Source organism: Luteibacter sp. PvP120, assembly GCF_054055715.1.
Genome location: NZ_JBSRXP010000001.1, coordinates 461373 through 576715, shown reverse-complemented (window position 1 = coordinate 576715; position 115343 = coordinate 461373). Strand labels below are relative to the sequence as shown.

At 68.2% G+C, this 115343-nt stretch carries 80 protein-coding genes (2 of these 80 cut by a window edge); 33 read left to right on the top strand and 47 right to left on the bottom strand.

Going from position 1 to position 115343, the window contains the following annotated elements; genetic code table 11:
- Together ACVKN3_RS02070 and ACVKN3_RS02065 are read right to left on the bottom strand one after the other, a co-directional pair.
- Window positions 1–1447, bottom strand: the 5' portion of a protein-coding gene (locus ACVKN3_RS02070) for a hypothetical protein (RefSeq protein WP_354512785.1). The gene continues 563 nt to the left of window position 1, outside the view; only the first 1447 of its 2010 coding nucleotides appear in the window; the start codon lies at window positions 1445–1447; its stop codon lies off the left edge, out of view.
- Between the two features lie 60 nt (window positions 1448–1507).
- Window positions 1508–3553, bottom strand: a complete 2046-nt coding sequence (locus ACVKN3_RS02065) for a hypothetical protein (protein ID WP_354512787.1) — start codon at window positions 3551–3553, stop codon at window positions 1508–1510.
- A 364-nt stretch (window positions 3554–3917) separates the two neighbouring features.
- Between ACVKN3_RS02065 and ACVKN3_RS02060 the strand changes: the two genes are divergently transcribed.
- Window positions 3918–6545, top strand: coding sequence for an autotransporter family protein (locus ACVKN3_RS02060; protein ID WP_354512789.1), 2628 nt, complete (start codon window positions 3918–3920; stop codon window positions 6543–6545).
- A gap of 20 nt (window positions 6546–6565) precedes the next feature.
- Here ACVKN3_RS02060 and ACVKN3_RS02055 read toward each other — a convergent pair whose 3' ends face one another.
- Entirely contained in the window at window positions 6566–7267 is a 702-nt protein-coding gene (locus ACVKN3_RS02055; RefSeq protein WP_354512791.1) for a YdcF family protein, read from the bottom strand.
- Between the two features lie 150 nt (window positions 7268–7417).
- On the opposite strand from ACVKN3_RS02055, the gene ACVKN3_RS02050 reads away from it, so the two are divergent.
- From ACVKN3_RS02050 to ACVKN3_RS02005, 10 genes are read left to right on the top strand one after another with little or no spacing between them, the layout of a single operon-like run.
- On the top strand, window positions 7418–8023 hold the full coding sequence (locus tag ACVKN3_RS02050; RefSeq protein ID WP_285401657.1) for an XrtA/PEP-CTERM system exopolysaccharide export protein: 606 nt from the start codon (window positions 7418–7420) through the stop codon (window positions 8021–8023).
- 36 nt (window positions 8024–8059) lie between these two features.
- Window positions 8060–9589: an XrtA system polysaccharide chain length determinant gene (locus tag ACVKN3_RS02045; protein WP_354512793.1), complete on the top strand. Its 1530-nt coding sequence runs from the start codon at window positions 8060–8062 to the stop codon at window positions 9587–9589.
- 5 nt (window positions 9590–9594) lie between these two features.
- Entirely contained in the window at window positions 9595–10368 is a 774-nt protein-coding gene (locus ACVKN3_RS02040; RefSeq protein ID WP_285401830.1) for a P-loop NTPase family protein, read from the top strand.
- 26 nt (window positions 10369–10394) lie between these two features.
- Complete coding sequence (locus tag ACVKN3_RS02035) at window positions 10395–11759, top strand: outer membrane beta-barrel protein (protein WP_354512795.1); 1365 nt, start codon at window positions 10395–10397, stop codon at window positions 11757–11759.
- Window positions 11760–11761: 2 nt separating this feature from the next.
- Entirely contained in the window at window positions 11762–12538 is a 777-nt protein-coding gene (locus ACVKN3_RS02030; protein WP_354512797.1) for an alpha/beta fold hydrolase, read from the top strand.
- Entirely contained in the window at window positions 12538–13371 is an 834-nt protein-coding gene (locus ACVKN3_RS02025; protein WP_354512799.1) for a dienelactone hydrolase family protein, read from the top strand. Before ACVKN3_RS02030 ends, ACVKN3_RS02025 begins: the two co-directional genes overlap by 1 nt.
- Complete coding sequence (gene galE, locus ACVKN3_RS02020; RefSeq protein WP_285401667.1) at window positions 13368–14372, top strand: UDP-glucose 4-epimerase GalE; 1005 nt, start codon at window positions 13368–13370, stop codon at window positions 14370–14372. The genes ACVKN3_RS02025 and galE overlap by 4 nt, the downstream gene beginning before the upstream one ends.
- Window positions 14369–16066 (top strand): hypothetical protein, encoded by a 1698-nt coding sequence (locus ACVKN3_RS02015; protein ID WP_456991080.1) that lies wholly within the window; start codon window positions 14369–14371, stop codon window positions 16064–16066. The genes galE and ACVKN3_RS02015 overlap by 4 nt, the downstream gene beginning before the upstream one ends.
- Window positions 16063–17610 (top strand): oligosaccharide flippase family protein, encoded by a 1548-nt coding sequence (locus ACVKN3_RS02010; RefSeq protein ID WP_354512803.1) that lies wholly within the window; start codon window positions 16063–16065, stop codon window positions 17608–17610. The genes ACVKN3_RS02015 and ACVKN3_RS02010 overlap by 4 nt, the downstream gene beginning before the upstream one ends.
- Window positions 17607–18737: a GNAT family N-acetyltransferase gene (locus ACVKN3_RS02005; protein ID WP_285401673.1), complete on the top strand. Its 1131-nt coding sequence runs from the start codon at window positions 17607–17609 to the stop codon at window positions 18735–18737. The genes ACVKN3_RS02010 and ACVKN3_RS02005 overlap by 4 nt, the downstream gene beginning before the upstream one ends.
- 259 nt (window positions 18738–18996) lie before the next feature.
- Here the strand turns inward: ACVKN3_RS02005 and ACVKN3_RS02000 are convergent, their stop codons facing one another.
- From ACVKN3_RS02000 to ACVKN3_RS01925, 16 genes are all read right to left on the bottom strand, one after another.
- Complete coding sequence (locus ACVKN3_RS02000) at window positions 18997–22089, bottom strand: efflux RND transporter permease subunit (RefSeq protein WP_354513379.1); 3093 nt, start codon at window positions 22087–22089, stop codon at window positions 18997–18999.
- Window positions 22089–23174, bottom strand: a complete 1086-nt coding sequence (locus ACVKN3_RS01995; protein WP_285401675.1) for an efflux RND transporter periplasmic adaptor subunit — start codon at window positions 23172–23174, stop codon at window positions 22089–22091. Before ACVKN3_RS01995 ends, ACVKN3_RS02000 begins: the two co-directional genes overlap by 1 nt.
- Window positions 23171–24442 (bottom strand): TolC family protein, encoded by a 1272-nt coding sequence (locus tag ACVKN3_RS01990; RefSeq protein WP_354512806.1) that lies wholly within the window; start codon window positions 24440–24442, stop codon window positions 23171–23173. The genes ACVKN3_RS01995 and ACVKN3_RS01990 overlap by 4 nt, the downstream gene beginning before the upstream one ends.
- A 72-nt stretch (window positions 24443–24514) precedes the next feature.
- Window positions 24515–24877 carry a hypothetical protein gene (locus ACVKN3_RS01985; RefSeq protein ID WP_285401680.1) on the bottom strand — a complete coding sequence of 121 codons (363 nt, stop codon included), beginning with the start codon at window positions 24875–24877 and terminating at the stop codon, window positions 24515–24517.
- A 56-nt stretch (window positions 24878–24933) separates the two neighbouring features.
- Complete coding sequence (locus ACVKN3_RS01980; RefSeq protein ID WP_354512808.1) at window positions 24934–26103, bottom strand: hypothetical protein; 1170 nt, start codon at window positions 26101–26103, stop codon at window positions 24934–24936.
- Complete coding sequence (locus tag ACVKN3_RS01975) at window positions 26100–27266, bottom strand: glycosyltransferase family 4 protein (RefSeq protein ID WP_354512810.1); 1167 nt, start codon at window positions 27264–27266, stop codon at window positions 26100–26102. The genes ACVKN3_RS01980 and ACVKN3_RS01975 overlap by 4 nt, the downstream gene beginning before the upstream one ends.
- On the bottom strand, window positions 27263–27901 hold the full coding sequence (locus ACVKN3_RS01970) for a polysaccharide deacetylase family protein (protein WP_036141047.1): 639 nt from the start codon (window positions 27899–27901) through the stop codon (window positions 27263–27265). The genes ACVKN3_RS01975 and ACVKN3_RS01970 overlap by 4 nt, the downstream gene beginning before the upstream one ends.
- Window positions 27898–29088, bottom strand: coding sequence for a glycosyltransferase family 4 protein (locus tag ACVKN3_RS01965; RefSeq protein WP_354512812.1), 1191 nt, complete (start codon window positions 29086–29088; stop codon window positions 27898–27900). Before ACVKN3_RS01965 ends, ACVKN3_RS01970 begins: the two co-directional genes overlap by 4 nt.
- Entirely contained in the window at window positions 29085–30203 is a 1119-nt protein-coding gene (locus ACVKN3_RS01960; protein ID WP_354512814.1) for a glycosyltransferase, read from the bottom strand. Before ACVKN3_RS01960 ends, ACVKN3_RS01965 begins: the two co-directional genes overlap by 4 nt.
- Complete coding sequence (locus ACVKN3_RS01955) at window positions 30200–31555, bottom strand: phenylacetate--CoA ligase family protein (RefSeq protein ID WP_354512815.1); 1356 nt, start codon at window positions 31553–31555, stop codon at window positions 30200–30202. Before ACVKN3_RS01955 ends, ACVKN3_RS01960 begins: the two co-directional genes overlap by 4 nt.
- A complete protein-coding gene (locus ACVKN3_RS01950) occupies window positions 31552–32814 on the bottom strand; it encodes an O-antigen ligase family protein (protein WP_354512817.1) in 1263 nt (420 codons plus the stop codon). The genes ACVKN3_RS01955 and ACVKN3_RS01950 overlap by 4 nt, the downstream gene beginning before the upstream one ends.
- Window positions 32802–33911, bottom strand: coding sequence for a polysaccharide deacetylase family protein (locus ACVKN3_RS01945; protein WP_354512819.1), 1110 nt, complete (start codon window positions 33909–33911; stop codon window positions 32802–32804). Before ACVKN3_RS01945 ends, ACVKN3_RS01950 begins: the two co-directional genes overlap by 13 nt.
- Entirely contained in the window at window positions 33905–35035 is a 1131-nt protein-coding gene (locus tag ACVKN3_RS01940) for a glycosyltransferase family 2 protein (RefSeq protein ID WP_354512821.1), read from the bottom strand. The genes ACVKN3_RS01945 and ACVKN3_RS01940 overlap by 7 nt, the downstream gene beginning before the upstream one ends.
- The gene (locus ACVKN3_RS01935; RefSeq protein WP_354512822.1) at window positions 35032–41403 is read right to left on the bottom strand and encodes an amino acid adenylation domain-containing protein; all 6372 of its coding nucleotides are present in this window, start codon (window positions 41401–41403) and stop codon (window positions 35032–35034) included. Before ACVKN3_RS01935 ends, ACVKN3_RS01940 begins: the two co-directional genes overlap by 4 nt.
- On the bottom strand, window positions 41400–48107 hold the full coding sequence (locus ACVKN3_RS01930) for an amino acid adenylation domain-containing protein (RefSeq protein ID WP_354512824.1): 6708 nt from the start codon (window positions 48105–48107) through the stop codon (window positions 41400–41402). Before ACVKN3_RS01930 ends, ACVKN3_RS01935 begins: the two co-directional genes overlap by 4 nt.
- A gap of 1483 nt (window positions 48108–49590) precedes the next feature.
- Window positions 49591–50319, bottom strand: a complete 729-nt coding sequence (locus ACVKN3_RS01925) for a hypothetical protein (protein ID WP_354512826.1) — start codon at window positions 50317–50319, stop codon at window positions 49591–49593.
- Window positions 50320–50429: 110 nt separating this feature from the next.
- Here ACVKN3_RS01925 and ACVKN3_RS01920 point away from each other — a divergent pair, with 110 nt between their 5' ends.
- A complete protein-coding gene (locus ACVKN3_RS01920) occupies window positions 50430–51113 on the top strand; it encodes a J domain-containing protein (protein WP_285401717.1) in 684 nt (227 codons plus the stop codon).
- 13 nt (window positions 51114–51126) lie between these two features.
- Here the strand turns inward: ACVKN3_RS01920 and ACVKN3_RS01915 are convergent, their stop codons facing one another.
- The 4 genes from ACVKN3_RS01915 to tviB all read right to left on the bottom strand — a co-directional run bounded on the left by ACVKN3_RS01915 (window position 51127) and on the right by tviB (window position 56644).
- Window positions 51127–52527: a TIGR03013 family XrtA/PEP-CTERM system glycosyltransferase gene (locus ACVKN3_RS01915; protein ID WP_354512828.1), complete on the bottom strand. Its 1401-nt coding sequence runs from the start codon at window positions 52525–52527 to the stop codon at window positions 51127–51129.
- A 116-nt stretch (window positions 52528–52643) separates the two neighbouring features.
- Window positions 52644–54317 (bottom strand): GMC oxidoreductase, encoded by a 1674-nt coding sequence (locus ACVKN3_RS01910; RefSeq protein WP_354512830.1) that lies wholly within the window; start codon window positions 54315–54317, stop codon window positions 52644–52646.
- A 51-nt stretch (window positions 54318–54368) separates the two neighbouring features.
- Complete coding sequence (locus ACVKN3_RS01905) at window positions 54369–55379, bottom strand: NAD-dependent epimerase (protein ID WP_354512831.1); 1011 nt, start codon at window positions 55377–55379, stop codon at window positions 54369–54371.
- Window positions 55376–56644 carry a Vi polysaccharide biosynthesis UDP-N-acetylglucosamine C-6 dehydrogenase TviB gene (gene tviB, locus ACVKN3_RS01900; protein WP_354513381.1) on the bottom strand — a complete coding sequence of 423 codons (1269 nt, stop codon included), beginning with the start codon at window positions 56642–56644 and terminating at the stop codon, window positions 55376–55378. The genes ACVKN3_RS01905 and tviB overlap by 4 nt, the downstream gene beginning before the upstream one ends.
- A gap of 356 nt (window positions 56645–57000) precedes the next feature.
- Here tviB and ACVKN3_RS01895 point away from each other — a divergent pair, with 356 nt between their 5' ends.
- Both ACVKN3_RS01895 and ACVKN3_RS01890 read left to right on the top strand, forming a co-directional pair.
- Entirely contained in the window at window positions 57001–57651 is a 651-nt protein-coding gene (locus ACVKN3_RS01895; protein ID WP_285401723.1) for a response regulator transcription factor, read from the top strand.
- On the top strand, window positions 57648–59975 hold the full coding sequence (locus tag ACVKN3_RS01890; protein WP_285401725.1) for an ATP-binding protein: 2328 nt from the start codon (window positions 57648–57650) through the stop codon (window positions 59973–59975). The genes ACVKN3_RS01895 and ACVKN3_RS01890 overlap by 4 nt, the downstream gene beginning before the upstream one ends.
- Before the next feature lie 37 nt (window positions 59976–60012).
- Here ACVKN3_RS01890 and ACVKN3_RS01885 read toward each other — a convergent pair whose 3' ends face one another.
- Window positions 60013–60792, bottom strand: a complete 780-nt coding sequence (locus ACVKN3_RS01885) for an SDR family oxidoreductase (protein ID WP_354512834.1) — start codon at window positions 60790–60792, stop codon at window positions 60013–60015.
- 275 nt (window positions 60793–61067) lie between these two features.
- Between ACVKN3_RS01885 and ACVKN3_RS01880 the strand changes: the two genes are divergently transcribed.
- Window positions 61068–61934: an aldo/keto reductase gene (locus ACVKN3_RS01880; RefSeq protein WP_354512836.1), complete on the top strand. Its 867-nt coding sequence runs from the start codon at window positions 61068–61070 to the stop codon at window positions 61932–61934.
- Between the two features lie 385 nt (window positions 61935–62319).
- Here the strand turns inward: ACVKN3_RS01880 and ACVKN3_RS01875 are convergent, their stop codons facing one another.
- Window positions 62320–63615 carry an NAD(P)/FAD-dependent oxidoreductase gene (locus ACVKN3_RS01875; protein ID WP_354512838.1) on the bottom strand — a complete coding sequence of 432 codons (1296 nt, stop codon included), beginning with the start codon at window positions 63613–63615 and terminating at the stop codon, window positions 62320–62322.
- 188 nt (window positions 63616–63803) lie between these two features.
- Here ACVKN3_RS01875 and argS point away from each other — a divergent pair, with 188 nt between their 5' ends.
- The 3 genes from argS to ACVKN3_RS01860 all read left to right on the top strand — a co-directional run bounded on the left by argS (window position 63804) and on the right by ACVKN3_RS01860 (window position 67115).
- Window positions 63804–65564: an arginine--tRNA ligase gene (gene argS / locus ACVKN3_RS01870; protein WP_354512839.1), complete on the top strand. Its 1761-nt coding sequence runs from the start codon at window positions 63804–63806 to the stop codon at window positions 65562–65564.
- A 110-nt stretch (window positions 65565–65674) separates the two neighbouring features.
- The gene (locus ACVKN3_RS01865) at window positions 65675–66445 is read left to right on the top strand and encodes a cyclic nucleotide-binding domain-containing protein (protein WP_354512841.1); all 771 of its coding nucleotides are present in this window, start codon (window positions 65675–65677) and stop codon (window positions 66443–66445) included.
- Window positions 66446–66497: 52 nt separating this feature from the next.
- The gene (locus ACVKN3_RS01860) at window positions 66498–67115 is read left to right on the top strand and encodes an OmpW/AlkL family protein (RefSeq protein ID WP_354512842.1); all 618 of its coding nucleotides are present in this window, start codon (window positions 66498–66500) and stop codon (window positions 67113–67115) included.
- A 25-nt stretch (window positions 67116–67140) separates the two neighbouring features.
- On the opposite strand, the gene ACVKN3_RS01855 is transcribed toward ACVKN3_RS01860, so the two are convergent.
- Genes ACVKN3_RS01855 through ACVKN3_RS01840 form a run of 4 tightly spaced genes read right to left on the bottom strand, consistent with a single transcriptional unit; the run spans window position 67141 to window position 71548 of the window.
- Window positions 67141–68709: a chemotaxis protein CheW gene (locus ACVKN3_RS01855; protein WP_354512845.1), complete on the bottom strand. Its 1569-nt coding sequence runs from the start codon at window positions 68707–68709 to the stop codon at window positions 67141–67143.
- Between the two features lie 11 nt (window positions 68710–68720).
- Window positions 68721–69194, bottom strand: a complete 474-nt coding sequence (locus ACVKN3_RS01850) for a chemotaxis protein CheD (RefSeq protein WP_285401742.1) — start codon at window positions 69192–69194, stop codon at window positions 68721–68723.
- Window positions 69191–70024 (bottom strand): CheR family methyltransferase, encoded by an 834-nt coding sequence (locus ACVKN3_RS01845; RefSeq protein WP_354512846.1) that lies wholly within the window; start codon window positions 70022–70024, stop codon window positions 69191–69193. The genes ACVKN3_RS01850 and ACVKN3_RS01845 overlap by 4 nt, the downstream gene beginning before the upstream one ends.
- Before the next feature lie 6 nt (window positions 70025–70030).
- Window positions 70031–71548 carry a methyl-accepting chemotaxis protein gene (locus ACVKN3_RS01840; protein WP_354512848.1) on the bottom strand — a complete coding sequence of 506 codons (1518 nt, stop codon included), beginning with the start codon at window positions 71546–71548 and terminating at the stop codon, window positions 70031–70033.
- Between the two features lie 235 nt (window positions 71549–71783).
- On the opposite strand from ACVKN3_RS01840, the gene ACVKN3_RS01835 reads away from it, so the two are divergent.
- Window positions 71784–72266 (top strand): DUF1203 domain-containing protein, encoded by a 483-nt coding sequence (locus tag ACVKN3_RS01835; RefSeq protein WP_285401748.1) that lies wholly within the window; start codon window positions 71784–71786, stop codon window positions 72264–72266.
- Here ACVKN3_RS01835 and ACVKN3_RS01830 read toward each other — a convergent pair.
- Window positions 72263–75196 (bottom strand): TonB-dependent receptor, encoded by a 2934-nt coding sequence (locus ACVKN3_RS01830; protein WP_354512850.1) that lies wholly within the window; start codon window positions 75194–75196, stop codon window positions 72263–72265. The two genes, ACVKN3_RS01835 and ACVKN3_RS01830, sit on opposite strands and share 4 nt — an antisense overlap.
- Before the next feature lie 312 nt (window positions 75197–75508).
- Here ACVKN3_RS01830 and ACVKN3_RS01825 point away from each other — a divergent pair, with 312 nt between their 5' ends.
- From ACVKN3_RS01825 to ACVKN3_RS01785, 9 genes are all read left to right on the top strand, one after another.
- Complete coding sequence (locus tag ACVKN3_RS01825; protein WP_185754351.1) at window positions 75509–75679, top strand: hypothetical protein; 171 nt, start codon at window positions 75509–75511, stop codon at window positions 75677–75679.
- A gap of 200 nt (window positions 75680–75879) precedes the next feature.
- Window positions 75880–78681, top strand: a complete 2802-nt coding sequence (locus tag ACVKN3_RS01820) for a TonB-dependent receptor (RefSeq protein ID WP_285401754.1) — start codon at window positions 75880–75882, stop codon at window positions 78679–78681.
- A gap of 2 nt (window positions 78682–78683) precedes the next feature.
- Entirely contained in the window at window positions 78684–80591 is a 1908-nt protein-coding gene (locus ACVKN3_RS01815) for a glycoside hydrolase family 35 protein (RefSeq protein ID WP_354512853.1), read from the top strand.
- Window positions 80588–81973, top strand: a complete 1386-nt coding sequence (locus tag ACVKN3_RS01810) for an APC family permease (protein ID WP_354512855.1) — start codon at window positions 80588–80590, stop codon at window positions 81971–81973. Before ACVKN3_RS01815 ends, ACVKN3_RS01810 begins: the two co-directional genes overlap by 4 nt.
- Complete coding sequence (locus tag ACVKN3_RS01805; RefSeq protein ID WP_345782880.1) at window positions 81952–82899, top strand: carbohydrate kinase family protein; 948 nt, start codon at window positions 81952–81954, stop codon at window positions 82897–82899. The genes ACVKN3_RS01810 and ACVKN3_RS01805 overlap by 22 nt, the downstream gene beginning before the upstream one ends.
- Window positions 82877–84292 (top strand): family 4 glycosyl hydrolase, encoded by a 1416-nt coding sequence (locus ACVKN3_RS01800; protein WP_354512857.1) that lies wholly within the window; start codon window positions 82877–82879, stop codon window positions 84290–84292. The genes ACVKN3_RS01805 and ACVKN3_RS01800 overlap by 23 nt, the downstream gene beginning before the upstream one ends.
- A gap of 68 nt (window positions 84293–84360) precedes the next feature.
- Window positions 84361–84993: a nucleoside/nucleotide kinase family protein gene (locus ACVKN3_RS01795; protein WP_354512859.1), complete on the top strand. Its 633-nt coding sequence runs from the start codon at window positions 84361–84363 to the stop codon at window positions 84991–84993.
- A gap of 27 nt (window positions 84994–85020) precedes the next feature.
- A complete protein-coding gene (locus ACVKN3_RS01790; protein WP_285401764.1) occupies window positions 85021–86430 on the top strand; it encodes a sugar porter family MFS transporter in 1410 nt (469 codons plus the stop codon).
- A gap of 76 nt (window positions 86431–86506) precedes the next feature.
- The gene (locus tag ACVKN3_RS01785; protein ID WP_354512861.1) at window positions 86507–87592 is read left to right on the top strand and encodes a serine hydrolase; all 1086 of its coding nucleotides are present in this window, start codon (window positions 86507–86509) and stop codon (window positions 87590–87592) included.
- Window positions 87593–87674: 82 nt separating this feature from the next.
- Here ACVKN3_RS01785 and ACVKN3_RS01780 read toward each other — a convergent pair whose 3' ends face one another.
- The 15 genes from ACVKN3_RS01780 to ACVKN3_RS01710 form a co-directional block, all read right to left on the bottom strand.
- Window positions 87675–88496 (bottom strand): alpha/beta fold hydrolase, encoded by an 822-nt coding sequence (locus ACVKN3_RS01780; protein ID WP_354512863.1) that lies wholly within the window; start codon window positions 88494–88496, stop codon window positions 87675–87677.
- Window positions 88497–88628: 132 nt separating this feature from the next.
- Window positions 88629–90296, bottom strand: a complete 1668-nt coding sequence (locus tag ACVKN3_RS01775; protein WP_456991219.1) for a DUF5597 domain-containing protein — start codon at window positions 90294–90296, stop codon at window positions 88629–88631.
- The gene (locus ACVKN3_RS01770; protein ID WP_354512865.1) at window positions 90296–93202 is read right to left on the bottom strand and encodes a TonB-dependent receptor domain-containing protein; all 2907 of its coding nucleotides are present in this window, start codon (window positions 93200–93202) and stop codon (window positions 90296–90298) included. Before ACVKN3_RS01770 ends, ACVKN3_RS01775 begins: the two co-directional genes overlap by 1 nt.
- Before the next feature lie 94 nt (window positions 93203–93296).
- A complete protein-coding gene (locus ACVKN3_RS01765; protein WP_354512867.1) occupies window positions 93297–95234 on the bottom strand; it encodes a glycoside hydrolase family 127 protein in 1938 nt (645 codons plus the stop codon).
- A gap of 143 nt (window positions 95235–95377) precedes the next feature.
- Window positions 95378–97753: a twin-arginine translocation signal domain-containing protein gene (locus tag ACVKN3_RS01760; protein WP_354513385.1), complete on the bottom strand. Its 2376-nt coding sequence runs from the start codon at window positions 97751–97753 to the stop codon at window positions 95378–95380.
- Between the two features lie 16 nt (window positions 97754–97769).
- Window positions 97770–99353, bottom strand: a complete 1584-nt coding sequence (locus tag ACVKN3_RS01755) for an APC family permease (protein ID WP_354512869.1) — start codon at window positions 99351–99353, stop codon at window positions 97770–97772.
- On the bottom strand, window positions 99350–101119 hold the full coding sequence (locus tag ACVKN3_RS01750; RefSeq protein WP_456991062.1) for a DUF885 domain-containing protein: 1770 nt from the start codon (window positions 101117–101119) through the stop codon (window positions 99350–99352). Before ACVKN3_RS01750 ends, ACVKN3_RS01755 begins: the two co-directional genes overlap by 4 nt.
- Window positions 101120–101132: 13 nt before the next feature.
- Window positions 101133–102920 carry a DUF885 domain-containing protein gene (locus ACVKN3_RS01745; RefSeq protein ID WP_354512871.1) on the bottom strand — a complete coding sequence of 596 codons (1788 nt, stop codon included), beginning with the start codon at window positions 102918–102920 and terminating at the stop codon, window positions 101133–101135.
- Between the two features lie 23 nt (window positions 102921–102943).
- Window positions 102944–104146 (bottom strand): M24 family metallopeptidase, encoded by a 1203-nt coding sequence (locus ACVKN3_RS01740; protein WP_354512873.1) that lies wholly within the window; start codon window positions 104144–104146, stop codon window positions 102944–102946.
- A complete protein-coding gene (locus tag ACVKN3_RS01735) occupies window positions 104143–105738 on the bottom strand; it encodes an aldehyde dehydrogenase family protein (RefSeq protein ID WP_354512875.1) in 1596 nt (531 codons plus the stop codon). The genes ACVKN3_RS01740 and ACVKN3_RS01735 overlap by 4 nt, the downstream gene beginning before the upstream one ends.
- Window positions 105739–105741: 3 nt before the next feature.
- A complete protein-coding gene (locus ACVKN3_RS01730) occupies window positions 105742–106647 on the bottom strand; it encodes a dihydrodipicolinate synthase family protein (protein WP_285401782.1) in 906 nt (301 codons plus the stop codon).
- A gap of 13 nt (window positions 106648–106660) precedes the next feature.
- The gene (locus ACVKN3_RS01725) at window positions 106661–107950 is read right to left on the bottom strand and encodes an FAD/NAD(P)-dependent oxidoreductase (protein ID WP_285401784.1); all 1290 of its coding nucleotides are present in this window, start codon (window positions 107948–107950) and stop codon (window positions 106661–106663) included.
- Complete coding sequence (locus ACVKN3_RS01720; RefSeq protein WP_036141152.1) at window positions 107943–108188, bottom strand: (2Fe-2S)-binding protein; 246 nt, start codon at window positions 108186–108188, stop codon at window positions 107943–107945. Before ACVKN3_RS01720 ends, ACVKN3_RS01725 begins: the two co-directional genes overlap by 8 nt.
- Window positions 108185–109282: an NAD(P)/FAD-dependent oxidoreductase gene (locus ACVKN3_RS01715; RefSeq protein ID WP_456991060.1), complete on the bottom strand. Its 1098-nt coding sequence runs from the start codon at window positions 109280–109282 to the stop codon at window positions 108185–108187. The genes ACVKN3_RS01720 and ACVKN3_RS01715 overlap by 4 nt, the downstream gene beginning before the upstream one ends.
- Window positions 109279–110220, bottom strand: coding sequence for a 4-hydroxyproline epimerase (locus ACVKN3_RS01710; protein WP_354512878.1), 942 nt, complete (start codon window positions 110218–110220; stop codon window positions 109279–109281). Before ACVKN3_RS01710 ends, ACVKN3_RS01715 begins: the two co-directional genes overlap by 4 nt.
- A 214-nt stretch (window positions 110221–110434) precedes the next feature.
- Here ACVKN3_RS01710 and ACVKN3_RS01705 point away from each other — a divergent pair, with 214 nt between their 5' ends.
- Window positions 110435–111175: an AraC family transcriptional regulator gene (locus ACVKN3_RS01705; protein WP_354512880.1), complete on the top strand. Its 741-nt coding sequence runs from the start codon at window positions 110435–110437 to the stop codon at window positions 111173–111175.
- A gap of 11 nt (window positions 111176–111186) precedes the next feature.
- On the opposite strand, the gene ACVKN3_RS01700 is transcribed toward ACVKN3_RS01705, so the two are convergent.
- Window positions 111187–111519, bottom strand: a complete 333-nt coding sequence (locus ACVKN3_RS01700; protein WP_354512882.1) for a hypothetical protein — start codon at window positions 111517–111519, stop codon at window positions 111187–111189.
- Window positions 111516–112148, bottom strand: coding sequence for a phosphatase PAP2 family protein (locus tag ACVKN3_RS01695; protein WP_354512884.1), 633 nt, complete (start codon window positions 112146–112148; stop codon window positions 111516–111518). The genes ACVKN3_RS01700 and ACVKN3_RS01695 overlap by 4 nt, the downstream gene beginning before the upstream one ends.
- A gap of 81 nt (window positions 112149–112229) precedes the next feature.
- Between ACVKN3_RS01695 and ACVKN3_RS01690 the strand changes: the two genes are divergently transcribed.
- The 4 genes from ACVKN3_RS01690 to ACVKN3_RS01675 form a co-directional block, all read left to right on the top strand.
- Window positions 112230–112667 carry a low molecular weight protein-tyrosine-phosphatase gene (locus tag ACVKN3_RS01690; RefSeq protein WP_285401842.1) on the top strand — a complete coding sequence of 146 codons (438 nt, stop codon included), beginning with the start codon at window positions 112230–112232 and terminating at the stop codon, window positions 112665–112667.
- Window positions 112668–112837: 170 nt separating this feature from the next.
- Window positions 112838–113524 carry a YjbF family lipoprotein gene (locus ACVKN3_RS01685; protein WP_354512886.1) on the top strand — a complete coding sequence of 229 codons (687 nt, stop codon included), beginning with the start codon at window positions 112838–112840 and terminating at the stop codon, window positions 113522–113524.
- A 32-nt stretch (window positions 113525–113556) separates the two neighbouring features.
- Entirely contained in the window at window positions 113557–114360 is an 804-nt protein-coding gene (locus tag ACVKN3_RS01680) for a capsule biosynthesis GfcC family protein (protein WP_354512888.1), read from the top strand.
- Window positions 114360–115343: the start of a YjbH domain-containing protein gene (locus ACVKN3_RS01675; protein WP_354512890.1), read on the top strand. It continues 1254 nt past the right edge of the window; the window shows 984 of its 2238 coding nt (coding positions 1–984); its start codon is at window positions 114360–114362; its stop codon lies off the right edge, out of view. The genes ACVKN3_RS01680 and ACVKN3_RS01675 overlap by 1 nt, the downstream gene beginning before the upstream one ends.

Sequence of the window (115343 nt, the reverse complement as noted above, 5' to 3'; positions counted from 1 at the left end):
GATCACGCAGCACCTGGCTGGGTATGCGCAGTACGACGTCACGCCGGGGGGCGTCGACGACGATAGCTGCGCCGACAGGATCCGCCGCCCAGAACAGCTGGATGCGATCACCGGCAGCGAAGGCCTGTATGCCGGGCGCCCCCGGTATCTCCCACGCGATGGTTGCCGTGGCGTCCTGTGCCACGTCCTCGGCACGGATCACGTTGGCCGGATCGCCGCTCGCTCCGCGCACATCCGGTCGTGGCATGTTCTCGTGCACGGGCGTCAGCGGATCGGGATCCCGGCCGCCCGGCCCGAACAGATTGATCGCGGGGAGTGCGGGCTCCGCCGGCGTACCGATCACGCTGATGCCGCGCTCCACGCGATAGTCGACGCGGGCCGGCACATTGCGATCGGTGTCATCGGTGGCCGCCAACCAATCCGTATACACATCGTCGTAGGGCGAGGTGATCGTCATCAGCGGATCCCTGCCTTCCTGGGCCGGAAGCACGGGGTAGGGCGCCGACACGTGCGCGTTCCAGAGCACGACGATCGCGTCGCCGGCCCTGATCGCGGCGTTGCCCGGGATGACCACCTTCACGCCGCCGTCGATGCGAGCATCGTCGCTGGTCACGAGGCCGTCCGCGGCAGCCGGGACTGTCGGCGGCAGGAGGTCGTCGATGTGCTCGGACAACCGGATATCGAGATCGACACTGGCCGGTTGCTGCGACACGTTGCCTGCGCGATCGACGACCAGATAGCTGAATGCATGACGTCCACCATCGATCGCTTCCAACATGGCCGCCGGAAACCGGACTTCGACATCCGTACCGACGTCGGCCTCGCGCATCTCGTAGATATCGGAGAGCAGCAGCGGATCGTCATCGATACGCCCCTGGATCCAGTCGCCCGCCGCCGCGGTGGCATAGCCTTTGACGATGGCCGGCAGGTAACGATTTCCCGCGCCGTCTTCCGCCAGGACATCGGGCGTTACACCGTAGTCGATCACGCGGGTGTTGAATGAAAGCGCGGCGAGGGAATCGCGACCGGGCCGTACGATATCGGTAACGAACGTCTGGTCGTCCGGGCCGTACTCGTTGGCGCCGCTGCCCGAGCCGTAATACACCTCGTAGTTGATGCGAACGACGCGGCGGTCTTCTATGAGGCTCAAAGGCCGGTCAGCCGCGGCCAGTACCAGGTTTAGCGTCTCACCTGGTGCATGCAGATCGAGTGCCGTGATGTCGCCGACGGGCCGCCTGTCGATGGTCAGTTGCAGGGTGTCCCCGGGTTCGGCCTCGTAGGAAAGCGGGAACGGAAGGCTGAGAACGATGGCCTCGTCCCGGACCGACTCCTTCAGCAGGTGGTCGGGCGCGATAGGGGATGGCACGCGGGCCAGTACCTCGGCGGGAAAGACCAGCCGAGGACCGAGAGCTTGGGGAGCGGATTGCGGTTCGGTATCGTCGTGCATAGCGCCTCCATGCGCATGGGACCGTCGCGTGACGACGGTCCCAGCGAGCGTCTTGCAGGTTCAGCCGGGCAGATCGCCGCGTGGATCGATGTCGACCAGGAGCAACTCCGACGTGACAGGACGGTCCGGCGCCGACGCCGACGTCACCGTGTAAGTCAGATGAGCATGGAGTGCCTGCGTTGGATACTCGAAACGCATCAGCTCGACTTCGGTGAAGTGCACCACCAGCGGCATCGGTGGCGAGACCGGGCCCGTGAACGACTTGGTCACGTCGCGGTCGTTCGCCGGCGGCCTGTCCCCGGGGTGACCACTGCCGTAGAACGAGCGGAAGACCCGCATATCGACCGTGACCGTGTCGGTCGCACTCTGATTGACGTACGCGGGGATCACGAAGTCGGTGCCGTCTCTCGCCTGCACCTTGCCGATCAACAGGCGGTCCGGCTGGCCCGGGGCGGTACCCTTCGCCTCGGGCATCGTCCCCGGGGGGAGAGAGCCGCCACCGGGGAGTTCATCGGCGCCGTGCACCGTGACGACCGTGGTCGGCGAGCGCGAGGTATTGCTGCCGCCGTCGGCCAGTGCTCGCTCGATACGATAGTAAAGGTCGATCGCGCCGGAACCGACGGCGATGATGAGGACTACGGGAAGTGAGATCGTGAGGTCTTCGGCTGGCTCCGCCTCGATGGTCAGCGACGGTACGTCGTATGTCCCATAGACCGGCGTGACGATATCGCCGATCAGGAATACCGGCGTCTCCCCATCGGCTTGCAGCCAGGGGATCGTGATCGTCGCGTTCTTCTCGGCATCTTCCGGCGGGATTTCGTTGTCGGAGCCGCCGGCGCTGGTGAGTGTCGGCGCCTCGAGGCTCTCGTTCTCGGGGGTCTCGGGATCGGGGTCTGCGCCACCGGCCTGATAGAGATTGACCTCGACGACGGCGGGCTGTTGCGCGCTGCCGGCAATCACGCCGCCACGGATGACATCGTAGCCGACGTCGACGGTCGCCAGGACATCCTGACCTTCGCTCGTCGCCGCCCACTCGGCCAGCAAGGCGGCATAGGGCACACCGATCGTCACGACCGGATCGCTGGATGGCGACGTCACCAGGACCGGACCGATGTCCTGGCTGCCCCAGTGCAGCATGACGGTGTCGCCGACCAGGATGCCCTCGTTGGTCGGAATTTCCACGATGACGCCGCCATCCGCACGGGCATCCTCTTCGTCGATGATCTTGGGACCGACCGTATCCTCGTCGTAAGCCGGTACACGGGGCGGCTCCAGATCCGGAATGGCGCCATTGAGTAGCACCTGCAGCCGAACAGGCGCGGCCGGTTGGGAGGTATTGCCGGCGCGGTCGCTGACGCTATACGAGAAGTTCATGGGGCCGTCGGGCTGTTCTTCGATGAAACTGCGCATGAAACGCAGCTCGATGTCCTCGTTACCGACGTCGATCGGGTCGAGCACTTCCGAACGGGTGCCGACCAGACCCAGGATACGATCGCCCGGGGCGAGGTCCCTGTAGCTGGGGACGAGGGCAGGCAGGTACTCCGCACCGTTGTCATCGCTGCGCAATGCGGCGGGAGTGACACCGTTTTTCATCACATCCTCCGCAAACACCAACTGGCCGAGGAACGGGAGGCCGGGAGGGGTGTAGTCGGTGATGTAGGTCTGCCCGGGCGGGCCCGGTTCGATGCCGCCGCTTCCGGAGACGAAGTCAATCTGGTAGTTGATGCGGACGACACCTTCCGGCTCCTTCGCGCGGTCCTCCGCCGAAATCGAGATCTGCATGATCTCGCTGTCGATAAAATCCTTGACATCGATAGGCTGACCCACAGCATGGTCGTTCAACACCACCTGGACGGTGTCACCGGCATCGGCATTCGGTGGCAGCGGTGCCGTGACGACGATCGCCTTTTCCTTCGTGTTCGCAAGAAGCAGATTGTCCGCTTTTCCACCCGGCGGCACCGGCGCGAGTGCCGTGGCATCGATGATGAGGGGCTCGGTATATACCTGCGTACCTACGTCCGACAGCCCGATGGTGGAATTTACCGCCGTCGCCGGTAGCGGCTGGCGGCGCACTGCCGGGTAACGCTTGTTGCTCGATCCGTCCATGGTCGACTCCTTTGGGTGAATCTCCGGGCCGGAAAGCCCGGGCGGGATGGATGCAGGTTACGGTCGGGGGCGATACAACGGCCATAGACAGAAGGTTGTAGGCGCGAGCAGGGCATGGCTTCCCTTTCGAGTGCGGTCCACGACATAGCTTCCGGGTATCCGGAATTGCATAGCGATGGGTCGTGGAGAGCTGGCGTTAACGCAAATGAAGCACTTCGCTTCATGCCATAAGAGGAGCATGAATTTAGGAGTACGCCCCATGGCTAAGCGTATTTTCTCCTGCTGCAATAGGCGGCTTGAGATTTGCGGACACCATCTGGGTGCCCGCGACGCATCGAGTCACCTGGAATAACGGAGATAGTCCATGAGCTCTCAGAATCATCGTATCCGACGGGCACCGCTGTGGATGGCCATGGCGGCGTGTTACCTGCCTGCGGCAGGGGTTGCCGTTGCTGGCGAACTGGGCGCTGGCCAATCGAAGACCGTCGTGCCGGGTGAGGCAGCTGAAGCATGGATATTGCGTAACGGCGCGTCCCTGACCCTGTCGCCGCTTTCGGCGGCGCTGTCGATCGCCGCGGACTCATCGTCGGTGCTGATCGACGCAGGCAACGTGAGCGCGAGTGCGTCCGACGCGATCGCGCTGACCGGACAGAGCGCCGCGACCATCACGCGCGCGCGCGTAGACAGTGCCACCGGCAGTGCCCTGTCCATCCGCATCGTACCCTCCAACGGCGCGGCTGCGATGCCCAGCAACGTCGTGGTCAGCAATAGTGTGCTGAGCGGTTTCACCTACGGTGTGTTCGTGGCACAAAACCATCTGCCAGGGAATGGCACGGTGACACTGCGCGATTCCGAGGTACGCGGAACCGGTGCGAGCGGTGTGGGGCTGGTGATTTTCCTCGGCGGTGCGTCGGTCCAGGGCGGTTCGGTGACCGGACAGCTGCACGGTGTGCGCATTCGTCAGGACGATCGTGGCGATGGTGTCATCCTGCCGAGCACCCGCCTGCTCGAACTCGATGGCGCCAGGGTCGAGGGGGTGACCGGCAGCGGCATTTCGATCGACACCCTGCGTAACCAGTCGACCAACGCCGTGGTCCACATCGGCGGCGGCAGCGAGATCGTCGGTGGCGGCGGCACGGCGATCGATCTGGGCGTGCGTAGCACGGCCGATATCGATGTCGCTGGCGGTAGCCTCGTGCGGGGCGATGTCCGCGTGGCCGACGGCTCGTCGCTCGCACTCGCCCTGAGCGAACGGTCGGCCATGGCCGGTGCGACAAGCGGCGATATCGCGATGGCCCTTGCGTCCCAGGGTAGCTGGAATGTCTCGGCCGATTCGTCGCTGAGCTCGCTGGACCTGTCCGGCGGCAACGTCGTCTTCACGCCGCGGGCCGGTAACGCGCATAGCCGGGTGGACGTCGGTGGGGACCTCACCGGCAGCGGTGGCGTTCTTGGCCTGAACGTGACCATGAACGCAGGGGGTCCGCTCGCCGGCCAGGAGACCGATCGACTGTTCGTGGAGGGCTCGGTGACCACCACCGGGCCGACCGAGATCGTCGTCACGCCACGTGGCGACGGCGCCGACACCGATGCCAACGCCAACGGTCTGGTCGACGCCGGCGAGGGCATCTCGCTGGTTCAGGTCGCCGGAACGTCACGCGCCGATGCCTTCAGCCTGCGCGGCGGCTATGTGGCGGCCGGCCCCTATCAGTACACCTTGCATGCCTTCGGACCGGGGCAGACCGATCCGGCACAGAATCTGCTCGCCCGTGGCACCCTCAACTGGGATTACCGTCTAGGTAGCCGGATCGTCTGCGAGGGCGGTTGCGGCCCGGTGGAACCGCCGGTCGAGCCACCCGTCGATCCTGGCAAGCCGCCGATCGACCCGCCGGTGGACCCCGGCAAGCCGCCGGTGGAGCCCCCGGTCGATCCGGGCGAGCCAGAAAACCCGGGCAATCCGGGCAACCCCGGCGACGGTGGCGACGGTGGCGACGGTGGTGAGCCGGTCCGCCCTGAGCCGCCGGGTGCACGCGTCGCCGTGGTACCCCAGGTGCCGTCGTACCTCTCCGCGCCAGCGGCGCTGCTCCGGTATGGCGACATGATGAGCGATGGGCTGCACCAGCGGCTCGGCGATATCCGTCAGGGCTCGTCCGCCGGTCCACTGGGCGGTGAAGTGTTCGCGCGCTATCTCGGCGGGCAGCTTCGCTACAGCTCCAACCTGTCGTTCGAACGCTATGGCTACGACTTCGACCAGCAGGTTAATGCGCTGCAACTCGGCGGCAGCCTCATCGCCCTCGACAGCGACAACGGCACGCTGCGCGCCGGCTGGGCGGCCGACCGCGGCACCACCCGCGTCACGCCGAACGCCGCCGACGGCAACAGCACCGCGAAATACCGAGCGAACGGTGTCTCCGCGTGGATCACATGGCAACATGGCGATGGCCTCTGGGTAGACGGCGTGCTCGGCTCGATACGCTATCGAGGCGACGTGGGTACCGATATGCGCGGTGCGGACGTCGGCCGCATCCGTGCGAATGGCTGGACGATGTCGGTGGAAGCAGGGCTGCCGATCGCCATCGGCGGCGACTGGACGGTCGAGCCACGCTTCCAGCTCAAGCACCAGCAACTGGCCTTCCGAGACTTCACCGACACGGATGGACTGGACATCCGCCTCGGTACAGCGAAACAGACCACCGCGGTGCTGGGTGGCCGTATCAGTCGCACCGCGCAGCCGAGGTTCATGCCGTATGCCAGCGTGGATGTTTCGCACAGCAGCCAGGGCGATCCCATGGCGACGGTCAGCAGCGAGGCAGCGAACGTGCGCGGTCGGTTTGGCTCGGGAAAGGTCGGCAATGCCTATAAGCTGGCCGCTGGCGTGGTGAGCCAGGTGAGCGACCGTGTGCAACTGTATGGCGAAGGCAACTACCAGCACTTCGTCGGCGGTTACGGTATGCGCGGCTGGGCCGGCAACGTGGGCCTGCGAGTAAGCTTCTGAGCGGACGTCGAGACATCGCGTCAGGCCAGCCAGTGCCGTTGGCGATACATCCACAGGGCGATGTACTCGTGCAGGCAGCGGGCGGTGAGGGTGAGCGCGTCGCGTCGGGGTAGCCAGCCCGGCGCCGCGGTGAGGTCGGCCAGGGCATCGTCCGCTGGCGCCTCGATCACGCGCATGCCCTCGTGGCGAAAGCATGCCGCCGCCCGTCGCATGTGGATGTCGGAGGTGACCAGGACGATACGGTGTAGGCCCTCCGCTCGAAGGATGGCGGCGGTGTCGCGAGCGTTCTCGTGCGTGTCCGTGCTGCCGTTCTCCACGCGCAGGTCGCTTGCCGGGACACCGGACGCGGCGAACCCCCGCGCGAGATAAACCGCCTGGTCGCTGCCGGAGGCGAGCAGCACGGGCGCTTTTCCGGCACGCCACAGTGAAAGCCCCATGCCGGCTCGTGTCGTCGTCCGCGACCAGTCGCCGTTCGGAAGTACGCCGCCGCCCAGCACGACGATGGCATCCGCGTGTGACGACGTATCGTCCCTACCCGTTACCAGCCCGGTGCGCAGGTGCAGGGCCAGGACCGGCGTGGACGCGAGGGCGAGCCATGCCGCGGCGACGATACCGAGAATGCAGGCATGGCGTGGCCGTCGCCACAGCACCAGCGCGGTGGACAGGACGGCCAGCAACAGTGCCTGTATGGCCGGATGGAGCAGGTAGTCGGCGATATCCATGGCCGCCGCGATGATGGCGCAAAACCGGTCATTCCGCCCGTCGGTCGAATGGCCTAGGCGGGCTGTTGAATGGACGCCACCGCGCATTGAAATGACGATACCCACCGGGAGAAATCACAGGGCGGGTGTCGTATGAATCATGGAAAACGCGTGGCTGCCGTGGCAGCCACTCTCTGGCTGACGGCCTGCGCAACGGGCGGCAGCCATCTGCCGCCCCCTACGCGGGATGCGGCCAGTCCGGTCGTCGCCGCTTACCTGATCGGCGTGGACGACGAGTTGCAGGTGACCGTCTGGCACAACCCCGACCTGAGCGTCAGCGTGCCGGTGCGCCCCGACGGCAAGATCACCGTGCCGCTGGTGGGCGACGTGGCGGCCGGCGGTCGCACCACCGACCAGGTGGGCGCTGAAATCCAGCAGAAGCTGGTGCAGTACATCCGCGATCCGCAGGTGGCTGTGATCCTGACCGCGCTGCGCAGCCACGAGTACCTCTCGCGCGTGCGGGTCACCGGTGCCGTACGCAGCCCGATCTCGATTCCGTACCGCCAGGGCATGACCGTGCTGGACGCAGTGCTGGCGGCGGGCGGCACGACGGAATTCGCCGCGCCCGATCGCACCGAACTCTACCGGCACGACGCGGCGGGCAGCACGCAAGCCTATGCGGTCAGCCTGCAGAAGATCCTCCAGCAGGGCGACCTGGCCAACAACTATCCCGTGCAGCCCGGTGATGTCATCACCGTCCCGCAGCGCGCTTTCTGACCGTCCCGCCGTCCGGCGGGGCAAGGGGTGTTATCCATGAACGGGGAACTCGTTCCTTTCGCGGGCATGCTGCCCGCGCTGATCGGCGAGGCACGCCGACGCCGGATCGCGCTGGGCGTGACCTTCGCGGCGATCGCGCTGGCCGCGCTGGGCATCGGCGCGCTGTGGCCGAAGAAATACGAAGCATCCACCACCATCCTGGCCCAGGAGGCGAGCATCATCACGCCGCTGATGGAGGGCGCGGCATCGGCCACCGCCAACGCGAACCGCGTGGGCATGGCGCGCGACGTGATCTTCAGTCGCCGCGTGATGGACCAGGTGCTGAGCACCGGCGGCTGGCTGGCGAGCACACCGACGCCCATCGAGCGCGACCGGCTGATCGAGGCGATCAAGTCGCGGACGAAGATCGTCAATGGTCGTGACAACCTGATCACGATCAGCTATTTCGATGCCGATCCGCGGCGTGCGTTCGAGGTGACCCGTGCGTTCGGCCAGCTGTTCATCAGCGAAAGCCTGGCGTCAAAGCAGCGCGAGAGCCGCGATGCCTACGAGTTCATCGACAGCCAGGTGGAGGCCTATCGGAGCAAGCTTACCGACGCGGAGAACAAGCTCAAGGCCTACCGGGACGCCAACGCCGATGCACGCCCCGGCAGCGATGCCGACACCAACGCACGCATCGGTTCGCTGCGCACGCAGATCGAGAACAACCGCATGGATGCGATGCAGAAGCAGTCGCAGGCGGCGGCACTGAATGCGCAGCTGAGCGGCGAGTCGGAAGTGAACGCGGTGCAGACCGTGGGTGGCATCTACGCGTCGCAGCTGGCCGAGATGCAGGCGCGACTGGATACCCTGCGACTGACCTACACCGACGCCTATCCCGACGTGGTCCGGCTTCGCCACCAGATCGACGATCTTCGCGCGCAGATGCAGGGTGCCGACGCACGGCGATCCGTGGGCGGCGGCACGGTGGACCGCATGGTCGCCATGAACCCGGTCAACCAGCAGATGCGCGTGCAGCTGGCCACGATTCGTGGCGATGCCGCCGCCGCCTCGGCGCGGGTAGGCGCCAGCGAAAGCATGCTGCAGTCCGAACTGGAACGCAGCAGGCGCATCGCCAATTCCGAGAACGTAACCGCCGAGCTGACCCGCGACTACACGGTCAACCGCGATGTCTACCAGGACCTGCTGAAGCGGCGCGAGAACGCACGCGTGTCGATGAACCTGGACGCCGAGCAGCGGGGGCTGACCTTCCAGGTGCAGAACCCGGCGGTGATGCCGCTGGTGCCGTCGGGCCTGCGTTTCATGCATTTCGGGCTGGCCGGCCTTGCCTTGTCGCTGGCGGTGCCGTTCGGACTGCTGTTCGCCGTCGCCCGCTTCGATCCGCGTGCGCGTTCGGTGGCACAGCTGGAGCAGGCGCTCGGCTACCCGGTGCTTGCGACCATCCCGTTTTACGCCACGCCGCGCGACCGTCGTCGCGACCGGCTGCAGAACATGTTGCTGGGGGCGATCGTCCTCGGCGTGGGCGCGGTGTACCTGGGTTTGTTCTGGTGGAGGATGAAGGCTTGAAGACCATGCACTCGCGCGTTGGCGCATCCACCGAGCCGGGCGATTTCGTCGATCGTGACGAGGCACAGGACGACGCGCATGCCGCGTCGGGCCACTCCATCGCGCTGATGCGCGACGAGCGCGGCACACTGGCGCCCATCGACTGCGAACGCAAGCGCCTGATCCATCGCGAGGCGTCGGTGCGCTCGCAATCGGATGCGTTCCGGGGCATCCGTACCCGCCTGGTGGAGATGGCGGGCGACAGCAATTTCATCACCCTGGTGGTGGCGGTCAGCCCACGATCCGGCGGCAGTTTCGTCACCCGCAACCTGGCGGCCGCGTTCGCCTTCGACGAATCGAAGACCAGCCTGCTGGTGGACTGCAACCTTCGCTATCCCGACCAGCACAAGGCCTTGGGTATCGAGCCGCGCACGGGAGGACTGATCGACTTCCTCGAGCACCCAGCGCGTGGCATCGCCTCGATCATGTACCCGACCGGCGTGCCGCGGCTGCGCCTGATCCCCGCCGGCACGGCGCGGGAAAACAGCGGGGAGTACTTTTCCTCGTTCCGCATGCGCGCCGTGCTGGACTCGCTGCGCTGCCGCTATGCCGATCGCTACCTGTTCCTGGACGGCCCACCGGTCAAGGGCTCGCCGGACGCGCGGATACTGGCCGACCTGGCCGATTTCGTGGTCGTGGTGGCGGGCTACGGACGCGACACGCCCGCCGCGATCCACCAGGCCGTGGCCAATTTCGATCCGGCCAAGGTGGCCGGCGTCGTCTTCAACCAGTCACCGTGATCGCGATGCGGCTAAGGATAGGGCGCATGCTTACATCCACGACACTGGCCCGCGCGATCGCACTGGGTCTGGCGGCCGTGCCGGCGTGTTCACTGGCGGGCACGTTGGACTACACGTTGTATGCCGGCCTGGAGCACAGCAACAACATCGCCTTGTCGTCCGATCGCCCCCTCAGCGAGAACGTGCTCACGCCGGGCGCCACGTTCCAGTTCAACCAGCTGGGTTCCACCTTCCAGGCGAACGTGCTCGGTACGGTCGAATACCGGAAGTACCTCGAAGGCCACTTCGATCCGCAGACGCAGACGCAAGTCGGCGCGCAGGCGAACTGGACCGTGCTCCCGCAACGGCTGGACTTCTCGGTCGAGGACTATGCGGGCGTGCAACCGGTGGACCAGTTGTCCGCCGATTCGCCGGACAACCGGCAGCAGACCAACGTGCTGGTGCTGGGTCCCACGCTGCGGATGCGTTTCGGCGATGCCGCGCGCGGGCAGCTGGAGCTGCGCTACATCAACAGCTATGCGTCGAAGGTCGACCAGTTCGATTCCTCGCGCGGTATGGCGGCGTTCCGCCTGTATCGCGACCTCGGCCCGACCGACCAGGTGTCCGGCAACGTCGAGTTCCAGCGCGTGGACTTCACCCGCCAGCCGGACGGTGCCAACTACGATCGCAAGGAAGCCTTCGTGCGCTACACACGAAAGCTGCCGCATTTCGATGCGGATGTCCTGCTCGGCGGCACACGGCTGTCGTTCGACCAGGGCCGGAGTGTGTCGGCGCCGCTGGTTCGACTACGTGTGGGCTGGCAGCCGACGCTGCGCAACGCGGTGTCCGTGGCTGGCACCTGGCAATACGCCGATGCCGCGCAGGACATCATCACCACGCCCGGCGTGTACGGTGCGGGGCTGCAGGCCGATCGCGCCGAGGCCATCGATCCGTTCGCCAATACCGGCGGGCTGGGGCGTGGCGCGACCGGTAACGGTATCGGCGTAGGCAGTGCCGTGATCGGCTCGCAGGTGTACCGCGAGCGCCGGGTGGAGGCGAACTGGAACTGGCGCGGCGATCGCCTGACCGTCACGGTGTCGCCGGCGATCGGCAAGCTGGCCTACCTGGACGACCCGACCTTCGACCAGACCGCGCGTGGCCTCAGCGTCGGCATGGGCTATCGCATGACGCCGACGCTCACCTTGTCCGGCTTCGGTACGTACGAGCACGTGGATTACCGCACGCTGGACCGCAGCGACCACACGACCCGCCTCGGGCTGGACCTGGCCAAGGAGATCAACCGGCACTGGAGTTGGCACATCTCCGTGGCACGCGAGCGGCGCAGCAGCGATGCGGCGGCACAGAGCTACCGCGAAGCGGAGTGCTTTGTCGGCGTGGTGTACCGGAGGTGAGCATGCGTGACGACCTGGACCTGCCCTTTTTCTTCGGCGCCGAACACGGCCTGTTCGGCATGTACCACGCGCCCGCCGTGCGGCCGCGCCAGGCGCTGCTGATGTGCCCGCCGCTGGGCCAGGACCTGATCCGCTGCCACCGGCTCTACCGGCAGCTGGCCCAGGCGCTGGCCGGGCAGGGCGTGGCCGTGCTGCGCTTCGATTACCACGGCACAGGCGATGCCGCCGGCGCCAGCAACGAAGTGGACTGGGATCGTTGCGTCGCCGATACGGCGACGGCCGCCGACCAGGTGCGCGCACGGGCCGGCGTGGACCGCGTGGTCGCCTTCGGCGCGCGCCTGGGCGGCAGCATTGCGCTCGCCGCCGCGTCACGGGCCCGCTTCGCCGAGGTGATCGCCTGGGACCCGGTGTTCGACGGTGCCGAGCACGTCGCGGTACTGGATGCGATGCAGGCCGCGTTGCGCGAGGACCCGAACCGGTTCACCCATCCGCGTGACGCGGCCGATGCCGCGGATCAGTGGCTGGGTTTCGATGTCGGCGCCGCCTTGCGGCGCCAGCTGGCCGCGCTGCATGTCGATGCGAGCGCCGTGCCCACGCTGGTCCTGGATTCGTTGCCGGAGGGCGAGCCGCGACGCTGGGACGGCCGCCTGGGCGAGCGCGGCCGGATTCGCGTGCTGGGCCAGCCGACGCCATGGAATGACCTGCACCGGCTGGAAACCGCGATTCTTTCGCCGTCTTTGATCCAGGCCGTGAGCAGTCGCTTCAGGGAGATCGCGTGATGCACGAGCAAGCCCATCGTTTCGGTCGTGCGCGGCACCTGGTCGGCATCGCCGGCGTGCCCGCGGGCGACGCCGGCGACATCGGTGTCATCGTGCTCAATGCCGGGCTGGTCCACCGCATCGGTCCGTTCCGCCTGCACGTGGAACTGACCCGCCAGCTCAATGCCGCCGGGTTTCCCACGCTGCGCTTCGATATGTCCACGCTGGGCGACAGCGCGGCCACCGGCGGCGGGCAGACCCGCGTGCAACAGGTGCTGGCGGACCTGGACGACGCCATGGGCCTGCTAGCCAGCCAGGCCGGTTGCTCGCGCTTCGTGCTGGTCGGGCTGTGCTCGGGCGCTCAGAACGCCCATGTGGTGGCGGCGCAGGACCCGCGTGTCGCCGGGGCGGTGTTCCTGGACGGCTATGCCTATCGCACGCTGGGCTATCGCCTGCGGCATTACCTGCCGCGACTGGCGGACCCGGCGCGCTGGCTGCGTCGTTTGCGCCGCCGCGGCGGCGAGGCAAGGGCGGCGGCACGGGCCCCGGAACCGGTGTTCGCCGTGGCGCCGGCGCCACGCGCCGAGGTGATCGCCGATTTCACCGGCATGGTTGCGCGGGGCATGCGGCTGTACCTCGTCTACTCGGGCGGTATCAGCGACTGTTTCAACCACTCCCGCCAGTTCCGCGAGTGCTTCGGCAAGGTCATGCGCCATCCGGCCGTGGCGACGCGCTACCTCGCCGGGACCGACCACACCTATGTCCTCACCGGCGACCGCGCACGGCTGGTGCACGGCATCGACGACTGGCTGACCCATCATTTTCCACCGGCTGCGGCCGGGAGGCACCCGTGAATACCGTCCTGGTCACCGGCGGCGCCGGCTACATCGGCAGCCATACCGTGCAACAGCTGGTGGCGCGAGGCGATCGGGTGGTCGTCATCGACAATCTGTCCACCGGCTTCCGCGAGGCGGTGCGTGGTGCATCGATGGTGGAAGGCGACGTGGGCGACGGCGAGCTGGTCGGACGCGTGCTGCGTGCGCACCGCGTGGATGCGGTGCTTCATTTCGCCGCGCACACCGTGGTGCCGGAATCGGTCAGCGATCCGCTGAAGTACTACGGCAACAACACCTGCAACACGCGCAACCTGCTGGCTGCCTGCGCGGAGGCGCGCGTGGACAAGTTCATCTTCTCGTCCACGGCGGCTGTGTACGGCACCACGGCCGCGGGCATCGCGGACGAGGAAACACCGACGCGCCCGGCCAATCCGTACGGCCGATCCAAGCTGATGTCCGAGACCATGCTGCGCGACTGGTGCGCCACCGGCGCCATGCGCCATGTGGTGCTGCGTTATTTCAACGTGGCCGGTTGCGATCCGCTGGGACGCATCGGCCACAGCACGCCCGCGGCGACGCTGCTGGTGAAGGTGGCGTGCGAGCACGCCGTGGGCAAGCGTGCCAGCCTCTCGATCTACGGCACGGATTACGACACGCCCGACGGTACCGGTGTGCGCGACTACATTCATGTCGACGACCTTGCCGCCGCGCACCTGCGCGCCCTCGACCATCTGCGTGACGGCGGTGCGTCGCTGACGCTCAATTGCGGCTACGGTCACGGCTACAGCGTACGCGAGGTGGTCGACGCGGTGGCCCGCGCGAGCGGCCGTCCGCTCAATGTGATCGAGCTGCCACGTCGCCCGGGCGATATCGGCAAGCTGATCGCCTGCAGCGACCGGCTGCGCGAGGTGCTCGACTGGACGCCATGCCACGACGACCTGGATTTCATCGTGCGCACGGCGCTGGATTGGGAATACCGCCTGATCGGCGCGCCCGCGCCCGTGGCTTCGGTGGCATGAGGATGCGCTTCACCGTGCACCGCGTGCCGTTCGTCGTCTGCCTGCTGATCGCCAGCGTTGTCGCCGGCTTGCCTGGCCCGGGACGTGCCGCTGCGCCATCGGGTGCGGCCACATCGCCTGTATCGCCACGCACGGCCGGGTCGCCGCGCCCACCCGCCGCGCAGGCCATCCTCGTGCGTCCACAGGCGGGGAAGGGCGACGTGCTGGCCGTGTCGGCGGGCATTCCGTTTCCGCCGGGGCTGCTGCGCGATGCGACGCTGCTGCGCATCGTGGATGCGCAGGGCCACGAGATACCGTCGGCCATCATGCCCCTGCTGCAGTGGCATACCGGTGCCGGCGGCGTGCGTTCGGTGCGTGCGCAGTTCCGTGCAGCAGCGGGCACGTATTACTTCATCCTGGGTGCGCCCCATGCCGCGGCGATGCCGGCGTGGCCGTATGCGCCGGGGCGGACCGGCTCTCCGTCTGCCGCCCTGGCGACGCTCACCCCGCAGTGGCTGACCGCGTCGCTGATCGCCGGCCCGCAGTCGATGGCCACTTCCGATGAGCCTTACGCGCGCTACGTCGATGCGCAGTTCCGCTGGGCGCGGACGCTGCCCACCGCCGACACCACGGCCTGGTTGTTCGACCGCCCGTCCACGCTGTTCAAGGCCTATGTGCGCACCGGCCGCGCGGATTACCTCGACGCCGCCGAGGCCAGCTATCGCTGGTACATGGCCGGTATCAAGCGTGACGGCGTGCCGGCCAGTCCGTCCTGCGCGGGGGGCTGGATGCCGTCGGGCAAGCCGTGCGACGTCAAGTACGTCTACATCGAGCCGATCCTGCTGGCGATGGCGCTCAGCGGCGATGACACGATGCACGATGCGGCCACGGTGGCTGCCATGGCGGACTTGTGGGACAGCGGTGGATGGAACGGCGCACCCGGTCCGTATCGCCATGCGGACGATTACTTCACCGAACGACTGGCCGGCCTCGGCCTGATCCAGACAGTGGCCGCCTATGAACTGACTGGCGATGCGCGTTACCGCGAACGCATCGATGCGCGGATCGGCTGGCTGGAACAGCAGCAGCGGCATAATCCGGACGGCCTCGGCGACGACGGTTCGTGGCGCAACAGTTGGAACGTGCACGAGAACGACCGCGGCGGCGCCGACGACATGCGCGGTGCATCGCCCTGGATGAGCGAGAACATCGTGGACGGCCTGTGGCATGCGTGGCTGGTCACGAAAGACCCACGCATCCCGGCCATGATCACCGGCTTCGGCCGCTACCTCGAACGCTACGGCTGGATCGAGCCGACGTTACTGGTGCCGCCGCACGACTGGCGCAACGGCTGTTCCGGCCCGCAGGGCCAGATCGCCTGGTACTGGTCGTCGTCGCAGGCCACCCCCGCCGCGCTGATGAAGATCCAGGAATCGGAAGGCTGGTACAGCGATGGGCACACGGTGGAACTGGGCCTGCCGGTGGCCGCGGCGCGCTATTTCGAGACGGACACGCGTCAGGCTGCGGCGCTGACGAAGCGCTTTGCCGCCATCGCCTCGTCGTATGCGCCGTCGTGCGCGGCGATCGCCGACACGTTGCGCCGCTTCAACTGGAACAACCGCGGCGCCGGCGTGGCGCAGTGGATGATGGCGCAGCCGGCCGGCGCCGGCGTGGCACCACCTTCCCGTGCGACCCCGCCGGCGGCGTCGCCGTGAACCGTCGCCTCGCCGTGCTGCGCAGCGTGGGCATCGTCACGGTGTCCACCTATATCGAATACGCGCTGGGCCTGCTGATGAGCGTGTGGATCGCACGCGCCCTGGGTCCGGTGGACTTCGGTCGCTATGCCTTCACCGTGTGGCTGTGCGGTTGGCTGATCGTGTGTTCCAACCACGCACTGACCACCTCGTCCACCAAGTTCATCGCCGAGGCCGACGGCATGGGCGATGCCGGCCTGGCCTCGCACCTGGCCGCCCGCTTCTCGCGTCTGCAAGGGTGGAGCTCGGCCGTGGTGATCGGCCTGTTCGTGGTGGTGGGCTGGCTGTGCCGACCGTCCGAATGGGACCATTCGCTGCTTCCGATCATGGCGCTGGTGGTGGTCGCGGTGGTCGCCAAGGCCAACTACGCGATGCAGGTCGCCATCGCCAAGGGACAGGAGCGTTTCGAGCCCGAGGCGGTGGCCACCGTGGTCGGCGGCGTGCTCGGCATGTTGCTGGTGCTGGCCGCCATGCTGATGCACGCGGGGCTGGTGGACTTCGTCGCGCTGTTCGCGGTCGCCTGCCTTGTGCTGAACCTGGTCAACCGGCAGGTCTATCGCCGCTGCTGCCGATCCTTCGCACCGGGCCCGGTACCTCGGGCGCTGTCGCAGCGGGTGGATCGCCACCTGAAGCTGACCGCCGCCCTGGTGCTGATGGGTTCGTTCCGTGTCGGCACCATCGAGATCTTCCTGCTCAACACGTTCTCCGGCTCGGTGGCGGTGGGGTATTTTGCGATCGCCGGCACGCTCACGCGCGGGGCGGTGCAGCTGTTCTCTGTCGGGCTGACCTCCACGTTGCTGCCGTACATGGCCAAGTCCTACGGCGAGCACGGCACGGCACGGGCCGCCCGCTTCCTTTCCGAGGCCACGCGGTTCTACTGGGCGGTGGGCATCGCCATCGCCGGGCTGGGTCTGGTCACGACGCCGGACATCGTCCGGCTGATGTACGGCAGCCGCTACGTGGAAGCCATCCCCGCGATCGAGGCGACCCTGGTGCTGGGTGGCCTGTTGCTGATCGGCAACGGCATCGCCGCGTTCCAGACCGTGGTGGACCGCCAGGACGATCGTGTCCGCATCGCCACAGTGGCGCTCGTGGCCAACGCCACGCTGGGCGTGACGCTGATACCGGCGTTCGGCCTGCCGGGCGCCGTGCTCACCTACGCCGGCACCCGCGTGGTGGAGATGGCGCTGGCCGTACATTACCTGCGCAAGGCCACCCGTGGCGGCTTGCCGCTGGCGGCGATGGCGCGCCTGTTCGTCGTGGGCGCGGTGGCCACGCTGGCGGCCTGGGCGACCACTGCGGCCATTCCGTCGCTGGCCGGTTTCCTCGGCGGCTGCGCGGTCTTCGGGGTGCTTTACCTGCCTGGCAGCGTGCTCGTGCGCTACTGGACGGCGGACGACGTGCAACTGATGACGGGCATCAGCCAACGCCTCGGCCGCCCGGGTCGCTGGCTGTCGCGCATGCTGGATCACCTGCCGTCCGCCGCGGTCAAGGCCGGCCCATGAGCCAGGTCTGTCGCGTGGTGGATTCGCTGGAAACCCTGCAGGACCATCGCGACGGGATGGCCCTGTTGGCGGCACGGCCCGGTGCGGCCAGCGGCATCGTGCAGCACCCGGACTGGATCGCGTACGAGGTGGCGAGCCGCAGCGACGGCACGCGACCGCACGTGATCCTCGTCTGCGATGCAGGGGGAGGCGTCGTCGGCTACGCCCCGCTGCTGGCGGTCGGGCACGTCGCGCGGATCGACCTGGGCGGGCGCCGCATGCCGGTGTATCGCGGGCCCGTGCTGCGCCTGCTCGGTGACGATGTCGTGGCGGACGACGCCGATCGCGAGCGGGTCGGCGACGCCATCGCCCACCATCTCGCAGGCGACGCCAGCGTGCGGGTGATCCGTATCCAGGAGGCCGGCCTGCCCAGCCGGTTCGCGGATCGCCTGGCCGCCGTCGGCCTGCGCATCGTCGCCGCGCACCTGCGTGACCAGGTGCACTGGTCGATCGACCCACAGCCGTCCTCGGAAACCTGGCTGGGCGGCATGGACAGGAAGAAGCGCGCCGATCTCACGCAGCGCGTGGGGCGGGCGTATCGCAAGCTGGGCGGCGATGCGGCGCTGCATACGTTCGATCGGGCGGAGGGCATGCGCGAGTACGCCCGGCTGATGAACGAGGTGTACGCGCGCACCTGGCACCACGCCGCATTGCCCATCGACTGGGAGGCACCGGCGCGCGTGGCCCTGTTCGAACGCCTGGCCGCCGCCGGGCAACTGGTCGGGCACGTGGTGCTGCGCGAGGGGCAACCTCTGGCCTATGTGCACGGCTATCGCCTGGGCGGCACCTACCTGGTCGACGACCTCGGCTACGACGAGGACGTAGCGAAGGTGGGCATCGGCTCCGTCGCGGTGTTCCAGGCCATTCGCGCCTTGCTCGACCGGTTTCCCGGCGAGCGCATCAGCTTCGGCTACGGCGACAACCAGTACAAGCGACTGCTTGCCACGCGCGCCGAGGCGTGCGGTTCGCTGTATGTCGTGAGATCGATGCCCGCGACCCTGGGTTTCGGCGCGTACAGGCCGCTGCGCTGGGCATACCGCCGTGTTTATCGGCTCAGGGCAGAGTGGCGTGTGCGTCGTGGTAAGTAGGCGTAACGGTGACGTGCTGCATGGTCGGTTTCGTGAAGGCGACCTGCGTGATGACCTCATCAAGACGCTCCGCAAGTTGCCGCTTGAGGTTTACGTATTGAGCGAAAGGATCACTCTAACTGAACTTTTTTAGGTTCTTCGCGCATGACCGGGGTCTGTACCGAAGCCGAAGCCGAAGCCCGTCGCTCGTATGGCGCGGCGCCTCCTCCCCGTGCCCACCCATGACGGCGAGCCCTTTAGCTATCGCTGATCGTGGCGCTTAAGCGCGCCGACGCGCCTGACGCGCTTCCATCCACTCGTACAGCACCGGCAGCAGCACCAGCGTCAACAGGGTAGAAGTGATCAGCCCGCCGGCCACCACGGTCGCCAGGGGACGCTGGGTTTCCGCCCCCACGCCTTGCGAGAGCAACATGGGGACCAGGCCGAGGATCGCCACCGTGGCCGTCATCAGCACCGGTCGCAGCCGCAGCAGGCTGCCCTGGATCACCGCCTCGCGCAGGTCGCCCGCCGCATCGCGTTGCCTGTCGAGGAAGCTGACCAGCACGATGCCGTTGAGCATGGCGACGCCGAACACCGCGATGAAGCCGACCACGGAAGGCACCGACAGGTATTGCCCGCTGACGAACAGTCCGACCACGCCGCCGATCACCGCGAACGGCACGTTGGCCAGGATCAGCGCCGCGTGCCTGAACGACTGGAACGCGGTGTAGAGCAGCACGAAGATCAGCAGGATCGTCAGCGGGACGATCAGCGCCAGTCGTTGCATGGCGCGCTGCTGGTTCTCGAACGCGCCACCCCATGCCGTGTAATAGCCGGTGGGTAGCGCCAGTTCGCGCGCCAGGCGTGTTTCGGCCTCCCGGACGAAACCGTCGATGTCACGCCCGCGTACGTCCAGGCCGATGACGGCGAAGCGTTGCAGCGCCTCGCGGCGAATGAACGAGTAGCCGTCCGCCTGCGTCACCGTGGCTACCTGCGCGAGCCGTACCAGCACGCCGGATGGCGTGCGCAGCGGAATGCGCCCGATCGCCTCGGGCGACGCCTTGCTGGCGTCGTCCAGCCGCACGGCGATGTCGAACCGGCGCACGCCATCCACCAGGCTGCCGACGGCCTGGCCACCGATGCCGTTGCGCACCACGGTGAGGATGTCGTCCGCGTTGAGCCCGTAGCGGGCCATCGCTGCCCGGTCCACCTCGATGCGCAACTGCGGCTTGCCCAGGTTGGCTTCCAGCGACAGGTCGGCTGCACCGGGCACCGTGGCCAGGATGTCGCGTGCCCGGGCGCCCAGACGATCGAGCGTGGCCAGGTCGTCGCCGTAGATCTTCAGGGCCAGTGTGGCGCGCACGCCGGAGATCAGTTCCTCGATGCGCATCTGGATCGGCTGCGTATAGCTGACCACGGCCGTGGGCAGCGCGTCTTCGAGTTCCTTCTGCATCGTGGCCTCGATGCTGGCCAATGTCTGGCCGGGGCGCCACTGCGCGGCGGGCTTCAGCGGCGTGTACACCTCCATGTAGTTCACGTCGGCCGTCTCGCCCTTTTCCGCGCGTCCGATCATGGCCAGCGTGGTTTCCACTTCCGGCACCGTGGCGTGGATGCGTTCCGCGACGCGACGCGACACGTCGATGGACTCGTTCAGCGAAGCCGAGGGAATCGAGGTGATCCGCCACATGATCGCGCCCTCGCGCAGCACCGGCATGAATTCCTTGCCCAGCAGGGGAAACAGTCCCATCGCGGCCACGAGCAGCAGCAACGAGGTTGCCAGTACGCCGCGGCGATGAGCCAGCGCGGCGCGCAGCACGCGCTCGTAGCGACGCTTCAGCCACGCCACCAGCCGCGTGTCCTTCTCGTGCCCGGGCTTGAGCAGCACCGCCGCCAGCACCGGCACCAGGGTGAGGGCGAGCAGCAACGACCCGGCCATGGCGAAGCCGATGTTGAACGCCATCGGCCGGAACATCTTGCCCTCCAGGCCTTGCAGGCCGAACAGCGGCAGGAAGACCACGATGATGATGAGGATCGCGAAGGCGATCGGCGCGGCCACTTCGCGCGCTGCCTCGCGCACCGCGCCGCCGCGGTCGACGACGCGGCCCTGCGCGGCGTGCTCGCCCATGATCCGGTGTGCGTTCTCCACCATGACTACCGCGCCGTCCACCATCATGCCGATGCCGATCGCCAGCCCCGCCAGCGACATCAGGTTGGCCGACAGGCCCCAGCGGTCCATGCCGATGAAGGCGATCAGCATGGCCAGCGGCAGGGTGGTCACCACGATGAGCGCGCTGCGCCACTCGCCCAGGAAGACGAACAGCACGACGGCCACCAGCAGCGCGCCCTCCAGCAAGGCGCGGGTGGCCGTGCCGACGGCGGCGTCGACGAGGTCGGTGCGCTCGTAGACCGGGCGCACCACGACACCCGGCGGCAAGGCACGGCGGATCGTCTCCAGTTTCGCCTTGACCGCTTCCACCACGCTGCGTGCGTTCTCGTCGATGCGTGCCAGGGCCTGGCCGAGGACGACTTCCCGGCCATCGCGCGTCACCGCCCCGGTGCGCGGCGCGCCGGCCTCGACCACGGTCGCCACGTCGCGCAGGTAGACCGGCGTGCCGTCGTCGCTGCGCAGCACGATGGCGCCCAGGTCGGCGGCGTCGCGCAGCAGGCCCACGCCGCGGACCAGGTATTGCTCGCGTCCCACGTCGATCGCGTTGCCGCCCACCTGGGCGTTGTTCGCCTCCACGGCCTGCAGGACGTCCTTCAGGCCGAGCCGGTAGGCGATCAGGCGCTGCGGGTCGACGCGCACCTGGAACTGGCGCTCCTGGCCGCCCCAGGAGGTGACGTCGTCGACACCGGGCGCACTGCGCAGGATCAGGCGCACGGTCCAGTCCTGCCAGGCGCGCAGGTCCATGTCGGACACGGCGCCGTTTTCGCTTTCCACCGTGTACCAGAACACCTGGCCCAGTCCCGAGGTGTTCGGTCCCATCTCGGGCTTGCCGTAGCCGTCGGGCAGTCGCTCCGCGACCTGCTGCAGGCGCTCGTTGACCAGCTGGCGCGCGAAGTAGATATCGGTGTCGTCGCTGAAATACACCGCGATGTACGACAGCCCGAACAGGCTGACCGAGCGGATCGTCTCCACGCCGGGCAGGCCGGCGAGCGCCGATTCGACGGGTGTGGTGAGCAGGCGCTCGACATCTTCCGCGGCCAGCCCGGTGGCTTCGGTGTAGACGTTCACCTGCACGGGCGTTACGTCGGGAAAGGCATCGATCGGCAGGCGGCGCAGCGCGCCCACGCCCAGCGCGGCTATCGCCAGCACGCCAAGGATCACCAGCAGCTTGTAGCGCAGCGACAGGTCGACCAGTCGGGTCAGCATCATTCGTCTCCCAGCTGCGAGCGGAGCAGGCGTGCTTTCAGCACGAACGCGCCTTCCCTGGCGTAGCGGCTGCCGGCTGCCACGCCGCGCCGGATGGGCGTCCATCCGCCCCGCGTCTCGCCCACCTCGACCGGCGTGGGCTCGAACCTGCCGTTGCTGCCGCGCACGAAAACCGTCGCCTGGTTCTGCAGCAGCACCACCGCGTCGGCGGGCACGGCCAGTACCGTGTCCGAGGCGCCGGTGGCGATCCGCACGTCCACCGGATCGCCGGGATGGAGCAGGTCGTCGCGGTTGTCCACGCGAAGCCGGATACCGGCCGTTCGCGTGCCCTCGTCGGTGCGGTGCGCGCGCTGCACGACACGGGCCGGCCATGTCCGGCCCTGCGCGGCGATACTGGCCTCGGCTCGCGGTGTGATCTGCGCCGCCACGGCGGGAGGCAGCTGCGCTTCGACCCAGACGGTGTCCTCGGTGACCACGGTGAACAGTGTCTTGCCGGGTTCGACGCGTTCGCCGACGAGGAAATCGTCGCTGGTGATCCGGCCCGCGCGGGTGGCGACCAGCTCGAAACGGCCATCCGCTGCCGGCGAACCGCGCCGGAGCATGCCTGCGATCTGTGCGTCGCCCAGCCCGTAGGCGCGCAGTGCGGCGCGTGCCTGGTCGCGGGCCACCTGCGCCTCGGCATAACGGCGGCCGGAGACGGCCTGCGGCCCCAGCGCCGAGACGCGCGCCCAGTCCTGGCTGGCGACGATGAGGCGTCCCTGCGCCTCGGCTACCTCGATGCTGGAAAGCACCACCAAGGGGTTCCCGGGAGCCACCATGTCGCCGAGCCTGGCCTTGCGCTCGATCACCTGGGCGGTGACGCGTGGTGACACGAGTACGGTGGCATAGGCGTCGATCCGGACCTCGCCGGGGGCGACCACGGTCTCGGCCATGGCATGGGTGCCGAGCGTATCGACGACGATGCCCGCGTCGGCCATGGCCTTGTCGTCCAGTGCGAGGGGATGGTCGGTCGCGCCGGCCTGCATCGTGGCCAGTGCAAGGCCGATGACGAGTGCGATGCGGCGCGCGGAAATACGGTGGGTCATGGGTTGGCATCCTGTGCGGGGCCGTCGATCCAGTCGCCGAGGCGGCCGGTGGCCACGAGGTAGTCGAACCACGCCTGCCAGGTCTGGGTTTCCAGGGCGAGCGTGGCGAGTGCGGTATCGAGGTGCTGGTTCAACTGCACCAGGTAGTCGGAGGTATCCAGCTCCCCCGCCTGCCAGAGGCGCTCAAGCAGCAGCGTGCGTGGGCCGGTGGGTTCGGCGCGCAGGCGGCGCAGGGTGTCGGCGGTCTGGCGCAGCGTGCGGTAGGTGTCGGCGGCCTGCCGCAGTGCGGAGGCGGTCTGCCATCCCACGGCCTGTCGTTGCGCCAGGGCCGCATCCGCCTCGGCCTGCGCGGCGGCGATCTCGGCCCGTCCACTGTTGCGCACGGGCAGGGCGATGGCCACGCTGAGCCCGATCACCGGATCGCTGCGGGTGCCGCTGCGCACGCGGCCGCCGGTGAGGCTGACCACGGGATCGGGTACGCGGGCGCGTCGCGCCACGTCCACGGCGGCGTCGCGGCGACGTTGCTCGGCATAGGCCTGCGCCAGTTCGGGGCGTTGCTCCGCCTCCCGCGGCACGATCCCATCGGGTGGTGGAGGCAACCCCTCGGGCAGGGCGGGCAGCCCGGTTTCCATGCCGTCGCCCAGCGCCGCCAGTGTCGCCATGGCCGCGGCCTGCTGGCCTTCCAGCGAGGCCTGCGCGATGCGTGCCTCGGCCAGGGCGAGGGCGGCCAGGTCGCGCTCGGGTGCACTGAGGTCGCCGACCCGCAGTCGTCGCTCGGCAAGGTCGTCGAAGCGCTGCATCGCGGCCACGCGTTCGCGACCCAGCATGTCCTGTCGATGCAGCAGCCCGACGGATGCCCAGGCTTTCAGCCACTGCACCGCTATGTCGCGGCGGCGCAGGGCGTAGGCGGCCTCGCTGGCCATCAGCGCGGCGTGGCTTTCCTCGACCCGTGCCCGCCGTTTGCCGCCGATATCCAGCGCGAGGCTGGCCGAGGCGGTACGGCGATCGACATCGGCGTTTTCGCCCTCGAGGGAGAGCGTGGGGTTGTAGACGGGCTGGTCGGCCGCGCGGACACGGGCCGCGGCGGCACGCCGTTCGGCCTCCGCGGCCTGTACGTCCGGGCTGCGGGCCCACAGGGCGTGCACGCGATCGCGCAGGGCGGGTGGCGCCGGGGGCGGCAGGTCAGGGAGCGACGCGGCCTGTGCCCGGGCGGCGAGGCACAGGCAGGCGCACGCAGCGGCGTGGAACACCGTACGCAGGTGGGACATGGGTGGATCTCCGGAAGAACGTGCACGGATCGACGTGGCCGCTGAGGCGGCCGGCGTCACGCGGTGGGTTCGTCAGGCGATCGGTGGGCGGAGCGGGGAGCGCGTGTATGCCGAGACCAGCACGGCATCCGGCTTCACGGCGACGTGCGAGTGGGGCACGCCGGCGAGGACCGCGGGCAGCGCGGCAGGCATGGCGACGTTGTGCGCGCAGCTGCAATGGCAGCCGGCACCCTCGTCGAGCACGCAGGTGTCACCGGGGCCGGCCTCGGCCGTCGCAACGGCGATGTTGCCGTCGGCGAGGGAGGCCACGCGGGGGGCGTCGAGCAGGCAGAACGTGGCCATGGTGAGCTTGAACAGCAGCACCGCGAGCGCCAGCACCCACAGGCCGCGCTGGCGGCGGATGCGGGAGAACAGGCGGGGCGGGTGGGGGTGCATGGGTGGGGATGCTAGAGGATGGGGGGCGGTTGGACAATCGCCCACATCGTGGGCTCCTACAAGGGAGGGGGCGTTTGGGTTTGGGGTGGGGGGAGTTCGAAGTCGCGGTGGGCATGGGGGTTGCCGGTGCGGCCGGCTTCGGCGGCCTTGGCGATGTTGTACATCTCGCGGGCGGTGACGTAGTGCAGGACGTAGTTCACGCCGTCGTTGTAGACGCGCTCGAGGTAGTCGTGCATGGCGTCGGCGGGGGCACCCAGCAGGGTGTCCATGTCACGTTCCTGGGTGCCGTGGGTGTGCACCTTGACGAACACCCATTCGGGGCGGCCTTCGACGTGGATGCCGGTATCCACCCACTGGTCGATGCGTGACGGCGTCGGGGGGCAACCCTTGCGTACGTCCGAATTCTCGATGCGGGGGACGATGCCGAAGCGGCGATCCTTCCAGTTCAGGCCCAGCGGTCCCTGGATGATCAGCAGGTCGCCACTGGGCGTGCCGCCCACGCGCATCGGCACGCCGGTGTCGTGCGACTTGCAGCGGTGGGGGTCGTCGGTGGCGTAGTAGATGGCGTTGGACATGCGCGTCTGCGTATCGCTGGGCGCGGAGGGCAGGGTGAAGTCGGCGTAGCAGCCCAGCTGGCGCAGCAGCAACAGTTCGTTGTTGATGCCGCACCAGCGGCCGTCCGCACGCGAGTTGTCCAGGCACCAGTTGCCGTGGATGAAGGCGAAGCGCAGCTGGCCGGTGACCGGATCGCGGGGCAGCGCGCCGTGGCGTTCGTGCAGGAGCCGGTTGAAGCGATCCATGGTGGCGAGGAAGTTGGCTTCGGTGTCGTTGTCGTGGTGCAGGTGGATCTCGATTTCGCCATGGCCGTCGGCACACAGCGACTGCAGCTTGTCCAGGTGTTCCTCCACGTATTCCTCCTCCGGATAGAAGAAGGTGTGCTGCGGCATGCGGCCGTCCGCGTCGCGGTGGCGTCCGGCCAGCGCGCGGTAGTCGGTGCACCAGCGATCGACCCGGCGGCGCTGCGTGGCCATGTCCACGCGGCCCCAGTTGGGCTCGAAGTGATCGACGAAGCAGAACATCACGTGCACCGGGCCGTCGACCTTCGGCGGCTTGCGCCGGGTGAGGTAACCCCACAGCCAGTACTGCATGTTGCGCGCGCGGATGCCCAGCGTGAGGCCCGCGGCGGCTAGCAGCACGAGGAGGAGAAGGCATGCCAGGACGATCATGCGGCGGCTCCCGCCGGCACCAGCGTAAGCAGCTGTTCGGCGTTGTTGCGCCATTGCCGTTCGCTGGCGATGTAGGCGCGGGCGGCGCTGCCCACGCGTTGCCGCTCCGCCGCGAGTCGGGCCAGCGTGAGCACGCGCTCGACGCAGGCGGCGTCGTCGCCGCGCGGAAACAGCCAGCCCGTGCGGCCGTCGGCGATCACCTCGGCGACCGGCGCATAGTCCGGCGCGACCACGGCCACGCCCATGCCCATGAATTCGAACAGCTTCATTGGTGATCCGTACGCGTTGGAGTTGGGCAGCACGGCGTAGTCCATGCAGGCGATCCAGCCAGCCACCTCGTCATGCGGTACGCGCCCGGGCAATAGCACGCGGTCGCTCAACCCGCGCGCGGCGATCAGTTCGCGCACCGCCGGCAGGGTCTTGCCGTCGCCGACGAACACCAGCGCGAGTTCGGGGACGTCGGCCAGGCGGCCGGCGATGGCCTCCACGAAACCGTCCACGCCATGCCAGTGCGCGAACGCGCCGATGTGACCGCAGACGACGCGACCGGTGAGCCCGCGTTCCGCGCGCAGCGCGGCCACGTCGAACCGCGACGGGTCGAAGCGCGGCAGGTCCACGGCATTGGGCGATACCACCGAGGGGGCGATGTCACCGTATGCGCGGCGCGCGGTATCGAGGAAATACGTGGAAATGAACACCAGTCCGCTCGCATGGCGCAGGCACCAGCCTTCGATGCGACGCGCCAGGCGCGTCATGACGAGCGGCCGCACGCGATCGACCAGCGCGGAGTCGTTGATTTCCAGCACCAGCGGTATGCCTCGACGACGCGCGAGCCAGACGGTGGCGAACAGGAACAGCGAATAACGCTCGTAGACCAGCGCCGGACGCGCGACGCGCCAGGCCCGGGTCATGCGGAACAGGGTGACGACGTTATAGAGCAGTTCGAACACCTCGAAGACGATGCCCGGCAGCCGCGTGACCATCGAGGCGACGCGTCCCCGGCCGGCCGCCGTGGCCGCGTGTTCCTCGCGTTCCGGGTCGGCGCCGGGGAACGACATCACCGCGACGTCGTGGCCCAGCTCGCGAAGCGCCTGCACGATGCCGCGGATGTGCACGCCCTCGACATGACGCCCGCGCGTACGGTGGTGATAGAGGATCTTCATGGCGCGTCACCTTCCAGCGCGGCGAAACGGAATCCGCCGTCGATCCATTCCGGCAGCATCACGTCCAGCGCCTGGCGAGCCTTGTCGGCGTCGTCGTGCATGAGCACGATGTCGCCGGGGGCGGGCGGCGTGTCGCGCAAGCGTGCCACCAGTGCATCGACGGGGGCATCCTGGTAGTCGAGGCTGTCGTATGACCAGTACACGAGGTTGCGCTTGCGGCGCGCGAAGTGCAGCAGCAGCCCGGCACCCACGTAGCCGCTGGGGGGACGCATGCGGTGATGGGGGCGTTGGTCGAACCGACGTAGCAGGGCATCGGTGCGGTACACCTCGTCCAGTTGCCTGCCGAGGCTCATGCGCCGGAACGACCAGTGGCTGTACGAGTGATTGCCGATCATGTGGCCTTCGTCGACGATCCGCCGGACGATCTCCGGGTGCCGTTCGATCTTCTCGCCGACCAGGAAGAAGCTGGCCTTGACGCCGTGCCGCGCCAGCGTATCGAGCAGGGCGGGCGTGTGCGCCGGCTCCGGGCCATCGTCGAAACTGAGGTAGCGCAACGAAGCGCCGCGGTGGCGGGTGGACACGAGGGCATCCGGCAGCAGGCCGAGCAGCTCGTGTTTTTTCGGTTTCCAGGTCATAGGGTCGGGGGCAGCCGGTCGGCACGTTCGGTGGAGGGGGCGGCATGGCGGGCGACCGCGTTCAGCAGCATGCGGTCGAGCCGGTCGATGTTGTCGTCCCAGCGGAAGCGCGCGGCGTGGGCAGCGATCGCCGCGGTGTCGAACGGCCGCGCCAGCGTATCGCACAGTGCGACGGCCAGTGTGTCCGGTCGGTGCGGTGCGACGAGGCTGCCCGCATGTGCCGGCAGCACCTCGGGAACGCCGCCGACGCGTGTCGCCACCACCGGGGTACCGCAGGCCATGGCTTCCAGCACGACGTTGGGCACGCCTTCGTTGTGGCTGGGCAGGCAGAGCAGGTCGGCCGCGCGGAACCAGTCGGCGGTGGCCGCATGGTCCACGGCGCCGATCATGCGCAGGGCGGAAGCGCAGCCGAGCGACGCGGCGCGACGCGGCAGGGCGTGGCGTTCCGCGCCGTCGCCGACGAACACCAGGCAGGCGTCGTCGTGGACGCGGGCGACCTGGGCAAACGCGTCGAGCAGGTCGAGGCACCCCTTGGCCGCCTTCAGGTTGCCCACGAACAGGACGATCCTTCCTTGCGTGGGCAGGCCCAGGCGTTGGCGTGCCTGGTCGCGGTCGCCGGGATGGAACACGGCGGTGTCCACGCCGTTGTAGAGGGTTTCCACGGCGTCGGCGCGCGCGCCCAGCGCGACGGCACGCGTCGCCAGCGCGCCGCTGACCGCGACCACCGCGTCCGCGTCGCGCAGCGCCGGACGGATCTGCATGCGGCGCAGCAGCGATGCCGCCTGCACGTTGAGGTCGCTGCCATGCACCTTGACCACGTAGGGAATGCCGAGCAGCCGCGCCACCCATCCGCCGGCCACCGCATCCGGGAACGCCCAGCTGGCCAGCAGCACGTCGTAGCGTGCGGCCCGCAACGCGCGGCCGCGTTGCCACATCACGCAGGCGAAGAAGCACAGCGCGTTGAGGAAGCGACCGATGCCTGGCGGGTGGTAGAAGGTGAAGCAGTCTTCGCCGAGCCCGCTCACACCGGTGGCGACGCGAGGGCCACGGCGCTCGCGGAAATCCACTGCGGTCAGCACGTCCACGGTGTGCCGCTGGCCCAGGCGCTGGAACTGCTGGCGGTTGAAGGTGCCACGCCGCGGGTCCCAAGGCGTGGGAAAAAGGTTGGTCAGGACGAGGATCTTCACGCGGCGGCCGCGCCGCCGAAGTACAGCTGTCCATAGCGAGACGCCATGGCGCCGAGCGAGCCGTGGGCTTCCACCCAGGTGCGCGCGGCGCGCCCGAGCCGGGCGGCACGTTGCGACTCATGGAGCAGGCGCAGCATCGCCTCGGCCAGCGCGGGCGGATCGCAGGCCGGTACGAGGCAGCCCGTGCTCCCGTCGCGCACGATCTCCGCGTTGCCGCCGACGTTCGTCGCCACGATGGGCAGGCCGGTCGCACAGGCTTCCAGCAAGGCCATGGAATAACCTTCGGTGACCGACGACAGGGCGAACAGGTCCAGCCCCTGCAGCAGTTCACGCACGTCGTCGCGGTCGCCCAGGAAGTGCACGCAGCCGGCCACGCCCTCGTCGAAGGCGCAGGCGCGCAGGGTATCGCGCAACGCCCCGTCGCCGATCAGCACCAGCGCGGTGTCCGGTCGCTTGTGGTGCACGATGCGGAAGGCACGGATCAGGCCGGCCTGGTCCTTGGTCCAGTTGAGCCGGCCCACGTTGCCGATGATGCGGGTGCCGGCGGGAACGTTGAGCCGTCGCGTCAGCCGCTCGTGCATGGTGTCGGAGGCGACGTCGAAGCCTTCCAGCCGGATGCCGTTGGGCACCACGCAGGTCTTCTTCGCGGGTGACACGCCACGGCGCACGGCATCCTGACGCGCAGCCTCGCACACGGCGACCACGGCGTCGGTAGCGCCCAGCGCGCGGCGGAACAGCCACTCGCGGCGGCCGCCCTTGCGGTTGGCGCCGCCCATGCCGTGCCGCGTGTTCACCACCTGGCGGATGCCCAGGCCGGTGCTGGCCAGTACGGCCTGGTAGTGGGCCACGGCGTTATGGGTGTGCATGACCTCGGTGGCGTGCGCGGTGAGCTGCCGGCGGACGCGGCGCAACGCGCGCAGGTCCGGTCCCGGCCGCTTGTCGCACGCGTGCACCGGCACGCCGATGGCGGCCAGTTCGCCGGCCAGCGAGCCCGCCTCGAACAGGCAGATGACCTGCACCCGGTGGCCCAGCCGATGCTGTTCCCTGACCAGGTCGATCACCATGCGCTCGAGGCCGCCACGGTTGAGGTTTTCCACGACATGGCTGATGTTCACGAGGCCAGCTCCGAAATGGTGACGCGCCGCTTACCGCTGCGCGTGAGGGGAATGTCGTCGACGAAGTGGCATTGCAGCTGCGCGCTGTCGCCCAGCACCTTGCGCACTTCCCGGCGGATGTAGTCGAGCGAGGCCTCGTCGAAGCCCGGGCCGCGCACGATGGCCAGGTCGAGCCGGTCCAGCCGCCGCTGCACCAGCTGGAACCGCGTCACGCCCGGCACGTCCTTCATCATGTGCGGGAAGAATTCGCCGGGCAGCACGTGGCCCGCCGGCGTGCGGATGGCATCCAGCGTGCGCCCGTCCACGGAGGCCAGCAGGGGCAGGCCGCGACCGCACGCGCAGCGATGCGTGGCGTGGGTGGCCATGTCCCCGGTGACGTAGCGGATGAAGGGCATGCCGCGGTTGAACAGGTCGGTGATCGTCACCTCGCCGCTGCCCTGGTGCACGGGCCGACCGTCCACCAGTGTCTCGACGAGCAGGTGATCGGCATTGACGTGAAGCCCGTCGCGGTGTTCGCACTCGGCGGCGATCAGCATGAATTCGCGGCAGCCGTAGGTGTTGTAGGTGGGCGCGCCGAACGCGCGCTCGATCAGGTCACGCTGGAACGGGTGCAGCGCCTCGGCCGCACCGATGACGGACACCGGACGCGCCACGCGGCGACCCGTGGCCAGCAGCCATTCGGCCAGCCGTACCAGCGGGCCCACGTAGCCGACGATCACCTCGGGGCGGTACGCGTCGATCGCGTCGGCATAGCCGGCCAGGTTGTGTTCGCTCATGTGGAAGCTGTCGAGCAGGCGACGCGCGAACACCGCGTTGTAGAGGCGATCCTTCACGCGATGTGCGGTCGAGGTCTGCCCGACCGCGCCGCCCCACAGGAACAGCGTGCGCCGGCCCATGCGTGAGCCGGCCCATCCGTAGCCGCGCCACATCACCGCCACGCGGCGGTCGTTGCTCTCGCGCGTGAAGCCGAAACGCAGCGGCTCGCCCGTGGACCCGCCGGTGGTCTTGTAACCCAGCCCGGCCTTCAGCGAGGTGGCCTTGAGGTCGTCGGCGTTGGCACGGATGTCCGCCTTGGTCAGCACGGGCAGGCGGGCGAAGTCGTCCAGGCTGCGGATGTCGCCGGGTTGCATGCCCAGTTCGGCCCAGCGTCGGCGGTAGTAGGGCACCTCGCGCCAGCACCAGTCGATCAGCGCGCGCAGGCGTTCCAGGCGCAAGGCCTCGATCCGCTCGGGCGCGAGCCATTGCTCGCGTTCGTAGGCACGCATGTAGCGCGGCGTATCGCGGCGGCGCAGGCCACCCTCGTACGCGGGCCACACCACGTGGCGCAGCAGGGCTTCGTACGCGGTGCTCATACGGTCCTCAACAGCACGGCGACCAGGACGAAGAAGCCGGCGATGGTGCCCATGGCGGCGGGCACCCAGCGCCAGCCGCCGTCGGACAGCCGGAACAGCGGCAGCCCGGGCCAGCGCGCACGGGCGCCGACGTAGTAGCCGGCGACCATGGCGGCGATCAGGTACATCACGATCATGTAGCTGCGGCTGAGGAAGAACGCGGCGGCGAATAGCCCGCACAGCGACAGCAGCAGGGTCAGCGCCATCTGCCGCTCCGTGGCCCAGGCCGCTGTCGTCGCCGCATCGTCGCCGGTGGGGCGTACATGGCGCACGATCGTCAGCATCATCCAGAAGCCGTAGCCGACGAAGGCCAGCCACAGCACGAAGCCGACGAAGCCGGTCTCGGCGATCACCAGCACGAACGAGTTGTGTGCGGTCAGTTCGTTGTATTCGGTGAAGTTGCCGGCCCCCACGCCGAGGATCGGATGATCGCGGAACATCTCCAGCCCGGCATACCAGGCGTCCACACGCCCGGCCGCGGATTCCTCGCCGGCGTCCAGTTCGTCCATGCGCGAGGACAGCAGTTTCATCACGGTGAGGCCCAGCACGCCGAGCACGCCGGCTACCGCCATGCCGCGCCGATACCACACATAGCCGCCGGCCACGATCAGCACGGCCAGCATGGCGCCACGCGAGTTGGTCAGCAGGATGCCGTAGAGCAGCAGGGCCGCCGCGGCCAGCCAGGCCAGGCGCAGGATGCCGCCGCCGCGCCGACCGAGGAACACGGCCATGGGCAGGGTGGCGGCGAACAGCAGGCCCAGGTCGTTGGGGTCGTTGAAGATGCCCACGTACTGGATGCGCCCGCCCTCGCCGATGGGGGTGCCGGTCCAGCCCACGCCAGTGCCAGCCTGTTCCACGCCGTGCAGCGCCAGCACCACCGCGCAGACGACGAAGACGGCCATGGCCGTGCGGACACGCTGCTGCGTGCGGCAGGCGGCGCCGAGCACGAAGAACGCGATGACAGCGGGGCCGAAGCGTGCCAGTTCGTCCAGTGCGCCGCCGGTCCAGCCGTTGGCCACTTCCGAGACCATGAGGACCAGCAGGAAGACCGGCAGGATGATGAACTGCGGCGCCTGGAAGGTCTTCTCGCGTGAGGCCAGCCAGCAGGTGAAGGCCAGCAGCAGGACCACCGGCAGGATCGGCACGGCGTCCAGGCCGGGCACATAGTCCTGCGGGCGGATGATCGTGAGTACGACATAGACCAGGATCAGCGCGAACATGGCTGCGCCTGTGGCGGATGGGCTTCGTGGCGGGTCGTTGGGTAACTCATCAGTCGCGGCAGGGCCAGCATCGCGGCGAACCAGCCGGGGCCCATGTTCGCTTCCACCGGCAGGCGGTTCAGCGCATAGCGGTTGACGCCGGGCTCGGGATTGGTGCCGCAGACATAGCTGCAGGCCAGCCGGAAACCCGCGTTGCGCGTGGCCGCGATCACGGCGTCGCTGTAGGCGCGGTCGCCGCCCACGGGATACGACATCAGGATGGACGGCGTGCCCAGCTCGCGATCCAGCGTGGCCTTGGATTCGCGGATCTCGCGTTCCATCACGTCCTGCGGTAGTCGGGCCAGCATGCGGTGTTGCACGCCGTGCGAACCGAACTCGAAACCGGCGCCGCTCATCTCGCGGGCCTGGTCCCAGGTCATGGGCCGGCACGCGGCCGGACGCGCGTCGACCGAAGGCAGGTTCCACTCGTGTTCGAGGCGTTCGGTCATGGCCGTCTGCGCCAGCGCGTCCAGCCATTTCATGCGCAGCAGCACGTTGCCGGCAATGCGTCGACGCGAGTCGCGGTCCGGCGGCAGCGCGATGTCGATGCCCAGTTCGGGCAGCTCCAGCCGCGGCGCAGCGGTGACCAGGATCATGTGCACCAGCCAGTCGTAGCCATAGGGACGCCCGCTGTCGAGGTGCCCGGTGGAGACGAAGAACGTGGCGGGTACGCCCACCTCGTCCAGGATAGGCGCGGCGACATGGTAGTTGTCGTCGTAACCGTCGTCGAAGGTCACCGCGACGGTGTCCGGCGGCAGCACCTCGCCCACATCCAGCGCCTCGACGATGTCGGTCAGCCGCATCGGCCGGAAGTGCCGCGCGATCCAGCGCATCTGTTCGCGGAATTCTTCCGGCGGCGTACTGATCAGTTCCATGTCGAACGCGTACGTAGCCGGGTCCGGCAGTGGCATCACGCGGTGATAGGCCAGGATGCGCAGGTCGCGTTGCCACCAGGCGCGCACACGTTGCAGCGGCGTCAGCAGGCCACTGGAATAGCACAGTTCTCCCAGACGGCCACGCATGCCGGGGGCGCCACGGACGGGCATATCGGTCACCATAAATGCAGCCTTCGGTTGCGGGCGAAGGCCAACAGGGCCTGCGCCGCGAAGAGGTTGAGGTAGAAGAACGCCAGCGCGATGCGCAGCGGCAGCCAGCGGCCCAGCGGTGGCAGGCAGCGGGTCAGTACCAGCAGCACGCCGCCGCCGAGCAAGCTGCCGAACGCCACCGCGTACATGGGGTGGCGTGTCGCCAGCGCGCCGGTGCTCACGGCAAGCGCCACGATCAGCCACGGCGCCATCAGGCGCAGCAGCTTGTGGCTGACGAAGCGGAACCACAGCGGGTTGGACCAGGGCAGCAGCAGCCAGGGCGCCAGCTGCACCAGCTGGAAATTACCGGCCAGGGTGCGGATCTTGCGCCGGCGCTCGTCGGCGGGCTCCTGTGAGGGCCGGTCCCAGGCCATGGCCTTCGGCTCGAAGACCACGCGCATGCCCTGCGCGGCCACCCGCATCGGCAACAGCACGTCGTCGAGCACGGTGCCGGGCGGCAACGGCGAGAACAGGCTGCGGCGCATGGCATGCAGCGCACCGCTGACGCCCACGGTGGAGCCGGACAGCGCTTCCGCGTGACGGATCGCCTTCTCGTAGCGCCAGTAGGCATCCACGCCCTGGGCGAAGCCCGTGCGGACGTGCTCCATGTGCAGTTCGCCACCCACGGCGCCCACGGTGGGATCGGCCAGGTTGGCGACCAGTTCCCGCAGTGCCACGGGCGACAGCCGCTGGCGCACGTCCGTGAACAGCAGCACGTCGCCACGCGTGATCGCCACGGCGTCGTTGAGGCAGGCCGCCTTGCCCCGACGGTTGGGGAAATCCAGCACGGCCAGGCGGGTGTGGGTCGAGCGGCGGGCCAGGGCGGCCGTGGCATCGTGGCAACCGTCGCAGGCGACGACGATGTCTACCAGGGCGGCGGGGTAGTCCAGTCGTTGCAGGTTGGCCAGCTTCGCCTCGATGAAGGCGGCGCCGTCATGCACGGCGAGCACGATGCTCACCGTGGGCAGGATGGCCTCGCGTGCCACCGGGCGTGGCCGCACACGCGCCTGCAGCCAGACCAGCAGCGGATAGCCGGCGAACGTATGCACCAGCACGCCCGCCGATACCCAGCAGACGATCCAGGCGAGGTGGCTCATGGCCGACCCATGAGGCGGCTGAACAGGCCACGGCGCTGGGTGGCGGCCACGCGTGGCGCGGCGGCCATCTCGGCGGCCAAAGTGCCCAGCGTGCCGTTGGCCACGTCCAGCAGGTTGAGCTGCACGCCGCTGAGCGTGTGCACGCGATGCGCCATGTCCACCGCGAGCAGCGAGTGCCCGCCGACGTCGAAGAAATTGTCGCTGGTGCGGATGCGGCGCGTACCCAGCAGCTCCTGCCAGATGCCGGCGAGCAGGCGCTCTGTCTCCGTGTGGGGCGTGGTGTCGTCGTCGGGAGCGGCCATGGCGGCCTCGTCGTGCACGGCCAGTGCCGCGAGATCGGGTTCACCGGTGGCCAGGGTGGGTAGGGTGTCCAGCACGTGGACATGGTCGGGCATCGCCCAGGCCGGCAACGAGGCGGCCAGCGCGGTACGCACCGCGTCGGCATCCGGACGCCGTCCCGGGGCCGCCACCACGTGCAGTTCGACCCGGGCGATACCACCCGGCTCGTGACGCGGCACGGCGATGGCCCGGACCACGCCCGGCTCGCGCAGCGCGATCGCTTCCAGCGCGCAGGGCTGCACGTCCATGCCGTGGCAGCGCAGGCGGCGGTCGTCGCGGTCCAGGACCTGCAGGCGGCCCCCGCTCAGCCAGCGTCCGCGGTATCCCGTGCGCACGAGGCCCGCTTCCGCGCTGCGTCGCGCCGTACGGGCGCGTTGACCGAACGGCATGGCCAGCAACCGGCCGCCCACGGCGAGGTCGCCTGCGGCGCCGATCGGTGCCGGCTCGCCATGGACGTCGAGAATCCAGGCCTCGCCGTGGGCGAGGGTGAGGCCCTGGTGCAGCGTGTCCGCCGCGGCGTCCAGCGCGCCGCAGGTGATGACGGGCGCCACGGTCGGGTCGCCGAACAGCATCCACACACCGGCCGAGGCCTTCGCCACGCGCGTGGTCAACTCCGCCGTGGACGAGCCGCCGACGATCACCGCGCGCAGTCCGGCATCGCCTTGCCAGCCGCCGGCGAGCAGCGCATGCCAGGTTTCCGGCGTGGCGATGCACAGGTCCATGGCGTCCAGACGACCCGCAGCGGCCTCGCTCGTACCCATCTCGACCCAGGTGGCGCCGCTGGCCAGCGCCATCAGCGGGCCCAGTACCGAGAGCGGATCGCCCGGCAACGCATCGCCGCCCAGGCGCATGCCGGCGTGCACGCCCAGGGCATCCCCGAGCGACTGCACGAGATGCCCCAGCGTGCGCTGCGACAGCGCCGCACCGACGGCCTTGCCCTCTGCATCGTGCGTCTGGAAGGCGACGTCGGCCATGTCCGGCAAGGCGCCGCCGTGCGCGGTGGGGGCGTCGACCTCGGCCAGCCACGGGGTGTCGGTATCCAGCCAGACCGCGCATGTTTTGGGCCAGTCGAGCAGGGCCTGCAGGCCCGCGTCGCCGACCATCACCGTGGCGTGTGCATCGGCCAGGCCATCGCGCAGGAAGGCGGCGGGATCGTCGCGGTCGAGCAGCAACGCCGTGGCCCCGGTCATGCCGATGGCGAGCAGGGCGGCGATGCGGTCGATACCGCGCTCGACGCACAGACCGACGACGCCACCGTCGCCGGCACCACGCTCGCGCAACCGTGTCGCCATGCGCCCGGCACGCTCCTGCAGCGCCGCGTGGCCGATGCGCCGCGTACCGTGCTCGATCGCCACGCCGTGCGGCATCGCCGTGGCCGTGGCCTGGATCATGCCGTGGAGATCGCGCGGCGGCTCGACCGCCGTGTCGCGCCCCTGCCAGGCCCGCATGCATTCGCGCTCGGCCGGCGTGGCGGCGGTCAACTCGCCGAGTGTGAGGCCGGGGTCGTCGATCACCCGACGCAGCATGGCGAGGTAGCGCTCCCGCATGCGGCACGCGGTGTCGGCCTCCAGCAGGTCCGCGTTGTAGGTCACGCCGCCGACGAGTCCCGCCTGGCTTTCCAGGAACCACAGGCCCAGGTCTTCGGTGGCCCCGCTCTGGAACAGGAGGATCTGCTCGTGTGCCAGGCCACCCCAGTCCGCCGCGCGCTGGCGCCCGTCCTGGAACGAGAACAGCGCCTGGTACAGCACGGCGCCACTGCCGTGGACGGCCGTCAGCTCGCGTTGCAGGTATTCCAGCGGCACGTCCGGATGCCCGAACGCATCGATCGCCGTACGCCGCACTTCACGCACGAAGGCCAGGAAGGGCAGCGCCGGATCGATCGTGACGTGCAGCGGCAGCAGGTTGTTGAAATACCCCATGACCGCTTCGAGCTCGCTGTGGTTGCGTCCGCGTACGGGCGTGCCCACCACCAGTTCGTTCCGTCCGGTGGAACCGGCGAGCATGGCGAAGTACAGGGCGAGCAGGGCCATGTTGAGCGTGGCGTCGGCCTGCCGTGCCACGTCGTACATGGCATCGGTCTGCTCGCGCGATACGCGTATCCACTCGGTGCGGCCCAGTCCGGACATGCCGGGACGCCGCGGCTGGTCGGTGGGCAGCGCGTGCACGTCGCCGCGTCGCGCCAGCCGTTCACGCCACGCGGCCAGTTGCGTGGCGAAGGCCGGCGATTGCAGCCATCGCGCATGCCACGTGGCGAAGTCGCCGTAGGTCACGGGCAGTGCCGCCAGCGACGACGGGGCCCCCTCGGCAAAACAGCGGTACAGCGTGGCGAGTTCGTTGGCGAAGATATCGAACGACCAACCGTCCCAGACGATGTGGTGCGGCATGAAGAACAGCACGTGCTCGTTCTCGGCCAGCCGGAACAGCCGTGCGCTGAACAGGGGCGCCGTGCCCAGGTCGAACGGGGTATCGGTCAGCGCCTGCAGGCGCGCCATCAGCACGGTATCGCGCGCGTCGTGCGGCACGTCGCGCAGGTCTTCGGCGGGAAACAGGGGGTAGTCCAGCCGTGGCATGACCACCTGGGCCACGTCGTCGCCGAGCGTGCGAAACGCGGTGCGCATGCTCGGCTGCCGCTGCACCAGTGCCTGGAACGCCATGGCGAAGGCGTCTTCGTCCAGCGGGCCGCGCAGGCGATGGGCCGACGGTGCGTTGTAGGTGACGCGTCCGGGATGCATGCGTTCGAGTGCCCACAGGCGGTGCTGCATCAACGACAGCGGTGCATGGGTCTGGTCGTCGCGGTGGGCGATCGGCTCGGCCACCGGCGCGGTGCCGGCGTCGATCCGTGCACGCAGGGTCGCGGCCAGGCGTTCCACGCTCGGCGCATCGAACAACGTGCGGAACGACAGCGCCACGCCGAATTCGCGGTTCAACGTGGCGGTGAGCTGGGCCGCCAGCAGCGAGTGTCCGCCCAGCGCGAAGAAGTCGTCGCGCACGTCGAGCCCGGGCAGGGCCAGCACGGCTTCCATGGCCGCGGCCACGCGCCGCTCGTCGTCGTTGCGCGGCCCGACGCGCGTTCCGGGGGCGGCGCACGAACGGGCGATCGGCGGCGGCAGCGCACCGCGGTCGATCTTGCCGTTGGGCAGCAGGGGAATGGCGGGGAGGGCGAGGACATGCTGCGGCAGCATGTAATCCGGCAGTCGCGAGCGCAGTCGCGAGCGTAGCGATTCCTCGTCGGGCATCCCACCGTCGCGACCGACGACGTAGGCCACCAGCCGCACGTCGCCGGGGCGATCCTCGCGCGCCATGACCACGGCACGCGCCACCTCCGGCAGGTCGGTCAACGCGCTTTCGATCTCGCCGGGCTCGATGCGGTAACCACGCACCTTCACCTGGAAATCGAGGCGGCCCAGGTGCTCGATCAGTCCGGCGGACGTCCAGCGGCCACGATCGCCGGTACGGTACATCCGCGAGTCCGGCGCTTCCGACCACGGATCGGTGACGAAGGCCGCGGCGGTCAGGTCAGGCCGGCGCAGGTAGCCGAGTGTGACGCCCGCCCCACCGATGTGGATCTCGCCGGGCACGCCCAGCGGGCAGTGGTTGCCGTGCTCGTCCAGGATATGCACGGTGGTGTTGGCGATCGGGCGGCCGATGTAGATGCCGTCACGCGGGGTGTTCACCCGCCAGTACGTGGAATACACGGTGGTCTCGGTGGGGCCGTAGCCGTTCCATACCTCGCCGCAGCGCTCCAACAGCGCCTCGGCCAGGTCCAGTGGCAGGGGCTCGCCGCCCGACACCGCGCGGAAGGCCGGCCGGCCACGCCATCCTGCATCGACCAGCAGGCGCCAGCCCGCCGGCGTGGCCTGCATCATCGTGGCGTCGGCCTCCTCGATCAGGCGGCGCAACTGGCCGCCGTCGCGCACGTCGTCGCGGCCGGCGATCACCACCTCGGCACCGCTGGTCAGCGGCAGCATCAGCTCCATGAAGGCGATATCGAACGAGAGCGTGGTGACGGCAACCAGGCGGTCGTCCGGTGCGATACCCGGCACGCGTTGCATGCTGGTGAGGAAATTGGCCGCTGCACGGTGCGGTACGCGTACGCCCTTGGGACGCCCGGTGGAACCGGAGGTGAAGATCACGTAAGCCACCGAATCCGGCGTGGCCGCGCGGCGATCGCGCTCCGGGCGCTCGAACGAGGCGTGCACTACCTCGTCGTCGCCCAGGGCAAGCACGCGGCTCGCGTCGATGGCGAAGGCTGGCGGAGCGGCATCGTCGACCACCAGTGCCGCCAGCTGGGCGTCGTCGGCCATGAACGCCAGGCGCTCGGCAGGGAACGCGGGGTCCAGCGGCACGTAGCCGGCACCCGACTTGAGCACGCCCAGCAGCGAGGCCAGCATGTCGAAGCCGCGGCCGAGCGACAGTCCGACCAGCGCGCCGTGACCGATGCCGCGGGCGCGCAGGGCGTTGGCGATGCGGTTGGAGCGCGATTCCAGCGCGGCGTAGGTGAGCGTGCGGTCCGCATGGCGCACGGCGATCCGCTCGGGCGTACGGTCGCATTGCTGTTCGAAGAACTCATGCGCCAGGCGCAGTTCCGGAAACGGCGTGGGGGCAGGCTGCAGGCCGGCCAGTTCGCGGTACACGGCGTCGGAGATCACGGGCAGCGCGACGGCCGTCGTGTCCGGCGCGAGCGCGGCATGGCGCAACAGGGTGACGTACGCATCCAGCCAGCCCTGGATGGTGGCGCCGTCGAAAAGGTCGGCGTTGTACTGGCATTCCAGGCGCAGGCCGCCGTCCACCGGTACGGCGTTGACGAACAGCTCGAAGTTCTCGTACTCGCGCGGCACGGCGGCGAGGTCGTAACGCAGGCGCGGGAAGCGGGCGGTGCTTTCATCCAGCGGCGCGTCCAGGTTGAACAGCACCGCGACCAGCGGCAGCCGTGCCGGATCGCGGGCCAGCGACAGTCGGGCGAGCAGACTGCCCAGCGTATGGCGCTGGTGGTCGAACGCATCCATCAGGTCGTCGCGCACGCCACCCAGCACCTCGGCGAAAGGTGCCTCCGCGCCGATGCGGGCGCGCAGCGGCAGCACGTTCACGGCATGACCGACCAACGTATCGAGGCCATCGGCAGCCTGGCCCGCCGACGGGATGCCGATCACCACGTCGTCCTGCCCGGCGAGCCGACGCAGCAGCACGGCGAAGCCGGCCACCAGCGTCGCGTGGAAGCTGGCGCGGTGCATCGCGCCGAGGCGGCGGATCGCATCCACATCGGCGCGGTCCAGCAGGCGGTCCTCTCGACGCGAGGCGAACGTGCGGTAGCGCGGTCGCGGGTGGTCCACCGGAAGGTCCAGCACGGGCGGTGGCGTGGCGAAGCGTTCCAGCCAGTAGCGCGCATCGTCTTCGGCGGCGTGAGCGCTCAGGTAGGCAGCTTCGGCATGGGCGAAAGCCGAGAAGGCGTCGGGTGCTTCCGGCCGGTCGTCCGGCCCGGGGGCCTGACCGGCATGCCGCGCGTAGAGCGCGGCCAGGTCGCGCACGATCACGCCGAACGACCAGCCATCGCAGACCAGGTGATGGGCGCACAGGACCAGCAGGTGGCAGTCGGAGGCCAGGTCGACGATATCCGCGCGGAAGAGGGGGCCGTTTTCCAGGTCGAACGGCGTCGACACCCGTTGCGAGAACAGCGTCTGGATGCGCGCATCGCTTTCGAACGGTTGCAGCAGCGAGAGGTCGTGCTTCACCAGCGGCAGCGTGGCCTGCACAGCGACGAACATGCTCGCGCCGTCGTCGCCGAACGTGGCGCGCAAGGCCTCGTGGCGTTCGACCAGGTCGTGGAGCGCGGCCTCCAGGGCGGGGATGTCGAGCACCCCCTTGAAGGTCAGCGACACCGCCTCGTTGTAGGCCAGCGAGGCTTCCGGCTCCAGCTGGCAGGCCAGCCAGATCTCGCGCTGCGCCGGCGTGGTCGGCAGCACGCAGGCCAGCGGGTCGCCGGCGAACGGGTCGTAATCGACCGCGGTGGCGGCCTGCTCGTACGGCATCATGCGATCACCTTCAGAAACTTGCCCGGTGTGTCGGGGTTGGGGACGAACCACGCGGGACTGCCGTCGGGATCGCGACCCAGACGGGCTCCCGCCACCGGCGGCCGGGCCGCGTCCATGGCCGTGGCGTCGCGGCGGCGTGGCAGGAACCCGGCTTCCTGCATCTCCAGGACCGATTCACGGAAGGCCGTGGCGATGGCAGCGAAGTCCGCCTCGTCGTGCGCGGTGGTAAAGAAACACGGGAAGTTGTCGAGGATGTGGATGCCGCGACTGCGCATCATCGCGAACAGCAGGTCCTGCAGCGGGTGGTCCTCGGTAAAGACGGTTTTCCACACCGACGCGAAGTGCACCACGTGCATGGGTGCGCCCACATCGGCGCAGAACGCCGTGAGTCCGTCGGCGAAGGCGCCGACCTTCGCGTTGAGCGTGGCCTGCAACGCCGGGCCCTGGTCGGCCAGGTGACCGAGCACGGCATGCGCGGCGGCCAGCGCCAGGGGATGTCGTACGAACGTGCCGGCGAAATAGGTGACGCCCACGGTCGGCACGGAATCGTCGCCATAGCGCCAGTCGCCGCCGTCCAGTGCATCCATGAAACGGCGTGCACCGGCAATGACACCGATCGGGAAGCCGCCACCGACCACCTTGCCGTAGGAGGCCATGTCGGCATCGACGCCGAGGACGGCCTGCGCACCGCGTGGATGCGCCCGGAATCCGGTCACCACCTCGTCGAAGATCAGCAGCGCGCCCGCGTCGCGGGTGATCGCGCGCAGCTCGCGCAGGAATGCCACGGGCTGGAAATCGGGACGCCGGCTCTGTACCGGTTCGACCATCACGGCGGCGATGTCCGCCGCGCGCTCGCGAATGATGCGCAGCGATTCGGGTGTGCCGTACTCCAGCACCAGGACATGCTCGGCGGTATTGCGAAGGATGCCGGGCGCCGCGGGCACGGAGGTCAGCTTCTTGGTGCCGCGGACCAGCACCTCGTCGAAGATGCCGTGGTAGGAGCCGGTGAAGATCACCAGCGTGTCGCGGCCAGTCACGGTACGTGCCACGCGCACGCAACCCATCACTGCTTCGGAGCCGGTGTTGCACAGCGCCGCGCGATCGAAGCCGGTCAGCTCGCAGACCTGCCGGGCTACCACGCCGGCCAGCGGGTGCTGCGGCCCGATCTCGTAGCCCTCGTCGAGCTGCCGGCGCACGGCGTCCAGCACGAAATCGGGCTGCCAGCCGAACAGGTTCATGCCGAAGCCGTTCAGCGCGTCCACGTACCGGTTGCCGTCGAGGTCCCAGACGTGAGCGCCCTTGGACCGTGCGATGACGATCTGGTAAACGATATCTTTCAGCAGCGGGCGGAACCCGTTGACCACGCGCGGATCGGCCAGGTGCGGGCGGTGTTCTTCCGTATACGCCCGCGACGCCGCCGTGCGCGCGACGTAGCGCTGCATGAAGGCATCCAGCCGTGCGCGCTGCCGCGCACTCAGTTCCGTGGCGCCGTGATGGATGCGCGCGATGGCGCCGAATGCCTTCTTCACGTCGTACGAGGTATGCGCCAGCGCGGCCTCTTCGTCGTTGGCCGCGGCCTGCGTCCCCTGCGTCCCCTGCGTCGACGGCGCCCTTGCCGCCGTCGCACCGGTACCTGCGCCCGCAACACCCGCACCCGCAGCACCAGCACCGATATCACTACCGGCGGTAGACGACACGGCAGTTACCGTCGCCGCCGCCTCCACGCCCGCCAGCAAGGCCAACTGCTCGCGCATCAACTGCATCTGCTGCGCGATCACCGCCTGCACCCCACCCGCCGACACCCCCACCGACACGGTTGCCGCCACCGATACCGGTGCGCCCGCCGGTACCATGGCCGTCGTAGGAGCCCACGATGTGGGCGACGCCCCCACCGCAACGCCCGATCCCGCGCCGACCTCCACGCCGGCAACCTCCGCCGGCAACAACCGATCCAGGTGACCGGCCAGCCGCTCGAACGACGAACACCCGTCCATCAGCTCGCGAAACGTCACCTTCAGCGCATAAGCCCTCTGCAACTGCAGCGCCACCTGCGTCAGGGACAACGAATCCAGTCCTAGTTCAACGAAATGCGCCGCCGGATCGACCCCCGCCATATCGGCGCCGGAGACATCCTCGAACAGGGCGACGAGTTCGCCGACGAGACGCGCGTGACGCGGAGAAACGGAGGCGGGCAGCGACATGGGGTGTTCCACGGGCAGAGGCAGAGGGGACATCGGTTCGGAAGGCGTGGCCACCGTGGCCACCAGGCTGGCGATCGACGCGGCAGGCGGCGCGTCCACCCAGTGGCGTTGGCGCTCGAAGGGGTAGGTCGGCAGGCGCAGGCGGCGGCGCTGTGCACGGTGGTCCAGCGCTGCCAGGTCCACGGGGACGCCCGCGCTCCAGAGCGTACCGGCCGCATCGAGCAGGGCTTTCCGCTCGCCGGCCGGGGTATCGGTCAGGCTGGCGACCAGGGTCCGGCCACGGGCCTGGGTATGCTGGTGCCCGAGCGTGGTCAGGATCGTGCGCGGCCCCACTTCCAGGAAGGCCGTGCCGGTGTCGTTCAGCGCGTAGAGCAGGGCTGACGAGAAGCGCACCGTGTGGCGCAGGTGGCGTACCCAGTAATCGGGAGACGTGGCTTCCCCTGCCGTCAACGCGGCGCCGGTGAGCGTGGAGACGATGGGCATCGTCGGCGGCGACAGGCGGATGCCGGCGACCTCGGCGCGAAAGCCCTCCAACACCGGCTCCATCATCGCGGAGTGAAACGCATGCGACGTGGCGAGGTGCCGACAGGCCACGCCTTCGGCAGTGAGTTCGCGGCGCAAGGCTTCCACGGCGTCGCTGGTACCGGCCACGACGCTGGCATTCGGCGCGTTTTCCACGGCCAGCGACACTTCGTCCGGCAGCCGCGCCCGCAATTCATCGGCGCCCAGGCGTACCGACAGCATCGCGCCGCCGGGTAGCGACTGCATCATCCGGCCGCGGCGTGCGACCAGGCGCGCGGCATCCGCCATCGACATGACGCCCGCGATCGCCGCCGCCGCAAATTCGCCGACGCTGTGCCCGATCATCGCAGTGGGCATCACACCCAGGCTCATCCAAAGACGTGCCAGGGCGTATTCGAGGGCGAACGTGGCGGGCTGGAGGTACGCGGTCGCCCGCAGGTCGTCGGTGTCCGTCGCGAACATCCGCTCGCGCAGGTCGAAACCCAACTCGCCCTGCAGGACGGCGGACACCTCGTCGAGCGCCGCGCGGAATACCGGCTCGCTCGCGTGCAACGCCTGGCCCATGCCCGGATACTGGGCCCCCTGGCCGGGAAACAGGAACACCACCCCGCATGCGTCGCCGTCGCGTTCGCGAAGGCCGGCGGCGGCGATATCGCGCAGGTTCGCTTCGGTGTCCTGGGGTGACGACGCGACCACGTGCGTGCGTTGGGCGAAGGCCTTGCGGCCCGTGGTCAGCGTCCAGGCCACGTCGGCCAGGTTGGCGTCGGGGTGCGCGGCGAGGTGATCGGCCAACCGTTCCGCGGCGGCAGCCAGGGCGGTGGGCGTGCGAGCCGACAGCGCCAGCAACTGCGGGCCCGATGCGGCATCCGACGGTGTCCGCGCGGGCGCCTCCTCGAGGATCACGTGTGCATTGGTGCCACCCACGCCGAACGCGCTGACGCCGGCCAGCAGGCGGCCCGTGCTCGGCCACGCGCGGAGTGTACGGTTCACGACGAAGGGCGTGGCGTCCAGGTCGAGTCGTGCGTGGGCCGCCTTGAAGTGCAGCGTCGCGGGCAGGCGGCGTTCACTCAGGGACAGTGCGGTCTTGATGACGCCAGCGGCGCCGGCGGCAATCACCAGGTGACCGACGTTGCTCTTCAACGAACCGATGGCGCAGAAACCCGTGTCGTTCGTGGTGGCGCGGAAGGCGCGTGTCAGGCCTTCGATCTCGATCGGATCGCCCAGTGGCGTGGCCGTGCCGTGCGCCTCGACGTAGGACACCTCGCGTGCCGATACCCCGGCATCGCGCAGGGCCATGGCGATCACCGCCGCTTGTCCGGCGGCGTTGGGTGCCGTGAAGCTGGCCTTGGCCGCCCCGTCGTTGTTGACGGCACCACCGCGCAACGTGGCGTAGATGGGGTCGCCGTCGCGCAACGCGTCGGACAATCGCTTGAGCAGCACCACGGCCGCGCCGTCACTGAACACCGTGCCGCGGGCCTCGGCATCGAACGGGCGTGTGTGGCCGTCCGGCGACAGCATCGAACCTTCCTGCGCCAGGTAGCCGCTGTGCGGCGGGCAGGTGATGGACGCGCCACCCGCCAGCGCCATGTCGCAACGGCCGGCGCGCAAGGCGTCCAGCGCCTGCACGATCGCCACCAGCGACGTGGAGCAGGCGGTGTTCACGCCGATCGCCGGCCCGGTGAGGTTGAGCTTGTGGGCGACGCGGGAGGCCAGGTAATCCTTCTCGTTGCCGAGCATGACCTGGAAGGCACCGAGTTTGTCGATCAGGCCGGCGCGGCCGCTGATGTGCTTCTGGTAATAGGTGGCGTTGTGCATGCCGCCGAACACGCCGACCGGCACGTCCTGCGCATCGGGGACATACCCCGCGCGTTCCATGCATTCCCAGCACAGTTCCAGGAACAGGCGCTGTTGCGGATCGGTCAGTTCGGCCTCGCGTGGCGACATGCCGAAGAAGCCGGCGTCGAACAGGTCGCAGCCGTCGACGATGCCGCGTGCGGCGACGTAAGCCGGATCGTTGCGCTCGATGGCGCTGATCGCCGGATCGAGTTCATCCGGCGCGAAAAAGCGAATCGACTCGCGGCCGGCACAGAGGTTGTCCCAGAACGCCTCGATGTCCGCCGCGCCCGGGAATCGGCCCGCCATGGCGACGATGGCCACGGCGTGGCCCGTCGCAGGCGCGCTCACGGAAGGGCGCACGTCCCGGGAAGGGCCCGCGGTGCGTCCTTCGATGGTCGCGGCGAGCGCGGCAGGTGTCGGCAGGGCGAAGAAACCGACCAGTGTCGGGAGGGGCGAAATGTCTTCATTCACGCGGGCGATGGCGCGTGTCGCGAGCAGGGAGCTGCCGCCGAGATCGAAGAAGTTGTCGTCGCGGCCGACGCGGTCCAGGCCCAGCACCTCGGCGAAGAGGGTGCACAGTTGCGACTCCACATCGCCGCGTGGGGCGAGATAGGCCGCGGCCAGTTCGGGGCGCGAGTCGTCCGGGGCGGGCAGGGCATGGCGGTCCAGCTTGCCGTTGTCGTTCACCGGCAAGGCATCCAGCCGCATCCAGCGCGCGGGCAGCATGTAGTCGGGCAGGTGCACGGCCAGCGCATCGCGCAGGGCGTGGGCGGTCACCGCCGGGTCGCGCGCTACGTAATAGGCCACCAGCCGTCGCTCGTCGGCCCGGTCGTCGCGCGCGACCACCGCCGCCGCATCGACGCCGGGCAGGCCACGTAGCGCGATGTCGACTTCGCCGGTCTCGATGCGATAGCCGCGGATCTTCACCTGGCCGTCGAGGCGCCCGACGAAGGCGAGGTTGCCGTCCGGCCGACGCTGGACGAGATCGCCCGTGCGATAGAGCGTGCCATGCTCCGAGGCGATGAAACGCTCCGCGGTGAGGTCTGGCCGGCCCAGGTAGCCGCGGGCCACGCCGGCGCCGCCGATATACAGCTCGCCCGTGGTGCCGTCGGCCACCGATGCGCCGTCGGTATCGAGGACGTGCAGCGAGGTCTGGGCGATCGGCAGACCGATCGGGATGGCGCCCGCGTCGTCGGGCAGGTTGCGTGGAATGCGATAGGTGGTGGCGAACGTGGTCGTCTCGGTGGGTCCGTAGCCGTTGATCAGCGTGGTGTCCGGCAGCGCGGCCTGCGCCTTGCGCACGTGCGGTACCGACAGCGCCTCGCCGCCGGTCAGGACGCAACGCAGGCCCGCGAGGTGGCGTGCATCGTCGTCGACGATCGCGTTGAACAGGGCGGCGGTCAGCCAGGCGATCTCGGCGCCGTGTGTGGCGACGGTCCGGCGGATGCCGCCGCCGGTGGGCACGCGCTCGTCGTGGACGATGCACGTGCCGCCGTTCAGCAGTGGCGCGAAGATCTCGAAGGTGGAGGCGTCGAAGGCCAGCGGCGCCGCGTGAAGCACGTTGGGCGCGTCGAAGTCGATGAAGTCGGAATGGACGACCAGCCGCAGGATCGACGCGTGCCGGATCTGCACGCCCTTGGGCATGCCCGTCGATCCGGACGTATACATCGCATACGCCAGATCCCCGCCCGCTTCCTCGATGCCGCTGCGGCAGGACCGACCCTGGTCGCGTTCCGCCACCGGCCCGCCGCCCGCGGAACCCAGCAATGTCTCCACCGTCGTCACCGGCACCGACGCAAACTCACGTTCCTCGCCGTCCGCATCCACCACCACCGCCGTCACGCCCGCATCCCGCAACGCGAACGCGATCCGCTCCGCCGGCCACCGCGTGTCCAGCGGGAGGTAAGCCGCGCCGACCTTCAGCACCCCCAGCAAGGCAACGACCGCGCCCACCGAGCGTTCCATCACCAGCGCCACGTAGTCGCCCGGCGCCACGCCGGTACGTGCCAGCCCGGCGGCAACGTTGTCGCTGCGCGCATCGAGTTCGGCATAGGTAAGGGAGAGGGCGTCGGATGCCAGGGCGATACGCTCGGGGTGTGCCGCGGCGACGTCGGCGAAGCGGCCATGCACGGTTTCCGGCGTCATCGCACGGCCCCGTGCACCCGCGCTTGGCGGGATGGCATAGGCCGGACGGTCGAGGCGGTTTTCATGCGATTCCCTGGCTGCGCTTTCCGGGAATATTTATAGACCCCGCGCAAGGGCCCGCCTATACAACCGGCGCCCTAGCCAGGCTGTGCAAACGGCCGATGGCACCAACGAAAAAGGCGCCTGGTGGACGCCTGTCTCGGTGGGTGGTTATCGTTTGAACTTGAGGAAGGCGAGGCTTGGCGGCCGTGTCAGTCGCACCGCCCAACCGAAGTTCATACCGTATGCCAGCGTGGATGTTTCTCACAGCAGCCAATCGGCATCCGGGTGAGCTTCTGAACTAGGCAAAAAAAAGGCTCATCGCGGATTGCAGGGGAGGGCTCGCCTTCGGCATCGCGTTGGGGCTTGGAGCTCGGGCGCCTTGGAGCAAGAGCCGGCGGGTGCCACCCTCGGGGCCACGCCTGCGGCGACCCGTCAAGGAAGGGCCGCTCCGCGGCCCTGTACCTGATTCGCGCACATCGTGCGCTCCTACCCGCGCCATATCCGGGTCGGGCTTCGAACGGGGATTTTTGATTCGCCATCCATGGCTCAGCAAAAATGGCCGGCCGTCCTGGCCGGCCCCCTTCGGGCCTTGTCCGTTCGAATCCCTCGCCTGCGGCTACCGACCCCGAGGGTGGCACCCGCCGGCTCTTTCGACGACTGAGGGTGCGTGTGGGAAGAGCAGAGCGAAGAGCCAGGTTTCGCTTCGTGGCTGGGAAAGCTCGCTTGCCTATGGCGCATGGCTTCGTTCGCGTTGGATGGGTTGAGGGTTCGCTGACATCGTCAGCTCCTACAACAGCCCGCATATCGCGCGTCGAGGACGCCACACCTTCCCCGAAACGCCATGCTTTGCCGTGTAGGAGCGCACGATGTGCGCGAATCAGGTACACGGCCGCGCCAGCGGCCCTTCGTTCGGGTCGCCGCAGGCGTGGCACCGAGGGGGCTGCCCGCCGGCTCTTCGCGCCACACCGCACGCCGCGAAAAATTAACCGCTATGGCGAAGGCGACCCATCCCCGGTAATCCGCGATGAACCAAAAAAAACGGGATGTCGCGGCAACGACATCCCGTGGAGGCAACGGCCTCACCTCGTCGATACCCCCGGGCCGCGGAGCGAACCGCGTGGCTTCCGCCACGTCCTTCGTGACATCCTGCGCTGTGCATCCGGTCTTTGTGCGACATCCGTGTCGCCAGCGCCGACGTGCTCCTTGCACGGTCCTTGTCACGTACGTTTCGTTGCGGCTCGGCGGTATCGAGGGTTCAGGCTATCTGCCTGTCGCGCATAAGAAAATAATCCCTTGGTTGTAGGTGCGGGCGTCCATTTCCGGACGCCATTGAACGCGACTTGCCGATGCGGCGGACACCACGCCAGGATGATGCTGGCGACATAGCGCGTTGCCTTCGCGCTGCCGTTTTTGACTGTCCGGTTCCGGACGGTGGTGGGCGCTATTGCACCGCGATCAACCACAAGGCCGCGCCCTGCACCGGTGCCACGGTCCAGTGGACGCGGTAGGTACCGGCCGCGCTGACCTGTCGCCACGCGACCGCACCCTGCACGCCGCTTTCGTCGGGCAACTGCACGAACGCGTCGATCAGGGTGAAGCCGTCGCCCGGGCTGACACGCATGCGCTTGACGCCGCCGTCGCCCCACCAGAACGCCAGCAGCGTGGCCGGACCATCCACGGTCACCGTGCCGCTGGCCACCTGCAGTGCGTCGCCGACGTAGGTGCGCGCAACGGATGCCACGCGCGACGCGTGGCGTACCTCGACGAAGGGCAGGGAGAGTTCGCCTTTTGCCTCGCCGTGTTTGTCGATCGACAGGCTATGTGCCGGGCCGCCCTTGCCGTCGGTGGCGACATAGGCACGCACGGCGAAGCGATCGCCGTAGTTCGCGTAGGTCTGCGGCTGCCCCAACGGCAACCATCGATTGCCGTAGGTGTCGTGCAGCGGACCGTCGTTGCTGGCGTATCCCGCGTTGAACACGAGGAAGAGGCTGCCATCCGGCTGCGTATCCACGGGGGGCGTGGTCGCGGGCGTTACACCCAGCCCTTCGCCCTGGGCGAGGAACACGTGCGCACCGAGGGAAGGACCCGGACGATCGTCGGCGTGCAGGCGACCGCCGCTTGCCACCAGCAACGCGGCCATCCAGAGGGTGGAACGATAGGACGATGTCATGGCTGTTCCCAAAAGTCGTACTTGTCACACGGGCGCGGCTGCGCCACGCTGCATGCCGCGGACCGCCTGCCTGACACACGTCGCGCGCGACGCCTGAAGGGGAATGGCAAGTGGCGGATGAAACCGACTTCGTCGACCTGTATGCGCGGTTGCGGTTGCAGCCCGGTTGCACGTTGGCCGAATTCAAGCAGGCCTACCGGCGACATGTCGCCCAATGGCATCCGGACCGCCGGCGCGAAGGCCATGCGGACGCCCTCGCCACGCGACGCATGCAGCGGCTCACCCGCCAGTACGCCGCCGCCATGGCGTTCCACCGGCGCCATGGACGCCTGCCGGGCGCGCCGCTGCCGGAACGTGGCGCGGTCGCCGTGCCCGAGCCGCTCGCCATCGTCGCCGACGGCGTACCCGAAGCCACGGTGACGGTCGCCGCGGAGTCCTTGCCGACGCGCACGCTGGGCGCACGCTGGTGGTTGTCGATCGGCCTGGTCGGTGTGGCGGTGATGACGTGGTCGCTCATGCCGGCCGCCGACGTGTCCGTCCGCGACAACGAAACGGCCGGGCCCTATGCCCCGGAGCTGCGTACGGCGGTGCTCCCGCCTGTGCGTGTACCCGACCTGGACCTGGGCATGGACGAGGACCAGGTGCTGGCCATCGAGGGCGAGCCGGACCGGCGCGTCGACGACCGCTGGGAGTACGGGCCGTCGTGGGTGAGCTTCGATCGCCACCGGCTGAGCGACTGGTACAGCTCGCCGTTGCGCGGCCTGCATGCAGCGTCGCCTCGTCCCCAGCGGTGACGCGTCGGGGTGCTCAGCGGGCGCCACGGCCGAACAGCACCACTTCCACGGTTTCGATCAGGATCACCATGTCCAGGAAGAGGTTGTGGTTCTTCACGTAGAACAGGTCGTATTTCAGTTTCTCGGCGGCATCTTCTTCCGAGGCGCCATAGGGATAGCTCAGCTGCGCCCATCCGGCCAGCCCGGGCTTGATGCTGTGGCGCAGGCTGTAGTAGCGGATCTTGGTTTCCAGGTCCGAGACGAACTGCGGTCGCTCCGGTCGGGGGCCGACGATGCTCATGTCGCCGCGCACCACGTTCCACAGCTGCGGCAGTTCGTCGAAGCGCAGCTTGCGGCAGATGCGCCCGACCCGCGTGATCCGGTCGTCGTTGCTCAGGGCCCAGCGTGCCACGCCGTCGATCTCGGCGTCCGTGCGCATGCTGCGGAACTTGTACAGCCAGAACGGGCGGCCGTTCTCACCCACGCGTTCCTGCCGGTAGAACACCGGTTGCCCGCGTCCCGACTCCAGGCGGATGGCCAGGGCCACGCCCAGCATGACCGGCCAGAACAACGCGGCGATGGTCAGCGACGCGCCGATGTCGAAGGCCCGCTTGACGAACAGCGCCAGGGGCGAGGCATTGAACCCCGCGGAAAACACCAGCCACGACGGGTCCAGCATGGTCAGTTGCACGCGGCCCGCCTCGCGCTCGACGAACGTGGTGAGGTCGGTGATCTTCACGCCCAGCTGGCGACAGGCGAGCAGGTCGTCCATCGGCAAGCCGCCGCGGCGGTCGTCCACGCCAACGACGATTTCATCCAGCGCCAGGCGTCGTGCACAGGCCGCCAGGGTTTCGCTGGGGTCCAGCAGCAGCTCGGCCGGCACCAGCACGGTCTCGTTCGCGCCGCGCACGTAGCCCAACAGGGAGAAGCCACGACGATCCGAACGCCGGCGCATACGGGTGTGGATCTGGGCGGCACGCTGTCCGGCGCCGAGCACGATCACCCGTCGCTTCAGGGCTTCCAGTTCCACCAGCCGCATGAAGAGCGCACGGAAGGCCGCGGTGGCGAGCAAACCGATCAGCAGGGCCATGCCCAGCACGCCGCGTCCCACGTACGCCTGCGGAATGACGTAATAGCCCACCACCAGCGCCAGGCCGCCGAAAACGAACGCGATGGCGTGGCGCGCCATCTGGCCGCGCCAGCTCATGCGCAACGTGGAACGGTATTCGCCCAGGGCGGCCATGCCCAGGAAGATGACCAGCGCGAACATCGCCGCGCGCATGGTCAGCGTCTGCGTCGATGCGGCCAGGTCATCGGGCGACGGTGCGAAACGGATGTAGGTGGCGACGTTGAGCGACGCGGCGAGCAACAGCAATTCGCAGCAGGCCATCAGGGTCAGCCAGCGCACGATCGGCTGGCGAAGCAAACGCATCATGGTAGTCCCCTTGCATGTCGTCATCGACCTGCCGATGAGCGAAGGCTAGGCATGCCGCGACACGGTGTCGATTGCACTTCCGGTCATCGCGCGGCTAGGCCGTATGGTCGTCCGTATCAGCCCAGGCCGCCGGATTCGCAGGCCTGCAACAGGACGCGCAGGCGGTCGGCCAGGCGCAGGCTGAGCGCGATCAGTGTGAAGGTGGGGAACGCCCAGCCGCCCGTGGGAAACACCGAACTGCCCGCCACATGCAGGTTGCCGACACCGAACACCTTGCAGGCCGGATCGACGACGCCCTGTGCCGGGTCGTTCGCCATGCGCGTCGTGCCCATGTGGTGCGCCGTACCGTGCACCTCCACGGGCAGGTCGGCATCGACGGCCCAGCGTGCCGGTTCGAAGTGGCCTTCGCAGGCCTCGGCCAGGCGATCGCCGGTCAGTCGCGTCAGGGTGCGGTAGGTGTGCCTGTCCAGGTCGGTCAGGCGCCAGTCCACCCGCACACGCCGCAGGCCCAGTATGTCGCGGCTGGCGTCGAGGGTGATCCGGCTGTCGCGATTGGGGGCCTGTTCGAAGAAGCCGACCAGGGCGACCCGTTCGCTGCGCACGACGGGATGGTCGCGGGCCTTCTGCGCGAGCGCCCTCAGCACGTCGCCGAAGTGCAGGCCGAGCCGCAGCGCATGAAGTGCAGCATGCGGTGGCGCGGCGGACGCCGCACTTCGGGGGCCGTTCTGCAGCGCGGCGTTCAGGCGTGCCTCCAGCAAGGCACCCTCATTGTGCACGGGCTTCCTGAGCGAAGCGCGCAGGTCGCGCAGGGCCCGGATGCCCGCAGGCACCTCGCCCTCCATCGCGAACGGATGGACACGTCCGTTCAGTGTGCGATGGCGGCCCTGGGCGGTGGTCGACAGGCCGATCTCCGCCGACAAGGGCGCGCGCTTGTTGCGGATGTTGCGCTCGTAGGGGCGGGACAGGCGGTCGACATGCGGCGAGCGGACGACCCCGAGCGTGCCGCTGGGGTGATCCATGAAATAGCGGCCGACCAGGTCGTTCGCGTTGCCTAGCCCCCCCGGGGTCACGCTGTCGGAGAGCAGCAGGATGCGCGCGTTCTCGATGCCGCCCGCGGCAAGCACGTAGTGCCGTGCGCGGACGCGGCCGCGACGTCCGTCGAGGGAGCCGATGCGCGCCTCCGTGACATGGCTGGCGGTGTCGTTGGCGCGTAGTTCCAGCAGGTTGGCATGCAGCAGCACGGTGACGTTGTCGGCGTGGGCCAGGGTGTCGCGATAGGCCTCGCCGAACAGTACCGGACTGCGCGCGAAGACGTAGTTGGTCATCACCTCCGGATCGAGGTCCAGCGGCTTGCGCGGCGGCGGCCCGTCGAACGTGCCGTCGGTGAAGCCGCGGGCGGGGTCGATCCGGCAGAAATCACGGGCCTTTTCGTACCATGGCGCCAGTTCTGCATGGCGCAACGGCCATCCGCTGTCGGGCACCCAGTCGCGTGGCGTCATGTCGCTGTCGCCCAGCGGAATGCAGCCGCCACCCCACAGCGTGCAGCTGCCACCGAACACGCGCATGCGCGAGCCGGCCGTATCGAAGGGCACGTCGCCCGATGCGCTGCCCTCGTAAAGGGCCTGGCTGCTTTCCTCGCCACGCGTGCCGCCGCCCTCGACGAGACAGACGGTGACCGACGAGCCGACGAACGATCGCGCCATGGCGATGCCCGCGGCACCGGCACCGATGATGCACAGGTCCGCGTGCAGGTCGTTGGGTGCCGACCGATCGAGGTAATCGAGGATCACGGCGCATCTCCAGGGTAAGGCATGGCGGGGGGAGGAGCGTAGCGGCGCGCGTCAGGCGTGGTAGTAACCGCGGTACCAGTCGACGAACTGCCGCACGCCGGCGCGCACGTCCACGCCGGGGGCATAGCCGGTGGCCTGGACCAGGGCCGAGATGTCGGCCTCCGTGTCCGGCACGTCGCCGGCTTGCAGGGGAAGCATTTCCATGTGGGCCTTGCGGTCGAGACAGTCCTCGAGCACACGGATGTACTGCAGCAGCGCCACGGGGGTCTCGTTGCCGATGTTGTAGATCCGGTAGGGCGCCACGCCGCTGCTGCCCGTCTCGGGGTGATCGCCGGACCATTGCGGATCACGCAGGGGCGGGCGGTCCAGCGTGCGCAGCACGCCTTCCACGATGTCGTCGACGTAGGTGAAGCTGCGCGTGTGCCGCCCGTGGTTGAACACCCGGATCGGCTCGCCGGCCAGGATCGCGCGCGTGAACAGGAACAGCGCCATGTCCGGGCGGCCCCAGGGGCCGTACACGGTGAAGAAGCGCAGGCCGGTGCAGGGCAGGTCGTAGAGGTGCGCGTAACTGTGCGCCATCTGCTCGTTGGCTTTCTTCGACGCGGCGTACAGCGTCAGCGGATGCTCGGTGGGCTGCCGTTCCGAGAACGGCATATGGGTATCCGCGCCGTAGACGGAACTGGTGGAGGCGAAGACCAAATGATCCACGCCGTGGTGGCGGCAGCCTTCCAGCACATGGAGGAAACCGGTGACGTTGCTGGACATGTAGACATGCGGGTGCGTGGCCGCGTGGCGAACACCGGCCTGCGCGGCCAGGTGCACCACGCGCTGCGGCCGGTACGTGGCGAACACCGCCTCCATCGCCGTCCGGTCGGAGAGGTCCGCGTGCACGTGCGTATAGCGCGGATGGTCGCCGAAGCGGGCCAGTCGCGCCTTCTTCAGCTCCACGTCGTAATAGTCGGACAGGTTGTCCAGGCCGATCACCTCGTCGCCGCGGGCCAGCAGCCGCATGGCCACGTGCGAGCCGATGAAGCCCGCCGTGCCGGTCACCAGAACCTTCACAGGCGGCCGTCCACCGCAGCGCGCGGCAGCACGTACTTCACGTCGTAGACCACGCAGGCGGCCTTGCCGAAGGCGCGGATGCCTTCCACGCCCCACGCGACGAACTCCCGGTGGGCCACGGCTACCACGACGGCGTCGTAACTGCCCTGTGCGGGCGCCTCCACCGGCACGATGTCGTACTCGTGGCGCGCCTCGTCGGCACGCACCCAGGGATCGTGCACGTCCACGTCCACGCCGTAGCCTTGCAGGCCGGCGACGATATCGACCACGCGGGTGTTGCGCAGGTCCGGGCAATTCTCCTTGAACGCCAGCCCGAGGATCAGCACCCGCGCGTGCACGGGGTTGATGCCCTTGCGCACCATCAGGCGGATGACTTCGCCGGCGATGTACGGGCCCATGCCGTCGTTGGTGCGGCGCCCGGCCAGGATCACGTCCGGGTGGTGGCCGACCTGCTGCGCCTTGTGGGTGAGGTAGTAGGGATCGACGCTGATGCAGTGGCCACCGACCAGGCCCGGGCGGAACGGCAGGAAATTCCACTTCGTTCCGGCGGCTTCGAGCACTTCCAGCGTATCGATGCCCAGTCGGTTGAACAGGATGGCAAGGTCGTTGACCAGGGCGATGTTGAGGTCGCGCTGCGTGTTCTCGATGACCTTGGCCGCCTCGGCCACCTTCAGCGAGCTGGCCCGGTGCGTGCCGGCGGCGATCACCGACCGATAGAGCGCATCCACCGTATCGGCGGTAGCCGGGGTCGACCCGGAAGTGACCTTGAGAATATCGGTCACCCGGTGGGTCTTGTCGCCGGGATTGATCCGCTCCGGGCTGTAGCCGACGAAGAAATCCTCGTTGAACACCAGGCCGGACACTGTCGCGAGGATGGGAACGCACACTTCTTCGGTGCACCCGGGGTAGACGGTGGACTCATAGACCACGATGTCGCCGCGCTTGAGCACCTTGCCCAGGCATTCGCTGGCCATGCGCAGCGGATGCAGGTCGGGCCGGCGTGCCTCGTCGATCGGCGTGGGTACGGTCACGATGTAGATGGTGCAGTCTGCCAGGTCGCCGGGGGTGTCTGAAAACCGCAGCCGTGTCGCGGTGGCCAGTTCGTCGGCATCCACTTCCCGCGTGCTGTCACGGCCTGCGCGAAGTTCATCGATGCGGCGGGAGTGGATGTCGAATCCGAGGGTGGCGTATCGCTTGCCGAATTCCACGGCGAGCGGCAGGCCGACGTAGCCCAGGCCCACCACGCCGATGCGGGCGCTTTGCAGAAGGTCGCAAGGCAACGCCGTGGCTTCGGCGGCAGGTCGTGTATCGTGCGGCGGCTCGCTCGCGGCGATATCGGCCCGTGTTCGGCTTGCGGTATCCATGTAAGCGTCCATCCCCATGCGTGGCCCGGAAAACCCCATGACGGGGGCGACGAAAGGGTAGCAACGCACCCCCGGCTTGCCTGTATGGCTTACGTGGGTGGACAAATGGCCGATGCCGTCAGGCTGAACGGATCGCTAGCGCGGTAGCGATTGTTGTGTGAAGCAAGCGTTTACAAGGCACGGTCACCGCGATATCTTGCCCTTGGTCCCATCGATAGCCGGTGGGCATATGACTACAGCACCCATCTGGTCCACTCATGTCCGCGCGAAGCTATCTGGGCTCAGTGCGCGTGGCCTTGCTGGACGACCATGCGCTCGTCCTCAAAGGGCTGGCCGCGCAACTGGAGACGTCCCCCTCCATCGCCATCCTCGGCAGCTTTTCGAGCAGCCGGCCTTTCCGTGCGTTGCTGGCGGAGCAGCCGGTCGACGTCGTGCTGATCGATTACTCACTCGCTTTCGACGACATCGACGGCGTCGCCCTGATCCGCCTGCTGCGCGCCGGTTACCCAAGGCTGAAGATCCTGGTGGTCTCCGCGCATGACGAAGGCCTGGTGGTACACAGCCTGTTGCAGGCCGGTGCGGATGGTTTCGTCGCCAAGAGCCAGGACCCGGGCGTGCTGGTGCAGGCGATCGACGCGGTGATGACCAACCGCGTGTACCTGCCGCCGCGGCGGGCGGGCGGTTCTGCCGAGACCAGCCTGGTCAAGCTGTCGCCGCGCGAGTGGGAGGTGGTGCGCTGCCTGCTGGACGGCATGAAGGTATCGCAGATCGCCGAGAAGTTCGGCCGCAGCATGAAGACCATCAGCGCACAGAAATCGGCGGCGTTCCGCAAGCTCGACATCAAATCAGACAATGCGCTGTACAAGATGGAGGATTACATCCGCGCATTGGGTACCGATCCTCCATGATGCGACGGATCGCATGGACCCTCGCTGGCTGCCTGTGTGCGGCGCTGGCGATCGCACAGGACGTGCCCGACGCTGAAGCGCAGCGTCGCTGGGTCGGTGCGCATCCCGTGCTGCGCATCGCGCTAGACCCCCAGCTACGCGCCGACGTCGGTGCCGGCAACGCGAATCCGCTGGTCAATGGATACCTTGCGCTGTCGGCGCGCCAGGCGGGGATGCGCTTCGAAACGGTGCGAACGGCCTCGTGGGCGGAGTCGGTCGCCGCTTTCAAGGCGCATCGGGTCGACGTGCTGCCTTCCACCTCCGATCGCCTGCTCACCGCCGACCTGGGCACATCCGCGCTGCTTTCCTCGCCGTTCTATGTCGGTCGCACGCTGATCGTCACGCGGACGGTGGGGCCGGCCACGATGGACCTTTGGCACCTGCAGGGCCGCACGGTGGCCTTCAAGGGCGGTGGCCAGTACGAGGCCTGGCTGCAGCGCGAGCACCCCTCGATCACGCGGCTGCCCCTGGCGGACATCCACCAGATCCTGGCGGCGGTGGAGAGCGGCATCGCGGATGCGGCCATCGGTATCGACGTGGCCTACTACCCCATCGTTCGCCGCGACTACGCGCAGAGCCTGCGCGTGGCGGGCACGGTGCCGGAGATGGCGGTGTCGGTGCGCGTGGCCGTGCAGCGCGACGAGCCGGTGCTGCTGACGATCCTGGAACAGAGCATGCGCGGCCTGTCCACGGCCGACAACGAGGCGGTGATCGAGCGCTGGCTGGAGACCGCCTACCTGCGCGCGCCGACGTGGTCGCAGGTGCTGACCACCTATCGCGTCGAAATCGGCCTGGGCGCTGCCCTGGTCGCGGCGTTGGTGTTCGCGCTGTGGCAGCTGCGCCGCGCCCAGCTGGCATCGCGGCGTGGCGAGCAGCAGAAGACGATGCTGCTGGCGGTGATGAGCCACGAAGTACGCAATGCGGTCAACGCGGTGACGTCGTCGATCGACCTGATGGCGCGACAGCCGCAGGACGGGCCCCAGCGCGACCTGCTGGCCATTGCGCAGGTCAGCAGCCGCAACCTGCAGAACCTGCTCAAGAGTGCGCTCGATTACACCCGCTCCGAGGTCGAAGGCTTCACCCCCGATCCAGTGCCCTGCGACGTGCAGGCCGTGGCGCGCGAGGCCATCGCCTCGCAGCGGCTGGCCATCGAGGCCAAGGGCCTGGAGGTTCGACTGGACTTGCCGATGGGGCCGTTGCCCTGGCTGCTGGTCGACGAGGTGCGCGTGCGGCAGCTGCTGGAAAACCTGTTCGCCAACGCGGTGAAATTCACCGAACGCGGGCATGTCGGCATCGCGCTGTGGCAGGGCGCCGGTGACGATGCCGATGGTGTCCGCCGCCTGGTCATCGAGGTGTTCGACACCGGCATCGGCGTGTCGTCGAGTCGCCAGCGGCAGTTGTTCGTGCCGTTCGCCCAGGCACGCGGACGCCTTGACGTACGCCTGGGCGGCACCGGGCTGGGCCTGGCGATATGCCGCGACATCGCCACCCATCTCGGTGGTCGCCTGGAGTTCAACAGCGAAGCCGGCGTGGGCACCGCCGTGCGCGTCGAGTTGCCGACCAGCCTCGTGCCGACCACGACACCCGTGCCGGCCACCGGCGCCGGCGACGAGCGCTCGCCCGAACGGGCTGGCGGCATCGTGCTGCTGGTGGAGGACCATCCGGCCAACCGGCAGATCATCGCGGCGCAGTTGAAGTTCCTCGGCTACGCCACGGAGGCCGTGGATCACGGGCAGGCCGCCATCGATACGTTCGTGCCGGGTCGTTTCATCGGGGTACTGCTCGATTGTGAGCTGCCCGACATGCAGGGCTACGATATCGCCGCCGAACTGCGCGCCCGTGAGATCGAGGCGGGTGTGGCACCGACGCGCTTCGTCGCCATCTCGGCCAACCAGGGCGTGGAACACGTACGGCGCTGTGCCCAAAGCGGCATCGACACGGTGCTGGGCAAGCCGCTGTCGCTGGATGCGCTGAAGACGGCCCTGGCGACACCCGTGCGAACGCCGGCGGAGCAGGGCGACGATGCCCCGGCCACCGCCGACGCGCTGCATGCGACCTTCCGCGACGAAACCCGCCACGACCTCGATGTCATTCGTCGAGCCCTGGCCGATGGCGAACTGTCCCTTGCGCGACATCACGTCCATCGCGTGCGTGGCGCGGCGCTGGTGTGCGGTGTCGATGCGATCGAGGCGTTGGCCGGCGACCTGGAGGACACGCTCGATGCCGGAGGCGGCCTCGACGAGGCGCAACCGTTGATCGAGGCGATCGGCCGGCACCTGCGCTGACGTGACCCGCCCGTGTCGCGTTCTTGCAGGGGTCGACCTAGCCGGGTGACGCGGCCGACCCGGCCAGCAGCCCACCGTCGATGTTCACTTCCGTTCCGGTGACATAGGTGGCTTCATCCGAGGCGAGCATCGCGACGATGGCAGCGACTTCATCGGGCATGCCGAACCGTTTCAGCGGCGTGTCCGCGACCAACGCCTGCATCCGGGCGTCCCGGTCGGGACCGTGCCCCAACATGGGTTCCCAGATCGGCGTAAGGATGGCCGCCGGGTGCACGGAGTTGCAGCGAATTTGCCAGCCCTGTTGGGCACAATAAAGCGCGACCGTCTTGCTGTGGTTGCGGATCGCGGCTTTCGACGAGGCGTAAGCCGCCGCACCGGCGATGCCGACCAGGCCCGAACGCGAGGATATGTTGATGATCGAACCCGTTCCCGCGCCCTTCATGGTACCGATGGCGTAACGGCAACCGAGGAAGGTGCCGTCGAGGTTCACCCGGTGAACCTCCCTCCAGTCTGCAAGGCTGGCGTGCTCCGGGTCGTGCGGCACCATGCCCACTTCGAATCCCGTGACGCCGGCATTGTTGACCACCACATCGGCGACGGGAACGAGCCCGGCCAGGCGCGACCAGTCGGTTTCCTCGCGTACGTCGAGGGGTTCGAAGCGACAGCCGATCTCGGCCGCCGCGGCGGCTCCGGTCGCGTTGTCGATATCGGTGAGGATGACGATGGCGCCCTCGTCATGGAAACGTGCGGCGATGGCGCGGCCGATGCCACGTGCCGCGCCGGTGACGACGCATGTCTTGTTGTTCAGTCGATGCATGATGTCCTCGAAAACAAAGTCCAGTCGACGGATCGCTCCGTTGGCGCGATTGTTTTTCCGCTTCAGCGGTGACGCTGGATCATGGCTTCGACTCCTGGTAACACGACGATGCTAAGCCATCGCCATAACGGCCGCAATTCGCGGATTGGTCCACTTCGAGTCCACTCCAGCTCGGATCGCGCAGGCAAGCGAGAGGATCACTACGCCCTTTAAACGCCGCCTGGCGTACCAATGTCTGCTTTCGCGTTCCTCGTCCTCATCCAAGGAGTCATACGATGGCAACCGTTCAAGCAAGCGCAAGCGGTACGTTCAGGATCGGCGGCGACCTCGAGGTCAACCGCCTCGGTTTCGGTGCCATGCGCATCACCGGCAAGGGCATCTGGGGTGAGCCTGCCGACGCGGCCAAGGCCAAAGCCACGCTGGCCCGGTTGCCGGAACGGGGCGTCAACCTGATCGACACGGCCGACAGCTACGGGCCGTACGTCAGTGAAGACCTGATCCGTGAGGTGCTGCACCCGTACAAGGGGCTGGTGATCGCGACCAAGGGTGGGCTGACGCGCCATGGTCCCGACGTGTGGGCCCCGGTGGGGCGGCCGGAATACCTGCGCCAGTGCGTACTGATGAGCCTGCGCCGCCTGGGCGTGGAGCGCATCGACCTCTGGCAGCTGCACCGCATCGATGCCAAGGTGCCTCGCGATGAGCAGTTCGGCGTGATCCGCGACATGCAGAACGAAGGCCTCATCCGCCACGTCGGCCTGTCGGAGGTCAATGTCGAGGAGATCGAAGCCGCCGCGCCGTTCTTCAAGGTGGCCACCGTGCAGAACCTCTACAACCTCGGCAACCGGAAGAGCGAAGCCGTGCTTGACTATGCGGAGAAGCACGGTATCGGTTTCATCCCCTGGTATCCGCTGGCGGCCGGCGAACTGGCGAAGGAGGGCTCGGTGCTGTCGAAAATCGCCCAGAAGCTCGGCGCCACCACCGGCCAGGTCGCCATCGCCTGGCTGCTCAAGCGCTCACCGGTCATGCTGCCGATCCCTGGCACCGGCGACCCCGGGCACCTGGAGGACAACGTCAATGGCGCCGCCCTCGACCTGTCCCAGGAAGACTTCAAAGCCCTGGAACACGCCGTAAAAACCCCTTAAACACCCGGTGAACCCGGTGAACCCCCGGTATCCGCCCGGTATCCGCCCGGTATCCGCCCGGTATCCGCCCGGTACCGCCGTAGGAGCCCACGATGTGGGCGAACCCTCACGGTCCGCCCAACGAACGAAGCCATGCAACACGTCCACGCCGGCGTTTCCGCGCTTTGAACGAAGCGGCTCTGAAGCGTTTTAAAAGCGCTTCAAAGCCCGCCCGATCAAGTCCAAAAACGCTCGCCCGTGCGGAACGCGCCGCCTCACCCGCCGTGGTTACGTCGAGGGTTCGCCCACATCGTGGGCTCCTACGATGTTGTCGCGCTATCGCACCACGTTGCAGTCGCACGATGTGGCGGCGTTGTCGCACGACGTGCCAGCGTTGCCGCGCGCATCAGTGCAGCTTTACCGGTGGCAGTGTGGTGTTGCGCAGCCAGTCGGCCAGCCATAGGGCCGTGGCGCGCGGCCAGCCGTGCAGGGTCGCGCGGTGCATCTGCTGCAAGGATACATAGGCCATCTTCGCCAGCCAGCCGCGCATGGGAATGACCGAGGTGCGGCCCGAAGGCAGTTCACCCGTCGCCTGGCGGACACCCAGCGACACCAGCGTGCCCTTGGCGTGATACACGAACGGCGGGGGCACGTCGCCGCGTGCGACGGCCGCCAGCGCTTTCGCAAGATAGTTTGCCTGCTGGTGCGCAGCCTGTGCCGTGGGCGGAACGCTGCGCTGGTCGGTCGTCGTGGCGTAGGCGCAGTCGCCCATGGCATAGATACCCTCGACGCCTTTCGCCGCCAGCCGCTCGTCGACGACGATGCGCTTGTCGCGCGACAGTTCGAAGTGGCCCAGGCGCTCGACCATGTCCTGCCCGGTGACGCCCGCGGCCCAGACGCGGATATCGCAAGGCACCACGCTGCCGTCCGACAGGTGAAACCCATCGGCTTCGACGGCACTCACGCCCACGCCCAGTCGTAGCGTGACATGCATGTCTTCCAGCACGCGCTGTGCCGACGCGGAGGTGTGCGGATCGACGGCCGGCAGTACCCGATCCGCCATGTCCATCAACGTGACATCCAGTTTCGAGGCGGAATCCAGGCCACCGTAACGATGCATGTCGTTGAACGCGTGGTGCAGTTCCGCTGCCAGTTCCACGCCGGTGGCGCCCGCGCCGACGATGCCGACCCGGATCCGTTTGTCCGGGTCGCCGGCGCTGCGCAGGGCGAGCGCGAGGATCTTCCGGCGCAGTGCGATCGCCTGCGCGGGACTGTCCAGCATGTCGCAGTGATCGAGCACCCCCGGGGTGCCGAAGTCGTTCACGCGGCTGCCGAAGGCCAGTACCAGCGTGTCGTAGCCCAGCGAGCGCGGCGGCAGGATCAGCTCGTCCGTGTTGGGCAGGTGCACCGCATCCAGGTCGATCGTGCGGCTTGCGGCATCCAGCCCACGCAGCGCACCGGGCTCGAAGCGGTAGCCGTGGGCCTGGCCGTGGGCGAGGAACGGCACGGCTTCCTCGCCGTCGCCGAGCAGGCCGGCGGCCAGTTCGTGCAGGCGGGGCTTCCAGAAGTGGCTGGCATCGCGATCGACCAGGGCAACGTCGAAGGTGCGCTGTCTGCCGAGCCGCGTGGCCAGTTCGATACCGGCGGCGCCGCCGCCGACGATGACGACGCGGTGCGCGCCGGTCCGTGAGGTTGGGGTCATGGGAATGTCTCCGTAACAGGCTGCCCGCAGCTTACCGAGCGGATCGTTCTCGGCTTGCGAAGACACGCCCCGTCCTGTAAATAAAACCGATGACCGCCTCCATCCTCCTTCGACGACGACCTGCCGGCTGATTGCCGCCGAGCCCGCAGCGCGCCTGCGCCGCCCGTCATAGTCGTTGGAGAACCCCGATGTGCCTGTCCCCCGCGGCGTCCGTCGACGCCCTGCTTTCCGTTGCCTTCGTTTCGCTGGACCTGCCTGCCACGCAGGCCCGGGCCGTACCGGCGAGCCGCCCCGATCTCGGTGATTTCCAGTGCAACGGCGCGTTCTCGGCCGCCGCGGCGACGGGCCGTTCGCCCCGGGATACGGCCGAAGCCCTGGCCGCCTGCCTGCGCGCGCATGCCATGTTCGACCGGGTGAGTGTCACCGGCGCCGGCTTCATCAACCTGCGTCTTGCCGACGCTTTCATCGCGGAACGCCTCGCCGCGATGGCCGCCGACCCGCGGCTGGGCGTGGCCGACGAGGGCAGGGGCCGTGAGGTGATCCTCGATTTCGGCGGTCCCAACGTGGCCAAGCCGCTCCACGTCGGCCACCTGCGTTCGCTGGTGCTGGGCGAAAGCCTGCGCCGGATACATGCGGCACTGGGCTGGCGCACCCACGCGGATGCGCACCTGGGCGACTGGGGTCTGCAGATGGGCATGCTGAGTGCCGCGATCCGGCGGCTCGATCCGGGATTGCCCTTCTTCCGTACCGGAGCGACGTCTCCCTTCCCAGCGCAGGCGCCGGTGACGCTGGACGCCCTGGAGCGGCTTTACCCGGACGCCGCGGCCGCGTGCCGCAGCGATCCTGCGCGCATGGCCGAAGCCAGGGCCGACACCGCCGCGCTGCAGGCCGGCGACGCGGGCCTGATGGCCCTGTGGCGGTCGTTACGCGCGCTCAGCCTCGCCGCGCAGGTCGAGGACTTCGCCATGCTGGGCGTCCACTTCGACGCGCTGGACGGCGAGAGCGACGTGCGCGACGCCGTGGCGCCGCTGGTGCAGCGGCTGCTCGATGCGGGTGTGGCACACCATAGCGAGGGTGCGGTGGTCGTGGATGTGGCACGCGCCGACGATACCGTCGTGGTGCCGCCGTTGCTGCTGGCCAAGCGCGACGGTGCCGCGCTGTATGCCACTACCGACCTGGCCACGCTGGAGGCACGGGCATCGCGCCCCGACCTTGCGCGCGTGGTCTACGTCGTCGACCAGCGGCAGGCGTTGCATTTCGAGCAGGTGTTTCGCGCCGCGCGCAAGGCGGGTATCGGCGACCACCTCGAGCTGGTGCATGTCGGCTTCGGCACGGTCAACGGCACGGACGGCAAGCCGTTCCGCACACGCGATGGTGGCGTGGCCCGGCTGGCCGACCTGCTCGAAGCGGCGATGGTGCGCGCCGGCGAGCGCCTGGATGCCGCGGGCTACGGCACGCAAGGGGACGACGCGCAGCACGCGACGCTGGCACGGCAGGTCGGTATCGCCGCCGTGCGTTTCGCCGACCTCTCCGGCGATCGCCTCTCTGGCTATGTCTTCGATACGCAGCGGATGGTCGCATTCGAGGGGCGTACCGGCCCCTACCTGCAATACGCCTGCGTGCGCATGCGCGCGCTGCTTGCGCGCGCCTCCGATGCCGCGGCCGGACCCGCCACTCCGGTGCTGGCGTTGGAGCGCGACCTGGCGCTGGCTTGCCTGTCGTTCGGCGATGCCGTGGCGGAAGCCTGCCTGACCTGCCAACCCGGTGTGTTGGCGGCCTTCGCCCATGCCCTGGCGCAGCGGTTCAGCCGGTTCTACGCGGAGTGCCCGGTGCTGGCTGAGCCGGATGGGGCCACACGCGCCTCACGCCTTGCCTTGTGCGTGCTGACCGAGCGCGTGCTGGCACGCAGCCTCCACCTGCTGGGCATCGAGGTGCCTGCGCGAATGTAGTTCGGCCGGTGTGGCGGGGCGGATCGCCGCAGGCGGCGCGCACATCGCGTCCGCGCGCACGCGGGCTGCTACCGTCCCGGCACGTCATGGCCGAGGAAGGACCTGCCGACATGCCCGATCCGTTCCCACTCGCGTCGAGCCACGGATGCGCCACCTGCGGACTGCACGACGTGTGCCTGCCCGCGGGCGTCCGCGGCGAGGCGCTGGCGCGCGTGGACCGCCTGACGCGCGACCGCCGCACCGTGTCGCGCGGCGAGACCCTGTTCCGCCAGGGTCAATCGTTCCATGCGCTGTATGTGCTGCGATCCGGCGCCACGCGCAGCACGATCGCCGACGCCGACGGCGCGCAGCAGGTGATCGGGTTCGGCCTGCCGGGCGATATCCTGGGCGTGGACGGCTTGCTCGACGATACGCACCGCACCGAGGCTGTGGCGCTGGAGCGCAGCACGGTCTGCGAGGTGCCGTTCGCCAGGATGGAGGCTGTCTTTACTGAGGTTCCGTCGTTGCACCGGCGCATGCTGCGTGTGCTGGGCAGCGAGGTGGCGGCCGACCAGGCGCACCTGGTTGCCATGGGCCGGCCGTCGGCCGTGGAGCGCGTGGCCCTGTTTCTGGACGGCTTGCTCGAGCGTCAACACCGTATCTCACGACAGTCCGATTGCCTGCGCTTGCCCATGTCGCGTGCCGATATTGCCAGTTACCTCGGTCTGGCGGTGGAAACGGTCAGTCGCACGTTGGGGCGCATGGAAGAGGCCGGCTGGCTGATCGCCAGCGGACGCACGCTGCGCATCCTGGACAGGGCCATGCTTGCCTCGGGCAGGCCGGTGTCGATATCGGACCAAAATTTGATCGGGGTCAGTAACCGGCCGGCGCGGTGCGCCTAACCTGCCCGGGACGGCCGATCGAGGCCGAAGCCCGTGATCCAAGGAGTTTCCCATGCGTCACCCTATCTCTATCGCGCTCGCCGGCCTGGTCTGCCTGTCACCTATGGCTGGCGCCACCGCGCAATCGGTCGACAACCCGTGGATCGTGCATGTCGGTGCGCACCGCGTCGATCCCACTTCCGACAACGGCCACCTGGCCGGCATGAAGGCGAGCGTCGGCAGCAGCACGCGGCCCACCTTCAGCGTCGAATACCTGTTCACGCCGGCGTGGAGCGTGGAGCTGCTGGCGGCGCTGCCGTTCGAGCACGACGTCCGCCTGTCCGGCCAGCGCGCGGTCAGCGTGAAGCAGCTGCCGCCGGTGCTCGGCGTCAACTACCGCTTCCTCGTCGGGCAGCCGGTCTCGCCGTTCGTCGGCGTCGGCGTGAATTACACGCGTTTCTACGACGCCAGCGGCCACAACGCGTTGCAGGGCGCCAACGTGGACCTGGCCAGCAGTTGGGGCATCGCATGGCATGGCGGCATCGACATCGCACTGGACCCGCGCTGGACGTTCACCGTGGATGCCCGCTACATGGACATCGACAGCCGCGTGAAGGTCGGCGGTGCACGGGTGGGCACGGCGCACATCGATCCGTGGGTGTACGGCGTGAGCGCCGGTTACCGCTTCTGAGGGGAGCCGCTGTGCCTATGACACGTCATGCCATGGATGGCGTGGCATCCTCCGGAACGTCCTCGGTCCCGGCCGTCGGTTCGTCGTTACCGGTCAACCGACGCATCAGCGATACCGTATCCACCAGCAGCACGGTCCCGTGCTCGGCGGATTCGACCACCTGGTGCATGTCCTTCCTCAGTTCGGCGTCCATGTGCGTCGCGACCAGGGAAGGCACGGTGATCTTCTCGGCCGGATCGATGCTTACGATGCTTTCTACCGAATCGACCTCCAGGCCATACGTGTGCCCCTCGTGCCGCACGACCAGGATCTTTCGCTGTTCCGCATCCTGCATCGGCCCCATGCCGTAATGGCTGCGCAGGTCGATCACGGCAATCAGCGCCTTGCCGACGTTGAGCACGCCGCTCACGTGGGCTGGCGTACCCGGTGGCCTGACCAGGGCATCATGCGATTCGATGACCTCGCTGACTTCATCGATCCGGACCGCCATGAGCCGGTCCAGCCGGAACGTCAGCCAGGTCTCGCGGACCCGCTGGCGACGTATTTCGGTACGACGTGTCTGGTCGTCGGCCACCAGGTACAGGTCGTGATGACCCTTGGCAAGGTGCGCCAGGTGCGTGTCGGCGAACAGGGCGGCGGTGTCGATCATGGTCAGGTCGCCGGCATCCGCGTCCGCGGCATCGCGTCGGTTGATACAGCTGGCGAACAGGCCCGTCTGCCCACGGATGGCCGGCATCGGCAAGAGTTGCCGATCCGTGTAGCTGACGATGCTGTCGATGTCGTCGACCAATAGACCGAGGTAGAGCGCATCGTTGCGCAGCACGACCACACGACGCATATCCTCGAAGTCGGATGCCTGGGGTGGGGCGGCGGCGCAGCTGTCCAGGCCCAGAAAGGCGGCAAGATCGACCACCGGCACGGGGCGCCCGCGCAGGTCGAGCCATCCGAGGCACGTGGCATCGGACAGCACCGAGTGCTCCAGCGACGGCAGCCGGACGATCTCGTGAATGGTCTCCATGGGCAGCGCCATGTGACGACTGTCCACATGGAAGGAAATCGCCTTGCGAATCCTGTTTGCGGCGCGCTGCTGCCGTGCCTGCCGGGCAAGATGGGTGCTGACCGTCCGAGGTATGCCAGGGAGGTGAACGAGTGCCTCCGACGACAGCATCTGGACGATGCGATCGTCCAGGTGGAACGCGCCCTCGATCAGACCGGGTGCATCGCTGTCGCGTTGGAAAGGCACGATCTGCGTGCCCGCCATGCGCAGCATGTCGCCGGTACGATCGAAGCCGATGCCAAGCAACGCCCCGTTCGACTCGATGACCGCGACCCGGCTTTCGCCTTGCTCGATGCTCACCGGAAGGCCCAGGTACCGGCCCAGGTGCAGCACCGGGATCATCATGCCTCTGAGCATGAACAGGCCGGCGACGTAGTCTGGTGCCGTCGGTACCCGGGTGATGGCCTGGGGAAAGCCCACCACTTCCTGCAAGGTGTCGATGGGCAGCGCCAGTTCGAATTCACCCAGGTGGAACGTCCCGAACAGCTGCATGTCGTGACGGGTGCCGGGTGCGACATCAGGCAACGGATTGTCCATGGGAAGGGCCTTTAGATGATGCGGTCGAAAGTACGTACGACGTAGTCTTGCGTATCGCAGTGGATGCTGAGCTGGCGGCCGGCGTTGCCACCGATCTCCGTGTGGATGATGCGGATGCCCGCTTCGTTCAGCAGCTTCTGCGCCATCCGGGTATTGAGTTCGCCGATGCTTCCGTGCGTGGCAGGCGGCATGTGTTTCATCATGAACGCCCCTCCGGCGATAACGGCGACCAGCTGCGGGTAGTCCTGCGGTGTCGCTTCCAGCAATCCCAGCAGGGAAGGGATGGCATCGGTCACGTATTTCGCGGAGGGGCCTTCCGAGGCCGTCGCGGATTCCGGCAGCAGGCAATGGGCAAGCGCCGATATTCGCCGCTGCCGCCACAGGATGCCGATCCCCACACACGAGCCCAACGTACTACGCAGAACTTTCGCGCCACGGTCGGCCCGGACTTCGCACATGCCGACGTAGACGTCCTGGGCGGTCATTCCGGTGGTTTCGCATTTCGATAGATGAGCGGCTGCTGGTAGGCGAATCCCGTTGCGATCCGATGAAGCGACTCCGACTCGCCGATCACCAGCACCGCGTCGGACGTCATCGAATGCCGCACGTTTTCCACGACGGCTTCCTGTCCCGCCTCGTCGAAATAGATCAGCACGTTGCGCAGCAGCACCAGGTCGAAGCGGGTGGGCTCGGGCCAGTGCCGATAAAGATTATGCTGGCGGAAGGTGATGTGGTTCCTCAATGACGGCACCGCGCGTAACGTATCCGCATGGCGTTCGAAGTACTTCTTCGCCATCTCCGGCCGGTTCTTGTTCAGCCCTTCCGCGTTCCGGCCGGCGTAGGTTCCAGCCACGCCGACATCGAGCACGCCCTGGCCGATATCGGTACCCAGGATGCGGTACTGGAAATCCCGATGCGTTCGCTGGAACTCTTCGGCCAGCATGGCCAGCGAGTAGGCCTCCTCGCCGGTCGACGCCGCGGCCGACCAGATGTTCATCGTCCTGCCGGCATGCGTGGTGTACCAGTTCGGGAAGAAATCGTCGGCGAGATACTGCCAGATACGCGGCGTGCGGAAGAACGAGGTCTCATTGGTCGTGACCAGGTCGATGAAGCGCGCCACTTCCTGCGTCGAACTGTCCAGCACGGTGAGGTAGTCGTCATAGCCGGGCAGGTCAAGCTGCTGCAGGCGCCGACGAAGGCGTCCGTGCAGCAGCGTCCACTTGCGCTCGGCCATGACGATACCCGTATGCCGGCGTACCTGGGCAAACAGGGCTTCACGGGTGGCGGGACCGACGATGGCTTCGGTATCGAACATGGCGCGTCAGGTGGCGAAGTTGTTGACAGTGGCACTCAACTCGCCTGCGCCTTCCTTCAGTCCACCGCACGCCCGGGCGATATCGTCACACGTCGCCGCCGTCTTTTCGGTTTCCTCGGCGATATGTTGCACGGCCGTGGCGACTTCCCGCGCAGCAACGGCCTGTTCCTCGGCGCCGCAGGAGATTTCCGACATGGCCTGCGTCGTGTTCACCACGCCGAACAGGATCTTGTCGAACGCGGCCGAGGCTTCTTTCGATATCTGGCTGCCCTGCGAGACACGCTTGGTGGACTCGGCGATCAGCTTGGAAATCTCCTTGGCGGCCTGCGAGGAACGTTCGGCGAGCTTGCGCACCTCGTCGGCGACCACGGAGAAGCCCAGGCCGTGCTCGCCCGCGCGTGCCGCTTCGATGGCCGCGTTGAAGGCCAGCAGGTTGGTCTGGCTGGCGATTTCGCCGATCACCTTGCTGATGTCGCCGATGTCTTCCGACGACTTGTTGATCAGATCCATCGACTCGATGGATTTTTCCAGTGCCTTGGCGCCGCGCTCGGCTTCCTGCTGCGTGTCCTTGGCCAGCCGGTCGGCGCTCTGCGCGTTGCTGGCAATGGAACTGATGGACGCGGTCAGCTCTTCGATGGTGGCGTTCATTTCCTCCACCGTCGCCCCCAGCAGCTGGGCGCCGGCGGCCATGTCGTTGGACTGCTGGGCGATCTGGGTCGACGCGGACGAGAAATCCTCGGCACGCCGCTTGACCAGCTCTTCCAGCTCACCCTGGAACGTGACGTCGGCGGCGAACTTCACGATCTTCTGCAGCTTGCCGTTGCCGTCGTAGATGGGGTTATAGCTGGCCTGCAACCAGACCCGGCGGCCGCCCTTGGCCAGCCGGCGGTAACGACCGGAGTCGAATTCACCACGGCGCAACCGTTCCCAGAACGCCGCGTATTCCGGGCTCGACGTATAGGCGTCGTCACACAGCTTGCGATGGTGCTGGCCGATGAGCTCGTCTGCCGTGTAACCGACCACAGCCAGAAAATTGGCGTTGGCGGCGATCACGTGACCGCCGAGGTCGAACTCGATCACGGCCTGGGACTTGTCCAGCGCGGTCATCTTGCCGTCCAGTTCCGCGGACCTGTCCACCAGCGTGGTGATCTCGGTGGCGAACTTGACGACCTTGTATGGCTTGCCCTCGGCAGTGAAGACGGGGTTGTAGGAGGCACTGAGCCAGACCTCACGGCCGTCTGCGCCGATACGCTTGAACTCGCCGACCTCGGGCTTCCCGGCGGAAAGGCGCTGCCAGAACGTCGCGTAATCGTCGCTGGCGGCGAAAGCGGGCTCACAGAACAGACGATGGTGTTTCCCGACCACGGCATCGGAGGTGTAACCGAGCACGTCCAGGAAATTCTGGTTGGCGGTCAGAACCGTGCCGTGCAGGTCGAACTCGATGATGGCCTGGACACGATGCAGCGCGTCGTTCATCGCCTTCAGGTCGTTCAGTTCCAGCGTCTCGCTCGCGTTCGTGCCCATGACGTCTCTCGATCTGTGTGAGTAGACGTTTTATCGCCTCAAAATCGGCAAACTTGAGCTTGTTTTTGCGTGACCGGCCTTCACATGGATCAAATGCAGGGTCATAGGTGAAAGCAAAGCCATGTGAAGGCGCTGATGGGTTCGGCTTGGGGGCAGGCCCGGCGACAAGATCCGGATGGCACGCGGCGACCTCGGTGGGCAGGATGGCACCGTGCCCACCACCGGAAAAAGTCCCATGGTCTTTCGCATCCGCGGTCTCGATCCCGCGCCCTTTGTTCCCTATTACGGCCTCGACGACGCTTCACTGGCCGCACAAGGCGCGCTGCGCGTCATCGCCACCGACGACACGGGCTACCCCGAGCGCGTCGAACTACGCGCGGCGCACCGGGGTGAGACCCTGCTGCTGCTCAACTACGAACACCAGCCGATCGCCGGTCCGTATCGCGCCAGCCACGCGATCTTCGTGCGCGAAGGCGCCACGCAGGCCTATGACGCCGTGGATGAGGTGCCGGAGGTGATGCGTGTGCGGCAGCTTTCGTTGCGCGGCTTCGATGCGCGCGGACACATCGCCCAGGCCCTGCTCGTGGCCGGCACGCAGGTGACGGAGGCGGTGCGGCAGCTGTTCGCCAACGATGCCGTTCGCTATATCCACGCGCACTACGCGGCGTACGGTTGCTACGCTGCACGCCTCGACCGCATCGCCTCCGCGGAGGCCTAGAGCTTGTAGTTGATCCCGAACATCACCGTGCGCCCGTAGGTATCGAACTCCAGCGGCCGGGCCACCTTCACGCCGCTGGGCAGGCTGAGGATCTGCTGGGTCTTCATCGGCGAATCGGTAAGGTTGTTGACCTGCAGGAGGATCGACAGCCCGTTCCACGTCCCGTGGTCGAAGGCGTAGCCGAGCTGCAAGTCGGTCTGCTTGTCGGCCAGCACCTGGGTGTAGCCCAACTGGTCGAACAGGGCCACGGCCTCGCCGGTGAACGACGAACGGTAACGCTCGGCGACACGCACCGACCAGCCGTACTTTTCGTAGTAGAGCGCCAGGTTGGCGACCTTCCTCGACAGGCCGGGCAGGGTGGAGGGACTGCCGGGGATACTGGACACCGCGCTCACCGGCAGCGTGCTGTTGGTCAGCGAGAAGTTGGCCTGCACGCCGAAACCGTCGAGGGCCCGCGAGACCAGCCCGCCTTCCAGTGAGCCGGATAGCTCCAGGCCCTGCATCTTGCCGCCGGTGCCGTTCTCCGGCCGGGTGAACGAGCCCCGTGTGCTGGTCGGCACCAGGGTGGGGGTGTCGTTCGTGTAGCCCGAGAAGTCGTAGTCCAGGGTGGTCTGATTGTAGATGTAGTTCAGCAGGTTCTTGTTGAATACCGCGACGGCCACGTAGCTGGCCGTGCCGAAGTATTTTTCCCACGACAGGTCCGCGCCCACCGCGATATACGGCTTCAGCTTCGGGTTGCCGCCGCTGCCCGACCACAGCACCTGGCCCGCGGCCGGGCCTTCGGTCACCTGTGCGACACCCGCGGAGGTCGCCACCTTCTCGTCGTCGATGCGTCCGCGCGCCATGGTCTTGGCCAGGCCGAAGCGCAGGAACTGTTTGTCGGACACTTCGGCGGCGAGGTTCAGGCTGGGCAGCACCTTGCTGTACTTCGTGCCGTCGGAGATACGACCGACCAGGGTGTTACCGTTGGTCTGCAAGGCGTCGGACGACTGGTCGGTCTTCACCGCCTGTACGCCGACGTTGCCGCGCAACGGCACGTCACCCACGTTGGTGTCGATGTTGAACTTGACGTAGGCGACGGGAACCTTTTCTTCCACCGTGTAGTTGCGGCTGAAGTCGCCCTGGCCATTGCGCTGGGTCTTGTAGAACTGGCTGTTGAGCGCGCGCACCACGTCGTAGTTGACCACGCCGGGAAAACCGCCGTAGCTGAGGTCCGTGATGCCACTGAGCACCGAGGGATCGATGGGCGCGGCAAAGCCGGGCAGGTAGTCTGCGGCCGTGGAGCCGTTGCCGTTGAGCCAGGCGAAATAGACATCCGCCTGCTTGGTCTTGGTGCGGTCGGAGTAGTTCACGCCGACGTTGACGTCGCTGAAGATCCAGCCCACGGGATGGCTGACTTCCAGGCGGAAGGCCTTGATCGTGTCCTTCTGCTTGTCGAACTCCTCGCGACCGTTGTAACCGTAGTTGTTGGGGTCGGTGAAGAACATGGCAGACGGGTCGGCGAAGTTCACGCCGGGTCGGAAGTCCGGGAAATGCTCGTGCACCGGCGTGGCAAAGTCCGTCGACGAGGTGGCCTGGTCGGGCAGGCCGGCGAACAGGTAGGCGTCGTGAAGGTTCTTCTTCGCCGTGGAATACGACAGGTCGGCCGTGAGTGCCCAACCGTTGCCGAAGTCGTACTGGTTGTTCCACCCGGCGGAGAACAGCTTGTCGTGCTCGCGGGTGTAGTCGTTCTGCAGCACCGACTTCAGGCCGTCGATGTGGCCCGTGGTGACGATGGGGTAGGGCAGTGCCGGTACGACGCCGACGTTGGAATAGGAAATGCCGTCGCCGGCCTCGTACGGGCTGCTCGACCACTGCGCGCCGTTGAGGAAGGTTTTCTGGTTGAACGTGGAGTAGTACAGATCCAGGGTGGAGTGGTAGTGGTCGTCCGGTGCCCACTCCAGCACGGTCATCAAGCCGTTGCGCAGCTGCTTTTCGGATTTGGCACGCAATTGCCCACCTTCCTGCGACAGCACGCCGTCCGGCAACCCGGGCGTGCGCCGCACACCCTGGGATTCGATGCCCTGCGGCCCGTTGTCGACGCTCCACCACCAGGCCTGGTACTGCTTTTCCTGCACCGGCGAATCCAGCTGCGCCACGCCGACCGCCAGGCCCAGGGTGTGGTCGAAGAACTGGTCGATGTACGAGAAGCTGGCCCGGTGGCCGGCATCGCCCACGCCCGAACCATGGTTGAGGCTGCCGTTGGAATTGGCCTCGCCACGCAGGTTCGCGGCAAAGGTGCGCTTGGGCAGGTCCAGCGGCTTGATGGTGTGCAGGTCCACCGTGCCGGAAAGGCCCTGGCCGATCAGGCTGGCGTCGGGTGTCTTGTAGACGGCCGCGCCGCTGATCAGTTCGGACGGGTACTGGTCGAAATCGACGCCGCGGTTCTCGCCGATTGTGGCCTGTTCACGGCCGTTGAGCGTGGTGCCGGCGAAGTCCGGCGACAGGCCGCGAATGGAGATCTGGTTGGCGCGTCCGTCCACACGCTGCGTGGCCAGGCCGGAAAGGCGGGCCAGGCTCTCCGCGATACTGCTGTCGGGCAGCTTGCCGATGTCCTCGGCCGAGATGGCCTCGATGATGTTGTTCGAATTGAGCTTGGCCTTCAGCGCACTCTGGATGCTGCCCTGGATACCGGTGACCACCACGGCGTCGAGATTGCTCGCCGCATCCGGATTGGCGGGACGCTTGTCCTTGTTCTTGTCCTTGTCCGCATCGGTGCGCTTCGGTGGCACGGCATTTGCCGATTTCGCGTCTGTGCCGGCGGCGGCCGGCGTGGCCTCCTGCGCAGTTGCAAGATCGGCACCGAGCAAGGCGAACGCGGCGGCGCACGCCATCACGAGCGGGCGGTGGGTGAGCGGCAAGACACGGCCCTGCGTCTGTCGACGATTCATCGAAGTCCCTGCATATGCGATTGAGTGGACGATGCTCCCCATACCGCATCGCGGCGCGAGAATGCGCGACCCTCGGCGACGTGTCATCGTGCATCGCAGCACGGGCCAGGTCGACCGCCGCGTGGCCCCGATCGCCCGTGGTGCGTCGCAACATGCCGTGGCATATGCATTTTTGGCCGTTGACGCCGTTTTTACAGTGCGCTATATCTGCATCACGCGCATCGCATGCAACCCATGCCATCGCGTACTTTCCCGGCATCCTTGGGGTATGCCGGCACGCAGCTCGCGATGAATGACGGACAGACCGCTACGATGCGTCGCCCCGATTCCAACGATGAAAACGCCAGCTGCGCCTTCGCGCCCCGTCCGTTCGCGTACGTCAGGGCCGATGGCCATCCGATCCTCGCGCGGGCCAAACTCAGCGCGCTGCGTTCCCGCGGCAAGTGCGTCGCCGGCTATTCGCCGCCTCGCCTCTCCCTCTGATCCAAAAAAACTGATCTAAAAAATATCGCTGATCGGCACGTTCACCCGTCCGTCGTGATGCCGTCGCACGTCCGCTGATGCAGGCGTGGGCGTCGTGTCACGTACCGTCCGCGCGACGAACCCGCTGGTCAGTCTGTACGCGCAGGGCGCGGCGTTACGCCGTGCCTGTTTCCAAGGCACTTTCAGGGTGGGGGTGGGTCGTGGGTATCGATAAGGTTTACAGCAAGAAGTATCTGGCGCTGGCCGTGTGTGCCGTGTTGTCCAGCAGCGTGTTCGCACAGGATGCCGCACCGGCTGCCAAGCCACCTGCGAAACCGGCCGCCACGGATGCGCAGGGCGCCCCGGCCAAGCCGGACAAGGCCGTGCAGATGAAGGCGCTGAGCGTGGTGGCCAACCGCTACGACGCCACCGACATGCGGATGGACGCCATCAACACGGTGGACGTGTTGTCCGCCGCCGATCTGCAGCGCACCGCGGTGCATAACGTCGCCGAGGCGCTGGGCCTGATGTCGGGCGTCAACGTAACCACCACGGGCTCCGGTTATTTCGGTGGCATCGACGGCGCGGCCCGCGGCGAAGGCATGTTCACCTCGGTGCGCGGCCTGCCGTCGGAATACAACGTCAACCTGGTCAACGGCAGCAACGTCGCCCAGGGCATGCCGTACAGCCGTAGCGTCCAGCTGAGCCTGCTGCCGCCCACGGGCCTGCAGACCATCGTGCTCAACAAGACCTCCACGGCGGACATGGATGGTGACGCCATCGGCGGCACCATCGACTTCCGCACGCCCAGCGCCTTCGACTACAAGAAGGATTTCAGCGGCAGCGTCACTGCCAGCGGTCGTGTGGAAAGCCGTGCGCGCGATTACGGCGGCAGCGGCCTGGGCAGCGGCCTGGCCGGTGAACTGCAGGGCAAGTTCGGTGAGCGCAAGCAGTTCGGCATCTACGTCAGCGGCTACTACGACTACCGCAACATCGCCAACAGCGAGATCGGCGCGGCGGAAAGCGCGTCCAACGACGGCTCGTGGGCGTTCCTGCATGCCACGGCGACCGGTGCCAGCGCCCCCGGGTACGACCCGGCGCGCAACCTCACCAGCCTGGGTACCAACGTGGGTATCGCCTCGGGCTTCGAGCGCCGCTACGGCGGCAACATATCGTTCGACTGGTACGTGGACCCGTCGCTCATGGCCTATGCGCGCATGACCTATGCCTACGCGCTGACCGAGCAGAACACCACCTACAGCCAGTTGCTGCCTCAGAACGTCACCTATGTGCCGTCGGCCACGGCGGGCGAATACACGCCCAATATCGGGCGGATCGCCAACCGTTTCTGGTTCGAGACCAACCCGGAGCGCGCCGACCTCGCGACCATCCAGCTGGGTGCGGACAAGACCGCCGGCGGCTGGACCATCTCGCCCAACGTGTTCTGGAGCATCGGCCGCAACGACCGCCCGGCGCACGTCGAGATCGACGGCCGCGAGGACAAGTACTCGCAGGACAACTTCGCCTACAACCGCAGTTCGCTGCTGCGCTACGGCGGCAACGGGTTCCCGTATCCCGTGCTGACGCCGGGCCTGTTGAACTCGGTGAACAACCTGCAGAACATGTATGCGAACGACTACGGCGAGGTGACCGACATCCGCTCCGGACAGAAGCGCGGCGGTGCCAAGCTGGACCTGCGCTACGATTTCGACGGCGGTTCGCTGCAGTCGATCAAGTTCGGCGTGAAGTACAGCGACAGCGCGCGCGAGTTCACCAACCGCGACTATTCCACCGGCGGCATCAACGACGGCACCACCACGCTGGACGACCTGGGCATCATCAAGGGGTACTACAACCAGATCTTCCCGGGCAAGTTCGCCTGGCGCACGCCCAACGTGAGTCGCGCGGCCGTGGCGGCGCTGATCGACGGGCACGTGCAGCCCTCGGACCTGGACACCTGCAGCCAGCTGGACTTCAACAACTACAACTGCGACACGATGCGCGGTACGGAGGCGGTCACCGCGGCGTACGGCATGGCGACCTTCCAGAACGGCCCGTGGGAAGTCATCCCCGGTGTCCGCTTCGAGCACACGTCCATCCGCAACACCTTCTGGACGACGCCGCAGGATGCGGACGGCAACGAGCAGCCCGGCTTCTTTTCCAACAACCGCACGGTGTACAACGAGCCGCTGGGCAGCCTGTTCGTCAACTTCCGCCCCGATGGCAACATCGTCTACCGCGGTGCGATCTGGCAGAGCTATACGCGTCCGGCGTTCGTCCAGCTGGGTGGCGGCTCGCAGATCAACGTGTCCGACGGTGTCACCACGATCACCAGCGGCAACCCCAACCTGAAGCCGATCAAGGCCACCAACGTGGACCTGGGCGCGGAATGGACCACGCACAGCGGCGGTTACGTGTCGCTGTCCAGCTATTACAAGAAGCTGCGTGACTACATCTACGACAGCGGCGGCGGCCAGGCCAATCCCAACACGTCCGGGGTGGGCACGGTGCTGACCAAGACGCCAACGAACGGCGGCGACGGGCATGTCTATGGCCTGGAAGCCACCTACCGGCAGAAGTTCCAGTTCCTGCCGGAGCCGTTCGACGGCCTGGGCTTCAGCGTCAACGCCACGCGGCAGAACTCCAAGGTGGACCTGGGTCGCGAGGGCTTCGGCAACGAGCGCCTGCAGTCGGCACCGCAGCGCATGGCCAATGCGGAGCTGTTCTACGAGAAGGGCGGTTTCTCGCTCAACCTCAGCTACCACTACACCGGCTCGTACCTGTCCACGTATGACTACCTCAACCAGGGCGCGCCGTGGGACGACCTGTGGATCCGTCCGATCCGTCGCGTCGACCTGCATGCCGGTTACCTGCTGTCCAACGGGCTGCAGTTCGACCTGCAGGTCAGCAACCTGACCAAGCAGTACTCGTACTGGTCGCACATCGGGCGCAACAGCCTTGCCAACTCGGATATCGTCAATGCCGGCATGACCACCCTGTTCACCGTGAAGTACTCGTTCTGAGCATGCAGCGTCGCCAGTTCCTCGCGTTGTCGCTGCTCACTCCCCTGGCGTTCGCCGGGCGCGGGTGGGCGGCGTCGACCGGCGGCCGGGTGTCGGCGGTCGCGCCGGACGGAAAAAAGCACGCGTTCGGCTTTGGCCGGCGCCAGTTCCTGCTGGACGGCCGGCCGTTCCGCGTGCACAGCGGCGAGATGCACCCGGCGCGGATCGCCCGCGAGCATTGGCGGCACCGTATTCGCATGGCGCGGGCGATGGGCCTGAACACCGTGGCCCTGTATGTGATGTGGAACCACCACGAGCGCGAGCCGGGCGTGTTCGATTTCAGCAGCGACAACCGCGACATCGTCGCCTTCATCCGCCTGTGCGCGGAGGAGGGCATGTGGGTGTACCTGCGCCCCGGTCCGTATATCTGCGGCGAATGGACCAACGGCGGCCTGCCGGCGTGGCTGCTGCGCGACCCGGACACGCGCCTGCGCACACGCGACGATCCGCGTTACATGGCCGCGGTAAGCCGCTATATCTCCGCCCTGGCACCGCGGATCGCCCCTTTGATGGTCGGCGCTGGCGGCCCGGTACTCATGCTGCAGATCGAGAACGAATATTCGATGTTTGCCGACGATGTCGGCTACCTCGATGCGTTGCGCGACCTGTGGCGTGGGCACGGTATCGACGGACCGTTTTCCGTCTCCGACGGCTGGAAGGACCTGCAACGGCGCAAGGCCTATCCGGAGGGCACCGCGCTGGGCCTGGACGGTGCCGACGTGGCCGAACTGGTGAAGGGCAGGGGGTTTGCCGGCGAGTCGCCGGTGTGGCTGGGCGAGGGGTATCCGGGCTGGCTGACCCATTGGGGCGAGCCGGGCTTCGCCGAGAAGGATCTGGTGGAGCCGCTCCGCCGGGTGATGCAGGCGGGCTATTCGTTCAATCTCTATGTCGTCCACGGCGGCAGTAATTTCGGCCTGACCGCGGGCTCCAACGCGGAAGACGACGGGTCGCAGTTCCAGCCCGTCATCACCAGCTACGACTACGGCGCGCCGATCGACGAGCGCGGCAGCGCGACGCCGCAGTATCATCGTCTGCGCGAAGTGATCCGGCAGGCCACGAAGGTCGATCCCCCGGCGTTGCCGCCCGCACCACCCACGGCCACCTTCGCCACGGTCACCGCGCAGCCGTTTGCCTCGTTGTGGGACAACCTGCCGGGCGAGGCGGTGACCCTGCCGTCCCCCGGCCCGAACGAGATCCTGTTCGGGCAGGACCAGGGCATGGTGGTGTATCGCAAGCGCATCGCGTCGGCGGGCGTGCTGCGGCTGGAGAACGTGCGCGACTATGCGGTGGTGCATGTGGAGGGACGCGAGGCCGGCGTGGTGTCGCGCGTGGTGCATGCCTCGCTGAACGCGAGGCCCGACGTGACCTTGCCGGCGGTGCCTCCTGCCGGCGGCGTGCTGGAGATCCTCGTCGATACCTTCGGTCACATCAATTTTGGCCCGCGACTGGGCGATCACAAGGGACTGATCGGTCCCGTGTCGCTGGACGGTATGCCCCTGCACGATGTGCAGGCCTGGCCGCTGCCGCTGGACGATGCCTGGTTGCGCGGCCTGCGGCCGTTGCAGTCGCCGCCGCGGCGAGGCGGGGTGTTCTTCAGGGCCACCGTGGCGGTGGAGGCACCCGGCGACGTCTACATCGACGTGACGGGCTGGGCCAAGGGCTATCTCTGGGTCAACGGGCACCTGCTCGGGCGGTACTGGAACATCGGGCCGCAACAGCGGCTGTTCTGCCCGGGGCCGTGGTTGAACGCGGGCGCGAACGAGGTGCTGCTGCTGGACCTGCACCGGACGGAAGGCGCCGCCGTGGCCGCGGCGACCTCGCTGGCCGCGACGGCGGCCCTCACGCAGTCGCCCGCCGGGAGCACGGCATGAGCGCCGTCGGGCGTCTGCGCACGCCGGCAAGCGGCAGCCCCGCCGACGCGACGGGCGTGCCGCCGCGCGCGATCGGATTCTGGGGCGGCCTGTCGGCCAACGTGCTGAACATGATCGGCATCGGTCCGTTCGTCACGATTCCGCTGGCGCTGTCCGCGCTGGCCGGGCCATCGGTGCTGCTGGGCTGGATCGCCGGCGCGCTGCTGTGCCTGTGCGACGGGCTGGTCTGGGCGGAACTGGGTTCCACCATTCCCGAATCCGGCGGCCCCTACCACTACCTGCGCGAGGCCTACGGGCGCGACAAGGCCGGGCGCCTGTTCGGATTCCTGTACCTCTGGCAGACCCTGCTGACCGCGCCGCTGTCGATCGGCTCGGCGGCCGTGGGCTTCGCGCAGTACGCGGGCTTCCTGATCCCGTCGCTGGGCGACACCGGCCGCGCGCTGATCGCCGCGGGGTTGTGCCTGGTCAACACCGCGGTGCTCTACCGTCGGGTCGGGCAGATCCAGCGGCTGTCGGTATTCGTCAGCGCGATCGTGGTCGCGGCCTGCGCCTGGATCGTCTTCAGCGGCGTCACCCATTTCGACATGGCGGTGGCGCGCGGTTTCTTCGAAACGAAGGTGCCCTCGTCGCACGGCTTCTGGCTGGGCCTGGGCGCTGTGTCGCTGATCGCCGTCTACGATTACGGCGGCTACAACAACGTCTGCATGCTCGGCGGCGAAGTCCGGAACCCGCGGCGCACCATCCCAATGGCGGTGCTGGTCTCCATTCCGCTGGTGGCGGTGCTCTACATGGGCCTCAATCTGAGCATCCTGGGCGTGTTGCCCTGGGCGCAGGCCGCGCATTCCAAGGCGGTGGTGGCCGACTTCATGCAGGCGATCCACGGTCATACCGGTGGCACGCTGGCGGTGCTGCTGATCCTGCTGGCCAGCTGGGGCTCCGCATTGGTGGTGCTGCTGGGGTATTCGCGTGTGCCGTATGCGGCGGCGGCCGATGGCCAGTTCTTTCCCGTGTTCGCGCGGCTGCATCCGCGCGGGGGCTTTCCCACGGTGTCGCTGCTGTTCGTCGGCGCCACCTCCGCGGCGGCGTGTTTTCTCTCGCTGGAGCACCTGATCGCCACGTTGATGGTGACGCAGATCCTGTTCCAGTACATCGCGCAATGCTTCGCCGTGGTCGCCCTGCGGCGCCGGCGCGCCGCGCCGGATGTGTTCCGCATGCCGTTGTATCCGTTGCCGCTGGTGATCAGCGTCGTCGGCTGGCTCTACCTGGTAGCGACGGCGGAAACCTCGTCGATCGTGGCCGCCGTGGTGGCGGTGTTCGCCGGCACCCTTCTTTTCCTGTGGCAAGCACGGAGGACACAGACGTGGCCCTTTCTCCCTCGCTGAAATCGTGGGACGTGGCCGTGGTCGGCGAGATCTACGCCGATCATGTGTTCAGCGGCTTTCCCGCGTGGCCCGGTCCCGGCGAAGAGGTAATCGCGCAGCACTACGTGCGTGAACTCGGCGGCGGCACGGTCAACACCGCTTGCGCGCTCTCCCGCCTGGGTCGCCGCGTGCGCCTGATCGGCGTGATCGGCGATGCCGACCTCGACTGGTTCGAGGGTCGCCTGGCCGAGTTCGGCGTCGGCATGGACGGTATCCGCCTGGGCAGCGACGGCACCGGGATCACGGTCAGCGTATCCACCGTCGAGGACCGTTCGTTCTTCACCTACCCGGGCGTGAACCGCGCACTGCCCGAACTGCTGGCCACGGCCGAGATCGTCGCCGACCTGGCTGCGGCGCGGCACGTGCATTTCGCCATGCCATTGCCACGCGAGCTCGCCTCCACCCTGCTTCCGCTACTGCGTCAAGCCGGCTGCACCACGTCGCTGGACGTCGGCTACAGCCCGGACTGGCTGCGCGACCCGGCCAACCATGCCAGCTGCCGCGACGTCGACCTGTTCCTGCCCAATGAGAAAGAGGCCGCGCTGGTGGCTGGCAGCGATGCCCCCTCGGCCTATGAGGCCTGGTGCGCGTCGGTCGGCATCGGTCTGGCCGTCATGAAGCAGGGCGCCCAGGGTGCGTGGATCGCCGATGCGCGCGGCCTGCGCCGCGTACCGGCGCCGCGCATCGTGGCGGTCGATTCCACCGGCGCGGGCGACGCCTTCGATGCCGGCGTCATCGACGGCCTGCTCGACAACGAACCCATCGACGGCTGCGTCGAGCGTGGCTGCCTGTGCGGCGCCCTCTGCACGACCGCGCCCGGCGCCCTTGCATCGCTTCCCCATCCCACGCACTTGAGGACCCTCCGTGAGCAAACGTACGGATCGTAAGATCGCATTGATCGGAGGCGGCGGTGTCCGCTCTCCCCTGGTGGTGTTCGGCGTCAACGAGGCGGCCGAGGCACTCGGCGCGTCCGAGATGGTGCTGTACGACCCGGACCCGGCGCGCCTGCGCATCATGGTCGACCTGGGCAAGGCGGTGATCCGCCGGTTCGGCGGCGACCTGCGGTTACGCGGCGCCACCTCGCTGGAAGACACCATCGAAGGCGCCGATTTCGTGCTCAACAGCATCCGCATCGGCGGCATCGCCGGGCGCGCGGCGGATGAGCGCACCTCGATCGATCACGGTTACCCGGGCCAGGAAACCACCGGCCCCGCCGGCGTCGCCATGGCCCTGCGCACCATTCCCATCGCGATCGAGCAGGCGCGCCTGGTGGAACGGCTGAGCCCCGAGGCCTGGCTGGTCAATTTCACCAACCCCGCGGGGCTCATCACCCAGGCGGTCAGCGACCACAGCAAGGCCCGCATCGTCGGCATCTGCGACACGCCCACCGAGCTGTTCCACAACATCGCCCACGCCCTGGGCGAGCCTGCCGCGGACGTCGAGTGCGACTACGTCGGCCTCAACCACCTCGGCTGGGTGCGCGGCGTGCGCGTGCGTCGCGAGGACGTGCTCGACCGGCTGCTGGCCAGCGACGAACTGCTGCGCAAGCTGTACCTGGCGCCGCTGTTCGACTTCGACATGATCCGCACCCTGCGGCTGATCCCCACCGAATACCTGTTCTTCTACTACGAGCGGCAGCGCGCGCTGGTCAACCAGCGCAAGCAGGGCGGCAGCCGCGGCGGCGAGATCCAGCGACTCAACGACGAGCTGTTGTCCAGCCTCACCGCGCGCCTGGATGCCGGTGATGGCGACACGGCCGTGGATATCTACGCGGCTTACCTCAACCAGCGTTCCGGTTCGTACATGAAGCTGGAAGCCGAGGGCGGCTCGGCGTTCGACCAGGGGGTGAGCCTGCAGGGCGACCCGTTCCGCGTCGCCACGGGCTACCACCGCATCGCCATCGACGTGATGAGCGCGCTGACCGGCGCCAGACCGGCGCGTATCGTCGTCAACACACGCAACGGCGGTGCGCTTCCGGACCTGCCGGACAACGACATCGTCGAGATCGCCTCGGACATCTCGCTGGACTCGATCGTGCCGCGGCCCATCGCACCGCTGCCGGATGCGGTGAACGGCCTGGTGCGTTCGGTCAAGGCCTATGAGCGTGCGGCAATCGCCTCGGTGCTCAACGACCGTCGCCTCGAGGCACGCAAGGCCATGCTGATCCATCCGGCGATCGGCCAGTGGACCCCCTCGGGCGATCTGCTGGACGCCTTGCTGGGGCATGCGAACGAAGACGGCGAATGCCTGTGCCAGGGCCCGGTGCATCGCCACGCTTGAGCCGCTTCATCTTGCGCACACACGGCCTTCATTAGCTTTTGTCGGACTTTTTCCACCGGCAAAAGCCCTTGATCGATTCCAAAGCGAGCGAGCGCCTGGACGCACTCATGCAGGGCGGCGGTCGCCGCATCCTCGGTATCGCCGGCTTGCCGGGCGCGGGTAAGTCCACGCTCGTGGCGCAAATCCTCGAGCACGTCGGCCCCCATGCGGTCGGCGTGCCGATGGATGGTTTCCATCTGGCCAATGCGGAACTGGCCCGACTGGGCCGGGCGTCGCGCAAGGGTGCCCCCGATACCTTCGACGCCGCCGGCTACGTGGCGTTGCTGCGCCGGCTGCGCGACCCGGTGCCGGGCGAGATCGTCTACGCACCGGCTTTCCACCGCGAGATCGAGGAGCCCGTGGCCGGTGAGATCGCCGTGCCTTCCGATGCCCGGCTGATCGTCACCGAAGGCAACTACCTGCTGCTGGATGCGGATGGCTGGCAGGACGTGCATGGCCTGCTCGACGAGGTGTGGTTTGTCGACGTGGACGACGTCCAGCGTCGCGAGCAGCTGTTGCAGCGGCACATGCACTACGGGCGCACGCGGCAAGCGGCGCTCGACTGGATCGAACACACCGACGAACCCAACGGCCGCCGCATCGCGGCGACGGCGGGGCGTGCGGATTTCAATGTGCGGGTCAGCCTCGATGCGACCGCATGACATCGTTCGACGTGTAAGGAGACAGGCATGCAAGCGGTAAATCCCTCCAACGCCGACAGCGCCGGCGGCAGCACCGGCCTGGTCGTCGGTATCGCGGTGATCGCCGCGCTCGGCGGACTGCTGTTCGGCTACGACACCGGCGTGATCGGCGTCGCGCTCCTGGGCCTCGGCCGTGAGTTCGCAATGGACGACACGACCAAGCAGCTGGTCACGGGCGCGATCATCTTCGGCGCGCTGTTCGGCTGCCTCGGCACCGGCCCGTTGTCCGATCGCCTCGGTCGCCGGCGCATGGTCATCTTCGTGGGCGTGCTGTTCGCGCTGGGCTCGATCGCCTCGGCGATGTCGACGAGCGTGGAAATGCTGATCGCGTCACGTTTCCTGCTGGGCCTCTCGGCAGGCAGTTCCACGCAGATCATCCCGGTGTACATCGCGGAAGTATCGCCGCCCAAGCATCGCGGCAAGATGGTGGTGCTGTTCCAGTTCATGGTGGTGTTCGGCATCACCGTGGCCTATTTCACGGGTTTCTTCCTCGGTGAGCACTGGCGCTGGATGTTCGGCCTGGGCCTGGTGCCGGCGGTGATCCTGCTGGGTGGCATGGCCATCCTGCCCGAGAGCCCGCGCTGGCTGGTGACCAAGGGTCGCAAGCAGGAGGCGATCGACGTGCTGACCCGCGTGCGCGGCGACCGTGGCCTTGCCGAGCGCGAGGTGACCGAAATCGAGGGCGTGTCCGACAACCAGGAGACCGGCCGCTGGCGCGACCTGGCCAAGCCGTGGATCCGCCCGGCGGTGATCGTCGGTGCGAGCATCTCGATGTTTTCCCAGATCACCGGTAACAACGCGCTGATCTACTACGCCCCGACCATCCTCACCAAGGCCGGCTTCTCGGACAAGTGGGCCGTGCTGGGCACCGGCGGCAGCACCATTCTGGTCGTCATCATGACGGTCATCGGCAGCATCCTGGTCGACCGCATCGGCCGGCGTCGCTACCTGCTGTGGATGATCCCCGGCTCCATCGTGGCGCTGGTGGTCATGGGCATCCTGTTCGAAGGGCAGGGGCCGCAGACGGATCTCAGCCGCGTGCTGGTGGTGGCCTGCCTGGCCGCCTACCTGATGTTCAACTGCGGTGGCTTCGGCGTGTGCATCTGGCTGATCAATTCCGAGGTGTACCCGTTGTTCGTCCGCGGCAAGGGCGCCAGCCTGGGCGCCTTCAGCCACTGGTTCTTCGATCTGCTGGTGACGCTGAGCACGTTGTCGCTGGTGACCTGGCTGGGTGCCTCGCACACGTTCTGGCTGTACGCGGTGATTTCCCTGGGCGCGCTGGTGTTCATCTACTACATGGTGCCCGAGACGATGGGCAAGAGCCTGGAGCAGATCGAGCACGAACTGCGCGAGGAACGCTTCTACCCGTTCCAGCAGAAGCGCAGCAGGCATCGTTGATCCGACAGGGCCTTGCCCGCAAAAGCGCCCGGGCGTGATCCAGCATGGCGTGCCTCAACCCAAGGAACACCACGTCATGTTGAAACCCACCCTTATCGCGCTGTCGCTGGCACTGGCCTTGTCCCTGGCGCCGATGACGGCGATGGCCGCGGGTGACGACGCAGCTGCGGGCGTTCCCGCAGCTGCCGCAACGGGCGCCACGCCCGCCGCCGTGGGTACCGATGCACCGAAGGCCACCGGTGCGGCAGACCGGTCGGCCGTCTTGCAGGCCTCGCTGCAGTCGCTTGCAGACAAGGCCAGGCCCGCCCACTTCGGCATCATCGTGATGAACCTGGACGACAGCACCACGGCGCGGGTCGGCGACGACCGCGCCTACATGCTGATGAGCGTGTTCAAGGCGCCGGTCGCCGCCGCCGTGTTGCAGCGTGTGGACGCCGGCACGCTGCACCTGGACCAGACCGTGCACCTGACGCCCGCCGACGTGGTGGGCGGCGCCGCGGTACCGTCGATCGGCACGCGGGCGGCGAAAGGTGCCATCGATGTCACGTTGGCCGACCTGCTGTCGGCGTCGGTCTCGCAGAGCGACAACACGGCGGTGGACGCATTGCTCAAGCTGCTCGGCGGCGGCCCCACGGTCACGGCGTACCTCGACGGTAAAGGCGTCCATGGCATGCGCATCGACGTGGGCGAGCGGGAGATCGGTCACGTGTTCGACGGCCTGGCCGACGGCACAGTGGCCCCGGCACACGAGACCGCGCAGGCTAAGGATGCGCGGCTGCGTCGCGGCTACGAGGCTGCCATCGCCATGCCGCAGAACACCACCACGCTGGACGGCGCGGCCACGTTCCTGCGCAAGCTGCAGGCCGGCGAACTGCTGTCGCCCGTTTCGACGCGCTATCTGCTGTCCCTGATGCAGGCCCAGGTCGTGCCCACGCGTATCCGCGCCGGCCTGCCGGCGGGCTTCAGCATCGCTGATAAGACCGGTACCGGATCGAGTTACGGCAAGCGCATCGCCGCCTGGAACGACATGGCCATCGTGACCGCGCCCAACGGCAAGCGCGCCATCGTAGCCGCCTTCCTGCGCGATACCACGTCGACGGACGATGAGCGTGCCGCCTGGTTCAGGGAACTGGGCGCGCTGGTTGCGGCGCAGTTGCGGTAACGCCCAGGCCCGATAAAGCCCCGACGTCCGACCACGCCACATGCCACACGCCGGATCGCGGCGCGTGGCATGTCGACTTACCTCAGGCCTTGATGAAGGCCAGCAGGTCCGGGTTGATGACATCCGCATGCAGGGTCAGCATGCCGTGCGGGTAGCCCTTGTAGAGCTTCAGCTGGGCGCCCGGAATGAGCTTGGCGGAAAGCACGCCCGCATCCTCGTAGGGCACGATCTGGTCGTCGTCACCGTGCATGACCAGCGTGGGTACGGTGATGGCCTTGAGGTCGTCGGTGAAGTCGGTTTCCGAGAACGCCTTGATGCAGTCGTAATGGGCCTTGATGCCGCCCATCATGCCCTGGCGCCACCAGTTGTCGACCACGCCGTCGAGCGTGGTCACGCCCGGGCGGTTGAAGCCGTAGAAGGGAATGGGCACCTCGCGGTAGAACTGCGCGCGGTTGTCCGCCAGCGACGTGCGGAAGCCGTCGAACACCGAGATGTCCAGGCCGCCGGGATTGGCCGGCGTCTTGATCATGATCGGCGGCACCGCGCTGACCAGCACGGCCTTGGCCACACGGCCCTTGCCGTGACGCGCCACGTAGCGCGCCACTTCGCCGCCGCCGGTGGAATGGCCGATGTGCACGGCGTCCTTCAGGTCCAGGTGCGCGGCCAGTTCGGCCACGTCGGCCGCGTAGGTGTCCATGTCGTTGCCGGTCGCCGTCTGCGACGAACGCCCGTGGCCCCGGCGGTCATGCGCGATGACGCGAAAACCGTGGGCGAGGAAGAACATCATCTGCGCGTCCCAGTCGTCCGCACTCAGCGGCCAACCGTGGTGGAAGACGACCGGCTGGCCGGTGCCCCAGTCCTTGTAGTAGATCTGCGTGCCGTCTCGCGTCGTGATGAATGACATAGCGTTGGCCTTCTTCGGTTCCGGGAGGGAAGCTGAAGGGTAACGCGGACGCCCGCATGTGCGCGTGTACGCCCGCAACCGCACGTAGACGCCCGCGTCGGCTCGCGTACACCCGTGTCGGCGCGGGCGCTCCTACCGGGCGGGATCGGCGGGAACGGTGTGATCGGCGGTGTCGGTGAGGGCAGCGGGAAAATCCCCCAAACGCACCCGGAGGTAAACCGGACGGTCGCCGAGGTTGAGGCCGTAGTCGGTCTCGTCGCCGTTCCACCAGCGGCGGGACACCCAGGCGTCGTCACGGTACCCGCCTTCCTCCACGCGCAGCAGCTGGCCCATGCGGCCGTCCTGGCGGCTGCGTTCGAACTCCACGCGCGCGTGGAAGCCGACCAGCAGGTACTCGTTGTTGCCCAGCGGCAGCAGCAGGATGTGGCCATCCGCGGTGGGATTGCCCGGCAGTTCCGACGGCGCGTCGCCCCACGCCGGGGCGCCGTAGGACACATGGGCCGTCCAGCCATCGCCCAGCGCGATGTCCGTTTTCGGTTGGCCGCGTTGCTCCACGGCGGCCCTGAGGGTGCCCTTGAACGCGGCGTCGGCGACCAGGCCCTGGATGGGGCCGAGCAGGGCGAAGTTGCGTGCGTGTGCTTCGGTGGCGGCCTTGCGTTCCGCGGTGTCGGCGGCGTGGTCCACGCCGAAGATCGAGAAACCCACGCCGCCCTGCGCGAGCACGTGGAACAGGTAGGGCGCGTTGCCGGCGTCGTAGCCGGTCTCGGAGATCCACGGCGGGTTGTCGGGGCGGGTGTACTGGCCGACCACCTTGGTGAACTCGTGGTAGTCGGTGCTGTAAAGGTCGGTGCCGATCAGGTCGATGTGCGGTGCACTGGCCTTCCAGGTGTCCAGCACATTCCAGGTGGCGCCGCCGCTGGGATAGTCGTAGCCGGGCATGTGCTTGCCCTTGTAGCGCAGCCACGTGTTGACGTACATCGGCAGCGCGTAGCGCGCCTTGCCGCTGGCCGCAACCTGATCGATGTAGCGCGCGATGCCGTAGGCGTTGAACTGCTCGTCGGCATCGGCACCAAAGGTCGCCGTCCAGGTGCGGCCGGGCGGCCGGTGCAGGGCCTGCGCCAGTGCCTCGGGCACCGGCGCGGCGAACGCGCGCTCCGCTGCCGGGGAGTGGTCGCGGATGGCACCGATGCTGCCGGGCTCGTTTTCCACCTGCACCATGATCACGGTGTGGCGATCGCCGTCCACCTTGCGCAGGTGGTCCATGAGGGCGGCAAACGCGGCCTGGTCCGCGTGCAGGTTGGCATCGGCGTAGGGCGAGAGATCCTCCAGCGGCGTGCCGTGTTCGTCCAGCGCCCGCGGGTAGCGGGCGGGATCGGCCTTCATCCATTCCGGCACGTAGTGCATCTGGCCGTTCTTCCAGCTGCCGAACCAGAGCACCACCAGGTGCAGGCCGTGCGCTCGGGCGCCGGCAATCAGCGCGTCGAGGTTAGCCGTGTCGTAGCGTCCCCGGGAGGGCTCGAATTGTTCCCAGTAGACCGGCGCCTCCAGGGTGTTCGGATGCAGCGCGAGCACCTCGTCCCACACCTCGGGCAGGATGGCGGGCCATGCGCTGGAGTTATGCAGCTGCACGGCCAGCACCGTGTAGGGCTTGCCGTCCACCTGCAGCGCGTGGCGTCCGTTTGCATGCACCACCTGGGGCAGCTGCGCGGCGAGCGCCGGTGCGCTGGCCAGGACCAGGGCACCCGCCAGGGCGACGGCCCGCGCCGAGGCGAAGGCACGCACGCGGCCCGGCAGGCGGATCAAAACGACACCGTGGCGCGCATCCAGTAATAGCGGCCCAGCAGGTCGTAGGTGGCGACGTCGGTATTGGCGTTGGTCACGTTATTGGCGAAATACAGCGGCGGTTGCTTGTCGGCCAGGTTGTCGACACCGAGCTCGAAGCGCGTGTGCCAGGGTTCGACCTTATAGGCAACCTGCACGTTGTGGTAGACGTACGCGCCGATCTTGCGCTCGATGCCCGGCAGGGCGGCATCCGCCGAAAGCCCCTGGGTGAGGTCGCTGCTGCCGATCTGCGTGCGGCCGACATAGCGCAGCCGCCACGAGGCGCTGAAGTTGCCCATCGACCAGTTCAGCGTGCCCAGGCCGCGCCAGCGGGGGAAATTGCCGTAGGAATAGGTGTAGATGCCGGCGTTGTGGATCACCACCGAATGCGGGTCGGTGGTATCGGGGTTGATGTCGTATCGCTTCACGTAGGTGCCGTTGAGCGAGGCGGCGAACTTGCCGTAGGCCGTTTCGGGAAAGCGATACGCCAGGCCGACATCGGTGCCGGCCGCCCACAGCTTGCCGAGGTTGACGGTGGGCTCGGCCACGTAGTTGATGGTGCCGTTGCCGTTGCGATGCACCAGCGCACAGAACGCGCTGGCCGGATTGGCGTAGCACTGGTTCAGCACCGTTTGCGCCGACACCTGGGAGATCGTGTCCTTGAGGTTGATCTTCCAGCTGTCCACGCTGAAGGACAGGCCGTCCAGCCAGTGCGGATCGTAGACCAGGCCGATGTCGTACGAGCGCCCGGTTTCCGGCTTGAGCTGGTAGCCGGCCAGCACCGAGCCCGACGCCTTGCCCGACACCTGGCCGTCGGCCTGGCGGTAGGAGCCATCGGTAGGCACGTTGGCGCAGGCCACGTCATGCCCCCCGGTGTAGCCGTTGCACGGGTCGTTGGCGGTGGCCGAATCGCCGGCTACGCCCGCGTACAGTTCGCTGGTGTTGGGTGCACGGAACACCTGCGAGACCGTACCACGCAACAGCAGGTCATCCAGCGGACGCCATTCCAGCGCCACCTTGCTGTTGGTCTTGCTGCCCACCGTGCTGTAGTCGGACCAGCGCGAGCCCAGCGTCAGGTTGAGCGAGCGGATGCCCGGCAGGTCGGACAGCAGGGGCACCAGCGCCTCCGCATAGGCTTCCTTGACGTTGAAACCGCCGGCCAGCGTGGAAGCGCAGAACTCGATCACCCCGCACAGTCCGTTCTCGTCGCCGGTCCACAGCGGGTCGGCCTGCGTGGAGGTGCTCTCCTTGCGATAGGACACGCCGGTGGCGAGGCTCACCGTGCCGGCGGGCAGGTCGAAGAGGTTGCCGTTGGCATTGGCTTCCCACTGCTTCACGGTGTAGACGCTGCTGACCGTCGGGTTGACGATCATCGACTGCAACGTGGCCAGGCTGGACGGCGCGTTGAGGTTGAAGATGTCCAGCGGCGTGCAGCCGGCAACCGCGTTGCCGGCGCTGCCGCAGCGCACGGTGCCGTCGGTATCGCGGAACGACGGCCCCACCGCCTGGTTGAACTGCGCATAGTCCAGGAAGCCGTTGTTGCGCGATATCTGGCGCACGCGGCCGTAGTTGATATCGGTGGACCATTGCCAGGTGCTGTCGCCGAACGCGCCGCGCAACCCCGGGTTCACCTGCAGGTTGTACGTGTTGTACTGGTAGCTGCGGTTGCCCAGCACCGTGGCGCGCGTGTTGAGGTCGTTGTACGACGTGCCCGTGGCGCGGTCGGTGCCGAAGTTCACGCCGAACGGGTTGTACACGCTGGCGGAGGACACCAGGAAATTGTCGCCGTTGGCGAACACGGGGATCGGCGCGATCACCGACGACGACTTGGTCTTGCTGAAATAGGCGTTGACGTAGCCCTGCACCGAGGGCGTGAACTGGTATTTGCCCAGGACGAAGGCGTTCGTGCGCTTCTGCGGCGTCTGCAACAGGTTGTAGGGCTGGTAGTTGTACGAATCGCTGCCGTGGTAGCAGTGGAAATCGCCGGGGCCCGGCTGCCCGGTCACGCCGGGGTTGAGGGTGACGCGCGAGCAGCCGGACGCGGCGGCCAGCGCCGTGGAGGCGTCGGAGCCGTCGTTGAAATTGACCGAGCCGCCGGGCGTGGCGGATGAGCCCTGCTTCACCGGGACGCCGTCCGTCAGGTACAAGGCATCTTTCGAGTACGGACGCGCGGCCGCCGATACGGCGTCGATGTCGCTGTACGACAGCCCGGCGATGACGCTGTAGTTGCTGCCGGTGTGCCCGGCGGTCAGTGCGAAGTTCCGCCGGTTGCCGTCGCTGCGCTTGCTGGTGCCGAAGTCGCTGGACAGCTGCACGCCGTCGAAGTGGTCGCGCAGGATGAAGTTGACCACGCCGCCGATGGCATCCGAGCCATACACGGCCGAGGCACCGTCGCTGAGCACCTCGACGCGCTCGATCATGCTCGCCGGAATGGCGTTGACATCGTTGTAGGCCAGGCGCACGCCATTGACCAGGATCAGCGTGCGCTTGTCGCCCAGGCCACGCAGCGACACCGTGGAGGCGCCGGTGCCGCCGCCGCTGTTGGTATTGGGATTGGTCGCGTTGCCAGCGATGGAAGGCAACTCCTGGACCAGGTCGCCCAGCGTCGGCTTGCCGGTGGCCTCGATGGCGGCGCGATCCAGCGTCACCACGGGATTGGCCGTCTCGGTGTCCACGCGGCGGATGCGGGACCCCGTGACGGTCACCGCGTCGAGTGTTTTCGCCTCGGTGGCGCTGGCGTCCTTCGGGGTGTCCTGCGCCTGCGAGGTGGCGCAGGTTCCCAGTAGCGCCAGCGCGATCGCGGCCTGCAACGTCGTGCCGACGAGCCGCGCGGAAAACCCCGGACAGGAGGAGCGGTCGGACCTGGTGCGATGGCGTGGATACATGGCGTTCCTCGGGGCGGTGGCGAAAAGGTGCACGAAGCCGTCGAACGGTCCGTGGACCGGTCGGGGTGGGTGGAATGCGTGGTGGCCTTGAAGCTCAGGTGGCGCCGGGGGCGGCGCCTTCGGTTTGCCAGTACACGGCGTAACGCTCGCCCTGGATCGTATTCAGCGGTGCCACGTCGATCACGCCGTGCCGGGTGGTGGCGCGGTAGGTGAGCGGGGTGTCCGTCGGCACCAGCCACGCCAGTGGATGCGCATCGTCCGGCGCGATCTGCGGTGCGGGCTGGGGTTTGGGTTCGGGTGACGGACCCGATTCGTAGCGGCCGTACTGCTGATCGTGCGTGAGGCCCTTCGATCCCAGCCGCGCCGCCAGCACGATTGGACCGATCGTCACCGCCTGCAACGTGTCATCGCCGGGCAGGGTCACGCTGCGCAGCGCCATGGGCAGCGTGAGCGACACGCGGTCGCCCGTCTGCCAGGTGCGCCGCAGGGTGAGGTAGCTGCCCGGGGACGCAAAGGTGTCCAGGGCTTCACCGTTCACCTCGACGCGCGCGCCCGGGGCGATCCACGAGGGGATGCGCAGGTTGAGGGCGATGTCGCGCGGCTGCTTCAGCGTGAACCGGAAATGCGTGGCCGCTTCGCGGGGGAAACTGGTGTCCTGGCGCAGGGTCAGGCCCATCTCGGGCCAGTCCAGCTCGGACGGGATGAACAGGTTGACGTGCAGCGCGTCGTCGTCGCGGAAATAGATCGCGTCGTTGAAGCGGGCGAACTCCTCCGCGCCGCTGCCGGTGCAGCACCAGAACGAGTCCATGGGCGAGTTGTAGAACTTCGCGCCACCGGGCTGCAGTGAGTAGTAATAAAGCTTCATGCCCTGGGCGTCCTGCGTGCCCAGGCGGGCGTTGTAGAGGTTGCGCTCGTAGTAGTCGAAGGCGCGCGGATCGCCGCTCCAGGCGTAGACATGCCGCGTGAGCTTGAGCAGGTTGTAGGCCACGCAGCATTCCGCCGCGTACAAGCCCAGCTGGTCCTTCAGGTCACCCGGGCCGGTTTTCCAGAATTCGTCGTTGCTGGAGCCGCCGGTGGCGTAGGTGCGGTTCTGCGTCACCGTTTCCCAGAAGAATTCCGCGATGCGCCGGTAGCGCGGTTCGCCGGTCAGCTCATACCGGCGTGCCGCGCCTATCACCTTGGGGATCTGCGTGTTGCTGTGCAGGCCCTTCAGTTCGTCGCGATGCGAGGCCAGCGGATCGAACAGCGACACCTGGTCGAACCGGTGCGCGGCATCCAGGTAGCGGGTGTCGCCGGTGATGGCGTACAGGTCCGCCATCGATTCGTTCATGCCGCCGTATTCGGTCTTGAGGATGTGCGCGATGTCCGTATCGGAGAACCCGTTCAGCCAGCGCACGGTCCAGTTGCCGATGCCCCTGGCGACGGCAAGGGCCTGCGTGTTGCCGGCCAGCCGGTACATGTCGAGCATGCCGGCCTGGATCTTGTGCACCGTGTAGAACGGCGCCCAGACCTTCTGGCCGGCGCTCAGCCGGTCGAAGAACGATTCGGGGAAGGCGCTGAGGTAGCCGTTGGGTCGCTGGCAACCGGCCAGGATGCCGACCAGTTCATCGCCTCGCGCCTTCAGCGTGGCATCGCCATGCGCGGACCAAGCGATGGCGGCCGCCGAGAGGTAATGCCCACCGGTGAAATGGCCGCGCAGTTCGCAATCGGGTTTTTCCCAGCCGCCCAGCGGCTTCGCGGTGGAAGGCTGGCCGGCCTGTATACGGAAACTGTGCGCCAGGCGGTCCACGGGCAGGCTGTGCAGGTAATCGAGGTTGATCGCCGCGGCTCGGCTGAAATCGCTGTCCAGCAGGCGGACCTGATTCAGCGCGAAAGGCTGCATCCGGCATACCGGTTTTTCGCGTGCGGCCACGGCGGTCGCGCTGGCCGGGTCGGCGGTATCGAAGGCCTGCAACCGCGGCGCGGCCAAGGCGCTGGCGAGTGCGATGGCACCCGTTTTCAGAAATCGCCTGCGTTCGTCCGATTCGTGCATGTCGCCCCCACCACGTGGCCGCCGCGCATCAGGCCCGGCGTACCCGCGCACCCCCCGATGCGCGCTTTCATCGTGACGTCACGCACCGGCAGCGTCTTGTGTCATTTACAAGACGCCGGTGCGGCATCCTGCATAGCCTCGGGTCACGTGAAGGCCAGCGTGACCTCGATCCGCTGCCCGGGACGGCCGTGCAGGCGGATGTGCTCGCCGCGCAGGTCGCCGACCGGTACGGCGGCACCGTCGACCCGCACCGCGCCACGCGTTGCCTGTGGCGGCGTGCGCAGCGTGACCCACACTTCCTTCGGCGTCGCTGCGTCGGGCAGCACGACCGTGGCGGCCAGCGTACCCGCGCTGCGTAGCAGTTGCAGGCTGCACCGTCCCCACCGTGTCGGCGCTGCATCGAAGGACAGCGCATGGTTCCCGGCCCACCAGGCATGCGGCACGGCGCGGCCCAGGTGCAAGGTGTCACCCGCGCTGTCGTCGTGGACGAAGGCCCAGCGCAGCAGGAGAGGAATCGTCATCTGCGCCGGCATGCAGAACAGCGGCATGCCGCCGGCGATATCGGTGACCTCGCCGGCGGTCCAGCTGCCGGGCGTATGCCCGTGGTAGCGGTGCGCGTAGAGGAACAGCAGGTATTCGTCCACGCGATCCAGGCGCAGCAGCTGCTGCGCGTAGCCGTAAGAGATGAAACCGAGGATATCGCGGCTCTTCGGGTCCACCGGGCCGATGTTGGCCACGACACCCAGGCTGGTCGCCCCGTGGCCGCGCATCGCGTCGATCACCCGGTGCGCCAGGTCGTCAGGCAGCACATCGGCCTGCAACAGCTCCGCATAGGCGCGGTGCGGCCATTGCTGCTCGCTGGGATGTTCGGCGGCGAGTGCCTCGCGGAAGGTACGCTTCACGCCGGGCAACGGCGGCACGTAAGGCGGCTTGAGGTCGTGGCGCACGCTGGCGCGCACACTGGCCACCAGCCGCTCGCGCAGGGCGGTGGCGCGCGTCGTCCAATGCGACGCGGTGGCGATGTCGCCCGGTGCGATACGTGACCATGCGCCGGCCAGATCGGTGAGTCCGCGCACGGCCAGCGCGCTGTTGGCGAAGTACGGCTGCCACCACAGCATGGGATCGGGGAACAGGCAGGCGTCGGACTCGTTCCAGCCGTGGATGAGGCCATGGCCGGGGTCGCCGGCGGGGAGTGTCAGTGACGCATCATGCAGTTCCAGCAGGATGGCCGCGGTGGCCTGGATCTTCGCGCGGTGCTTGCGGCACAGCGCCACGTCGCCCGTGTAGGCCACGTATCGCGCGATCAGCGAAAGCGTGAGGCCGAACTGGCCCATCTCCGCGCCGCGCATGTTGATCATGCCGTCGGGCTGGACGAAATCGGTGAAATAGCCGTCGAACACCGCAGCGGCCTGGGCGAAGCGACCCCATTCCAGGTTGGCGTAGAGCGAACTGGTGAAGGTGTCCTGGAAGCCGTCGTACTCGTTGCCGTAGTAGTCGCGATCCACCGCGCCGTACTTGGGATAGGTGCCCTCCGGCCGTACGACCAGCTCGCGCGCGAACGCGTAGCGCGCCATGTCCGCCCAGCCGGGGGCCGGTATCGTCGCCACCGCCATGTCGGCCAGTTCGGCATGCCAGCGGTCGTGGAAGCGCAGCAACGCGGCGTGGAACGCATCGGCGGTGGGAGCCTGCCTTCGCGGCGGGCAGGCCGGGTAGCTGTGCCCGTAGACGACACCGGTCATCGCGCCACGTTCGACGAGCGCCGTGCGATGCCAGGTCTGCACCACGAAGCGATCCGTGGCATCCACGTCGGCGAAGACGATCACGTCGTACCAGCGCTCCGCATCGATCGGCACGACCTTGTGCACCGCCGGCAGCCAGCCACCGAGCAGGCCTTCGCGACGGCGGGCCACTTTCTTCGGGTCGTGCAGGTCGGCGAAGGCCTGGTCGGCGTGGTAGCCGCGCGTGCTGCCGGAGGTGTAGACCGGCATCGTGTCCAGGCACTGGCGGGTGCCGACGAAGGTCGTCCACGGCAGGCGGCCGTAATAGTCCTCCGGGTTAAGCACCGAGGCCGGCGGCGGCGCGGCCCGCCGCACCTGGTCTTCGTCGGGCTGCCCCTTGGCCAGCAGGCGGTCGGCGAGCAGGTCGGGGCCGGCGACCGCGATCTCGGCCAGTGCGAGGCCGAGGTACGGCTTGTCGGACTCGTCCCAGGTGGCCTCGGTCCGCTTGCCGATCACCACGGCGTGCGTGCCGTCGGTGAGCACGAGGTCGCCATCCGTGTGGCGCAGGTTCTCCAGCACGCGCCACGTGCGATCGCCGTCGCGGAAGGTCGCCACGGGCGCGAAGCCGTCGAGGGACACGCCAGGCAAGGGCACCCGCGCGGCGGGTGGTGGGGCACCGGTGGTGGGAGAGACGGGTGCCGCGCCGGTATCGCCGCGCCACAGCGCTTCGGCCGACAGGGGTGCGAGGCCGGCCGCCGCGCTGGCGGCGGCGAGGGTGCGCAGGAAGTCGCGGCGCGCCATCGGCGAGCGGTCGGGGTCACTCATCGTCGTCGTCCAGGGCAAGCGCGGAAGCGGGCAGGCCTGTGCAGGCACCCCAGTAGTAGATGGCCACGGACGCCACCAGCACCACGACGGAATCCCAGGGATGGGGCAGGCTGCCGTTGCCGCCGAACGTACCCAGCGCGGACGCGGCGATGATGACGACATAGAAGCCGATCAGCCATGCCGCCGAGCGCACCTGCTGGGCGAGCAGCGCGCGGGGTGCGCCCGTGGCGCGCTTGACCAGTAAATACCCGGCGAACATGGCGATCTGCAGGCCGAGCAGCCACGACACCGTGCTCCAGCCGGACCAGTAGACGATCAGTCCGGCCACGGCGAACGACACGGGCCCGATGACGGCGAAGCCACGCACGCGGAACGGGCGTTCGAGTGCCGGCGCGCTGCGGCGCAGCGCCGCGACGGTGACCGGGGCCACCGCGTAGCTGAGTACCAGCGCGGCCGAGACCACCTGGATCAGCGCCTCCCACGAGGGAAACGGCAGCGTCCAGAAGATGGACAGGGCCAGGGTCAGCCACAAGGCCGGCCGTGGGATGCCCGAGGCGCGGTCGATCCGTGTGAGCGCCGGGAAGAAGCCACCGCTGCGGGCCCAGCCGTAGACGATGCGCGGTGTGGCGTTCATGTAGATGTTGCCCGTGCCGCTGGGCGAGATCACCGCGTCGCAGACCACCAGCGTGGCCAGCCAGCCGAAGCCGAGCGCCAGCGCGATGTCGTGGTAGGGCAGGGCGAACGCCTTGTCCATGCCGCTCCAGCCGCCGGCCAGCATTTCGGTGGGAATGCCACCCAGGAACGCCAGCTGCAGCAGCACGTAGATCACGGTGGACAGCACCACGGAAAGGATCAGCGCGATGGGAATGGTGCGCTGGGGATCGCGTACCTCGCTGGCCACCGAGACGATGGGCGTGAGACCCAGGTAGGCGAAGATGATGCCGCCGGCGGATACCGCGGCTTCCACGCCGGACAGGCCGTTGGGGGCGAGGCCGTGGATGCTCAGGTTGGCGGGATGGAAGTGGGTCAGCAGCATCACGATGACCAGCACGGGCACCACGAACTTGAACACGCTGATGATGTTGTTGGCCTTGGCGAAGGTTTTCACGCTGTAGTAGTTGAGCGCGAAGAACAGCAGCAGCAAGGCCAGCTGCACGAACCAGCCCAGCACGCTGGCATGCGTGCTGCCGGGCACGTTCAGCGCGGGCAGCCAGGCGGCGGCGTATTGCCGGCAGGCCACGGTCTCGATGGCGATCAGGCTGGAGAAGGCGATGAGCGTGATGAAGCCCATCAAGGCGCCCAGCAGGGCGCCGTGCGAGTACTCGGGATAGCGCACGGCACCGCCCGCGCGGGGCAACGCGGCGCCGAGTTCGCAGTAGACCAGGCCCAGCAGCAGCACCGCGGCGCCACCGATCAGCCAGGAGACGATGCCCGCCGGGCCGGCCAGCGCGGCCACATGGCCGGCCGCGAACAGCCAGCCGGAGCCGAAGATCGCGCCCAGCCCGATGAAGGTCAGGTCGACCAGGGTGAGGCGCTTGTGGAAGTGACCCTGGGTGTCGTTCGGCATGTCGCTCATGGACGTGGCGCTCCCGCGGTGGATGCGTAGGGCGACTTGCCGCCGCCGGCGATGAAGGCATCGATCCGCTGGTTCAGCACGGGCAGCGGCACGGAGCCGGTGGACAGCACGGTGTCGTGGAAGGCACGGATGTCGAAGCGTTCACCCAGCGCCTTCGTCGCCCGCGCACGCCCCTCGCGGATGGCCATCTCGCCCAGGTAATACGACAGCGCCTGGCCCGGCCACGCGATATAGCGATCCACCTCGGTGTCGATCTCGTGCTCGGCCAGCGCGGTGTTGTCCCGCAGGTACTGGCGCGCCTGCTCGCGCGTCCAGTGCAGGTGATGGATGCCGGTGTCCACGACCAGTCGTGCCGCACGCCACGCCTGGTAACTGAGGTAACCGAAGCGCTCGTACGGCGTGTGGTAGATGCCCATCTCCTGGCCCAGGTATTCGCAATACAGCGCCCAGCCTTCGCCATAGGCGGAGATGAAACCGTAGCGACGATAGTCCGGCAGGCCGGTGGTCTCGGCGGCCAGCGGCATCTGCAGGGCGTGCCCCGGCGAGGATTCGTGCAGGGTCAGCGCCGGCAGCGAATACAGGGGCCGCGAAGGCAGGTTGTACGTGTTGACCAGATAAATCCCCGGGCCGCCGCGGCCGCCCGTATAGATCGGCGCGAGGTCGGCGGGCACCGGTTTGATCGCGAAACGGCGGCGCGGCAGCAGCCCGATGTAGTCGCCGACCACGGCATCCACTTCCTTGGCGATCCACGCGGCGTCTTTCAGCAGCTCGTCCGGCGTCTTGGCGTAGAACTGCGGGTCGGTACGCAGGAAATGCAGGAATTCAGGGAAGGTGCCCTTGAAGTTCGCCTCGCGCATCACCGCCAGCATCTGGCCGTGGATATCGGCCATCTCCTTCAGGCCCAGCGCGTGGATCTCGTCCGGGCTCTTGTCCAGCGTGGTGTATTCGAGGATCTGCGAACGGTAGAAGGCCACGCCGTCAGGCAGGTCCTCGGCGGCCAGCCCGTCGCGCGCTGCCGGGTAATACTCGTTGCGCATGAAAGCCAGCAGGTGGGCGTATGCGGGTCGCACCTGGGTCTCTATCGCCTTCTTCGCCTCGTCGCGCAACCGGGCCTGTTCCGCCGCGGGGATGGTCGGCGACATCTTGAGGAACGGCGTATAGAACAGGTTCGCTTCACCCGCGGCATCGGCCACGCTGCGGATGCCGTCGTACTGGCTGGCCACCACGAGTTTCGGCTGGCTGAAACCGCGCGCCAGGCCCAGGCGCATGGCCGCCGTTTCCTCGTCGAAGTAACGCGGCACGTCGCGCAGGCGGGCCAGGTAATGACGGTACGACGCGGCATCGGTGAATGTGGCGCGCGCACTGAAACCCAGGTTGCTCCAGAACGCGGAGTCCGCGTTGAAGGGCATCTGCCAGGTATGGAAGCGCTGGTCGGCCAGCAGCACCTCCACCTGTTGCCGGTACACGGCGTAATTGGTCGGATCCTCGCCGGTCAGCCTCGCAGGGTCGACGCCCTGCAACTGCGTGAGCACGTCGCTCCAGTAGCGTTCGCGCGTGGCCTGCGTGGCGGCGTCCACCCGCGGCAGGTGATCCGACGGTGCCGCCGGTCCGTTCTCGTCGTCGGCACCGGCGAACTGCGCCTGCCGCCACGTGTATTCGCGCGTGGCGATATCGCGGAAACGTCGGCCCACGTCCTCGGCGTGTGTCGGGGTAGCGAGGGCCGCCATGCCGAGCAGGCAGGCGATACCGACGAGGGAACGGGACATGGCGACTCTCCGGTCAATGAGGGGTGGATGCCGCCTTGACGGTGGCGATCCAGGCATCGGTGCGCGCGTCCAGCAGTTCCAGCGGCATGGCGCCACCGGACAGCATCTGGTCGTGGAACGCGCGGATGTCGAACGCGGGGCCCAGCGCCTTTTCCGCGCGCTGGCGCAGTTCGAGGAATTTCAGCTGGCCCAGCTTGTAGCCCAGCGCCTGCCCGGGCCAGGCGATGTAACGATCGGTCTCGGCCTGCATGCTGGGCTCGTCTTCCGCCGGGTGGGCGTGGAAGAAGTCGATCATCTGCTGGCGCGTCCAGTGCAGCGCATGCACGCCGGTGTCGAGCACGAGTCGATCGGCGCGCAGCAGATCGCCGCTGAGACGGCCATAGTCGTTGTACGGATCCTTGTAGAAGCCCGCTTCCCTGGCCAGCTTCTCGGCATACAGCGCCCACCCCTCGATATAGGCGTTGTACGCGGCCTGCTGGCGGAACGGCGGCAACGGCAGGCCCTGCGCGATCGAGATCTGCAGGTGATGGCCCGGCACGCCCTCGTGGTAGGCGGTGTCTTCGATGGTGTACAGCGTGCGCTGCGCGAAGTCGCCGGTGTTGACGAAGACCACGCCGGGGCGTTTGCCGTCCGGCGTGCCCTGGTGGTATTCGGCGCCGGGCGCATCCTTCTCGCGATACGCCTCCACCGCCTGCACCTTCAGCGCCGTGGTCGGCAGGTGGCCGAACAGCTTCGGCAGTTCCGGCTGCATGCCGGCGATGTAGCCGCGGTAAAGGTCCAGGATCTGCTCGCGCGAGGTGGCGTAGCGTTTCGGGTCCTTGACGATCGCGGCGCGGAACGCGGGCAGGTCGGCGTAACCCAGCTGGTGCGCGATGGCGGTCATCTCGCCCTCGATGCGCTTGACCTCGTCCAGGCCGATCTGGTGGATACGCTGCGGGTCCAGGTCGGTGGTGGTCTGCGTGTGGATGGCGAAGCGGTAGCGCGCCTCGCCGTCGGGCAGCGACCAGATGCCTTCCTGCGTGCGCCCGTGCGGCGCGTAATCGTTGGCGACGAAGTCAGCCAGCTTGCGGTACGCGGGACGCACCTGTTCGTCCACGGCCGCGAGGATGGCCTGCTTCAGCCGTGCCTTGTCCTTCGCCGACATGCTGGCAGGCATAGCGTCCAGCGGCTGGCCGAACACGTTGGCCGCGCCGGCCGGTTCGGCGATCTGCCGTGCCTGCACGGCCACCTTTTCCAGCAGGTAGCGCGGCTGCATCAGCCCGTCCGTCATGCCTTGCCGCGACGCGGCGATCAGCTGGTCGATAACACGGGGAATGGCCTTCAGTCGCACCAGGTACTGGTCGTAATGCTGCGTGGAGTCGAACGGGATGGTCGGCACGAATCCGGGCAGTTGCAGCTGCACACCGCCCAGCTGGTCCAGCGGCATCTCGTGGTTCTTCAGGCGGATCGCCTCCAGGCGATCCTTCAGTTCGCGCACGGCCATGGCCTGACTGAGGCGGCGCTGCTCGTCCAGCTTCGCGACGTCCACCGCCTCGAAGCGGCGCAGGAATGCCGCGGTGGCCTTGCCGTCCACGGCCACATGGGCCAGCGAATAATCCGTCCAGCGGTCGTTGTAGCGATAGTCGCCGATGGTGGTGGCCAGCTCCGGGCTTTCCTTCAGCTGGTAGGCCCAGCGTTCGGAGACCAGGGCATCGAACGCCTTGGCCGGACCGGTCGGCGCCTCGGCCGCATGGGCGGGAACAGCGGTCGCGGCGATCAGGCACGCGAGCAACACGCCGCGAGCGGCCGGGAAACGAGTCATGCGATACCCCCTTCGGTGGAACGTCACGCAAACGGTTGGTCGATCGACGGCGACGGCGCGGTGAACCAGGCGCCGCCGTCCTCGGTCACGTAGAAATGATCCTCGAGACGGATGCCGAAGCGCCCCGGGATGACGATCATCGGTTCGTCGCTGCAGCAGTTGCCGGGCGCAAGCGGCGCCTGGTTGCCACGCACCAGATAGGGTGCCTCGTGGATGGCCATGCCGCAGCCGTGTCCGGTGCGGTGGGGCAAGCCGGGCAGGCGATAATCCGGCCCCAGGCCGCCGGCCTCGATCACGCGACGCGCGGCCGCGTCGACATCGGCACAGGCCACGCCGGGCCGTACCGCGTCGAAGGCGGCCTGTTGCGCGGCGCGCTCCAGGTCCCAGATGCGCGACTGCTCGGCATCCGGGGTGCCGAAGACATAGGTGCGGGTGATGTCGGATTGGTAGCCCGCCACGCTGCACCCGGTGTCGATCAGCACCACCTGGTCCTGTTCGAGGTATTGCTCGCCGGGCACGCCATGCGGGAAGGACGTGGCCGTGCCGAACTGCACGATGCAGAAGGTGGACCCGTTGTCCGCGCCGAGCGCGCGATGCGCGGTGTCGATGAAGCGCTTCACCTCGCCCGCGGCAACGCCTTCGTGCAGCATGCCGGCGGCCAGGGCCTGCACTTTCAGCGTCATCGCCGTGGCCTGCTTCATCAGCCCCAGCTCGGCGGGCGACTTGCAGGCACGGCAGCCGTCGATCACCGGCGTGGCATCCACGATGTCGCGCGTACCTAGCGCGGCAGCCAGGCCGGAGAACACGCCGAAGGGTGCCGCCGGGTCGAGCGCCAGCGTGCGTGCGCCACGCGATGCCATGCACGAGGCAACCAGCGCGTGGGGATCCTCGTGTTCTTCCCAGAACAGCATCGGCAGCGGATGCGCCAGTTCGGCCTGCAACGAGCCTTCCTCGAAGGCCGGGCAGATCAGCACCGCATCGCCCTGCCTGGGCAGCAGCATGCCGACCAGGCGTTCCGTGGCGCCCCAGGGAATGCCGGTGAAATAACGCAACGACGTGCCGGCGGTGACCAGCAGCGCATCGGCTCCCGTGGCCTCCAGCAGGCGCTGCGCACGCGCCAGTCGGCCCAGGTATTCGTCGGTGCCGATGCGCGGGGCGAGCGCGGTCCACGGCGTGCACGCGGCGCGCGCACGTTCGATACCCAGGTGTCCGATCTGCGCGTTCATGCGTCGGCTCCCACGTCCGCGGTGGTCCAGCGACCGTCGATCCGGCGCTGCACGCCGCCGGGGTTGCGGTCGCGCAGGTTCACCGGCAGCAGCGCGTCGGGGACGTTGTCGTAGCTGTGCAGCGCGGTGAAGCGATGGATGGCCGCGGGCATGCCGACGGCCGTGAAGCCGGCATGGCTGGTAGCGGGGAAGGGCCCGCCATGGTTCATCGCGGCACTGACCGCCACGCCGGTGGGCATGCGGTTGGCGATGAGACGTCCCACGCGCGGCCGCAGGTGGCGTGCGATGGCTTGCCACAGCGCGTCGTCGCGGCCGTCGGCCGCCCGGTAGAGCGTGCCGGTGAGGTTGCCCTCGAACGCCTCGGCCACGCCAGCGAACGCCGCGTCGTCGTCGACGCGGACCAGCAGGCTGACCGGGCCGAATGCCTCGGCCTGCAGGGCGCGTGCATCCTTCAGGAACGCCTCGGCGTGTACGGTCAGCAGCGTCGGCTGGAAACGGTAGCCGGCGTCCTTGCCCGCGCTGCCGCCGGCGAGCACGGTCGCGCCGGCCGCGGTCAACCCGGCGACGGCCTGGGTCAGGCTGTCGAGGACACCCCGGGAAAACAGCGGCCGCGGCGCGGCTTCGGCGAAACGACGCGTGGCCGCGGCGACGAAGGCATCGCCGGCGGCGCCCGCCGGCACCACGACGATACCGGGATTGGTGCAGAACTGGCCGCTGCCCATGGTGCAGGAGGTGAAGAACGCCTCCGCCAGGGTGTCGGCCTGCTCGGCCAGCGCGCCGGGCAACAGGAACACCGGGTTGACGCTGGACATCTCCGCGTAGATGGACACGCCCGCGGCATCGGCGGCCTGCTTCAGGGCGAGGCCACCGGCACGGCTGCCGGTGAAGCCAATCGCGCCCAGGCGGGGATCGCCGGCCAGGGCCGCGCCCGTCGCGTTGTCGAAGTGATAGAGCATCTGCACCGACGCGGGCGGCAGGCCGGCCGCCTGCACGGCATCGCGCGCGATCTGCGCCAGCCGCCGCGATGTGGACGGGTGCGACGGATGCGCCTTGGCGATCACCGGGTTGCGGGCCGCGATGGCGGACGCGAAATCGCTGCCGGCCACGGCGTTGAAGGCGAACGGGAAGTTATTGGGCCCGAACACCAGCACCGGCTTGCCCAGCGGCGCGCGATGCGCACGCAGCCCGCTGGCGGTATCGATCGTGGCATCGCTCCATGCATGCTCGCGCACCGCACGCGCGGCCTGGCGCAACTGGCCGCTGGCGCGGGGCAGTTCCACCGAGCGCAGGCGTGGCTCCGCCGGCAACGCCGTCTCGGCGGCGGCCAGCGCGACCAGCGTCTCCGCATCGGCATCGATACCGTCGGCGTAGCGCTCGAGGAAATCGGCGATGCATTCCGGCGGCAGCGCCGCGAGGTCGGCGGCGACCGAAACGGCGGCCACGAGGGCCGCCTCCGTATCCGCCGCGCTACTGATCGGGAAAGCCGGCCCGATCGCTTCACCCCGCGTGGGGTCCTCGGCGCGGAACGTCCCGGTGGGCGCATCGGCCGCGCGCCACCGTCCGCCGATCAGTACCTGCGGCTGGTCGCTCATGGATCAGAGCCCCGGCCGGGTGGCGATCGCGTGGTCGATCACCTTCATGGCGTACTCGCGCTCGGCACCGACCACCGGCAGGCGCGGGGCGCGTACGGTTTCGCTGCCCATGCCCACGCGCGCCTGTACCAGCTTGATCAGCTGCACGAAGGTCGGCACCGTATCCAGGCGCAGCAGCGGCAGGAACCAGGCATACAGCGATTCCGCCGCCTTGGCGCCACCGTCGCGGGCCAGCTCGAACAGCTTCACCGATTCCGCCGGATACGCGTTGACCAGGCCGGCCACCCAGCCCACCGCACCCATGCTCACGCCTTCCACCAGCGCATCGTCCATGCCGACCAGCAGCTGGAGGCGATCGCCCACCAGCGCGCGGATGGCGGCGAAGCGACGCACGTCGCCCGAGGATTCCTTCACGGCCTGCAGGTTGGCGTGCTGGCCGGCCAGTTCGGCCATCTGCTCGGGGGTGAAATCGGTCTTGTAGGCCACCGGGTTGTTGTAGAGCATGCAGGGCAGGTCGGTCGCGGCGATCACGGCCTTGGCGTGCGCGCTCATCTCGCGCCAGTCGGTCGAGTACACGTACGGCGGCAGCACCATCAGGCCGGCACAGCCGATGGCCTTGGCTTCCTTGGCAAGGCGAACCGCCTCGTCGGTGGAGAGCGAGGCGATGCCCGGGATCACCGGTGCGCGGCCGTCGAGGGCCTTGACCAGCGTGCGCAGCACCGCCGTCTTGTCGTCGAAGCTCAGGGTGGCCGCTTCGCCCAGCGAACCGAGCGGCACGATGCCCTTGCAACCGGCGTCGATCATCTGCACGGCATGCCTGGCGAGGAAGTCATGGTCGATCTGGCCGTCGGCCGTGAACGGGGTGGTGATGGCGGGAAGGACGCCGTGCCAGAGGGATGCGTTGCTCATGTGGGTGTGCCTCTCAAGGTGAAGGTAGGGAACAGGGAAGGTCCGGCTCGCCCAGGGTGGACAGGCGGGCGGGAAAGAGCGGGGGGCGCGGATCGGTGCGGAAGCCATGGCCCAGTTCGGCGAGCGCGGCGCCGCAGATGCGGCCCTGGCACGCGCCCATGCCGCAGCGGGTGGCGAGTTTGGCGCTGCGTGCGTCGGCATGTGCGCGCACGGCGCCCAGCGTGACGTCCTCGCAGCGGCAGACCAGGGTGTCGTCGCGCGCCAGGTCGCGCACGCGCGGCGACAACGTGAAGTGCCGCTGCAGGTGCGCGGCAAACGCGCGGGCGTGATCGCGTCGGCGCAACAGTGCATCGGGCACGCGGGCACCGGCGGCGGCAAGCCCGGCGATCTCGCCCTCCAGGCGGGCGCTGTCGCGTCCGCCGATACCACAGCTTTCGCCGGCGGCGAAGGTGTCGTCACGGCTGGTGCGCTGGTAAGGGTCGACGACGATCCGTGGATGCACCTCGTTGTCGCCGACGCGCGTCGCGCAACCGAGTTGCCGGGCGAGGGCAAGGTCAGGCACCAGTCCGAAGCCGGCGGCCAGCACGTCGCACGCGACATGCCGCGTGCCGTGCCCGTCGTCGATATCGGCGGCCACCAGCGCCTGCTCGCCCACGGCGGCGGTGACCACGCTGCCGGTGTGATAGCCCACGCCGCGCAGCGACAGGCGCAGGGCGGCGGCCTGCGCGGCCTTGCCCGGCCAGCGCCAGAGCCCGCGGGCGAACGCGTTGATGGCGGTGGCCGGGGCCTGCTCGTGGATGCCCAGCACGATGGCGCCATGCCGGCGCGCGGTGGCTGCGGCGGCCAGCAGCAGCGGACCGCTGCCGGCGACCAGCACACGCCGTCCGCGCAGGGCCCAGCCCTGTTTCAGCAGCGCCTGCAGACCGCCGGCGCCGACCACGCCGGGCAGGGTCCAGCCGGGGAAGGGCAGCAGCAGCTCGCGGGCACCCGTGGCGACCACCAGTGAGTGGAAAGGCAGCAGGTAGCCGCGTCGCGGGTCCTGCAACAGCAACTGGCCGGGTTCCGCGGCGATCACCTGCGTCTCGGGCAGCCACGTCACGCCGCGCGTGGCCAGTGCGCCGTCGATGCTGCGCCGGGCCATGGCCGGGTAGCCGTACGCAATGTCCTGTCGCCACACTTGGCCGCCAGCCGCGGGCTGGCTGTCGATCAGGGCGACGCGATGCCCGTGCGCGGCGGCGGCGGTGGCCGCGGCCAGTCCGGCCGGGCCCGCACCCACAACGGCGATGTCGAAGCGGTCATGCATCGGTATCCACCCTCATGCCCTCGCGCACGGTGACCTGGCAGGCGCGTTGTTGCGCCAGGCCGTCGATGCCCACGCGGCACTCGAAACACACGCCCATGCCGCACACGGCGGCGCGATGCTGACCGCCGACCGAGCGGCGGAACGGGCGTTCCAGGCCGAGCAAGGCGGCGGCGACGCTGATCCGCTCCGGCACCTCGACCGGCAGGCCGTCGATCACGATGCGCACATGGCCGCTCATCGGACCACCCGCGCGGGATCGTAGGGCGAGGCATCGATGGCCGTGGGGCGCCCGAGCAGCTGGTCGATCAGCAGCTGCGCGCTGCCCAGCGAGGTGGTGACGCCCAGGCCCTCGTGCCCGGCGGCCACCCAGGTGTCGGCCATGCCGGGAACACGGCCGAGGTAGGGCAGGCCATCGACGCTCACCGGACGGAAACCGGTCCAGATGCGCACGGCCGACAGGTCGCGCAGGAAGGGCAGGAAACGGAAACTGCGCTGGAGCATGCGCTGCACCATGGCCATGGACACGCCGGCGTCGGCCGCATCGTATTCGCGCGACGAACCGATCAGGATCTGGCCGGTGGGACGCGGCTGCACGTTGAACGCCACGCTGGCCGCATCCGCACCGTGGGCGCTGTCCGCGTAGCCCAGTTCGAGCAGCTGGTGGGTCACCTTGCCGGCATAGCGGTCGGTGATCACCAGGTGGCCCTTGCGGGCCCGGATGGGTAGCGTCGGCAGCAGCTGTGGCAGGGCACACCCGGTCGCGACAAGAACGGGGCCGCGCAGCGTGCTGCCGTCGTGCAGCACCACCCCTTGCGGATAGAGGCTGGCGGCCGTCTGCCGGTGGAGCATGGCGCCCGCGCGCAGCGCACGATCGACCAGATGGCGCGCGACTGCCGGCGGATACACCACGGCTTCGTTCGGAATGCGCAGGCCGCCGGCCAGGCCGGGCGCCAGGGCGGGCTCGTGTTCGTAGAGCGCGCGGGCGTCCAGCGGCTCGGCCTGCACACCGGCCGCGAGGAGGCGACCGAGCTTGTCCGGGATGCGTGCCAGTTCGTCGTCGTTGCTGGCCACCCACAGGGTGCCGCAGCGGCTGAACTCCGCGCCCGGGAGGTTGGCGAAGGCGTCCCACAACCCCAGCGAATAGCGCGAGAGGGCGAATTCGGCCGGATCGTCGTCCATGGCGACCAGGTGGCCCATGGCCGCCGCGGTGGCGCCGCCGCCGATCGCGCCGGGCTCCACGATGGCGACATTGAGCCCGGCCGCGCTGGCCCGTTCGGCACAGGCGGCACCGACGATGCCGGCGCCGATCACGATCAGGTCGAACGTGCTCACGCGGCGCCGATACCCCAGGCCAGCGGGTCGGCCTCGTCGATCAGCAGGGTGCCTTGCATCGTGACATGGGCGCTGCCGGTAATCCGGGGCAACACACCGCGTTCGCCGTGCCGGTAGGTGGCCTCGAACACGCTGCCCAGGATGCCTGCCTGGTGCCAGACCTGGCCCGGATCGAGCTTGCCGTCGGCGGCCAGGCAGGCCACCTTAGCGCTGGTTCCGGTGCCGCACGGCGAGCGATCGTAGGCCATGCCCGGGCAGAGGACGAAGTTGCGTCCGTCGTTGCCGCCCTCGGGGTCGTGGCTGTTGAGTTCGATGTGGTCGATTTCCTGCCCGCCCGCACCGGTGACGCCGGCGTGCTCCAGGCTGGCGCGAATGGCTTCGGTATAGGCGGTGAGCCCGCGCTGGTTGGCCAGCGTGAGCGGCAGCGGCGTTTCGCCGGTGATGAAGAACCAGTTGCCGCCCCAGGCGACGTCACCGGTGATGCTGCCGTAGTCGGCGACATCGACCGACACGCTGCGGCGATGACGGTAGCTCTCGACGTTTTCGATGGCCACGCGGCCGTCGTCCAGCAGTTCGACGCCCACCATGCCCACCGGCGTTTCCAGGCGATGGCGCCCCGGGGTGATGCGGCCCAGGTGCTGCAACGTGCGCACCAGGCCGATGCTGCCGTGTCCGCACATGCCCAGGTAGCCGACGTTGTTGAAGAAGATCACTCCTGCACACGCGGTGGGATCGGTCGGCTCCAGCAGCAGGGCGCCCACCATGGTGTCCGAGCCGCGCGGTTCGCAGGCGATCGCCTGCCGCCAGGCATCGTGTTGCGCTCGCATGCGCTGCAGTCGCGCCGCCAGCGGGCCATCGCCCAGGTCGGGAAAACCGGAAAGGACCACGCGGGTCGGTTCGCCGCCGGTGTGGGAGTCGATGAATTCGATTCGATGCATGGGTCCATGCTCACCGGGCAGCCCCTGCGGCGTATAGAAAGCTTTGCCATGGGTAGATGCGGAATTTGGCATAATTGGCTACAAGTTCGGCAAACCGTGCCGGGAATGCCTGTTTACTTGGCTTTCCCGGTGCGAAGCGGTTTATGATGCATCGCGCCATGATCCAGACGGTCCTGAAACCCGTGCGCAGCTGTGCCGAAGGAGCATCCTTACCATGAAGATTTCCGCCGATGAACTGGAGCCGTTGTTCGATGCGCTGCCCGATGTCGTGTTCTTCGTCAAGGACACCGAAGGCCGGTACACGCACGCCAACCTCACCCTGGTCCGCCGTCTCGGCCTGAAGCAGCGCAGCGATGTGATCGGTCGCGGCGTCACCGAGCTGTTTCCCGCGCTCATGAGTGGGTCCTATGCCGCACAGGATCGTCGGGTGCTCACCGGCGAAGTGATCGAGAACCAGCTCGAGGTCCACATCTTCAGCAACCGGGCACCTGGCTGGTGCCTCACCTGCAAGCGACCGGTGTCCTCGCGCGGCGAGATCCGCGGCGTGATCGGCATCTCGCGCGATCTGGGCCTTCCCGACGGCAAGCATCCGACGTACGAGCGGCTGCGCCGCGTGCTCGGCTACATGCAGGAGCACTATGGCGAGGGCGTGCGAATTCCCGCGCTGGCCGAGCTGGCCGGGTTGTCGGTCGCGCAGCTGGAGCGGCATTTCCGCCGGGTGTTCCAGCTGACCCCGCAGCAGGTGCTCACCAAGTTGCGCATCGAAGCGGCCATGCGCCTGCTCGGCGGCGACGACAACGTCGCGGCCATCGGCATGGCCTGCGGCTTCGTGGACCAGAGCGCCTTCGCCCGGCAGTTCAAGGCCACCGTGGGCATGACCCCGAGCGAATACCGCGCCGTGGCGGCCCAGGCGGCACCGGCGCGCAACGCGCGGGGCGTAACGGCATCCACCTGACGTAGCGCGCGTCAGTCGGCCGGCTGGGCGTCCATCCAGTCCCGCATGAAGGTTTCCAGCGAGACGCGCGGTGGCGGCGTCAGTCCCGCCTCGCGCGCCATTTCCATCGCGGCTTTCAAAAACGCCTGCTTCGCCTGCGCGGAGGCCTGTCGTGCGGCTGCCTGCTTCTGGCGCAGCTGCACGGTGTGGGCTGACGGCTGGCCCGGGCGGGCGAACTTCTGGTAGCGGCGCAACTCGTCGGCCGCCAGCGCCGTGTCCGCGGCCGCCTTGTCCACGGCGGCACGCGCCGTGACGAGCTTCATGTACCACGCGCTCTGCGGGCGCGGGGTCGGTGGTGTGGTCATGGGGCGTCCTGTCGAAGGCGGCGCGTGAAGACCTCGCCGTGGCCGCTCAGCCATTGCGCGATGTCCTTGAGGATATGTTGGGACGGAAACACGCGGCCATGACAGGCCACGGTAATGGCCAGCGCGCCCAGGCCCAGCAGCAGCGCGGCGTGGCGACGTCGTGGCATCGGCAGCTCGGCACGAGGCGCCACGCCACGCACGAACCACACCATGACCGCGACGCCGAGCACGGCGCCGAGCACGACTTCCGACGGGCTGTGCACCTTCAGGGCCAGCCGCGACACGGCAACGGCCGCGCCGAGGCACGTGGCCAGCGCGATGGCGCCGCGGCGCACGAGCGGCGCCCCATCGCGTGCGAGCAAGGCGGCCAGCGACGGCCAGACCAGCAGCGCCAGCGTGGTATGCCCGCTGAAGCCCGTGTAGTCGAGTTCGGCGGGGCCGACGCCCCAGCCCATGAAGAGCAGCTTGGACAGACACACGATGCCGCCGGCGAACACGACCGCGCCCGCCCATCGCCGTGCATCGCGCACGCGCAACGGCGGCACCAGCAGGCAAATACCCGTCCAGGCGATCAGGGGGAGCAGCAGGGCGCTGTCGCCGAAGGCGGTGATGGCGTGCCACGGATTCATGCCATGCCTTCGCGTGTCGCTATCATGTCGGTTGCGTTCGTCGCCACGGCGTCGTCCAAGCCACGGAGTATCGCAGCACCCATGTTCGAACGGATACTGATCGTCTGCGTCGGCAACATCTGTCGTAGCCCCATCGCCGAGTACGTGCTGCGGGCGCGCCTGGGCGATGGCCATCGTACGCGGGTGGAAAGCGCGGGCCTGGGCGCGCTGGTCGGTCATCCCATGGACGCCACGGCGTGCCAGCTGCTGCACGAGCACGGCATCGACGGCGATGTGCATCGCGCGCGCCAGGTCGATCGTGCGCTGCTGCGGCCCTACGACCTCATCCTGGCGATGGAGAAGCGGCATGTGGCCGAGTTGGGGCGTATCGCGCCGGAGGTCAGCGGCAAGGTGTTCCTGCTCGATCGCTGGGGCGAGGGTCGCGACATTCCCGACCCCTATCGCCAGCAACGCGAAGCCTTCGAACATGTATACACACTGATCGACGCATCCGTTTCGGCATGGTTGCGCTATTTGTGACGCGTGTCGTGACGGGAGTCATTTTTCGGCACGTTCGCCTCCTGTAAGGTTTTCGATGCACCCCGGTCGTCCCCCTGTGGGCGCCGGCTCCACGGTCAGTGTTGTCCTGCATCGCTTCGGCCGCCCGCGCGCCGAAAACCGACCTCTACCCGACGGACCCGCCACTGATTTTGGAATGCCCCCTGACCCAACGCGCGAGCGTCGCGCCACGATTTCTGCATGCCGTCGTCTGCGCCCTGGCGCTTTGGCTGGTGGCCGGTTGCTCGACGGTATCGGTCGGCAGCGTCGAAAGCCTGCGTCTCGCGCTGCACGGCGATGCCGTGGATGCCACGCCGGCCTCCGTGGCCGCCTCGCCGTATTTCCAGTTGCAGGTGGATGCGCCGTCGGGACGGGCCATCCTCATCCTGGCGAACACGGCGCATGGCGTGCTCGGCTGGTACGGCGTGGGGCACGACATCGTGTTCACCCGTGACGGTCTGGTCACCCGCACGGTCGGCCTGCCGCAGAACCTCGATACCTCCGTGTTTCCCGGGGCCGATCCGTTCCACGAGGGCTTGCATCGCCTGCACGGCACCACGCGCTACACGCGCCGCATGGACTGGTCCCCGGGCTACCGTTACGGCGTCGTGCTGGACGGGCAGCTGGTGCCCGGGGGCCTGGAAGACGTGACGATCCTGGATACCGTGCGCCGGCTGCGGCGCGTGGATGAAACCCTGGTCGGGCAGGGGGTGCACCTGCACAACCGCTACTGGGTCGACCCCGCGGACGGCTTCATCTGGAAAAGCCGCCAGTACGTGGCCCCGGACTACCCGCTCGAGCTGGTCCAGTTGCGGCCGTATCGCGAGTCGGCCCCGTGAGGCGCTTCAGTTTGTCCGACCGATCTCTTGTCGTGCGGTGGGTGTTCGCCGTCGCTGTCGCTGTCGTTGTAGCGTTTGCTTTCGGCTCGGCGCAGGCGCAGGAGCCGCCTGCGCAGACGATACGGGTCACCGTCGACGGCGCCGTGGGGCATGCGGGTTCGGCCGTCTATCCGGCCGGCGCGCGACTGGCCGACGTGGCCCTGGCGGCGGATATCGCGCCCGATGCCTACCTGCTCGGCGCCGCCTGGTTGCAGCCGGGCCTGCGCCGCGAGCAGGTGCGCCTGCAGGCCGGCCTGGTCTACGAGCTGGGCGCGATTCGCCGCCAGGCCATGGCGCGAGGTGAGGACATCCTGTCGATGCGCGCCGCGGCGTTCCAGGCATGGCTCGCGGCGTTGCCGGTCACCGGCCGTCGCGTGCCGGTATCGCTGGACGCCGCGCGGCTGGAGGTCACCCCGGAAGACAACCTGCCGGTGCACGACGGCGACCGGCTGGTCTATCCGCGTCGCCCGGCGGACATTCGTGTGGTGGGCGCCCTGGACGCGCCCTGCCGGGTACCGCACGTGGCGCTGCAGGATGCCAGGAGCTACCTGCGAGCGTGCGCGGTATCGCCCGCCGCGGATCCGGACACGATCTTCGTGGTGCAACCCGATGGCGCCGTGTTCGCGCAGAACGTCGCCCTGTGGAACCGTGACGCGCCGCGTCCGCTGGCGCCGGGTGCATGGATCTACGTGCCCTTTAATCGCAAGGCGATCGCGGGCGCGGCGGACGACGCGTTCGATCGCGAGGTGGCGGCCTTCCTCGCTACGCAGTGGCCGGACGACGGGGTCCACCCGTAGTGCGCCTGGCTGCCGTTTCCCGCCGTGGGCTTCGCCGCGTCGCGTCGTACGGCGGCCGCGCCTTGCGGCTGGGTGTGCTGGCAGGCGTCGCCTCCGCAGCCGGCGCGCAGGAGGCCTACACGCAGAGCGACTTCGGCGGTGTCGGCCTGATGCAATCGCCGACTGCCCGGATGGCGCAGGAAGGCGAGTTCAGTTTCGTGCTCAGTCGCACCACGCCCTACACGAACTACAACGTCTCCCTGCAGCCGCTGCCGTGGCTGGAGGGCTCGTTCCGCTACACCAATGTCAGCAACCGGCCGTATGGCCCGACGTACTTGAGTGGCAGCCAGACCTACAAGGACAAGTCCATCGACGCCAAGGTGCGCCTTCGCGAAGAGAGCCGCTGGCTGCCCGCGGTGGCCGTGGGTGCCCGGGATATCGGCGGTACGGGGCTGTTTTCCAGCGAATACATCGTGGCCAGCAAGCGTGCGGGGCCGTTCGACTTCAGCCTGGGCCTCGCCTGGGGCTACATCGGCAACCGCGGCGACATCGCCAATCCGCTGGACTTCATCAGCGACAAGTTCGACACCCGCCCCAACAGCGGCACGGGGGCGACAGGTGCCCTCAGCATCAACAAGTTCCTGCGCGGGCGTCCCGGGTTCTTCGGCGGCGTGGAATATCGGTCGCCGTGGCGCTGGCTGGTGCTCAAGGCCGAACTCGACGGCAACGACTACAAGCACCAGCCGCAGAACAACAACCAGCCGCAGCGGTGGCCGGTCAACCTGGGCGCCGTGTTCCGCCTGAACGGCAACGTGGACCTCACGCTGGGCTACGAGCGCGGCCACGTCGGCACCGCCGCGATCAACCTGCACAGCAACCTGGCCACGCATGTGGACCCGCCTAAACTGTCCGACCCGAAGCCGGAGGCCGTGGCGTACACGAGCGTTCCCGTGCGGACCTCCCCGGAGCCGCAGGCCGCGCTACCGACCGCGCTGACGGGCGAT

Coding starts and splice junctions, on each gene's coding strand:
- ACVKN3_RS02065 (WP_354512787.1), bottom strand. CDS start 3,553: ATGGACGGATCGAGCAACAAGCGTTACCCGGCAGTGCGCCGCCAGCCG.
- ACVKN3_RS02055 (WP_354512791.1), bottom strand. CDS start 7,267: ATGGATATCGCCGACTACCTGCTCCATCCGGCCATACAGGCACTGTTG.
- ACVKN3_RS01740 (WP_354512873.1), bottom strand. CDS start 104,146: ATGAACGCGCAGATCGGACACCTGGGTATCGAACGTGCGCGCGCCGCG.
- ACVKN3_RS01725 (WP_285401784.1), bottom strand. CDS start 107,950: ATGCATGACCGCTTCGACATCGCCGTTGTGGGTGCGGGCCCGGCCGGA.
- ACVKN3_RS01875 (WP_354512838.1), bottom strand. CDS start 63,615: ATGACCCCAACCTCACGGACCGGCGCGCACCGCGTCGTCATCGTCGGC.
- ACVKN3_RS01825 (WP_185754351.1), top strand. CDS start 75,509: ATGCGTCGCCCCGATTCCAACGATGAAAACGCCAGCTGCGCCTTCGCG.
- ACVKN3_RS02025 (WP_354512799.1), top strand. CDS start 12,538: ATGCACGAGCAAGCCCATCGTTTCGGTCGTGCGCGGCACCTGGTCGGC.
- ACVKN3_RS01735 (WP_354512875.1), bottom strand. CDS start 105,738: ATGAGCGACCAGCCGCAGGTACTGATCGGCGGACGGTGGCGCGCGGCC.
- ACVKN3_RS01945 (WP_354512819.1), bottom strand. CDS start 33,911: ATGGTGACCGATATGCCCGTCCGTGGCGCCCCCGGCATGCGTGGCCGT.
- ACVKN3_RS01850 (WP_285401742.1), bottom strand. CDS start 69,194: ATGACCGCCCAGGACGTCTACGTCGGCATGTGCGAAGTCCGGGCCGAC.
- ACVKN3_RS01940 (WP_354512821.1), bottom strand. CDS start 35,035: ATGAGCCACCTCGCCTGGATCGTCTGCTGGGTATCGGCGGGCGTGCTG.
- ACVKN3_RS01710 (WP_354512878.1), bottom strand. CDS start 110,220: ATGCATCGAATCGAATTCATCGACTCCCACACCGGCGGCGAACCGACC.
- argS (WP_354512839.1), top strand. CDS start 63,804: ATGTGCCTGTCCCCCGCGGCGTCCGTCGACGCCCTGCTTTCCGTTGCC.
- ACVKN3_RS02005 (WP_285401673.1), top strand. CDS start 17,607: ATGAGCCAGGTCTGTCGCGTGGTGGATTCGCTGGAAACCCTGCAGGAC.
- ACVKN3_RS01790 (WP_285401764.1), top strand. CDS start 85,021: ATGCAAGCGGTAAATCCCTCCAACGCCGACAGCGCCGGCGGCAGCACC.
- ACVKN3_RS01755 (WP_354512869.1), bottom strand. CDS start 99,353: ATGAGCGACATGCCGAACGACACCCAGGGTCACTTCCACAAGCGCCTC.
- ACVKN3_RS01705 (WP_354512880.1), top strand. CDS start 110,435: ATGAAGATTTCCGCCGATGAACTGGAGCCGTTGTTCGATGCGCTGCCC.
- ACVKN3_RS01745 (WP_354512871.1), bottom strand. CDS start 102,920: ATGACTCGTTTCCCGGCCGCTCGCGGCGTGTTGCTCGCGTGCCTGATC.
- ACVKN3_RS01950 (WP_354512817.1), bottom strand. CDS start 32,814: ATGTTCGCGCTGATCCTGGTCTATGTCGTACTCACGATCATCCGCCCG.
- ACVKN3_RS01690 (WP_285401842.1), top strand. CDS start 112,230: ATGTTCGAACGGATACTGATCGTCTGCGTCGGCAACATCTGTCGTAGC.
- ACVKN3_RS01845 (WP_354512846.1), bottom strand. CDS start 70,024: ATGTTCGATACCGAAGCCATCGTCGGTCCCGCCACCCGTGAAGCCCTG.
- ACVKN3_RS01695 (WP_354512884.1), bottom strand. CDS start 112,148: ATGAATCCGTGGCACGCCATCACCGCCTTCGGCGACAGCGCCCTGCTG.
- ACVKN3_RS02015 (WP_456991080.1), top strand. CDS start 14,369: ATGAGGATGCGCTTCACCGTGCACCGCGTGCCGTTCGTCGTCTGCCTG.
- ACVKN3_RS02030 (WP_354512797.1), top strand. CDS start 11,762: ATGCGTGACGACCTGGACCTGCCCTTTTTCTTCGGCGCCGAACACGGC.
- ACVKN3_RS01925 (WP_354512826.1), bottom strand. CDS start 50,319: ATGACATCGTCCTATCGTTCCACCCTCTGGATGGCCGCGTTGCTGGTG.
- ACVKN3_RS01855 (WP_354512845.1), bottom strand. CDS start 68,709: ATGGACAATCCGTTGCCTGATGTCGCACCCGGCACCCGTCACGACATG.
- ACVKN3_RS01930 (WP_354512824.1), bottom strand. CDS start 48,107: ATGACGCCGGAAACCGTGCATGGCCGCTTCGCCGACGTCGCCGCGGCA.
- ACVKN3_RS01955 (WP_354512815.1), bottom strand. CDS start 31,555: ATGAGCACCGCGTACGAAGCCCTGCTGCGCCACGTGGTGTGGCCCGCG.
- ACVKN3_RS01985 (WP_285401680.1), bottom strand. CDS start 24,877: ATGCACCCCCACCCGCCCCGCCTGTTCTCCCGCATCCGCCGCCAGCGC.
- ACVKN3_RS01880 (WP_354512836.1), top strand. CDS start 61,068: ATGGCAACCGTTCAAGCAAGCGCAAGCGGTACGTTCAGGATCGGCGGC.
- ACVKN3_RS01840 (WP_354512848.1), bottom strand. CDS start 71,548: ATGGGCACGAACGCGAGCGAGACGCTGGAACTGAACGACCTGAAGGCG.
- ACVKN3_RS01750 (WP_456991062.1), bottom strand. CDS start 101,119: ATGTCCCGTTCCCTCGTCGGTATCGCCTGCCTGCTCGGCATGGCGGCC.
- ACVKN3_RS01720 (WP_036141152.1), bottom strand. CDS start 108,188: ATGAGCGGCCATGTGCGCATCGTGATCGACGGCCTGCCGGTCGAGGTG.
- ACVKN3_RS01935 (WP_354512822.1), bottom strand. CDS start 41,403: ATGATGCCGTACGAGCAGGCCGCCACCGCGGTCGATTACGACCCGTTC.
- ACVKN3_RS01975 (WP_354512810.1), bottom strand. CDS start 27,266: ATGAAGATCCTCTATCACCACCGTACGCGCGGGCGTCATGTCGAGGGC.
- ACVKN3_RS02035 (WP_354512795.1), top strand. CDS start 10,395: ATGCTTACATCCACGACACTGGCCCGCGCGATCGCACTGGGTCTGGCG.
- ACVKN3_RS01885 (WP_354512834.1), bottom strand. CDS start 60,792: ATGCATCGACTGAACAACAAGACATGCGTCGTCACCGGCGCGGCACGT.
- ACVKN3_RS01980 (WP_354512808.1), bottom strand. CDS start 26,103: ATGATCGTCCTGGCATGCCTTCTCCTCCTCGTGCTGCTAGCCGCCGCG.
- ACVKN3_RS01830 (WP_354512850.1), bottom strand. CDS start 75,196: ATGAATCGTCGACAGACGCAGGGCCGTGTCTTGCCGCTCACCCACCGC.
- ACVKN3_RS01810 (WP_354512855.1), top strand. CDS start 80,588: ATGAGCGCCGTCGGGCGTCTGCGCACGCCGGCAAGCGGCAGCCCCGCC.
- ACVKN3_RS02045 (WP_354512793.1), top strand. CDS start 8,060: ATGAACGGGGAACTCGTTCCTTTCGCGGGCATGCTGCCCGCGCTGATC.
- ACVKN3_RS01835 (WP_285401748.1), top strand. CDS start 71,784: ATGGTCTTTCGCATCCGCGGTCTCGATCCCGCGCCCTTTGTTCCCTAT.
- ACVKN3_RS01760 (WP_354513385.1), bottom strand. CDS start 97,753: ATGGCGCGCCGCGACTTCCTGCGCACCCTCGCCGCCGCCAGCGCGGCG.
- ACVKN3_RS01995 (WP_285401675.1), bottom strand. CDS start 23,174: ATGACCCACCGTATTTCCGCGCGCCGCATCGCACTCGTCATCGGCCTT.
- ACVKN3_RS01770 (WP_354512865.1), bottom strand. CDS start 93,202: ATGTATCCACGCCATCGCACCAGGTCCGACCGCTCCTCCTGTCCGGGG.
- ACVKN3_RS02000 (WP_354513379.1), bottom strand. CDS start 22,089: ATGCTGACCCGACTGGTCGACCTGTCGCTGCGCTACAAGCTGCTGGTG.
- ACVKN3_RS01765 (WP_354512867.1), bottom strand. CDS start 95,234: ATGCACGAATCGGACGAACGCAGGCGATTTCTGAAAACGGGTGCCATC.
- ACVKN3_RS02060 (WP_354512789.1), top strand. CDS start 3,918: ATGAGCTCTCAGAATCATCGTATCCGACGGGCACCGCTGTGGATGGCC.
- ACVKN3_RS01990 (WP_354512806.1), bottom strand. CDS start 24,442: ATGTCCCACCTGCGTACGGTGTTCCACGCCGCTGCGTGCGCCTGCCTG.
- ACVKN3_RS01780 (WP_354512863.1), bottom strand. CDS start 88,496: ATGTCATTCATCACGACGCGAGACGGCACGCAGATCTACTACAAGGAC.
- ACVKN3_RS01785 (WP_354512861.1), top strand. CDS start 86,507: ATGTTGAAACCCACCCTTATCGCGCTGTCGCTGGCACTGGCCTTGTCC.
- ACVKN3_RS02040 (WP_285401830.1), top strand. CDS start 9,595: ATGCACTCGCGCGTTGGCGCATCCACCGAGCCGGGCGATTTCGTCGAT.
- ACVKN3_RS01700 (WP_354512882.1), bottom strand. CDS start 111,519: ATGACCACACCACCGACCCCGCGCCCGCAGAGCGCGTGGTACATGAAG.
- ACVKN3_RS01730 (WP_285401782.1), bottom strand. CDS start 106,647: ATGAGCAACGCATCCCTCTGGCACGGCGTCCTTCCCGCCATCACCACC.
- ACVKN3_RS01895 (WP_285401723.1), top strand. CDS start 57,001: ATGTCCGCGCGAAGCTATCTGGGCTCAGTGCGCGTGGCCTTGCTGGAC.
- ACVKN3_RS01970 (WP_036141047.1), bottom strand. CDS start 27,901: ATGACCTGGAAACCGAAAAAACACGAGCTGCTCGGCCTGCTGCCGGAT.
- ACVKN3_RS01865 (WP_354512841.1), top strand. CDS start 65,675: ATGCCCGATCCGTTCCCACTCGCGTCGAGCCACGGATGCGCCACCTGC.
- ACVKN3_RS01860 (WP_354512842.1), top strand. CDS start 66,498: ATGCGTCACCCTATCTCTATCGCGCTCGCCGGCCTGGTCTGCCTGTCA.
- ACVKN3_RS01815 (WP_354512853.1), top strand. CDS start 78,684: ATGCAGCGTCGCCAGTTCCTCGCGTTGTCGCTGCTCACTCCCCTGGCG.
- ACVKN3_RS01890 (WP_285401725.1), top strand. CDS start 57,648: ATGATGCGACGGATCGCATGGACCCTCGCTGGCTGCCTGTGTGCGGCG.
- ACVKN3_RS01915 (WP_354512828.1), bottom strand. CDS start 52,527: ATGATGCGTTTGCTTCGCCAGCCGATCGTGCGCTGGCTGACCCTGATG.